Origin of the sequence: Novosphingobium sp. (assembly GCF_027486195.1) — a bacterium.
In the GTDB taxonomy this organism is placed as follows: Bacteria; Pseudomonadota; Alphaproteobacteria; order Sphingomonadales; family Sphingomonadaceae; genus Novosphingobium.
In genome coordinates this window covers 1-114,826 of sequence record NZ_JAIXPP010000059.1, presented here as the reverse complement: position 1 = coordinate 114,826, position 114,826 = coordinate 1, and the positions used below count along the sequence as shown (strand labels likewise).

General features: G+C 63.5%; 102 protein-coding genes, 2 tRNA genes and 2 pseudogenes (1 of these 106 cut by a window edge). 54 read left to right on the top strand and 52 right to left on the bottom strand.

The window, feature by feature from the left end; all coding sequences use genetic code 11:
- Positions 1–289, top strand: the final stretch of a protein-coding gene (cysK, locus tag Q0071_RS11550) for a cysteine synthase A (RefSeq protein WP_298169130.1). Its footprint begins 629 nt before the window's first position; the window shows 289 of its 918 coding nt (coding positions 630–918); the start codon falls outside the window, past its left edge; the stop codon is at positions 287–289.
- A gap of 5 nt (positions 290–294) precedes the next feature.
- Entirely contained in the window at positions 295–996 is a 702-nt protein-coding gene (locus Q0071_RS11545; RefSeq protein WP_298169128.1) for a dienelactone hydrolase family protein, read from the top strand.
- Here the strand turns inward: Q0071_RS11545 and Q0071_RS11540 are convergent.
- The 4 genes from Q0071_RS11540 to Q0071_RS11525 all read right to left on the bottom strand — a co-directional run bounded on the left by Q0071_RS11540 (position 993) and on the right by Q0071_RS11525 (position 4,978).
- Positions 993–2,792: an acyl-CoA dehydrogenase C-terminal domain-containing protein gene (locus Q0071_RS11540; protein WP_298169126.1), complete on the bottom strand. Its 1,800-nt coding sequence runs from the start codon at positions 2,790–2,792 to the stop codon at positions 993–995. The genes Q0071_RS11545 and Q0071_RS11540 overlap by 4 nt on opposite strands.
- Positions 2,793–2,813: 21 nt before the next feature.
- Complete coding sequence (locus Q0071_RS11535) at positions 2,814–3,302, bottom strand: MerR family DNA-binding transcriptional regulator (protein ID WP_298169223.1); 489 nt, start codon at positions 3,300–3,302, stop codon at positions 2,814–2,816.
- A gap of 87 nt (positions 3,303–3,389) precedes the next feature.
- Positions 3,390–3,749, bottom strand: coding sequence for a phosphoribosyl-AMP cyclohydrolase (gene hisI, locus Q0071_RS11530; RefSeq protein ID WP_298169220.1), 360 nt, complete (start codon positions 3,747–3,749; stop codon positions 3,390–3,392).
- 455 nt (positions 3,750–4,204) lie between these two features.
- Positions 4,205–4,978: a ComF family protein gene (locus Q0071_RS11525; RefSeq protein ID WP_298169216.1), complete on the bottom strand. Its 774-nt coding sequence runs from the start codon at positions 4,976–4,978 to the stop codon at positions 4,205–4,207.
- 79 nt (positions 4,979–5,057) lie between these two features.
- Here Q0071_RS11525 and Q0071_RS11520 point away from each other — a divergent pair, with 79 nt between their 5' ends.
- Positions 5,058–5,870: a methyltransferase domain-containing protein gene (locus Q0071_RS11520; protein ID WP_298169123.1), complete on the top strand. Its 813-nt coding sequence runs from the start codon at positions 5,058–5,060 to the stop codon at positions 5,868–5,870.
- 97 nt (positions 5,871–5,967) lie between these two features.
- On the opposite strand, the gene ppdK is transcribed toward Q0071_RS11520, so the two are convergent.
- From ppdK to Q0071_RS11505, 3 genes are all read right to left on the bottom strand, one after another.
- Positions 5,968–8,631: a pyruvate, phosphate dikinase gene (gene ppdK / locus Q0071_RS11515; RefSeq protein WP_298169120.1), complete on the bottom strand. Its 2,664-nt coding sequence runs from the start codon at positions 8,629–8,631 to the stop codon at positions 5,968–5,970.
- A 74-nt stretch (positions 8,632–8,705) separates the two neighbouring features.
- Entirely contained in the window at positions 8,706–11,204 is a 2,499-nt protein-coding gene (gene glyS / locus Q0071_RS11510; RefSeq protein WP_298169117.1) for a glycine--tRNA ligase subunit beta, read from the bottom strand.
- Positions 11,201–12,115: a glycine--tRNA ligase subunit alpha gene (locus Q0071_RS11505; protein WP_298169114.1), complete on the bottom strand. Its 915-nt coding sequence runs from the start codon at positions 12,113–12,115 to the stop codon at positions 11,201–11,203. Before Q0071_RS11505 ends, glyS begins: the two co-directional genes overlap by 4 nt.
- Positions 12,116–12,224: 109 nt before the next feature.
- Between Q0071_RS11505 and Q0071_RS11500 the strand changes: the two genes are divergently transcribed.
- The 4 genes and pseudogenes from Q0071_RS11500 to Q0071_RS11485 all read left to right on the top strand — a co-directional run bounded on the left by Q0071_RS11500 (position 12,225) and on the right by Q0071_RS11485 (position 15,002).
- Positions 12,225–13,133, top strand: coding sequence for a TraB/GumN family protein (locus Q0071_RS11500; RefSeq protein WP_298169112.1), 909 nt, complete (start codon positions 12,225–12,227; stop codon positions 13,131–13,133).
- Between the two features lie 312 nt (positions 13,134–13,445).
- A pseudogene (gene rplY / locus Q0071_RS11495) lies at positions 13,446–13,736 on the top strand (50S ribosomal protein L25); the annotation flags it as partial.
- A 148-nt stretch (positions 13,737–13,884) separates the two neighbouring features.
- A complete protein-coding gene (gene pth, locus Q0071_RS11490) occupies positions 13,885–14,451 on the top strand; it encodes an aminoacyl-tRNA hydrolase (RefSeq protein ID WP_298169109.1) in 567 nt (188 codons plus the stop codon).
- A gap of 140 nt (positions 14,452–14,591) precedes the next feature.
- Entirely contained in the window at positions 14,592–15,002 is a 411-nt protein-coding gene (locus Q0071_RS11485; RefSeq protein WP_298169106.1) for a PEP-CTERM sorting domain-containing protein, read from the top strand.
- Positions 15,003–15,132: 130 nt separating this feature from the next.
- On the opposite strand, the gene Q0071_RS11480 is transcribed toward Q0071_RS11485, so the two are convergent.
- Positions 15,133–16,650, bottom strand: coding sequence for a tetratricopeptide repeat protein (locus Q0071_RS11480; RefSeq protein WP_298169103.1), 1,518 nt, complete (start codon positions 16,648–16,650; stop codon positions 15,133–15,135).
- A gap of 190 nt (positions 16,651–16,840) precedes the next feature.
- Here Q0071_RS11480 and Q0071_RS11475 point away from each other — a divergent pair, with 190 nt between their 5' ends.
- Positions 16,841–17,593, top strand: a complete 753-nt coding sequence (locus tag Q0071_RS11475; RefSeq protein WP_298169100.1) for a cistern family PEP-CTERM protein — start codon at positions 16,841–16,843, stop codon at positions 17,591–17,593.
- A 74-nt stretch (positions 17,594–17,667) separates the two neighbouring features.
- Here Q0071_RS11475 and Q0071_RS11470 read toward each other — a convergent pair whose 3' ends face one another.
- Positions 17,668–19,212 (bottom strand): tetratricopeptide repeat protein, encoded by a 1,545-nt coding sequence (locus tag Q0071_RS11470; protein WP_298169097.1) that lies wholly within the window; start codon positions 19,210–19,212, stop codon positions 17,668–17,670.
- 100 nt (positions 19,213–19,312) lie between these two features.
- The gene (locus Q0071_RS11465) at positions 19,313–20,293 is read right to left on the bottom strand and encodes an MBL fold metallo-hydrolase (protein ID WP_298169094.1); all 981 of its coding nucleotides are present in this window, start codon (positions 20,291–20,293) and stop codon (positions 19,313–19,315) included.
- 100 nt (positions 20,294–20,393) lie between these two features.
- Between Q0071_RS11465 and ychF the strand changes: the two genes are divergently transcribed.
- The 4 genes from ychF to Q0071_RS11445 all read left to right on the top strand — a co-directional run bounded on the left by ychF (position 20,394) and on the right by Q0071_RS11445 (position 23,286).
- Entirely contained in the window at positions 20,394–21,494 is a 1,101-nt protein-coding gene (gene ychF / locus Q0071_RS11460; protein WP_298169091.1) for a redox-regulated ATPase YchF, read from the top strand.
- Positions 21,495–21,506: 12 nt separating this feature from the next.
- Positions 21,507–21,965 carry a MaoC family dehydratase gene (locus Q0071_RS11455; protein WP_298169088.1) on the top strand — a complete coding sequence of 153 codons (459 nt, stop codon included), beginning with the start codon at positions 21,507–21,509 and terminating at the stop codon, positions 21,963–21,965.
- 8 nt (positions 21,966–21,973) lie between these two features.
- Positions 21,974–22,384, top strand: a complete 411-nt coding sequence (locus Q0071_RS11450) for a GNAT family acetyltransferase (protein ID WP_298169085.1) — start codon at positions 21,974–21,976, stop codon at positions 22,382–22,384.
- Positions 22,385–22,524: 140 nt separating this feature from the next.
- A complete protein-coding gene (locus Q0071_RS11445; protein ID WP_298169082.1) occupies positions 22,525–23,286 on the top strand; it encodes an AAA family ATPase in 762 nt (253 codons plus the stop codon).
- A 12-nt stretch (positions 23,287–23,298) separates the two neighbouring features.
- Here the strand turns inward: Q0071_RS11445 and Q0071_RS11440 are convergent, their stop codons facing one another.
- Both Q0071_RS11440 and mutL read right to left on the bottom strand, forming a co-directional pair.
- Positions 23,299–23,745, bottom strand: a complete 447-nt coding sequence (locus Q0071_RS11440) for a hypothetical protein (protein ID WP_298169079.1) — start codon at positions 23,743–23,745, stop codon at positions 23,299–23,301.
- Positions 23,745–25,538 (bottom strand): DNA mismatch repair endonuclease MutL, encoded by a 1,794-nt coding sequence (gene mutL / locus Q0071_RS11435; protein WP_298169076.1) that lies wholly within the window; start codon positions 25,536–25,538, stop codon positions 23,745–23,747. The genes Q0071_RS11440 and mutL overlap by 1 nt, the downstream gene beginning before the upstream one ends.
- A 191-nt stretch (positions 25,539–25,729) precedes the next feature.
- On the opposite strand from mutL, the gene Q0071_RS11430 reads away from it, so the two are divergent.
- The 6 genes from Q0071_RS11430 (at position 25,730) to Q0071_RS11405 (ending at position 31,734) form a co-directional block, all read left to right on the top strand.
- Entirely contained in the window at positions 25,730–26,776 is a 1,047-nt protein-coding gene (locus Q0071_RS11430) for a rod shape-determining protein (RefSeq protein ID WP_147159928.1), read from the top strand.
- 58 nt (positions 26,777–26,834) lie between these two features.
- Positions 26,835–27,755, top strand: coding sequence for a rod shape-determining protein MreC (mreC, locus tag Q0071_RS11425; RefSeq protein WP_298169073.1), 921 nt, complete (start codon positions 26,835–26,837; stop codon positions 27,753–27,755).
- Positions 27,755–28,327 (top strand): rod shape-determining protein MreD, encoded by a 573-nt coding sequence (gene mreD, locus Q0071_RS11420; RefSeq protein ID WP_298169070.1) that lies wholly within the window; start codon positions 27,755–27,757, stop codon positions 28,325–28,327. Before mreC ends, mreD begins: the two co-directional genes overlap by 1 nt.
- A 4-nt stretch (positions 28,328–28,331) precedes the next feature.
- Entirely contained in the window at positions 28,332–30,461 is a 2,130-nt protein-coding gene (gene mrdA / locus Q0071_RS11415) for a penicillin-binding protein 2 (protein WP_298169067.1), read from the top strand.
- Between the two features lie 3 nt (positions 30,462–30,464).
- On the top strand, positions 30,465–31,580 hold the full coding sequence (gene rodA, locus Q0071_RS11410; protein WP_298169065.1) for a rod shape-determining protein RodA: 1,116 nt from the start codon (positions 30,465–30,467) through the stop codon (positions 31,578–31,580).
- 78 nt (positions 31,581–31,658) lie between these two features.
- Positions 31,659–31,734 (top strand) — tRNA-Lys (locus tag Q0071_RS11405).
- 129 nt (positions 31,735–31,863) lie between these two features.
- On the opposite strand, the pseudogene Q0071_RS11400 reads toward Q0071_RS11405, so the two are convergent.
- The 13 genes and pseudogenes from Q0071_RS11400 to Q0071_RS11340 all read right to left on the bottom strand — a co-directional run.
- Positions 31,864–32,894 (bottom strand): annotated as a pseudogene (locus Q0071_RS11400) (IS3 family transposase); the annotation flags it as partial.
- 12 nt (positions 32,895–32,906) lie between these two features.
- Positions 32,907–33,853 (bottom strand): IS630 family transposase gene (locus tag Q0071_RS11395; RefSeq protein ID WP_298169062.1). Its coding sequence is split into 2 segments (ribosomal slippage): positions 32,907–33,517 and positions 33,517–33,853, totalling 948 coding nucleotides; the frame shifts between segments, so codons are not numbered across the junction.
- A gap of 274 nt (positions 33,854–34,127) precedes the next feature.
- A complete protein-coding gene (locus Q0071_RS11390; protein WP_298169059.1) occupies positions 34,128–35,762 on the bottom strand; it encodes a long-chain-fatty-acid--CoA ligase in 1,635 nt (544 codons plus the stop codon).
- Positions 35,763–35,907: 145 nt separating this feature from the next.
- Positions 35,908–37,146, bottom strand: a complete 1,239-nt coding sequence (locus Q0071_RS11385; RefSeq protein WP_298169056.1) for a pyridoxal phosphate-dependent aminotransferase — start codon at positions 37,144–37,146, stop codon at positions 35,908–35,910.
- Entirely contained in the window at positions 37,143–38,687 is a 1,545-nt protein-coding gene (locus Q0071_RS11380; protein ID WP_298169052.1) for an aldehyde dehydrogenase family protein, read from the bottom strand. Before Q0071_RS11380 ends, Q0071_RS11385 begins: the two co-directional genes overlap by 4 nt.
- 26 nt (positions 38,688–38,713) lie before the next feature.
- Complete coding sequence (locus Q0071_RS11375; RefSeq protein WP_298169049.1) at positions 38,714–39,997, bottom strand: FAD-binding oxidoreductase; 1,284 nt, start codon at positions 39,995–39,997, stop codon at positions 38,714–38,716.
- Positions 39,990–41,906 (bottom strand): FAD-linked oxidase C-terminal domain-containing protein, encoded by a 1,917-nt coding sequence (locus Q0071_RS11370; protein WP_298169214.1) that lies wholly within the window; start codon positions 41,904–41,906, stop codon positions 39,990–39,992. The genes Q0071_RS11375 and Q0071_RS11370 overlap by 8 nt, the downstream gene beginning before the upstream one ends.
- The gene (locus tag Q0071_RS11365) at positions 41,896–42,945 is read right to left on the bottom strand and encodes an FAD-binding oxidoreductase (protein WP_298169045.1); all 1,050 of its coding nucleotides are present in this window, start codon (positions 42,943–42,945) and stop codon (positions 41,896–41,898) included. The genes Q0071_RS11370 and Q0071_RS11365 overlap by 11 nt, the downstream gene beginning before the upstream one ends.
- Positions 42,942–44,402 carry a VOC family protein gene (locus Q0071_RS11360; protein WP_298169042.1) on the bottom strand — a complete coding sequence of 487 codons (1,461 nt, stop codon included), beginning with the start codon at positions 44,400–44,402 and terminating at the stop codon, positions 42,942–42,944. The genes Q0071_RS11365 and Q0071_RS11360 overlap by 4 nt, the downstream gene beginning before the upstream one ends.
- Before the next feature lie 151 nt (positions 44,403–44,553).
- The gene (locus tag Q0071_RS11355) at positions 44,554–45,483 is read right to left on the bottom strand and encodes a LysR substrate-binding domain-containing protein (protein WP_298169039.1); all 930 of its coding nucleotides are present in this window, start codon (positions 45,481–45,483) and stop codon (positions 44,554–44,556) included.
- A 147-nt stretch (positions 45,484–45,630) separates the two neighbouring features.
- Positions 45,631–46,245, bottom strand: a complete 615-nt coding sequence (locus tag Q0071_RS11350; RefSeq protein ID WP_298169036.1) for a superoxide dismutase — start codon at positions 46,243–46,245, stop codon at positions 45,631–45,633.
- Between the two features lie 27 nt (positions 46,246–46,272).
- On the bottom strand, positions 46,273–46,602 hold the full coding sequence (locus Q0071_RS11345) for an SMR family transporter (protein ID WP_298169033.1): 330 nt from the start codon (positions 46,600–46,602) through the stop codon (positions 46,273–46,275).
- Between the two features lie 300 nt (positions 46,603–46,902).
- Positions 46,903–48,060, bottom strand: coding sequence for an aromatic ring-hydroxylating dioxygenase subunit alpha (locus Q0071_RS11340; RefSeq protein WP_298169030.1), 1,158 nt, complete (start codon positions 48,058–48,060; stop codon positions 46,903–46,905).
- A gap of 182 nt (positions 48,061–48,242) precedes the next feature.
- Between Q0071_RS11340 and Q0071_RS11335 the strand changes: the two genes are divergently transcribed.
- Positions 48,243–48,842 carry a TetR/AcrR family transcriptional regulator gene (locus tag Q0071_RS11335; RefSeq protein ID WP_298169027.1) on the top strand — a complete coding sequence of 200 codons (600 nt, stop codon included), beginning with the start codon at positions 48,243–48,245 and terminating at the stop codon, positions 48,840–48,842.
- 497 nt (positions 48,843–49,339) lie between these two features.
- On the opposite strand, the gene Q0071_RS11330 is transcribed toward Q0071_RS11335, so the two are convergent.
- Positions 49,340–49,414: transfer RNA gene (locus tag Q0071_RS11330), tRNA-Gly, on the bottom strand.
- Positions 49,415–49,617: 203 nt separating this feature from the next.
- Here Q0071_RS11330 and Q0071_RS11325 point away from each other — a divergent pair.
- Both Q0071_RS11325 and Q0071_RS11320 read left to right on the top strand, forming a co-directional pair.
- A complete protein-coding gene (locus tag Q0071_RS11325; RefSeq protein WP_298169025.1) occupies positions 49,618–50,526 on the top strand; it encodes a tetratricopeptide repeat protein in 909 nt (302 codons plus the stop codon).
- Positions 50,527–50,529: 3 nt separating this feature from the next.
- On the top strand, positions 50,530–51,156 hold the full coding sequence (locus Q0071_RS11320) for an LON peptidase substrate-binding domain-containing protein (protein ID WP_298169023.1): 627 nt from the start codon (positions 50,530–50,532) through the stop codon (positions 51,154–51,156).
- A 1-nt stretch (position 51,157) separates the two neighbouring features.
- On the opposite strand, the gene Q0071_RS11315 is transcribed toward Q0071_RS11320, so the two are convergent.
- The 7 genes from Q0071_RS11315 to Q0071_RS11285 all read right to left on the bottom strand — a co-directional run bounded on the left by Q0071_RS11315 (position 51,158) and on the right by Q0071_RS11285 (position 56,264).
- Positions 51,158–51,778: a MarC family protein gene (locus Q0071_RS11315; protein ID WP_298169021.1), complete on the bottom strand. Its 621-nt coding sequence runs from the start codon at positions 51,776–51,778 to the stop codon at positions 51,158–51,160.
- Between the two features lie 4 nt (positions 51,779–51,782).
- Positions 51,783–52,577 carry a hypothetical protein gene (locus Q0071_RS11310; RefSeq protein WP_298169019.1) on the bottom strand — a complete coding sequence of 265 codons (795 nt, stop codon included), beginning with the start codon at positions 52,575–52,577 and terminating at the stop codon, positions 51,783–51,785.
- A gap of 45 nt (positions 52,578–52,622) precedes the next feature.
- Complete coding sequence (gene folD, locus Q0071_RS11305; RefSeq protein WP_298169017.1) at positions 52,623–53,516, bottom strand: bifunctional methylenetetrahydrofolate dehydrogenase/methenyltetrahydrofolate cyclohydrolase FolD; 894 nt, start codon at positions 53,514–53,516, stop codon at positions 52,623–52,625.
- A 26-nt stretch (positions 53,517–53,542) separates the two neighbouring features.
- On the bottom strand, positions 53,543–53,842 hold the full coding sequence (locus Q0071_RS11300; RefSeq protein WP_298169014.1) for a YggT family protein: 300 nt from the start codon (positions 53,840–53,842) through the stop codon (positions 53,543–53,545).
- A gap of 155 nt (positions 53,843–53,997) precedes the next feature.
- Complete coding sequence (locus Q0071_RS11295) at positions 53,998–54,324, bottom strand: hypothetical protein (protein ID WP_298169012.1); 327 nt, start codon at positions 54,322–54,324, stop codon at positions 53,998–54,000.
- 248 nt (positions 54,325–54,572) lie between these two features.
- Positions 54,573–55,511, bottom strand: coding sequence for an acetylglutamate kinase (argB, locus tag Q0071_RS11290; protein WP_298169009.1), 939 nt, complete (start codon positions 55,509–55,511; stop codon positions 54,573–54,575).
- A gap of 42 nt (positions 55,512–55,553) precedes the next feature.
- Positions 55,554–56,264, bottom strand: a complete 711-nt coding sequence (locus Q0071_RS11285) for a queuosine precursor transporter (RefSeq protein WP_298169006.1) — start codon at positions 56,262–56,264, stop codon at positions 55,554–55,556.
- A gap of 87 nt (positions 56,265–56,351) precedes the next feature.
- On the opposite strand from Q0071_RS11285, the gene Q0071_RS11280 reads away from it, so the two are divergent.
- Positions 56,352–57,602, top strand: a complete 1,251-nt coding sequence (locus Q0071_RS11280; RefSeq protein ID WP_298169003.1) for a nucleoside transporter C-terminal domain-containing protein — start codon at positions 56,352–56,354, stop codon at positions 57,600–57,602.
- A gap of 4 nt (positions 57,603–57,606) precedes the next feature.
- Positions 57,607–58,017, top strand: coding sequence for a hypothetical protein (locus Q0071_RS11275; protein WP_298169000.1), 411 nt, complete (start codon positions 57,607–57,609; stop codon positions 58,015–58,017).
- Here the strand turns inward: Q0071_RS11275 and Q0071_RS11270 are convergent.
- A complete protein-coding gene (locus tag Q0071_RS11270; protein WP_298168997.1) occupies positions 57,979–58,950 on the bottom strand; it encodes a hypothetical protein in 972 nt (323 codons plus the stop codon). The two genes, Q0071_RS11275 and Q0071_RS11270, sit on opposite strands and share 39 nt — an antisense overlap.
- Positions 58,947–61,517 carry a DNA mismatch repair protein MutS gene (mutS, locus tag Q0071_RS11265; RefSeq protein ID WP_298168994.1) on the bottom strand — a complete coding sequence of 857 codons (2,571 nt, stop codon included), beginning with the start codon at positions 61,515–61,517 and terminating at the stop codon, positions 58,947–58,949. The genes Q0071_RS11270 and mutS overlap by 4 nt, the downstream gene beginning before the upstream one ends.
- Before the next feature lie 249 nt (positions 61,518–61,766).
- Between mutS and Q0071_RS11260 the strand changes: the two genes are divergently transcribed.
- Together Q0071_RS11260 and Q0071_RS11255 are read left to right on the top strand one after the other, a co-directional pair.
- Entirely contained in the window at positions 61,767–63,377 is a 1,611-nt protein-coding gene (locus Q0071_RS11260) for a hypothetical protein (RefSeq protein ID WP_298168990.1), read from the top strand.
- A gap of 94 nt (positions 63,378–63,471) precedes the next feature.
- Positions 63,472–65,733 (top strand): NADP-dependent malic enzyme, encoded by a 2,262-nt coding sequence (locus Q0071_RS11255; RefSeq protein WP_298168987.1) that lies wholly within the window; start codon positions 63,472–63,474, stop codon positions 65,731–65,733.
- 4 nt (positions 65,734–65,737) lie between these two features.
- Here the strand turns inward: Q0071_RS11255 and Q0071_RS11250 are convergent, their stop codons facing one another.
- The 3 genes from Q0071_RS11250 to Q0071_RS11240 form a co-directional block, all read right to left on the bottom strand.
- Entirely contained in the window at positions 65,738–67,051 is a 1,314-nt protein-coding gene (locus Q0071_RS11250) for an MFS transporter (protein WP_298168984.1), read from the bottom strand.
- 64 nt (positions 67,052–67,115) lie between these two features.
- Complete coding sequence (thiS, locus tag Q0071_RS11245; RefSeq protein WP_298168981.1) at positions 67,116–68,123, bottom strand: sulfur carrier protein ThiS; 1,008 nt, start codon at positions 68,121–68,123, stop codon at positions 67,116–67,118.
- 39 nt (positions 68,124–68,162) lie between these two features.
- Positions 68,163–68,549 carry a MerC domain-containing protein gene (locus Q0071_RS11240; protein WP_298168978.1) on the bottom strand — a complete coding sequence of 129 codons (387 nt, stop codon included), beginning with the start codon at positions 68,547–68,549 and terminating at the stop codon, positions 68,163–68,165.
- 123 nt (positions 68,550–68,672) lie between these two features.
- On the opposite strand from Q0071_RS11240, the gene Q0071_RS11235 reads away from it, so the two are divergent.
- Positions 68,673–69,740: a COX15/CtaA family protein gene (locus Q0071_RS11235; protein ID WP_298168975.1), complete on the top strand. Its 1,068-nt coding sequence runs from the start codon at positions 68,673–68,675 to the stop codon at positions 69,738–69,740.
- A gap of 7 nt (positions 69,741–69,747) precedes the next feature.
- On the opposite strand, the gene Q0071_RS11230 is transcribed toward Q0071_RS11235, so the two are convergent.
- Positions 69,748–70,836: a hypothetical protein gene (locus Q0071_RS11230; protein WP_298168972.1), complete on the bottom strand. Its 1,089-nt coding sequence runs from the start codon at positions 70,834–70,836 to the stop codon at positions 69,748–69,750.
- A 303-nt stretch (positions 70,837–71,139) separates the two neighbouring features.
- On the opposite strand from Q0071_RS11230, the gene rplM reads away from it, so the two are divergent.
- The 3 genes from rplM (at position 71,140) to Q0071_RS11215 (ending at position 73,729) form a co-directional block, all read left to right on the top strand.
- Positions 71,140–71,619 (top strand): 50S ribosomal protein L13, encoded by a 480-nt coding sequence (rplM, locus tag Q0071_RS11225; protein WP_298168970.1) that lies wholly within the window; start codon positions 71,140–71,142, stop codon positions 71,617–71,619.
- Between the two features lie 3 nt (positions 71,620–71,622).
- Entirely contained in the window at positions 71,623–72,162 is a 540-nt protein-coding gene (gene rpsI / locus Q0071_RS11220) for a 30S ribosomal protein S9 (RefSeq protein ID WP_298168967.1), read from the top strand.
- Between the two features lie 169 nt (positions 72,163–72,331).
- Positions 72,332–73,729 carry a hypothetical protein gene (locus Q0071_RS11215; RefSeq protein WP_298168964.1) on the top strand — a complete coding sequence of 466 codons (1,398 nt, stop codon included), beginning with the start codon at positions 72,332–72,334 and terminating at the stop codon, positions 73,727–73,729.
- A gap of 18 nt (positions 73,730–73,747) precedes the next feature.
- Here the strand turns inward: Q0071_RS11215 and Q0071_RS11210 are convergent, their stop codons facing one another.
- Positions 73,748–74,323 carry a site-specific integrase gene (locus Q0071_RS11210; RefSeq protein ID WP_298168961.1) on the bottom strand — a complete coding sequence of 192 codons (576 nt, stop codon included), beginning with the start codon at positions 74,321–74,323 and terminating at the stop codon, positions 73,748–73,750.
- A gap of 183 nt (positions 74,324–74,506) precedes the next feature.
- On the opposite strand from Q0071_RS11210, the gene Q0071_RS11205 reads away from it, so the two are divergent.
- The 3 genes from Q0071_RS11205 to Q0071_RS11195 are packed head-to-tail and all read left to right on the top strand — an operon-like array spanning position 74,507 to position 80,607.
- On the top strand, positions 74,507–75,094 hold the full coding sequence (locus tag Q0071_RS11205; RefSeq protein ID WP_298168958.1) for a hypothetical protein: 588 nt from the start codon (positions 74,507–74,509) through the stop codon (positions 75,092–75,094).
- Positions 75,095–75,147: 53 nt separating this feature from the next.
- Positions 75,148–79,959, top strand: coding sequence for a type ISP restriction/modification enzyme (locus tag Q0071_RS11200; protein ID WP_298168955.1), 4,812 nt, complete (start codon positions 75,148–75,150; stop codon positions 79,957–79,959).
- Positions 79,960–79,971: 12 nt separating this feature from the next.
- A complete protein-coding gene (locus tag Q0071_RS11195) occupies positions 79,972–80,607 on the top strand; it encodes a hypothetical protein (RefSeq protein WP_298168951.1) in 636 nt (211 codons plus the stop codon).
- A 38-nt stretch (positions 80,608–80,645) separates the two neighbouring features.
- Here the strand turns inward: Q0071_RS11195 and Q0071_RS11190 are convergent, their stop codons facing one another.
- On the bottom strand, positions 80,646–80,879 hold the full coding sequence (locus Q0071_RS11190; protein ID WP_298168949.1) for a helix-turn-helix transcriptional regulator: 234 nt from the start codon (positions 80,877–80,879) through the stop codon (positions 80,646–80,648).
- 100 nt (positions 80,880–80,979) lie between these two features.
- Here Q0071_RS11190 and Q0071_RS11185 point away from each other — a divergent pair, with 100 nt between their 5' ends.
- Both Q0071_RS11185 and Q0071_RS11180 read left to right on the top strand, forming a co-directional pair.
- Positions 80,980–81,363 carry a hypothetical protein gene (locus Q0071_RS11185; protein ID WP_298168946.1) on the top strand — a complete coding sequence of 128 codons (384 nt, stop codon included), beginning with the start codon at positions 80,980–80,982 and terminating at the stop codon, positions 81,361–81,363.
- Between the two features lie 66 nt (positions 81,364–81,429).
- Complete coding sequence (locus tag Q0071_RS11180) at positions 81,430–81,774, top strand: hypothetical protein (RefSeq protein ID WP_298168943.1); 345 nt, start codon at positions 81,430–81,432, stop codon at positions 81,772–81,774.
- Positions 81,775–81,793: 19 nt separating this feature from the next.
- On the opposite strand, the gene Q0071_RS11175 is transcribed toward Q0071_RS11180, so the two are convergent.
- The 3 genes from Q0071_RS11175 to Q0071_RS11165 are packed head-to-tail and all read right to left on the bottom strand — an operon-like array spanning position 81,794 to position 83,319.
- Positions 81,794–82,171 carry a hypothetical protein gene (locus Q0071_RS11175; protein WP_298168941.1) on the bottom strand — a complete coding sequence of 126 codons (378 nt, stop codon included), beginning with the start codon at positions 82,169–82,171 and terminating at the stop codon, positions 81,794–81,796.
- Positions 82,172–82,224: 53 nt separating this feature from the next.
- Complete coding sequence (locus Q0071_RS11170) at positions 82,225–82,821, bottom strand: hypothetical protein (RefSeq protein ID WP_298168938.1); 597 nt, start codon at positions 82,819–82,821, stop codon at positions 82,225–82,227.
- A 51-nt stretch (positions 82,822–82,872) separates the two neighbouring features.
- Entirely contained in the window at positions 82,873–83,319 is a 447-nt protein-coding gene (locus Q0071_RS11165; RefSeq protein WP_298168935.1) for a hypothetical protein, read from the bottom strand.
- A gap of 165 nt (positions 83,320–83,484) precedes the next feature.
- Here Q0071_RS11165 and Q0071_RS11160 point away from each other — a divergent pair, with 165 nt between their 5' ends.
- The 3 genes from Q0071_RS11160 (at position 83,485) to Q0071_RS11150 (ending at position 85,116) form a co-directional block, all read left to right on the top strand.
- Positions 83,485–84,111 carry a GIY-YIG nuclease family protein gene (locus Q0071_RS11160; RefSeq protein WP_298168932.1) on the top strand — a complete coding sequence of 209 codons (627 nt, stop codon included), beginning with the start codon at positions 83,485–83,487 and terminating at the stop codon, positions 84,109–84,111.
- A gap of 352 nt (positions 84,112–84,463) precedes the next feature.
- A complete protein-coding gene (locus tag Q0071_RS11155; protein ID WP_298168928.1) occupies positions 84,464–84,892 on the top strand; it encodes a hypothetical protein in 429 nt (142 codons plus the stop codon).
- An 11-nt stretch (positions 84,893–84,903) separates the two neighbouring features.
- Positions 84,904–85,116: an H-NS family nucleoid-associated regulatory protein gene (locus Q0071_RS11150; protein WP_298168925.1), complete on the top strand. Its 213-nt coding sequence runs from the start codon at positions 84,904–84,906 to the stop codon at positions 85,114–85,116.
- A gap of 171 nt (positions 85,117–85,287) precedes the next feature.
- Here the strand turns inward: Q0071_RS11150 and Q0071_RS11145 are convergent, their stop codons facing one another.
- Positions 85,288–85,617 carry a DUF1244 domain-containing protein gene (locus Q0071_RS11145; protein ID WP_298168922.1) on the bottom strand — a complete coding sequence of 110 codons (330 nt, stop codon included), beginning with the start codon at positions 85,615–85,617 and terminating at the stop codon, positions 85,288–85,290.
- Between the two features lie 63 nt (positions 85,618–85,680).
- Between Q0071_RS11145 and pyk the strand changes: the two genes are divergently transcribed.
- On the top strand, positions 85,681–87,141 hold the full coding sequence (gene pyk, locus Q0071_RS11140) for a pyruvate kinase (protein WP_298168919.1): 1,461 nt from the start codon (positions 85,681–85,683) through the stop codon (positions 87,139–87,141).
- Between the two features lie 6 nt (positions 87,142–87,147).
- Here the strand turns inward: pyk and Q0071_RS11135 are convergent, their stop codons facing one another.
- The gene (locus Q0071_RS11135) at positions 87,148–87,438 is read right to left on the bottom strand and encodes a hypothetical protein (RefSeq protein WP_298168916.1); all 291 of its coding nucleotides are present in this window, start codon (positions 87,436–87,438) and stop codon (positions 87,148–87,150) included.
- Between the two features lie 245 nt (positions 87,439–87,683).
- Here Q0071_RS11135 and Q0071_RS11130 point away from each other — a divergent pair, with 245 nt between their 5' ends.
- Complete coding sequence (locus Q0071_RS11130) at positions 87,684–90,035, top strand: TonB-dependent receptor (protein WP_298168913.1); 2,352 nt, start codon at positions 87,684–87,686, stop codon at positions 90,033–90,035.
- A 48-nt stretch (positions 90,036–90,083) separates the two neighbouring features.
- Here Q0071_RS11130 and Q0071_RS11125 read toward each other — a convergent pair whose 3' ends face one another.
- Positions 90,084–90,764, bottom strand: coding sequence for a YggS family pyridoxal phosphate-dependent enzyme (locus Q0071_RS11125; protein ID WP_298168910.1), 681 nt, complete (start codon positions 90,762–90,764; stop codon positions 90,084–90,086).
- 22 nt (positions 90,765–90,786) lie between these two features.
- Between Q0071_RS11125 and Q0071_RS11120 the strand changes: the two genes are divergently transcribed.
- The 3 genes from Q0071_RS11120 to Q0071_RS11110 all read left to right on the top strand — a co-directional run bounded on the left by Q0071_RS11120 (position 90,787) and on the right by Q0071_RS11110 (position 94,428).
- Positions 90,787–91,332 (top strand): thiamine phosphate synthase, encoded by a 546-nt coding sequence (locus Q0071_RS11120; protein WP_298168907.1) that lies wholly within the window; start codon positions 90,787–90,789, stop codon positions 91,330–91,332.
- Between the two features lie 110 nt (positions 91,333–91,442).
- On the top strand, positions 91,443–93,842 hold the full coding sequence (locus tag Q0071_RS11115) for a DNA translocase FtsK 4TM domain-containing protein (RefSeq protein ID WP_298168904.1): 2,400 nt from the start codon (positions 91,443–91,445) through the stop codon (positions 93,840–93,842).
- 214 nt (positions 93,843–94,056) lie between these two features.
- Positions 94,057–94,428, top strand: coding sequence for a hypothetical protein (locus Q0071_RS11110; protein ID WP_298168901.1), 372 nt, complete (start codon positions 94,057–94,059; stop codon positions 94,426–94,428).
- On the opposite strand, the gene Q0071_RS11105 is transcribed toward Q0071_RS11110, so the two are convergent.
- Positions 94,385–94,852 (bottom strand): Lrp/AsnC family transcriptional regulator, encoded by a 468-nt coding sequence (locus tag Q0071_RS11105; protein WP_298168898.1) that lies wholly within the window; start codon positions 94,850–94,852, stop codon positions 94,385–94,387. The genes Q0071_RS11110 and Q0071_RS11105 overlap by 44 nt on opposite strands.
- Positions 94,853–94,987: 135 nt before the next feature.
- Between Q0071_RS11105 and ald the strand changes: the two genes are divergently transcribed.
- A complete protein-coding gene (ald, locus tag Q0071_RS11100; RefSeq protein ID WP_298168895.1) occupies positions 94,988–96,103 on the top strand; it encodes an alanine dehydrogenase in 1,116 nt (371 codons plus the stop codon).
- A gap of 52 nt (positions 96,104–96,155) precedes the next feature.
- Positions 96,156–97,865 (top strand): diguanylate cyclase, encoded by a 1,710-nt coding sequence (locus Q0071_RS11095; RefSeq protein WP_298168893.1) that lies wholly within the window; start codon positions 96,156–96,158, stop codon positions 97,863–97,865.
- Here Q0071_RS11095 and Q0071_RS11090 read toward each other — a convergent pair.
- Together Q0071_RS11090 and Q0071_RS11085 are read right to left on the bottom strand one after the other, a co-directional pair.
- Positions 97,862–98,248: a thioesterase family protein gene (locus Q0071_RS11090; RefSeq protein ID WP_298168890.1), complete on the bottom strand. Its 387-nt coding sequence runs from the start codon at positions 98,246–98,248 to the stop codon at positions 97,862–97,864. The genes Q0071_RS11095 and Q0071_RS11090 overlap by 4 nt on opposite strands.
- 2 nt (positions 98,249–98,250) lie before the next feature.
- A complete protein-coding gene (locus Q0071_RS11085; RefSeq protein WP_298168886.1) occupies positions 98,251–100,314 on the bottom strand; it encodes a S9 family peptidase in 2,064 nt (687 codons plus the stop codon).
- A 64-nt stretch (positions 100,315–100,378) separates the two neighbouring features.
- Here Q0071_RS11085 and Q0071_RS11080 point away from each other — a divergent pair, with 64 nt between their 5' ends.
- The 6 genes from Q0071_RS11080 to Q0071_RS11055 all read left to right on the top strand — a co-directional run bounded on the left by Q0071_RS11080 (position 100,379) and on the right by Q0071_RS11055 (position 106,015).
- Positions 100,379–102,196, top strand: coding sequence for an aminopeptidase P family protein (locus tag Q0071_RS11080; RefSeq protein WP_298168883.1), 1,818 nt, complete (start codon positions 100,379–100,381; stop codon positions 102,194–102,196).
- Between the two features lie 56 nt (positions 102,197–102,252).
- The gene (locus tag Q0071_RS11075) at positions 102,253–102,627 is read left to right on the top strand and encodes a VOC family protein (RefSeq protein WP_298168880.1); all 375 of its coding nucleotides are present in this window, start codon (positions 102,253–102,255) and stop codon (positions 102,625–102,627) included.
- 5 nt (positions 102,628–102,632) lie between these two features.
- Positions 102,633–103,028, top strand: coding sequence for a cupin domain-containing protein (locus tag Q0071_RS11070; RefSeq protein WP_298168876.1), 396 nt, complete (start codon positions 102,633–102,635; stop codon positions 103,026–103,028).
- 127 nt (positions 103,029–103,155) lie between these two features.
- Positions 103,156–103,836, top strand: a complete 681-nt coding sequence (locus tag Q0071_RS11065; RefSeq protein WP_298168872.1) for an EF-hand domain-containing protein — start codon at positions 103,156–103,158, stop codon at positions 103,834–103,836.
- Positions 103,837–103,839: 3 nt separating this feature from the next.
- The gene (locus Q0071_RS11060) at positions 103,840–104,598 is read left to right on the top strand and encodes a response regulator (protein WP_298168870.1); all 759 of its coding nucleotides are present in this window, start codon (positions 103,840–103,842) and stop codon (positions 104,596–104,598) included.
- A complete protein-coding gene (locus Q0071_RS11055; RefSeq protein WP_298168868.1) occupies positions 104,591–106,015 on the top strand; it encodes an ATP-binding protein in 1,425 nt (474 codons plus the stop codon). Before Q0071_RS11060 ends, Q0071_RS11055 begins: the two co-directional genes overlap by 8 nt.
- A gap of 35 nt (positions 106,016–106,050) precedes the next feature.
- On the opposite strand, the gene Q0071_RS11050 is transcribed toward Q0071_RS11055, so the two are convergent.
- Both Q0071_RS11050 and Q0071_RS11045 read right to left on the bottom strand, forming a co-directional pair.
- Positions 106,051–108,729 (bottom strand): M1 family metallopeptidase, encoded by a 2,679-nt coding sequence (locus Q0071_RS11050; RefSeq protein WP_298168866.1) that lies wholly within the window; start codon positions 108,727–108,729, stop codon positions 106,051–106,053.
- 130 nt (positions 108,730–108,859) lie between these two features.
- Positions 108,860–110,434, bottom strand: a complete 1,575-nt coding sequence (locus tag Q0071_RS11045) for a helicase HerA-like domain-containing protein (protein WP_298168864.1) — start codon at positions 110,432–110,434, stop codon at positions 108,860–108,862.
- A gap of 124 nt (positions 110,435–110,558) precedes the next feature.
- Here Q0071_RS11045 and pabB point away from each other — a divergent pair, with 124 nt between their 5' ends.
- From pabB to arfB, 4 genes are read left to right on the top strand one after another with little or no spacing between them, the layout of a single operon-like run.
- Positions 110,559–112,364, top strand: a complete 1,806-nt coding sequence (pabB, locus tag Q0071_RS11040) for an aminodeoxychorismate synthase component I (RefSeq protein ID WP_298168862.1) — start codon at positions 110,559–110,561, stop codon at positions 112,362–112,364.
- Positions 112,361–113,551 (top strand): pyridoxal phosphate-dependent aminotransferase, encoded by a 1,191-nt coding sequence (locus Q0071_RS11035; RefSeq protein WP_298168860.1) that lies wholly within the window; start codon positions 112,361–112,363, stop codon positions 113,549–113,551. Before pabB ends, Q0071_RS11035 begins: the two co-directional genes overlap by 4 nt.
- Before the next feature lie 10 nt (positions 113,552–113,561).
- Entirely contained in the window at positions 113,562–114,275 is a 714-nt protein-coding gene (locus Q0071_RS11030) for an RluA family pseudouridine synthase (RefSeq protein WP_298168858.1), read from the top strand.
- A complete protein-coding gene (gene arfB, locus Q0071_RS11025; RefSeq protein WP_298168856.1) occupies positions 114,257–114,670 on the top strand; it encodes an alternative ribosome rescue aminoacyl-tRNA hydrolase ArfB in 414 nt (137 codons plus the stop codon). The genes Q0071_RS11030 and arfB overlap by 19 nt, the downstream gene beginning before the upstream one ends.
- The last annotated feature ends 156 nt before the right edge of the window (positions 114,671–114,826 follow it).

Here is a 114,826-nt window from a genome sequence, read left to right as displayed (position 1 = left end):
CGGCCAGCCCGCGCCGCACCCGATTCAGGGTATCGGCGCCGGATTCATCCCCGGCAACCTCCACACCCAGTCAATCGACGGCGCGATTCAGGTCGATCCCGCCGATGCCAAGGAATGGGCCCGCCGCGCCGCGCGCGAGGAAGGCATGCTCGTCGGCATCAGTTCGGGCGCGACGCTCGCCGCCATCGCCCAGAAACTGCCGGAACTGCCCGCCGGCAGCCGCGTGCTCGGCTTCAACTACGATACCGGCGAACGCTACCTCTCGGTGCCGGACTTCCTGCCGGAGTGATCGGGATGGCGCTCGAACCGGTGACCTATTCCGATGGTGATACCGCGCTGACGGGGTGGCTCGCCCGCCCCATCGGCGCGGCGCGCGGCGCAGTGCTTGTCCTGCCGACGATCATGAACCCGAACCCGCCGATGGAGCGGCGTGCGGCGATGCTGGCTGATGCCGGATTCCTCGCGCTGGTCGCCGATTTCTATGGCCAGCCGGTGCGCGATTTCGAGCATTCGATGCAGCTGGCTGGCGCACTTAGGGCCTCGGTCGATGTCTACCGCGCCCGCCTGCGCGCCGCACTCGATGCGTTGACCGGACTGCCGGAAGCGCAGGGCCTCAAGACCGCTGCCATCGGCTATTGCATGGGCGGGCAGGCCGCGCTCGAACTCGCGCGCGAAGGGGCCGACATTGTCCTCGCCGCCAGCTTTCATGGCCTGCTCGATACGGCCAGACCCGCCGCCCCGGGCGCGGTCAAGGCGCGTATCCTCGTCTGCCACGGCGATGCCGATCCGCTCGTCCCGCGTTCGCAAGTCACGGCCTTCTGGGACGAAATGGACGCTGCTGCGGCCAACTGGCACTTCCACGCCTACAGCGGCGTGAAGCACGGCTTCACCGATCCCGGCAGTGACGCGCGCGGCGTTCCCGCCATCGGCTATGATGCCAGCGCCGACCGCCAGAGCTGGGCAGCGCTGACGGGGCTGTTCGCCGAGGTGTTCTAGGCGGCGAACTGCTCGGCCGTCAGCCCCATCACCGTCTCGGCGCCCGCTTCCACTTCATAGCGCAGCGAACCCGCCTGCGGGGCGCAGCGCAGCGCCCAGTGCTTGGCGCAGAGCAGCTTGGCTTCGTAGAAGGACTTGTCCGCGCCTTCCTGGCCCAGCGCCGCAGCCGAAACCTTGGCCATGCGCAGCCACATCAGGCCGAGCGAGACCACGCCGGTCAGCGTCATATAGGCATAGGCGCCCGCGCCGATCGCGTTGCGGTCAGCCATGGCGTGCTGCATGAACCACATTGTGGCCGCCTTGAGGTGGCCGACGGTCTTGGCGAGGCGCTCGGCCACCAGCCTGACCGTCTCGTCCGCGCTTTCCTCTGCGCATTCGGCATCGATCACCGCGAACAGGCGCTGGATCGCCCGGCCGCCGTTGAGCGCGAGCTTGCGGCCGACGAGGTCCATCGCCTGCACGCCGTTGGCACCTTCGTAGATCATCGCGATGCGCGCATCGCGCACGAACTGGTCCATGCCGTTCTCGGCGATGTAGCCGTGCCCGCCCCACACCTGCTGCATGTCGGTCGCGGTCTTGTAGCCCATGTCGGTGCCATAGCCCTTGATCACAGGGGTCAGCAGGCTGATGAGGTCGTCGGCGGCCTGCCGCTCTTCCTCGGTCGCGGCCTTGTGCGAGAGATCGACTTGCAGAGCGCCCCAAAGGCACAGCGCGCGCATCCCGCCGATGAACATCTTGGCGTCCATGAGCATACGCCGCACGTCAGGGTGCACGAGCAGCGGATCGGCCTTCTGCTGCGGCTCGGCCGGCCCGGTCAGCGCGCGGCCCTGCCGACGCTCCTGCGCATAGAGCACCGCGTTCTGGTACGAAGCTTCCGCCTGCGCGAGGCCCTGGATGCCGACGCCGAGGCGCGCCGCGTTCATCATGATGAACATCGCCGCGAGGCCCTTGTTCTCCTCGCCGATCAGCCAGCCTTTCGCGCCATCGTAGTTCATCACGCAGGTCGCGTTGCCGTGGATGCCCATCTTGTGCTCGATCGATCCGACCGAGACGGCATTGCGGTCCCCCAGAGAGCCATCGGCGTTCACGATGAACTTGGGCACGATGAACAACGAGATGCCCTTGCTCGATTCCGGCGCGCCCGGGGTCTTGGCCAGTACGAGGTGGATGATGTTCTCGCACAGGTCATGATCGCCCGCGGAGATGAAGATCTTGGTACCGGTGATGGCGTAGGAACCGTCCGCCTGCGGCTCTGCGCGGGTGCGGATCAGGCCGAGGTCGGTGCCGCAGTGCGGCTCGGTCAGATTCATCGTGCCGAGCCATTCGCCGCTCACCATCCTGGGCAGGTACATCGCCTGCTGCTCGGGCGAGCCCTTGGACGAGATCGCCGAGATCGCACCATTGGCAAGGCCCGGATACATCGCGAAGGCCTGGTTGGCGCTGGCAAGGTATTCTTCCATCACGAAGCCGATGACATGCGGCAGGCCCTGCCCGCCGTAGATCTCCGGCGCGGCGAGCGTGCCCCAGCCCGCCTCGATGTAGCGCGCATAGGCTTCCTTGAAGCCCTTCGGCGTCGTCACGCTGCCATCCGGGTGGCGGGTGCAGCCTTCCTGATCGCCCGAGAGATTGAGCGGGGCGACGACTTCGTTCACAAAGCGCCCGGCCTCCTCGATCACGCTGTCGGTCAGATCGCGGGTCGCGGCCTCGAAGCCCGGCAGATGGCCGTAGCCTTCAAGGCCCAGCACTTCATTGACGACAAAACGGGTGTCGCGGGTCGGCGCCTGGAAAACGGGCATGATTCAGGTCCTCTCGAAAGGTTATTCAGGATCGCCATCAAGGTTGACCGGGCGGCCCTCGAGCTTCTCCCGCTCGATCAGCAGCGCGACGAAACTGTTGAGTTCGGCAATCGTCGCATTGATATCGGCCTGCTGGCGCTTGAGGTTGTCGATGCGCTCGCGGCACTTGTCGATCGTCACGCGGCGCTGCTTCGCGCGCCCGTCGCCCAGATCGTACAAGTCGATCATGTCGCGGATTTCGGAGAGGCTGAACCCCACGTTCTTGGCGCGCATGATCCAGGCCAGCCGCGCCCGGTCGCGCTTCGAATAGATGCGGGCAAGGCCGACGCGGGTCGGCGCGATCAGGCCCTCGTCTTCATAGAAACGCAGCGCGCGCGCGGTAACACCGAATTCGCTCGAAAGATCGGAGATGGTGAACTGTTCGCGCGCGAGCGCATCGGGCTGGTGCAAGTGCCCGGTGTGATCACTGCTGCGGGCCGAGTCTGCCCGGCGGGTCTGGGCGACCGGCATCCGTTCCTGGTTCGCGGTATTGGCCGGACTCGTGGTGATGGGACGCGAGGACATGCCCGCACGACCTAACTACCCTTTACGTAAGCGTCAACTATCGATCCGCTCCAGCCCGCCGTCCGCATCAAGCCTGCGGTAGAAGCACGAGGGCGCCAAGGTGTGGCAGGCCGGGCCCGCCGCCTCGACCCGGAGCTCCAGCGCATCCTGATCGCAATCGACGCGAATCTCGATCACCTTGAGCACGTGGCCCGAGCTCTCGCCTTTCATCCACAGCCGCCCGCGCGATCGCGAATGGAAGTGGGCAAAGCCGGTCTCGCGCGTGCGGGCAATCGCCTCCGCATCCATGTGTGCCAGCATGAGCAGCTGTCCGCTGGCGTGATCGACCGCAACGGCGGTGACGAGTCCGGCTGAGTCGAAGCGCGGCATGAACACCGCACCCTGCTCACGCAGCTCGGTTTCGGGCGATTGGATGGAAATGGGCAGGCCTTTCGCAGCGCGGGTGTCATTTTGTTGCAGGATAACCACATGCTCCGGCCAAAATCCATGGGTCTTGCACAACATGCTTTAACCTCGCCCGGCAATGGCGGATGAAGGGCGTGCGGCTTGAGGGAGCTGCAAACACGAACCGGGTTAACCACCCGGGCGCACGCATACAGGCCAAAGTTCAGGGTTGGAATCACATGGGGCCCGAAAGCGGCGCCGCTCCCCGAAACGGGCAGAGCAGCGAGGCTCTCGGAAAAAACGCTCAGGGATTTCGGCAGGGTCCGTCATCCGTCACTACACCAGCAGAAGCTGGGGCCGCGAGGGGCAGGCCGTGACTGGATGGATCCGAACCGATCAGGTATCGTCACGGGAACGCCCGGAGTGAACGCTCCGGGCGTTTCGTGTTTCAGGCTCCGGAAATCTCACGCCGCCAGCGGTGCGTCCTCGCGGCCTGCCTGATCGAGTGCCTCATCGAGCACACGCGCAAAGCAGGCGATGCGCACTTCGGCCGCGCCCGCCTTGCGCAGCGCGGCAAGGCAGGCATCGGTCGTGGCGCCGCTCGTCATCACATCATCGACCAGTAGTACCCGGGCGCCTTTCAGCCGCTCGGCACGGCGCGGGTGCGCGCTGATCGCGCCGCGCAGCGCATCAGCCCGCGCGCGCTTGCCGAGGCCGCCGAGCGAGGGCGTGCGCTTGCGGCGTTCCAGCGCATCTACCACCAGCGGCTGATTGACCGTCCGCGCAATCCGCTCCGCGAGCAGCGCAGACTGATTGAACCCGCGCTCCCACAGCCGCCAGCGATGGAGCGGCACCGGCACCACCAGCCATTCGCCCTGCAGATCCGGCAGGCGCCGCACCATGAGGCGTGAGAGCAGGTCAGCCAGCGCGATGCGCTTGCCGCGCTTGAACGCTAGCACGAGTTCGCGCGAAGCATCGTTGTAGAGCGTGGCCGCCGCGATGCCCGCGTGGCGCGGCGGGTTTGCCATGCACGGCGCGCACTGGACCTCGCCGGAGTGGACCACGCTGTCAGCCAGCGGGCGCTGGCAGGTGCAGCAGGCCGGTTCGCCCGGCACGGCCAGCTTCGTCCAGCACGCCGCGCATAACCCGCCCTGCTGCGCCAACGCATCGCCGCACAGGGGGCAACGCGGGGGGAACACCAGATCGATCAGCGGAGCAAGAAGCGCGGGTTTCGCCATGGCCAAAGTCTCGCCCGGAAGGCCGCCATTGGCAAGAGGGGCTTGGCAGAGCGCACGCGGCGCGGCAGGGGCGGATGCCATGGCCACGCCCCCTCCCCCCCAAAAGCCGCCGACGATCTTTTCGCCCACCCGTCGCCGCTCGCAGCGTCAGCGGATGCGCGCATTGCAGTGCCGCCCAGATGCCGCGCACTATCTGGCAGAGGACATGGCCGAGGATGTGCTCGACCGGCTCGACTTCCTGCGTCACGAACCGAAGCGTGCGCTGCTGGTGGGCGACATCAGTGGCATGCTGGCAAAAGCGCTGGCCGCACGGGGATGCGCAGTCGTGCGAGCCGATCCTGCACCGCTTGCCGGCGAACTGCCGCTCGACGAAGAACGGCCCTGGCCGGGTGAGGCGAGCTTCGATCTGATCGCGCACCTCGGCACGCTCGGCACGGTCAACGACTTGCCCGGCGCGCTCGTCCATATCCGCCGCGCGCTGGCGCCGAATGGCCTCGCGATCATGAGCTGGTGCGGCGCGGGCAGCGTGCCCGCCTTGCGCGACGTGATGGTCGCTGCCGATGGCGCGCGCCCAGCTGCGCGCATCCATCCGCAAGTTGATGTGCGGGCGGGCGGCGACCTGCTCCAACGCTGCGGCTTTGCCGAACCGATGAGCGACAGTCGCATGCTGGATGTGCGCTATGCGAGCTTTGCCCGGCTGCTGGAGGATTTGCGGGCCCAAGGCCTCTCGAGCTGCCTTGTCCGGCCTGGCCCTGTGCTGGGCAAGGCCGGCCTGGCACGTGCGCAAGATGCGTTTGCGGCAGCGGCAGACGCGGATGGGCGTGTGACCGAGCGCTTCGCAATCCTGACGCTGAGCGGTTGGGCCAAAGCCCTGCGCGCGCCGAAGTTCTAGAAAATAGGGCCAAGAAAATAGGGACAGTCCCTATTTTTCGGCACCTATTTTCCCGCATTCGCGGGAATGACGAATGTTTGGTGGGGCCGCTTGGCCCCTACCCCAAAGCCGCCTGCGCAGCCGCCAGCCGGGCAATCGGTACGCGGTAGGGGCTGGCCGAGACGTAATCGAGACCGACCTTCTCGCAGAACGCGATCGAAGCCGGATCGCCGCCATGTTCGCCGCAGATGCCGAGCTTGATATCGGGCCGGGTCTCGCGCCCGCGCACGGCGGCCATCTCGACGAGCTGGCCGACGCCTTCGATATCGAGGCTGACGAAGGGATCGCGCGGGTAGATGCCCTGCTCGACATAAGGCCCGAGGAAGCGGGCGGCATCGTCGCGGCTGACGCCGAGCGTCGTCTGCGTGAGGTCGTTGGTGCCGAACGAGAAGAACTTGGCCTCTTCGGCGATTTCGCCCGCCATGAGCGCAGCGCGCGGCAGTTCGATCATCGTGCCGACGAGGTACTCGAGCGTGCGGCCCTTCTCGGCGAAGACGGCCTCGGCGGCGCGGTCGACGAGCGCGCGCAGGATGAGGAGCTCGCGGCGGGTCGCGACGAGCGGGATCATGACTTCTGGGACGGGCGCTTCGCCCGACTTCTCCGCGACGTCGCAGGCAGCCTCGAAGATCGCGCGGGCCTGCATCTCGTAAATTTCGGGGAACGTTATGCCCAGGCGGCAGCCCCGATGCCCGAGCATCGGGTTGAACTCGTGGAGCTCGCCCGCGCGGCGCTTCAAGTGATCTACACCGAGGCCGGTCGCTTCGGAAAGCTCCTCGAACTCCGTCTCACCATGGGGCAGGAATTCGTGGAGCGGCGGATCGAGCAGGCGGATGGTGACGGGAAGCCCGGCCATGACCTCGAAGATCGCGGTGAAATCGGCACGCTGTTCGGGCAGCAGGCTATTCAGCGCGCGGCGGCGGGTGGCTTCATCCTCAGCCAGAATCATCTGGCGGACCAGCGAGATACGGCCCGCATCGAAGAACATGTGTTCAGTGCGGCAAAGGCCCACGCCTTCGGCGCCGAACTGGCGCGCGACCTGGCAATCTAGCGGAGTTTCGGCATTGGCGCGCACTTTCATGCGGCGGTGCTTGTCGGCCCACTCCATCAGCACGGCAAAATCGCCGACCAGTTCAGGTTCGACCATCGGCACAGCGCCGAGCATCACATCGCCGTTCGATCCGTCGAGCGTGATGACCTCGCCTTCCTTGACCTCACGCGTGCCCATGCGCGCGGTGCGGGTCGCCATGTCGATCGAGAGGCCTGAAGCACCGGAAACGCAGGGGCGGCCCATTCCGCGCGCGACCACGGCGGCGTGGCTGGTCATGCCGCCGCGTGCGGTGAGCACGCCCTTGGCGGCGTGCATGCCGTGAATGTCCTCAGGGCTGGTTTCGACGCGGACGAGGATGACATCCTCGCCCATCTGCGCGCGGTGTTCGGCGCTATCGGCATCAAACACGATGATGCCGGTGGCGGCGCCCGGCGAGGCTGGCAAGCCGCGCGTGAGCACATCGCGCGGCGCGCTGGGATCGAGCGTCGGGTGCAGCAATTGGTCGAGCGCCATGGGATCGACGCGCTTCACTGCGGTCGCCTCGTCGATCAGACCTTCGCGCGCCATGTCCACCGCCATCTTGAGCGCGGCCTTGGCGGTGCGCTTGCCCGAGCGGGTCTGCAGCATCCACAGCTTGCCCTGCTCGACGGTGAACTCGATGTCCTGCATGTCCTTGTAGTGCAGTTCGAGCAGATCGAACACGCGGGCGAGCTCGGCGTAGGCCTCGGGCATCGCCTCTTCCATCGAGAGGGGCTTGGCCCCTGCCCGCTCGCGCGCGGCCTTGGTCAGGTACTGCGGGGTGCGGATGCCGGCGACGACATCCTCGCCCTGCGCGTTGACCAGCCATTCGCCGTAATAGGCGCGCTCGCCGGTCGCGGGATCGCGCGTGAAGGCGACGCCGGTGGCCGAGGTTTCGCCCATGTTGCCGAAGACCATGGCCTGCACGTTGACGGCGGTGCCCCAATCATGCGGGATGGCATTGAGGCGGCGGTAGACCTTGGCGCGGTCGCTTTCCCACGAATCGAACACGGCGCCGATCGCGCCCCAGAGCTGTTCGTGGACGTCCTGCGGGAACGGGCGGCCGAGTTCTTCGGCGACGATGGCCTTGTACTGGGCCACGAGCGCCTGCCAATGTTCCGCGCTCATCTCGACATCGGCGTAGAAGCCGTTGTCTTCCTTGGCGATTTCCAGAGCATCTTCGAAGCGGTGGTGATCGAGGCCGAGCACCACGTCAGAATACATCTGGATGAAGCGGCGGTAGCTGTCCCACGCGAAGCGCGCGTCGCCTGACCCTGCGGCAAGGCCTTCGACGGTGGTGTCGTTGAGGCCCAAGTTGAGCACGGTATCCATCATGCCCGGCATCGAAACGCGCGCGCCCGAGCGGACCGAGACGAGCAGCGGGTTCGCCGGATCGCCGAAGACGCGCCCCGTCGCCTTCTCGATATGCGCGACGCCATTGGCGACGCCTGCGCGCAGGTCGTCGTCAAACGCCTTGCCCGCCGCGTTGTAGGCGGTGCAGACTTCGGTGCTGATCGTGAAGCCGGGAGGCACCGGCAGGCCGATGCCCGCCATCTCGGCAAGGTTCGCGCCCTTGCCGCCCGTGATGGTCTTGTCGCGCGAGCGCGGGTCGTTGTTGGTAGCACCGCCGCCGAAATGGAATACGTATGCGCTCATAAGACCAAGAGGCTCCCTCGCGAACTTCAATTGTTTCCGGTTTTCCCGGATTCGCCGAAAAGTGATGGGGCGCTTTAGCCCTCTATGCGGCCAAAGTCCGCAACTTTGTGCACTGCAGCACGGAAGCGGTCAAGCAGTCCGAGGCGCCCTGCACGTTTGGCCGGGTCGGCATCGTTGACGGTAACGCTCTCGAAGAAGGCGTCGATCGGCGCGCGCAAAGTGGCGAGCGCAGCCATTGCGGCTGTAAAATCTTCCGCTGCAACAGCAGCTTCTGCGAGCGGCTCGGCAGCATCGAGCGCATCGACAAGAGCCTGTTCGGCGGGCTCTGCCTGATAGCCCTCCCCCGCTTGGGGGAGGATTGGGTGGGGGTGCTCTCCACTTGCCGACGGGGGATACCCCTCCCCCGACCCCTCCCCAGCGGGGAGGGGGGAAGCAGCAAAGCCCTCCTTCTTGAGGATATTCGCAGCGCGCTTGTAGCCAGCGAGGAGGTTTGTGCCGTCCTCGGTGGTGACGAAGGCCTGGAGGGCGTGAACGCGGGCGAGCAGGCGGACGAGATCGTCCTCGCCGCCGAGCGCGAAGACCGCGTCGATCAGATCGTGGCGGACACCGGCTTCGCGCTGCTGGACCTTTAGGCGGTCGGCGAGGAAGGCAAGGAGATTCTCGGGAAACACGATTGGATTAGGCAAGAAACTGCCGAACAGCGGCATAATCTCAGTAACACGAAGTGACTTGGCACGCTCAAATGGCGCTGACAGAGCAACGAATAGCTCTTGGTCGAACTTGCTTTGGTAGTTCAGCAATGACGAGATTTGATAGACCCGGTATGCAACGACATCCTCATCGAGCCGACTAGTATCCAATTCCAGACGGGCAGGGAAATGCCCTCGCTCATACGCGGTGTCGAGACAAATCTGCACAAAAGCTTGAAGAGCGCTTTCTAGCGGCAGGCGAAGTTCGTTTCGCTGAACTATGTTTAGAACACCTAGCGCTGCCCGCCGCAATGCGAACGGATCTCTGGAGCCAGTCGGTTCTTCTGGAATGCCAAAAAAGCCCCCGAGCGTATCCAGCTTGTCTGCCAGCGCCACGGCCACTGTTACCGGCGCGGTGGGCACATCATCGCCCTGCCCGACCGGCTTGTAGTGATCGCGGATCGCGTCGGCGACGGCATCGGGCAGGCCTTCGGCGCGGGCATAGTAGCCCCCCATCAGGCCTTGCAGTTCGGGGAATTCGCCGACCATTTCGGTGACGAGATCGGCCTTGCACAGGCGCGCGGCGAGTTCGACTTGATCCGCAAGCAAAGCCCTCCCCCGGTCGGGGGAGGGTTGGGTGGGGGTGCTCTGCGACTGCGATGGGGGAGCCCCCTCCCCCGACCCCTCCCCAACGGGGAGGGGGGCAGCAGTGACGATGCCCTCTTCGACGAGCCAGCGGGCCAGCTTGGCCACGCGTTCCACCTTGTCGGCGACGGTGCCGAGCTTCTCGTGGAAGGTGATCCGCGCCAGCTTTTCAGCCTGCGCGGAAAGCGGCGTCTTGCGGTCCTGCTCCCAGAAGAAGCGCGCGTCGGAGAGGCGGGCGGCGAGGACCTTGCGGTTGCCCGCGACGATCACCGCACCGCCATCATGCGCTTCGATATTGGCGGTGCAGACGAAGGCGTTGGCGAGCTTGCCCGCACTATCGCGGCAGATGAAATACTTCTGGTTCACGCGCGCGGTGAGCTGGATGACTTCGGGCGGCACTTCGAGGAACGCCTCGTCGAACCGGCCGAGCAGCGGCACCGGCCATTCGGTGAGGCCAGCGTTCTCGATCACGAGGCCTTCATCCTCGACCAGCACGAGGGCCGCATCAGCAGCCGCCTTGCGCGCGCCTTCGCGGACGATGCCTTCGCGCTCCGCATGATCGACGATCACGTGGGCAGCGCGCAGCTTGGCGGCGTAGTCGTCCACGCCGTCGATCTGGATTTCGCCGCTGTGGTGGAAGCGGTGGCCCATCGTGGTGCGGCCCGAGCGGATGCCGCCGATCTCGCACTCGATCACCTCGCCGCCGAGCAGCGCGACGATGCCCGAAAGCGGGCGCACCCAGCGCAAGCTGTCCGGCGCAAGGCTGGCTGCGCCCCAGCGCTGCGATTTGGGCCAGGGGAAAGCGCGGATGATCGCGGGGATCGAGGCAGCCAGCACATCGGCGGCAGCCCGGCCCGGCTTTTCAACGATGGCAAACCACACGCCTTCACGCTCGGTCAGTTGGTCCTTGGAAAGGCGGGTCTTGCGCAGGAAGCCTTCGAGCGCCTGTTCGGGCGCGGAGGTGCGCGGGCCCTTGGTTTCCTCGTGCACCGCCTCAGTTGCCAGCGGCAAGCCCTTGGCCATCAGCGTCAGGCGTCGCGGAGTGGACCAGACCGTGACATCATCCACGGCGAGCCCAGCGGCCTGCATCTCACGCCGGAACAGCTTTTCCAGATCGGCGCGTGCGCCAGCCTGCATCCGCGCGGGGATTTCTTCGGAGCGCAGTTCGAGCAGGAAATCAGCGGTTGCGCTTTGTGTCTCGACTTCGCTCGACACGAACGGGGTTGGGGAATTGCTCATGCCGTCCACCCCGGGAACTTTGCTTCCCATTCGGGGCGGTACTTGTCCATATAACCCTCGCACGAGCCGCGCGCCAAATCGCGCACGCGGCCCATGTAGCTGGCGCGTTCCTGCACCGAGATCACGCCGCGCGCCTGCAAGAGGTTGAACAAGTGGCTCGCCTCGATCGCCTGTTCATAGGCGGCGATGGGGACCTTGGCCTCCAGCGCCTTGCGGCACTCGGCCTCGGCGCGGCGGAAGCCTTCGAACAGCGTTTCCGTGTCCGCCACCTCGAAGTTCCACTTCGACATCTGGCGCTCGTTTTCGAGGAACACCTCACCGTAGCTAACGCCGTGATTGTTGAAGCGGAGATCGTACACGTTATCGACGTTCTGGATATACATCGCGAGGCGTTCCAGCCCGTAAGTCAATTCGCCCGCGACCGGCTTGCAATCGAAGCCGCCCATCTGCTGGAAATAGGTGAACTGCGAGACTTCCATGCCGTCGCACCACACTTCCCAGCCCAGCCCCCAGGCACCGAGCGTGGGCGATTCCCAGTCGTCTTCCACAAAGCGGATATCATGGAGCAGCGGATCGATGCCGATGGCGAACAGGCTACCGAGGTACAGCGCCTGAAAATCCGCCGGGCTCGGCTTCATGATCACCTGATACTGATAATAGTGCTGCAGGCGGTTCGGGTTCTCGCCGTAGCGACCATCGGTGGGCCGGCGGCTGGGCTGGACATAAGCGGCATTCCACGGCTGCGGGCCAAGCGAGCGCAAGGTCGTGGCGGGGTGGAAGGTGCCCGCGCCCATGCGCATGTCGTATGGCTGGAGGATCAGGCATCCCCGCGCGCCCCAATAGGCGTGGAGCGTGAGGATCATGTCCTGCACGCTGAGAGGGGTGGAAGCGGGTTTATCAGTATCAGCCATGGCCCGCGCGCTTTGGCGGATTGGCGCTCCCAAATCAACCGGGGCAAATCAACCGTGGAGGCGCGCGGTTCTTGCTTCGCCTGCGCGCTTGGTCCATCCCGATGGGGCGATGAAGCGCCATCCCTCCCCCCTCACCCGGCTCCTGCAGCTGCTGGCCGGCTGCCTGCTCATCAGCCTTGCGGCCTGCGGGGCGGCCAAACCGCCGCCCGAAGAGCCCGCCAAGGTTGCGCTCTGGGCGATTTCGGACAGCACCGGGGTGCACGGCTGGCTGCTCGGCACCGTCCACTCGCTGCCTCCGGGCACCAACTGGCGCCGCCCGGCCATCGACAGCGCGATCAGCGGGGCGGACCGGCTGGTGCTGGAGATCGGCGAAGCACTCAATCCGCAAGTGGCGGGCGAAGCGCTGGGCCGGCTTGCGTTCACCCCCGGCCTGCCGCCGCCGAGTGAGCGGGTTGAGCCCAAGTTCCGCAGCGATCTTGCCAAAGTCTACAAGGACCTTTCGCTGAACGACGGGCAGTTCAAGGATCAGGAAAGCTGGGCCGTGGCGCTGCAGATCGCGGCCATCGGCGGGCTCAAGCAGGGCATGCAGCCCGAAAGCGGGGTCGAGCCCGAGCTGCGCAAGGTGATCGGCTCAAAGCCGGTCACGGGGCTCGAAACGATCGACAGCCAGTTCGGCATTTTCGATACGCTGCCACCGCGCGCGCAGTCGGTGCTGCTGGAGCAAGTTGCGCACGAGGCGGCGGACAGCCGCGATGACGACAAGGACATGCTGACGCTGTGGCTGCGCGGCGACGAGCTGGGCATCGCGCGCGAGGCGCAGACTGGCTTCCTCGCCGATCCCGAACTGCGCACCGCGCTGCTGACCCGGCGCAATCTGGCGTGGGCGGACCAGATTAACGCCATGCTCAAAGCAGGCGCGAAGCCCTTCATTGCGGTGGGCGCGGCGCATGTGGCGGGCATCGACGGCCTCCCGCGCCTACTCGAAGCGCGCGGCTGGCAGGTTAAGCGGGTCTATTAAGGTTCGCGCAGAGTTCGCAGAGATCGCAAAGAGGCTGCGCGCCGCAGGCATTGATTGCGCCCTTGCGCATGCGCAATGAATTATAGCGGCTTCGCCGCAGCTAGACATCTCTGCGATCCCTGCGAACTCTGCGCGAATCCAACTGCCTTCTTCTCCGCGCCTCTGCGCCTCTGCGCGAACCCAAATAAACCCGCTTCCGCTTGCTTTTTCCGCCACAGACGCTAAGGGCCGCCGCTTCCTGCGTGCATGGTCATCCCTGGAGGCGTGGCGCAAGGAAATCGGTTTGACACATAAACGTGAAGGTACGGACACATGAGCTATACGCTGCATCTGCCGGCCGAGACGCGTGAACGGGCTGGCAAGGGAGCCTCCCGTGCACTTCGTCGCGAAGGCCGCACACCCGCCGTGATCTACGGCGGCAATCAGGATCCGGTTGCGATCCACATCGAAGAAAAGGAACTGCGCCGCCAGCTTGGCACCGGCAAGTTCTTCGATTCGATCATCGAGCTCACTGTCGGCGGCGTGACCGTGCGCACCCAGCCCAAGGATGTTGCGTTCCACCCGGTTTCCGAACGCCCGCTTCACGCGGACTTCCTGCGCATCTAAGGCCAACTTGGCCTGATGCCCGCAGCCATGCGCTGCGAAAAGCCATGTGTCCGGTCCCTCTCGCCCTGCGTGAGGGACCGGTACTGGCCTATCCCGATCAAGCTTACCGTTCCTGGCGCCAGCCCCGTATAGGAAGACCCTCGCCATGCAGCTCTGGGTCGGTCTCGGCAATCCCGGACCCCAATACGCCCTCCACCGGCATAACGTCGGCTTCATGGCGCTCGACACCATTGCCGAGGTGCATTCCTTCGGCCCGGTCCAGAAGAAATTTCAGGGCTGGGTGCAGGACGGCCGCATTGGCTCCGAGCGCCTGATCCTCCTCAAGCCAGCCACCTTCATGAACGAAAGCGGCCGCGCGGTGAGCGAGGCGCTGCGCTTCTACAAGCTCGGTCCGGACGCGCTGACGGTGTTTCATGACGAGCTCGATCTCGCGCCGTTCAAGGTCAAGGTGAAGCAGGGCGGCGGCCATGCCGGGCACAACGGCCTGCGCTCGATCGACCAGCATATTGGCCCGGAATTTCGCCGCGTGCGGCTCGGCATCGGGCATCCGGGACACAAGGACCGGGTGACCGGCTATGTCCTGGGCAACTTCGCCAAGGCGGAGCAGGACGACCTCATCACCATGCTCGGCGCTGTGGCCGGAGAGGCGGAATGGCTCGCTCGCGGGGACAGTGTGCGCTTCATGAACGACGTGGCGCTACGCCAGAATTAACCAGTCCAAGCGTCGGGCTAGCTTACAGTGACGTAACGTACGAACAGGCGTTAACCAGCATAATCGGCAGAAATGCGTATTTGGCATCAAGTTTGCTTTGTCAGGGTTTAACCACGGTTTACTGGCAAGGGGACTAAACCATGAAACGTATCCTGATTACCTCGGCTGCCCTCTTCGGCACAGCCATGATCTCGCAGCCGGCTTCGGCTTGGGTGAAGCACACCCACTATTGCAACTGCGGCCACCCGTCCGGCGGCACCATGTGCGGCAGCTCCAGCACGAGCTCGACGACCACGGGCGGAACCACCACCACCGGCGGCACCACCACCACTTCGACGACAGGCGGCACCACCACTTCGACGACGGGCGGCACCACCACTTCGACGACGGGCGGCACCACCACCACGGGTGGCACCACCACGACCACCGGCGGCACCACCACTTCGGGCGGTTCGACCTCGGGCGGCACCCCGGTTCCCGAACCGGGCATGCTCGGCATGATGGGCCTCGGCTTCGTCGGCCTTGCCCTGGCGCGTCGCCGCCGCCGCTGAACCTGAACGACCCCTTGCCCCACCAAGTCCTTCACGGGGCCGCCAAGCGACCCGTGAAGGACCGGCAGGGCAGTTATTGCGGGGTTAGATCAGCGCAGGGACAACAGGGCGATCCGCATGCCCCGTTTGATCAGCCGCCGCCGGCCACCGCGCGCGCAAGGTCGGCACGAAACAGGTGGTTCGCAGGATCGAGCCGACTGGCTTCCTTCATCAGCCGAAGCATCTGATCACGGTCGCGGCCCGCTTCGAGCCGGACCAGCGCGGCCGTATGCAACATATCGGCATTGCGCGGCGCAAGCTCGAGCGCGCGATCGGCATAACCCAGCGCGGCATCCACCTGCCCGGCGCGCGACGCCGCGAGCGCCATGCGGCGCAGCACCTCTCCATCTTTCTCGTGCCCCGGGATCTGCCCGAAGGCTGCCAGTGCCGCAGGCCAGTCCTGCCGGGCAAGCGCGGCCTGCCCTGTATTGGCGAGCTGCTGGTTGGCCTTCAGGGCCGGCGACTTGAGCCGAGCGAGGAGCGTGCCGGCAGACGGATCGCGCGCTGCCTGCGCCGCGCGCACCGCCAGATCGAGCTCGCGCTCACCGGCCAGAACGCTGTCTGACAGCGGCTGCACCGTGCGCAGGGCAGATCGCGGGTCGCCAACCGCCAGCTGCGCCTCGGCCAGCATGATCCGCGCGTAGGGGTTCTGCGGCGAAAGCAGCAGCGCCTGCGCAAACATCGCACGCGCCTGTTCCGGGTGGCCCAGCCGCAGCAGCGCCTCGGCATAGCTCATTGCGTTTGCCGAGCGCGGATCGAGCGTGGCCTCCTGCGAAGCGAGCGTCTTGCGCACCGTTTCCCAGTCACCCTTTTCCGATGCGAGCTGCACCGAAAGGTCGATCACTTCGGGATGGCTGGGGGCAATCTTTGCGGCCCGCGCCACGATGAGCAGCGCTGCGTCGACCTGCCCTTCCATGTCTGCAAGGCTGGCGAGTGCCGTCAGCGGTTCCACCCGCGCCGGAAAGGCATCGGCGGCTGCGCTGAAGCTCTTCCTGGCCGCTTCGAGCTTCCCTTGCTGCGCAGCCAGTGTTCCGGCCATCATCAGTGTATCGAGCCGACCCGGTGCGAGCTGGCGCAAGGTTTCGACCGCCTTGCCGGCGGCGGGATAGTCCTGCGCGGCGATCAGGAACCTCGCGTAATCATGCACCAGCGCATAGTTGCGCGGATCGGCGGCGAGGCCCCGGCGCAGCGCTTCGAGCGCTGCGGGGGCGTTGTCGAGCGCACTGTGGGCGGCGGCGCGAAGGCGCCACGTCTCCGCGCCGCTGTCCTGCCCGAGCAGGTTCAGCGCCGCTTGCGGCTGACCGCGCAGGATCGCCGCTTCTGCTTTCATCCTTACGAGTTCGGCACTGGTGAAGCCCGCTTCCTCCAGATGCGTGAGCGTGGCCTGCGCGCCGTCACCATCGCCCAGTTTGAGCTGGGTGCGCGCATAGAGCAGCAGCATGTCGCGGTTGGCGCCGTCGGCATCGAGCGCGCCGAGCACTTGCGTCCGCGCGGCGGCGTAATCTTCTGCCGCGAAGGCCTTTTGCGCTGCGGCGAATTGCGCCGCCGGATCGGTGCGCGAACAGGCCGAGGCCAGCAGGAGGACAGCAAGGAGCGCAGCGCGTTTCATCACACTCACCAATACTACCTAAGCCCTGAAGTTTCGGTGAAAAAGCGCGCGCGCCTAGCCGCGCGGCAAACCGTCGGAATGGTTTACAAGCGGAGTATCGTTAATCATCCGAAATGGTGGATTTACGCCACTGGCATGGTGTTTGCGTAAGATGCGTGGGATCAGAATTTAACCACTCAGGGGCAGGGCCATGACCAAGTATTTCAAGTTCGCATCACTCGCGATCGCGGCATCCCTGACCGTCGCGTCCCCGGCGCTGGCAGACTCGATGCTGTTCAATGCGGCCGACATCGGCAAGGCGATCACGCTCGATTATAACGGCTATTCGGGGTCTGGCGGCGCGTCGATCAACGGCCTGACCGGTTCGACCACGTTCACGCTCACCGGCGTTTCGGGCAATGACTACACCTTCGACTATTCGGTCGCGAACACCACCTCCGCGCCGGTGACCGATTCGCGCATCTCGAGCTTCGCGTTCAACACCGATCCGACGATCTCGGGCGCTGCTTCGACCGGTGCCTACAGCTACACCCAGCTCAACTCGAACTATCCCAACGGCATCGGCACCGTCGACGTCTGCTTCAAGGATGCTTCGACGGGCGCCTGCGCGGGCGGCGGCAGCGGCGGCCTCACCGCAGGCCAGAGCGGCACCGGCAGCTTCACGCTGAGCTTCGCCTCGCCGGTTTCCGCTCTGACGCTGAGCGACTTCTACGTGCGCTACCAGTCGATCACCGGCGTGCCGGGCATCACCTCGGCCAGCGGCGCGGGCACGATCACCAGCAGCACCAGCGGCGGCAGCACGACCAGCGGTGGCAGCACCTCGACGGGCGGTACGCCGGTGCCTGAGCCGGGCATGCTGGGCCTGTTCGGCGCGGGCATCATTGGCCTCGCGCTGGCACGCCGTCGTCGTCAGGTCGCGCAGGTGCGATTCGCCGCAGCCTGATCCCGCGATTTCCTGAGCCCCACACAAGCGGAAGGGCCCTGACCACGCGGTCGGGGCCCTTTTGCGCGTGCGGTTCAGCCGCCCTGCGCTTGCGCGAGGTGCTTGGCGATCGTCTGGTTCTGCGGCGCCTTCTGCGCGGCGCGGCGCAGCAGATCGAGCGCACGGTTCTTGTTGCTGCCGCTCTGGAACAGCAGCCAGCCGAGCGTATCCATGACCGAGGGATCTTCTGGCGCGACCTGGATGGCGCGCTGGGCGAACTGCAGCGCCTTATCGGTATTGCCGACCTGCGCCTGCGCCCAGGCCATGTTGTTGAGCACCAGCGCGCTGCGCCCGTCGGTCAGCGCAAGGATTTGATCGTAGGCGAGGATCGCATTGCCCCAGTTGCTCGCCTTCATCGCCGTATCGGCCGCACTCAGCGCCTGCCCCAGCGATTGCGGCGAGGGATAGCGCGCCCGCGCTGCAAAGAAGGCCGCATTGGGATCGCCAGCCGCCTCGGCTGCCTTCGCAAGGAGGCGCAGGTCATCGGGCGCGGCAGACTTGCTCTGCGCGAAAGGCATCAGCGTCTGTACCGCGCCGGCCGCATCGTTGCCTGCAAGCTGCGCCTTGCCCAGTTCGCGCCGCAGAACGACACTCTCGGGGTGGCGGGCGAGCATCGGCGCGAGGCGGGCGCGGGCCTGTTCGGGCTGGCCGATCTGCGTGAGCGCCTGCGCATAAAGCACATTGGCGTCATCGCGGTCCTTGAGCTTGTCCTCGTTGGCCTGGAGAATGTCGCGCGCGGCGTTCCAGTCGCCCTTCGCCGAGGCAAGACGCGCCTTCAGATAGGCCAGCGTGCCGTCAGTGCTCTGGCCCTGGAAGGCCGACAGCAGCGCGGCCAATTCGTCCGTCCGCCCGAGATCGCCCAGAATGCCGGCCTGCCCGGTAAGCGCGGGGAGATTGCCCGGATAGCCTTTGCCGGCTTTGGCATAAGAGGCCAGCGCATTGCCGAGTCGGCCTTCGGCGGTCGCGACCTGGGCATCGACGAGCAGGGCATCAAGCAGATTGCCATCCGCGGCCAGCGCAGAATCGGCAAGGCGGCGAGCCTCTGCCGTATCGCCTTCCAGCAACTTCAGGCGCGAAAGGCTGGCGAGCAGCGGCGCGTTGCGCGGTTCGGCCGCAAGACCGGCCTGAAAGGCTGCGAGGGCGCCGGGCTTGTCGCCCTGCGCGAGCAGCGCGAGGCCGCGCAGCCGCTGCCCGGCGGCGGACTTGTCATCACCCAGCGCGGCGAGCGCATCCTGCGCCTGCCCGCGCAGGAGTGCAGCTTCGGCGAGCAGCCGATGGAAATCGGCGGGCTTGCGAAGGCTCCCCAGCCTTTCGAGGCTCGCCCCCGCCGCGATGCCGTCCCCCATCGCCAGCGCGTTGCGCGCCTGCAGTTCGATCAGCCCCGCATCGCCCGGATTGGCCGCTAGCGCAGCGGCAAGGTCGGTCTGCGCCGCCAGATACTGATTCGCGGCAAATTCGGCGCGCGCCTTGTCCGCGAGCGCTTTGGGATCGGGACTGCATCCTCCCGCTGCGAGGGCAAGCGCAAGCACCGACAGTGCAAGCGTCGACGGGGCAAGCGTCGGCGGGGCAATCCGGTTCATCAGGTGCGTTCCTTCTGCGCCTGCGGGTCAGGCACGCGGCCATACATTCAGAACGGACCTAAGCGCCAATCCTTGAAATTTTGGTGAAGGAGGCGTGAATCTATCCGGTCCAACCGGCGATCTGCCCGGCGGCAATGCCCTTTCCGAGCGTGAAGCTGGAACCGACCGCTGCGATCACCGCAGTCCGCCGATCGAGCGCGAGCAGTTCGCGCAGCCGCACCGTGGCCTCGATACCGGTGCAATGTGCCCCGAGCAGATAGGCAAGGCCCTTGAGACGGCCGGCGGTGGCGATCAGCACCGCATCGGGCTTGGCAAACAGGTGGATGCCGCCGATCACGGCATGAAGCCGCGCATCGCCGGTGATCGTCTGCGCGGCATCAGCGATGTTCATGATCCCGGCATGCCCGCAGCCGGTGACGATCACCACGCCGCTTGCCGTCGCGATGACCAGCGAGGTATCCTCGCGCAGCGTATCGGGCACGAGTTGCCCGCCCGTCTTCACGGTGAGGCCGGGGTTCCAGTTGGTCTCGTCATGGCCGCGCGGCACCGGGCCGGTCAGCCATATGCCGCTCGCGATCTCGGCCGGTCCCGAGAGCTGCTGGATTCGCCCGCCGGTATCGAGATAAGCCTTGGCGAGCGCGGGAAAGTCGTTCTCGGTGCCGCTTTGCCCGTCCTTGCCATAGCGCGGCGCAAAGATGCCCTCACCTACGTAGAGGTGGGAAAGCGCCGCCGGATTCTTCTGCATCAGCGCCTTGCGCAAGGTCAGCAAGCCGCCGGTATGATCATCGTGGAAGTGCGAGATGACCACCTCTTCCACGCTCGAAAGATCGATCTTGAGCGCTTCGGCATTCTTCAGCACGGTATCCGGATTGGCGCCGGTATCGAACAGGATGCGCCGTCCATCGACCTCGACCAGAGCGGCAAAGCCCCACTCGCCCAGCGTGCCGTAATCGGTCAGCATGGTCGAGAGTGTGGTCACCTTGACCGCCTGTGCCTGATGCGGCGCGCCGTCGGCGGCGTGCGCGGCGGTGCTAGTAAAGGCCGCCAGCAAAAGCATCAGCCATGCTATCCACTGCTTCATATCGCCCGCGCCCCCTTGACCTTGTCGCCGCGCGATACCATCGCGCGCTTCACGGCAGCGGGCAAGCCATTCGCCTGCTGCACCAGACAAGGAACACGTCATGGGTTTTCGCTGCGGGATTGTCGGGCTGCCGAACGTGGGCAAGTCGACGTTGTTCAATGCGCTGACCGAGACGCAGGCGGCGCAGGCGGCTAACTATCCGTTCTGCACGATCGAGCCCAATATCGGCAATGTCGGCGTGCCCGATCTGCGGCTCGACGAGCTGGCGCGGATCGCGGGCAGCCAGAAGATCATCCCGACGCAGCTGGGCTTCGTCGATATTGCCGGCCTCGTGCGCGGGGCATCGAAGGGCGAAGGGCTCGGCAACCAGTTCCTCGGCAATATCCGCGAGGTGGATGCGATCGTCCATGTGCTGCGGTGTTTCGAAAACGTCGATATCCAGCACGTCGACAACAAGATCGATCCGATCTCGGATGCCGAGACGGTAGAGACCGAACTCATGCTGTCTGACCTCGAAAGCCTGGAAAAGCGCGTGCCCGCCGCGCAGAAGAAGGCCGCGCAGGGCGACAAGGAAGCGAAGATCACTGCATCGGTGCTGGGCCAGGCGCTCGATCTGCTGCGCGAAGGCAAGCCCGCGCGGCTGACCGTGCCGAAGGACGACGAGGAAGCGCGCGTCTTTGCGCAGGCGCAGCTGATCACCGCCAAGCCGGTGCTCTACGTCTGCAATGTGGAGGAGGAAGCCGCCGGCACCGGCAACGATTTCTCCGCGCGCGTGTTCGCAAAGGCAAAGGCGGAAGGGGCCAACGCCGTGATCGTCTCCGCCGCGATCGAGGCCGATATCGTGACAATGCCGGTGGAGGACCGCGCCGAATTCCTCAGCGCGCTGGGGCTGGAGGAAGCCGGCCTCGCGAAAATCATCCGCTCGGGCTACGAGCTGCTCCATCTCCTCACCTTCTTCACCGTCGGCCCCAAGGAAGCGCGGGCATGGACGGTCCACGCCGGGGCCAAGGCGCCCGAGGCGGCGGGCGAGATCCATTCCGACATGCAGCGCGGCTTCATCCGCGCCGAAACCATCGCCTACGAGGATTTCGTCACGCTGGGCGGTGAAGCGGCGGCGCGCGATGCGGGCAAGCTGCGGCAGGAAGGCAAGGAATACGTGGTGCGCGACGGCGACGTGATGCACTTCAAGTTCAATGTATAAGGTATTGATCTGATGCAATACTACGAAGATCTGGTGGTCGGCAAAGTGACCAGGTTCGGCCACTACGAAGTGACCCGCGAGGAAGTGATGGAGTTCGCGCGGAAATACGATCCGCAGGCCTTCCACCTCGATGACGATGCGGCAGCGGCGACGCACTTCGGCCGCCTTTCGGCCAGCGGCTGGCACACCGCCGCCATGACGATGTCGATGACGGTGGCGAACCTGCTGAACAACAAGCAGGCGGGGCTAGGCTCCCCCGGCGTCGACGAACTGCGCTGGATCAAGCCCGTCTACCCCGGCGACACGCTGCGCTGCGAGAACACGCTGCTCGAAAAGCGCCGCAGCAAGACGCGGCCGGAAATGGGCATCATCAAGGGCGAGACGCGCGTCTTCAACCAGAACGACGAACTGGTGATGAGCTTCAAGGCGCTGGGCCTGGTGGCGACGCGCGATCCCGCGGGGACGGATTGAGCGCGGACGTGGAAATCCGGCCCTACGCGGCGTCGGATTTCAATGGACTCGATGCGCTCTGGCGGGAAGCCTTCCCGAACGATCCGCCGCGCAACCGCGCCGACGTCTCCGTCCCGGCCAAGCTCGCGATGAACGACGACCTGCTGTTCGTCGCGGTGGATCAGGGCCGTGTCGTCGGCTCGATCATGGCGGGATACGATGGCCACCGGGGCTGGCTCTATTCCGTCGCCGTGGGGCAGGATGCCAAGCGGCGCGGGATCGGCACGGCGCTGGTGCAGACCGCCGAAGCGGCCTTGCGCCGGCTGGGCTGCTGCAAGATCAACCTGCAAGTGCGCAGCACCAACGCCGCGGTGATCGCGTTCTACAAGGGGCTGGGCTTCACCGTGGAAGAGCACATCAGCATGGGGCGCCTGCTTTAGCAGAGGCTATCAATGGAACCGGAGTGGTAGCCATGCGGGTTCTGAACGCATCAGGCGAGACAATCCGGATCGGTGCGGAGAGGACGTGACGCCCCGCGCAAGGCGTGCGACATTCGGTGCGTCGCCCGCCTGAGGACCCGATGAGCCGGAAATCGCGCCCCACCCGCCTGCCCCCGCCCTATCTCAAGCGCGTATGGCTGCCAGGCGAGGCCGATGGCGACGGGCTCCACTGGGACAACTATCCGCTCTCGCTGCCGCTCCTGCACCGCGGCGCGTTTGACCTCGCGTTCGACAAGTCCGTCACGATCATCGTGGGTGAGAACGGTTCGGGCAAATCAACATTGCTCGAGGCCATCGCCACCATGGCAGGTTTCAGCGAGGGCGGCGGCGCATCGGGCATGCGCGCGGTCGGGCCATCGGCGGCTTCGGGCGAGGATGGCGCGCGGCTTGGGCAGTTGCTCAAGGCGGCGTGGCTGCCGCAAGTGCGGCGGGGCTGGTTCTTTCGCGCCGAGACGTTCTTTTCGGTGGCGCGCTACCTCGACGAGGCAGGCTCCACACGCGCCGGTTTCCTGCGCGCATCGCATGGCGAAGGATTCCTGAGCTTCTTTGAAGAGCGGCTGACCGAGCAGGGCCTGTACATCCTCGACGAGCCCGAATCTGCGCTGTCACCCGCCAAGCAGTTCGAATTCCTCAAGCTGCTGCGGCAATTGCAGCGCGAGGAAAGCTGCCAGATCATCATGGCGACGCACTCGCCCATCCTGATGGCGCTGCCCGATGCAGACCTGTGGCAGATCGAACGCTTCGGCCTGAGGCCAATCGCGCTCGAAGACACCGCGCATTTCAAGATCTACCGCGAGTTCATCCTCTATCCGCACGATACAGTGGAAGCGATGATCGACTAAACACCGCAGCCCTCACATCGGCTTGCACTGCAGCTGGCCCTTGGAGAAGAACTGGATCCGGCCCTGCAGGTCCATGATCGTGAGGCTGGCGGCGAGGCTTCTGATCACGCCGTTCTCGGACGGCTCGGCCCCGGGCAGCGGGGCGAGGATCACGATATTGCCGGGACCGATATAGCGCGTGCGAGCGGTTTCGGGGAGGATCTGGCTCTTCTTGTCGGCCGGGATGCGCACGATCTTGCCCTTGACCTTGAGGATCGCCTCCTTCTCCTGCGCCAGCACGATCGCGGACATGCCGCCGCCATCAGCGGCAAAGTTGCAGCCGGCGCCGTAGAGTTCGTTGTCCTTGATATCGGGATATGTGATCGGCTCGGGCTGGACCGTGCTGGCAGGCGGCGGAGGCGGCGGCGGCGAGCCGCACGCGGCCAGCAGCAACACCAGGCCCAGAGCAATTCCCCGCATCATTTCCTCCCGAAGAGCTTTTCGATATCGCCGTGGGCCAGCTTGATCCACGTCGGTCGGCCATGGTTGCACTGTCCCGAACGCGGCGTCACTTCCATTTCGCGCAGCAGGGCATTCATTTCCGCCACGCTCAGTACGCGCCCGGCCCTTACCGAACCATGGCAGGCCATGGTTGCCAAAACGAGATCGCGCTTCTCGCCCAGCAGCAGCGCTGCGCCGTTCTTCGCCAGATCATCGGCAACATCGCGCACCAGAGCCTGGACATCACCACCCCTCAGCACGGCGGGAACGCCGCGCACGAGCATCGCGGCGGGGCCGAAGCGTTCGAGCGCAAGGCCATAGGCGGCGAGTTCCGTGGCGGCCTCCTCCAGCCGGTCGCACGAGGGTTCATCGAGTTCGACCACTTCGGGGAGAAGCAGCGCCTGCGCGGGCGCGGTGCCCTCCCCTGCCCCTGCGGCGCGCAGCCGTTCGAGCACGAGGCGTTCGTGGGCGGCATGCTGATCGACAAGGACGAGGCCGTCTTCCGCTTCGGCGACGATATAGGTCGCCGCGATCTGGCCGCGCGCGACGCCGAGGGGATGGCTGGGGACGGCCTCCACCGCCGGCTCAGCGCGGGCGGCGGGGGGGGCCATCATCGCCGCCTCGTAACCGCGCCAGGCCTGTCCCGCCTCGGAAACGCGGGGGGCGGGTTGCGAGGAGAAGAACAGATTGGACTGGGGCGGCATGGCGGGTGCGATGGGCTCTGCCTGCCAGGCGCGCATGGCAGCAGCGTCGGGCGCCTGCGCGGAGCGGCGGTCACCCGTCATCAGCGCCTGCCTCAGGCCCGAGACGATCATGCCGCGCACCAGCGCCGGATCGCGGAAGCGCACTTCGGTCTTGGCGGGGTGGACGTTGACGTCGACTTCCTCGGGCGGGACTTCGAGGAACAGCGCGAGGACGGCATGGCGATCCCGCGCGAGCATATCGGCATAGGCGCCGCGCACCGCACCGATCAGCAGCTTGTCCTTCACCGGGCGGCCATTGACGAAGAGGTACTGGTGATCGGCAACGCCGCGGTTGTAGGTCGGCAGCCCGGCAACACCCATGAGGTGGAACGGCCCGCGCACCAGATCGACCGCGACGGCGTTATCATGCAGTTCGCGCGCGACGAGCTGGGCGGTCCGCGCCGCGAGCGTATCGCCCGGCTGGACCTGCAGCGCGCGGCGGCCGTCATGCTCCAGCGTGAAGCCGATATCGGGCCGCGCGAGGGCAAGGCGGCGCACCACATCGAGGCTGGCGGCCCATTCGGCGCGCGGGCTGCGCAGGAACTTGCGGCGGGCGGGGACTTTGCCGAACAGGTCCTCGACCCGGACGCGGGTGCCGGGCGGGAGTGCGGCGGGGCCATCGGAGACGAGCATGCCGTGATCGACCACGCGTGCCCACGCTTCACCATGCGTTCCAGCGCGGCTTTCGATGGTTACCCGCGCAACGGAGGCGATCGAGGGCAGCGCCTCGCCCCGGAAGCCGAGGGTGGCGACCATTTCGATCGCCTCATCGGGCAACTTGGAGGTGGCGTGGCGCTCCAGCGCCAGCGCGATCTCCTCCGCGCGCATGCCGCAGCCGTCGTCCGTCACCTCGATGAGCGCGAGACCGCCTTCGGCCAGACGCACCGCAATCTGGCTCGCACCAGCATCGATGGCGTTCTCGACGAGCTCCTTGAGCGCACTTGCCGGACGCTCGACCACCTCGCCGGCGGCGATGCGATTGACGAGGTTTTCGGGCAGACGCCGGATGGTGCGGGCAGGCTGGGACATGGATCGGGGCAGCCTAGCGACGAAGCCGCGTTTTTTCGAGGCCAGCGCCCATACTTATCCCGGAAAGTCCTGCACAAAATATTGGGTTTTGCTCTGCGGCCCTGCTAATGCGCGCACTTCGCAAGCCCCGCCAGAGTCCCTCTCGCCCTTTGCGCGGGCGGGCCCAACCGCAGTTTTATACGGATTTCCTGATGGCATCGATGCTTTCCCGATTCTTCAAGTTCGGCTCCCAGAACATCGCAATCGATCTCGGCACCGCCAACACGCTGGTCTATGTTCAGGATCGCGGCATCGTGCTCAACGAACCCTCGGTCGTGGCGATCGAGACGATCAACGGCATCAAGCGGGTCAAGGCCGTGGGTGACGACGCCAAGATGATGATGGGCAAGACCCCGGACAACATCGAAGCCATCCGTCCCCTGCGCGATGGCGTGATTGCCGACATCGAAGTCGCGGAAGAAATGATCAAGCATTTCATCCGCAAGGTGAACGGCTCGAAGAGCCTGCTGCGCTATCCGGAAATCGTGATCTGCGTGCCCTCGGGCTCCACCTCGGTCGAGCGGCGCGCAATCCGCGATGCCGCCAGCAACGCCGGGGCAAGCCAGGTGTTCCTGATCCTCGAACCGATGGCCGCCGCGATCGGTGCAGATATGCCCGTGACCGAACCGGTCGGCTCGATGGTCGTCGATATCGGCGGCGGCACCACCGAAGTCGCGGTGCTTTCGCTGCGCGGTCTTGCCTACACCACCTCGGTGCGCGTGGGCGGGGACAAGATGGACGAAGCCATCGTCTCCTACGTGCGCCGCCACCACAACCTGCTGATCGGCGAATCGACCGCCGAGCGGATCAAGAAGGACTTCGGCATCGCCACCGTGCCGGCGGACGGCGTGGGCGAGACGATCCATATCAAGGGCCGCGACCTTGTGAACGGCGTGCCCAAGGAAATCACCATCACGCAGGCCAATGTCGCCGAAGCGCTGTCCGAACCGATCGGCGCAATCGTCGAAGGCGTGCGCATCGCGCTTGAAAACACCGCGCCGGAGCTGGCTGCGGATATCGTCGACCAGGGCATCGTGCTGACGGGCGGCGGCGCACTGATCCGCGGGCTCGACGATCACCTGCGCGAGGAAACGGGCCTGCCGGTCAGCGTGGCCGAAGACCCGCTTTCATGCGTGGCGCTGGGCACTGGCCGGGCCATGGAAGATCCGATCTACCGCGGCGTGCTGATGACGGCGTAAGGCCGCTCGATGGCATGCGGCCACATCGCTTTGGGTTCGCATAAGGAAAGGTAGCTGGATGGCGCGGCCTGCGGACCGGCGCCCGGGCTTTTCGCGCAGGGCGCAATACGGGATCTTCACCGGCTACGTCATCGCCGTGGCCGGTTTCCTTGCGGGCGCGGCGCTCCTGATCGTGAGCATCGTCAACCCGTCCGCGTTCAGCTCGGTGCGCGGCGCGGCAAGCGAGATCGCGCGTCCCGCCGGTGAGGCCGGCGCGGAGACCCGGGCGGCGGGCCAGAGCGTGATCGCGGCCATCGGCGCCTATTTCCAGGCTGGCCGCCAGAACGCGGCACTTTCCCGTGAAGTCGCCGCCGCGCGCGCCAATGCCCTCACCATGCAGGCGCTGGAAGGCGAGAACCGGCGGCTGAAGGCGCTGCTCGGCATTGTCGATCCGGCGGTCAAGCCGGTGGCCGCCGCGCGCCTGATCGGCTCGACATCGGCCAGCGCGCGCCGCTTTGCGGTGCTTTCCGCAGGCTCCTCGCAAGGGGTGCGCCCGGGCCAGCCGGTGCGCTCGGCCGCCGGCCTCATCGGCCGCGTGATCGAGACCGGCCCTGGCACCGCGCGCGTGCTGCTGGTGACCGACCCCGAAAACGTTGTCCCCGTCCGCCGCGCGCGCGATGGCCTGCCCGCATTTGTCGAAGGCAAGTCCGACGGGCGCATCGCCATCCGCCTGCTCAACATGGGGGTCAATCCGCTCAAGCTCGGCGATGTCTTCGTGACCTCAGGCTCGGGCGGGCTCTATCCGCCGGGCATTCCTGTCGCGGTGGTCACCGAGGTGCTGCACGATGGCGGCGTGGGCCACCTCGCCAGCGATCCAGCCGATGCCGATTTCGTGGTTGTCCTGCCGGTGTTCCAGCCAGCAGCCATCACCGCGCTCGGGGCCAGCCAGCAGGCCGCCGGGCCTGCGCCCGAGCCCAGCGAAGCCGGAGGCGGCACCTGATGCCGTTCCCGCGCCTGCCCGATCTGCCGAGCCTGCCGATGCGACCGGAGGACATCGTCCCCCAGCGGATCAACCGGGCGCCCTCCCCGCTGCTCGCCTCCGGCCTACCGTGGATTTCGGTCATGCTGGCGTCGCTGGCCGCGTTCTCGCCGGTCATCGCGTCCGCGCCGCTGGTGCCGCCGCTGGCGTTCATGGTGTTCCTCGCCTGGCGCATGCTCCGCCCCAGCCTCCTGCCGCTTTGGGCAGGCCTCCCGCTTGGTGCGTTCGATGATCTTTACAGCGGGCAGCCCTTCGGCTGCGCGATCGTGCTATGGTCCGCCGCGATGCTGGTGATGGACACGATCGACAACCGCCTGTTGTGGCGCAGCTTCGTGCAGGATTGGGCTGTGGCCTGCCTGATGATGATCGCCTATCTCGTGCTTTGCGCGGGCATCGCAGGCCTTGCCGCCGCCTATCCGCTGCCGCTCGTGATCGGCCCGCAACTGCTCGTGACGCTCGCGCTCTATCCGCTGGTAACCCGGCTCGTCGCGCTGCTCGATCGCATCCGCCTGCTCCCCTTGCGCTCGGTTTGATGCGATGCGCCAGACATGGACATGGCCCTGGTCCAAGCAAACAAAGCCCCTGCCGGTCACCGGAGCGCAGCTCACCCATTCCTTTGAGCGGCGGACCTTTGTGCTGGGCATGGCGCAGGCAAGCGTCGGCCTCCTGCTCGCCGGGCGGCTCACCTGGCTCGCCGTGGCGGAAAACGCCAAGTACCGCGCGGCGTCGGAAAGCAACCGAGTCAATCTCACGCTGATCCCGCCCCGGCGCGGCTGGGTGATCGATCGCACCGGCGCGGCGCTTGCGGCCAACCGCGCAGACTTTCGCGTCGATCTCGTGCCCGACCGTGTCGTCGATGCCGATGCGACAATGGCCACGCTGTCAAAGCTTCTCGGCCTGACTGCAGACCGGGTCAGCGATATCAAGGACAAGCTGAAGAAGGCGCGCGGCTTCCAGCCAGTCGAAGTGGCCTCCAACCTCGATTGGGACAAATTCGCCGCGGTCAGCGTGCGCCTCCCCGAACTCCCCGGCGTGATCCCGCAGCGCGGCTTCTCGCGCTATTATCCCACCGGCGCGGCGGTGGGCCATCTCGTCGGTTATGTCGGCCCGGCTTCGGCGGAAGACTACGAGAAGGAGCGTAATCCGCTGCTGATCACGCCGGGCTTCAAGATCGGCAAGGATGGCCTGGAAAAGCACTTCGAGGAGCGCCTGCGCGGCGTTCCTGGTGCGCGGCGGGTGGAGGCGACGGCAGGCGGGCGCGTGGTGCGCGATCTCGGCACGCGCGAGGACGTGCCCGGAAAGCCGATCCAGCTCACTATCGATGCGGGCCTTCAAGACTATGCTGCGCGGCGGATCGGGCTTGAATCCGGCTCGGTCGTGGTGATGGACTGCGCGAGCGGCGACGTGCTCGCGATGGTCTCGATGCCCAGCTTCGATCCCAACAGCTTTGCCGATGGCATCGGCCGCATCGAATGGAAGATGCTGGCCGAAGACGATCACGTACCCTTGCGCAACAAGGTGCTCCGCGGGCTCTATCCGCCGGGCTCCACGGTAAAGCCGATGGTCGCACTCTCCTTCCTTGAAGCCGGGCTCGATCCCGAAGCGAGCGTCGGCTGCGCGGGGGGGCTGCGCGTGGGGAACCGCGTGTTCCACTGCTGGAACCACCGGGGGCATGGCACGACCAACATGTCGAAGGGCATCTACCAGTCGTGCGACGTCTACTTCTATCACTTTGCCCAGCAGATCGGGATGGACAAGATCGCCGCGATGGCGCGGCGGCTGGGGCTGGGGCAGGAATTCCCCATGCCCTATCCCGGCCAATCCTATGGCACGGTGCCCGATCCAGCGTGGAAGCAGCGCAAGTATGGCAAGGAATGGGCGATCTATGACACCGTGAACGCCACGATCGGCCAAGGCTACATGCTGGTCAATCCGCTGCAGCAGGCGGTGATGGCCTCGCGCCTTGCGTCCGGCCTGCAGCTCACCCCGCGCCTCCTGATGGACCACCACGCCCCGCAGGCGCCCTCGCTCGGCATCCGGCAGGATCACCTCGATCTGATCCACGCCGCGATGAACGAGGTCGTCAACGGGCGCGGCACGGCGGGCAAGGCGCGGCTGCCGGTGGAAGGTGTGCAGATGGCCGGCAAGACCGGCACCGCACAGGTCGTCGGGCTCAATATCGGCAATGGCAAGGGCGGCCTGTGGAAACACCGCGACCACGGCCACTTCATCTGCTTCGCGCCGTTCGACAAGCCGCGCTATGCCTGCGCTGTCGCCATCGAGCATGGCGGCGGATCGGGCGCGGCCTACCCCATCGCACGCGACGTGATGACCTTCCTGTTCGACCGCGCCAAGGCGATGGAAGTGCTCGAAGGCTACGAGAAGGAATGGGGCGGCAACGTGCAGCAGCGCATGGCCGCCAAGTATAACGCCTATGCCGCCCGGTTCGGTGCGAGCGCACCAGCGGCGCCGGACGAGGCGCAGGCGGCCGAGGCAGTCGCAGCCGACAACACCCCCATCGCCGAACCGACCGCCGCGCAAACCGATGCGGCACCGCCCGCGCCCGAACCCGAAACCTCCCCTGCCCCGGCCGATCTGACCGCGCCCGCAGCCGCGCCTACTCCTGCCGCCACCGCCGCGCCCGCCGCGCCGGCACCGGGAGCCTAGGGCATGCAGCGCGCCTATATCCCCGCATTCATCGCCCGCCAGCCATGGGGCGTGATTCTGCCGCTCTGCGCGCTCGTCACCTTCGGCGGCGCGGTGCTCTATTCTGCGGCAGGCGGGCACCTGATGCCCTGGGCGCTGCTCCACGTGGTGCGCTTCGTGGTGTTCCTAGGCATGGCGATGGTCGTCTCTCGCATTCCGTCCGCGTGGTTCAAGAATGCGGCGCTGCCGTCCTATGCCTTGCTCTGCGTGCTGCTGGTGCTGGTCGAGCTGCTCGGCCGGGTCAGCGGGGGCAGCCAGCGGTGGCTCAATCTGGGTTTCATGCAGCTCCAGCCTTCGGAACTGATGAAGCCGTGCATCGTGCTGGTCCTCGCGTGGTTCTACAGCGTGCTCCCGCCTTCCGAAATCCGCACCTGGCGGGCGATCGCGCCGGCGGTGGTGCTGCTGGGCCTGCCGGCGGGGCTCGTCATGCTCCAGCCCGATCTCGGCACCGGCCTTGCGATCAGCTTTGGCGCGGTGGTGATCATGTTCCTCGCCGGGCTGCCCTTGTGGCTGTTCATCAGCGGAGGGGCAGCCATCGCGGTCGCCGCGCCGCTGGCGTTCTTCACGGTGCTGCACGATTATCAGCGGAAGCGCGTGCTGGTGTTCCTCGATCCCGAAAGCGATCCGCTGGGTTCAGGCTATCACATCACCCAGTCAAAGATCGCGATCGGCTCGGGCGGCCTGTTCGGCAAGGGCTTCGGCCAGGGCTCGCAAAGCCACCTCGATTATCTGCCCGAAGCGCACACCGACTTCGTCTTCGCCACGATGGCGGAGGAGTGGGGCATGATCGGCGGCTTCTTCGTCCTCATCGTCTTCGCGCTGGTGCTGCGCTGGGGCCTCGGCGTAGCCCTGCGCGCGCCGGACCGCTTCTCGCGCCTGCTTGCGGCGGGCATGGTGACGACGATCTTTTTCTACGTGTGCATCAACCTGATGATGGTCATGGGCCTTGCGCCGGTGGTGGGCATCCCCCTGCCCTTCGTCAGCCACGGCGGCTCCTCGATGATGACCAACATGCTCTGCATCGGCACTTTGATGGCCGTAGACCGCTGGTCGCGCACGCCGCGCGGAGCCTTGCGATAATTTTTCGAATTTGGGGCTTGGCAGGGCGGCAGAAATCGCTAATTGGGCAGCTCCCGGTTACCGGAAGCGGTACGGTGTGGACGCATAGCTCAGTTGGTAGAGCAGCTGACTCTTAATCAGCGGGTCCTAGGTTCGAGCCCTAGTGCGTCCACCAAATTTTCCATATAAATGAATTATTTAAATCTGGACGATCAGGCCGCGTCCTGGTCTCTTTGATCCTTTAGGTAGCTTTCTAGGTAGCTCCGACAACGTGACGTGACCCCCAGCTTTCCGCCAGGTCGGATTAGAGTCGGACGGTTGTTTTGCGCATCAGCGCGGTTGAAGCAATGGGCTGCGTAGCGGAGCCCGTAGGGCGTAGCGAAGCGGGCCATTGCTTATCCAATTCAGCAGCGAACGCCGCCGGGGTCACGTAGCCGATGGACGAGTGTGGTCTTTCCCGGTTGTAATCCTCGACCCAGGCAGCGATCTCGACCTTTGCATGGGCAAGGCTCATGAACAGGGTCTCATTGAGAAGCTCATCGCGCATGGGGCCATTGAAGCTCTCGACGTAGCCGTTCTGCATCGGTTTGCCCGGAGCGATGTAATGCCACTCCACGCCGATCTGACCGCACCATGCCAGAACGGCATTGCTGGTGAGCTCGGTGCCATTGTCGCTTACGATCATGCCCGGTTTGCCCCGCTGGGTGATCAGCTGGGTCAGCTCGCGCACGACACGGTGCCCGGAGATCGAGGTGTCCGGCACCGCCGCCAGGCACTCCCTGGTCACGTCATCGACCACATTGAACACCCGGAACCGCCTTCCTGACGCCATCTGGTCATGAACAAAGTCGAGGCTCCAGCGCTGGTTCGGCATAGCAAGCACTGGAGCTCGCGCCCTGGTCCCGACAGCCCGCCTGCGGCTGCGTCGCCGCCTCACTGCCAGACCTTCCTCCTTGTAGAGCCGCTGGGTCTTCTTCCGGTTGATCATCACGCCCTCCCGGCGCAGCAGGATGTGCAAACGGCGATAGCCGAACCGGCGACGCTGGTTGGCCAACCCGCGCAGCTTCTCGCGCAGATCGGCATCATCGTCCCGTGTGGAACGGTAGCGTACGCTCTTGCGATCAGCATCAATGACACGGCACGCCCGCCGTTCGCTCATCCCGTGGCACGCTTGGAGATGAACAACAGCTTCCCGCTTCGCGGCGGGCGTTAGAACTTTTTTGCCAGAAGATCCTTCAACGCAGCCTGGTCCAACATCGCATCGGCCAGAAGCCGCTTGAGCTTGGCGTTCTCGCTCTCGAGATCCCGTAGCCGCCGGGCTTCGGATACCTCTAGAGCGGTTTCCGTTCATTCCGGTTCATAGCCGCATGATTTGAAGTAGTTGGCGCATTCGTCTGGCTGGAAGATGTCGACGAGCCTGCCGATCAGGTCCCACAACCCGCTGACGGTTCGCTCGCCCACTTTGCGGAGCATTGCCTTGAGCCGGGAGAAGGCCTTCTCAATCGGGTTGAAGTCGGGGCTGTATGGCGGAAGGAAGCGCATGGTCGCGCCGGCCGCTTCGATCCTTTCCTTCACAGCGGCCCGTTTGTGGCTCGAGAGGTTGTCCATGATGACCACGTCGCCGGGGCGAAGCTCAGGCACCAGAACTTGCGCCACATAGGCTTCGAACCAGTCGCCGTTGATCGGCCCGTCCAGCACCATCGGCGCGACCATGCCGGTCATGCGCAGGCCTGCCACCAGCGTGGTGGTCTTGCGGTGGCCATGCGGGAAGCCCATCCGCAGCCGCTCGCCCTTCCGGCAGCGCCCGTGACTGCGGGTCATGTTGGTGGCGGTCCAAGTCTCGTCGATGAAGACGAGGCGTTCGGGTTCGAGGTCGATCTGACCGTCGAACCAGTGCTGGCGCTGTCTCAGGACGTCGGGGCGGTCCTGCTCGACCGCGTGCCCGGTCTTTTTTTGCGCGTGATCCCATGACGCACGAAGAACCGATGAACCGTGCCGATCCCGACCAGCGCGCCGCGCTCGATCAGCCGCGCCTGAACCTCAACCAGGGTTATGTCGCCCTGCTCGGCAATCAACTCCCGGATGAAGCCACCTTGTGCTTCGATCTTGCCTGAATGCCGGTCACCACCGCGCGGCTTTGCAACAGCCTGACCATGCGCCAGCGCACGTTGCCGCCAGCGGATCGCGCTCGAAACGCTGACCCCAAAGCGAGCCGCCGCCGCGTGACAACTCAGGCCGCCATCAATCGCTGCGACAACCCTGTCCCGAAGATCCTGTGAAAGCGTTCGTGCCATCCATGCTGGCCTCCTGTCACCAGCAGGAAGTCTGAATCACAACGAGCCCGCAAAGGGAATCCCAATCGATTCAGAACGTGTGGAAACCGCTCTATAATATGCGATGCTCACAACACCACTTCTCCCAATCTGGTCAAAACTGCGTAGCCGCTACTCTTGCGAAGGGCTGATGCGCTTGTCTGGGGCAAATTCGCATCCGGCCTTGATCAGATAGCCTGCATCGCGTGGCAAGGCTCGGCGGGGTGACGTGACGCGCGCGACGATCACGCAAAATCTAGGCATAGCGTGCGCGCAATGCCTTCTTATCGATCTTCCCGACACTGGTGCGCGGAAGCTCATTTACCAGTTCAAATCGATCGAGACGCGCGTAGCGCGTAATAAGGCCTGCCGCGATTGCCGCCGCAACCGGGGCATTTAGGGTCTCGATGTCCGGCTGAGCTTGAGGTTTTGGAACGATGACCGCGAGCGGTCGCTCACCCCACTTCGCGTCCGCCACCGCGATAACGGCCACTTGGGCCACGCCTTCGGCAAGTGCAAGCAAATCTTCGAGATGGATTGAATCGATCCATTCGCCGCCGGTCTTGATGACATCTTTCAGTCGGTCACGGATGCGGATATAACCTTGCTTGTCAATTGTCGCGATGTCCTGGGTATGTAACCAGCCGCCTCGCCAGAGGGCGTCCGAAGCGGAAGTGTCACCAGTATAGCATGGCGTTAGCCAAGGCGCTCGCAGGACCAATTCTCCGCGGGTCGCGCCGTCTTGCGGCAGCGCGTTCATAGATTCATCGACAATACGGGCCTGCACGAGCGGGATGGGAACGCCCGATGCGATCAGCGTATCGACGATTTGGCCCTCATCGCCTCCCTCGTCACCTCGGAGGTGCGTGATGCAGACTGTCGGCGCAGTTTCTGACATGCCGTAACCGGCATGTATTTTAATGCCATGACGCCGGGCATCGGCGCACAACGTCCTGCTCAGCGCAGAACCGCCGATGGTGATCTTCCATCCTTCAAGATCGGTTCCATTCGCTTCCGCCGCCTGCAGGACCATCTGCAAGACTGTCGGAACGCAGTGAGAGTAGGTTACGTGATGTTCGCGACGCAGGGCGCAAAGAAGGTCGGGATCATAGCGACCGGGATAGACTTGCTTCAGTCCAAGCATCGTCGCGATGTAAGGCAAGCCCCAGGCATGAACATGGAACATGGGCGTCAAGGGCATGTAGATGTCGCCGACCCCGATACTGTCCACTTGATCGCCCCCGCCAAAGGGGCCTGTCGTAGCTAAGGTGTGCAGAACGATCTGGCGATGGGAAAAGCACACACCCTTAGGTGCTCCTGTGGTTCCCGTAGTGTAAAATGTCGTTGCGATCGCATTCTCGTCGAAGTCCTCGAACGGGAAATCGGGGGAAGCGGCTGCTGACAACACTTCATACTCGCCGATTGCGAAGGGCGGTAGCGGCCCGACCTCACCGTCCATAATTGCGACCACGGCCTTCACATCGGTGAGCGAGGGTAAGATTTCTTCGACGATCGGGAAAAAATCGAAATGGACGAGCAATATCTCGGCCCGCGCATGTTGCAGTGTGTAGGCGACCTGCGGTGTCGGCATTCGGATATTCACCGTCTGCAAGACGGCCCCCATCATAGGGATTGCAAAATAGGCCTCGAGGTAACGATGACTGTCCCAGTCCAACACTGCGACTGTCATTCCCTGCTCGCAACCGAGTTGCGAGAGCGAGGATGCAAGCCGCCCGATCCGCTCGGCGAATATCCGATAGCTGTAGGTGTGCTTGTCTCTGTAAACGATTTCCCGATCAGCCGATGTGATCAAGGCTGTGTTCATCAAGTGACGGATCGTAAGCGGGGCATGATAGGCCTCTGGCGCCTTTTCAGCGTAACGCAACGGCATTTATTTTGCCTCCAAACTCTCTGGCTTCTATATTTTCAAGTTCAATTGATTCTGCGATTTGTGAGCCTGCGGCACAGCTTTGATGCCATCCCCTTCCTGTCTACAGACAATCGAACGACGCGCCTTCGTCGTCGCTGCGGCTTGGTCACCACACCTTCGAAGCATCGACATAAGCAAGATCCGAACAGGCGATCCGCATCCTCTCGAACGCTTCGTCGAGCTCGGCCGTGGAGGAGGCGAACGAGATACGGACATATGGCGCGAGGCCGAAGCAGGAGCCTGGAACCACCGCTACGCCATAGTCTAGAAGATAGTCCGCAAAATCCCTATCCGAATCAATGATGTCGCCGCTCAGTGTTCTTGCGCCGATCAGGTCACTGCAACTGGCATAGGCATAAAATGTTCCCTTTGGAGGACGGCACCGGATTCCGGGAATTGCATTGAGAGCGTCGACAACGAGATTCCGTCGGTGCTCGAAGGAGCGAGTGAACTCTCTGACCCCGTCCTGCGGTCCATTCAATGCAGCGATCGCCGCAGCCTGACTTATCGAACTCGGGCAAGAGGTAGATTGGCTTTGGACGACTGCCATCGCCTGGATCAGCGAGGCGGGGCCGGCGCCATAGCCTATGCGCCACCCGGTCATAGCGTAAGCCTTTGAAACACCGTTAACCGTGAGCGTCCGGTCCTGTAAATCGGGCGCAACCTCTGCGAAGGTCGAGAACTTAAAGTCGTCATAGACAATATGCTCATACATATCATCTGTCATAATGCAGACGGAGGGATGACCGCGCATCACGTCGGCAAGGGCGGCCAGTTCAGCTGCGCTATATGCAGCGCCGGACGGGTTCGACGGAGAGTTCAACAACACCCAGCGCGTGCGATGGTTGATTGCGGCATCCAACTGGTCCGGCTGCAACAGGAAACCATTAGCCTCGAAACAGGCAACCACCCTTGGGGTGCCGCCCGCAATCGTAACGATATCAGCATAGCTGGTCCAGAAGGGAGCGGGAATTACAACTTCGTCCCCCTCATTGAGCGTTGCCATGAACGCATTGTAAAGGATCTGCTTTGCTCCCGCGCCGCAAGTGATCTGCTCGAGGCTGAAGTCAAGTCCATTCTCGCGCAGGAACTTGGATCGAACGGCATCTTTCAGTTCGCCGGAACCGTCAAGGACGGTATATTTGGTGTATCCTTGCCTAATCGCGGCACACGCGGCCTCCTTGATGTGGTCCGGTGTATCGAAATCCGGCTCGCCCGCGCCCAATATGACCATCGGACGGCCGTTACGCTTTAGTGCAGCGGCCTTGGCACCGCGAGCAAGGATTTCGGAGACTCCGATGCCAGCTATCCGAAACGCGGACTTGAGCACAACAGCCTCAGTCACTTTCTTACCGTCGGTTTGGTATCGCCGACATCGAATGTGACGCCTTGCGCCAGCGGCAATTCGCGGCCGTAGTTGATCGCGTTCGTCTGTCGGCGCATATAAGATTTCCAGCTATCCGACCCGCTTTCACGCCCGCCCCCGGTCTCCTTTTCGCCGCCGAACGCGCCGCCGATTTCGGCGCCCGAAGTTCCCATATTGACGTTTGCAATGCCGCAGTCGGAGCCACCAGCCGACAAATAGGTCTCGACCTCGCGCATATCGGTCGCGAAGATCGACGAGGACAAGCCCTGCGGCACGCCGTTCTGCAAGGCAATGGCTTCTTCCAGTGTTTGGTATTTCATGACGTAGAGGATCGGCGCGAACGTCTCCTCGACGACAGGCCCCTCCTGTCTGCTGACTTCGACCAGTGCCGGGCGAACATAATATGACGCATCGCCGTTGACATCGACGCGCTCTCCACCATGGATAACCGCTCCGATAGCGCGCGCGGCCTCGAGCGCAGCCTGCATCGCGTCGAAGGCACGCCGGTCAATAAGCGGCCCGACAAGTGCATTGCTGCTAAGCGGACATCCGATCGAAATGTTGCTGTAAATTGAAACCAGCTTGGGAATGAGTTGGTCATAAACGCTGCTGTGAACGATGAGCCGCCGCATGGTCGTGCAGCGCTGTCCAGCTGTACCCATTGCGCCAAATGCCACTGCGCGAAGCGTTAGGTCGAGATCCGCGGACGGTGTGACAATCGATGCGTTGTTTCCGCCAAGTTCGAGGATCGAGCGCCCGAAACGCCGTGCGACCTGCTCGCCGACGATCCGCCCCATCGTGGTCGAGCCTGTCGCAGAAATGACCGGCACCGATGCATCGGCGACCAGGCACTCGCCGAGGTCGCGGCCACCGACTAGCAGAGCGAGGAGTCCGGCGGGGGCGTCGGGGCCGAAGCGGGCCAAAGCGCGCTTGCAGATTGCGTCAACGGCCAAGGCTGTGAGCGGCGCCTTCTCCGACGGTTTCCAGATCACACTGTCGCCGCACACGAGGGCTAAGGCGGCGTTCCAGCACCAAACGGCGACCGGGAAATTGAATGCGGAAATAACCCCAACCGGTCCGATCGGATGCCATTGTTCCGTTATACGATGGTCATAGCGCTCAGACGGGAAACATTGACCCTGCAGTTGGCGCGACAAGCCAACTGCAAAATCGCAAATATCAATCATTTCCTGCACTTCTCCGAGGCCTTCCGAAGGGACCTTTCCGACTTCGATCGACACCAGCCGGCCGAGATCGTCTTTTGCTGCGCGTAGCTCATCTCCCAACAAGCGCACCAATTGACCGCGGCGCGGAGCTGGAACGCGCCGCCATGCCAAGAAGGCTGCGTGGGCGGTGGCGATCGCTGTCCTAGCGTCGTCGACCGACGTTTCGCGAACTTCCGCGATGGTTTCACCCGACACCGGAGTGACCACGGAAAGCGATCCGCCCGTAAAAGCCTCTGGCTTGACATTGAGCCTTGCCAGAATCTCCTGCACGTCGCGCACCACCGATGTCATCATGTCACTGAATCCTTTTATTTCGAATGTTAAAATCTTGAACCAGCGAAGTGCGCAGCTTGAGATCCGAACTCGTAGAGGGCTTCTCTCGCCCTTCGCATCGACGGCCTTCCGAGCGCACTTAGGGGGAGGGAAAAGTCCTCAAGGTCCATTTCGCCGATTGCCAGGCGAGCCAGATCCCGGCCCATTGTCGTGCCGGGCGCAATCCCCCGGCCATTATATCCGCTGATCGAGAAGACGTTTGGCGCGTGCTTATGGAAGCGCGGGATTGCGTCATTGGTCATTCCGATCCAGCCGAACCACTCATGCTCGAACTCGACCTCCGTCAGCTGGGGAAATAGCCTGTGCAGTTCACGCTTCGCCCAGTCGTGATGAATTCCCGTCCCTCCCCGCCGCAAGGCCCCGACACTACCGAATATCAGGCGACCTTCCGCGTCGAAGCGAAATGAAGAGAGTATTCCCTTTGTATCCCAAGCACCCTGTCGCCCAGGCAGGATCGAACGACGGAGGTTGTCGGAGAGCGGGCTCGAAGCAAGATTGAAATAGGGCAGCATGACCTGCTCTTCTCTGACGCCCTCAAAGGGACCGCTCGCATAAGCATCGGTCGCGACGATGACGAAGGGTGCAGTCACGCTTCCATTCGACGTGGCGATCGTCCAGGTACCGCTTGCGGATCTGGCCGACACGGCAGGCGAGCGGCAAAAAATCTTTGCTCCCGCCCCGACTGCCGCTTTGGCCAACCCTCTCGCGTAGGCCAGCGGCTGGATCGTACCGGCCCGACGATCCAGCAACGCGCCGGTGTAGGCTGCGCTGCCAATTGCGCGTCGTGCGGCATCGGCATCGAGCAGTTCCACGTCCGCTCCGCGCGCCTGCCATTGTTTCGCGCGCTCGGCAATCTCCTTGGCGCCCGCCGCGCCGACAGCGCAATGGAGCGTGCCCTTTCGTTGCAGTTCGCAAGCGATGCCATGGCGATCGACGATATCGAACACTAGGCTTGGTGCCATACCGAGTTGGTCGAGCAGGCGCTCACCATACTTTTCGCCAAGTTGACGCGGCAGTTCCTCGGGCATGACCCAGAGCCCGGCGTTGACGAGACCGACATTGCGCCCGCCACCGCCAAAGCCGATGTCGACTGCCTCGAGGACCACAGCGCGCCGTCCCCTCTCGGCAAGGTGCAGGGCCGCCGAACAACCAGTGTATCCGGCGCCTATGATCACAACATCTGCTTTGATGTCGCCGGTTAACTCTACTGCTTCCGGCCCTGCTGGCGCGGTGGCTTCCCAGAGACCATGAGTGCGCTTGTCGTTATTCATCGTCTTCCTCGCCTGCGATTAGTGACCAAAGCAACTCAACCGGATGCTGCGGCCGCTGGCCCGCAAATCGCTTTGCTTGGGAGCGGCAGGAATAGCCGGTCACCAATGGAACCGTCTCGGCCGCCGAAAGCGGAACTGCCCAGCTCAGATCGTAGAGCCGTCGTGACATTTGGAGATTGCGTGCTTCGTGGCCAAACAGGCCTGCCATGCCACAGCATCCAGTTCGGACAGGCGTCGCATCTATGCCGAAGCGAGCGAATACTTCGGCCCATTGATTTAAGGCCTGGGGCCTGAGCGCCGTCTCTGTACAATGCCCAAGCAAGGAGTAGCGCACTCCCTGTTTGCCCATGTGCGCTCCAAATTTGATTGACGGATCGCCCTTCGCGAGGAGGGATTCAAGGCCCATAACTTCGACCCTCATCCCGGGGACGAACTCCCGATATTCCTGTTCGAACATCAAAGCCGTGGCGGCGTCGAGTCCAACAAGCTGAATGCCCTCGTCCTGAATTGCGGCGCACTGTTCGATGCGGCGCTTCGCTGTGCGCGCAAATCGTTCACGCATCCCGAGCAAATGTAATAGTTTGCCATTCGGGAGGACCGGCAACCTCCACACATTGTAACCGAGATGTTTGAGCAGTCGCGCTGCCGCAACAGGAACCGCGCCGTCGAAACTGGCCGTGAAGCTGTCTTCGACGATCACCACGGACAACTCGCGCGCCCGTTCGTCCATCTGCCGGGCGATCAGTGGGCTGAAAATTGGAACTTCGCGGTCAAGCTGCGATTTTGAGAATGCAGGAAGGTCGACGATGCCAAGCAGCTTGCGCACGAATGCCCGGACGGCCCGAGTCCTCAGTGTGAGATTGGCAAGCGATTGAAAGGTTCTCCCGATCGTAAACACCGTCTCGATTTGGGCGAGCAAGCGGTGAGCAGGCGGCCGCCCACGCCGCCGATAGTAGCGCTCCATGAAGCGTGACTTCATCGTCGGGACATCGACCTTGACGGGGCAAAGCGAGGTGCAACCCTTGCATGAAAGACAGGTCGCCAGCGATGCCGCTACGGCTTCTTCGACCTCGACGGCCTCTTCGACTGAAACGCCTGGCGTCGACTCTATCCGCGCCCAAGCGCGTAGCAATGCTGATCGCCCCTTGGGTGACTGCGACCGATCGTGCGTCGCTTTATAGGAAGGGCAGAGAACGTCGAGCGCATCCCACGAAAAACACGCCCCGTTTCCGTTGCACGCGATGGCGCGATCGAAGTCCGCAGCCAAGCCGGGCTCGATGACACTGTCCAGCTTGCCCCGAAACGGAATTCCGTCGATCCTGTCGATCACGCCCCGATCGGGAGCGGCAAGTTTTCCCGGATTGAAGCGGTTTTCAGGATCGAAGGCGGCCTTGATCCTGACCAGCTCCGGATAAAGGTCAGGGCCGAAGAAGAAGGGTGAATATTCCCCGCGATACCCCCGACCATGTTCGCCCCAGAGCAGTCCGCCATAGCGCTTGGCGAGTTTCGCTACCTCATCTGAGATAGGTCTAATCAGCGCGGCCTGCTGCGGATCCTTCATGTCGATGAAGGGGCGGACGTGGAGACACCCAACGTCTGCATGGCCGAACATTCCGTATTGGAGCCCATAGCCGTCGAGGATGGACCGGAATTCACGAACGAAATCCGCCAGTACGGCCGGTGGGACCGCAGTATCTTCCACGAATGGCATACCCTGCCGCCCGCCACCCAACCGTGCAAGCAAACCAACGGATTTTTCCCTGAGTTTCCAGAGCTGGTCAGCGACCTCCTGATCTCGCACGATCGTCATGTCGAGGAGGGAGTCGCTCAGTTGTTCACCAAGCACTTCGAGGTCGTGTAGCGCCGTCTCGACGACCTCGGGCGTGTAACCCGCATATTCAACGAATATGAGTGCGTTGACCGGGCGCTCCGCCCGGATCCCGAGGACCGCCTCGATACCTGCCCAGAGGATATCTGTCGTTGCTACCCCCCAGAACCTTGTCGTCTAGAATTTCGACGGCGAGCGGATCCGACCTCCCGACAATCGGAATGTCGCGCAGTGCACTGTCGAAATCGTCGTAGCGTAAGACGACTAGCGACTTCGAGCGTGGTTTTGGCATCACGCGCAGGGTAATCGACTTGGTGATAGCGAGCGTCCCTTCGGAGCCCGCCAGAAGATGCGCTAGCGAGAGCCGATCGGCTGTTGCATCGAACGCTTTCTGCAAATTGTAGCCGGTCAGTCCCCGGTTCATATCTGGGAATATCGCCGCAATCTTGTCGGCTTTCTCACGAACGATCCGCAATGCCTCGCGGTGAATGGTTCCCACCATGCCGGTGCGCGACGCAAGTTCTTCTGCTTCCGCTAACGGCAAGGGAAGAACTTCAAAGTCCGAACCGTCCGAAAGCACAACGTTCAGCGCCTCGATGTAATCCGATGTTTTACCATATTTGCGCGACCCTTTTCCGGATGCGTCGGTCGCAACCATCCCGCCGATCGTAGCGCGCGAGGCAGTCGAAACAATTGGCGGAAAAAACAGACCATGACGGCCGAGTTCGCGGTTAAGCTGGTCGAGCACCACGCCGGGCTCGACGGTTACGCGTAACGCATCGACATCGAGGGCGATGATCTTATTCATGTGCCGGGAAAAATCGACGATCACTCCGGACGAGAGCGATTGACCATTGGTGCCGGTGTTGCCGCCGCGGGCGGTTAAGCTAATTTGGGTAGCAGACTGTCTTCGGGCCGCTCGCACGATACGATTGAGGTCAGCGGCGTCTCGAGGGTAGACGATCGCCCTCGGAAGCACTTCATAGATCGAATTGTCGGTCGATGCGACAAATCGCGCGCCGAGTCCCGCCTCGAAATCCCCACGGAATCCGAGTAGCCCAAGAACCTTCCTGAAGCTCTGTACGACCTCTTGGGATCCGGAGGCAGATTCTTTGATCATGCCTTCCTGATTGCATTCCTGGCGATGAGCCGGAGGGCAGCCTCTTGCGAGGCGACTTCAATTCTACTGTAGAGGTCGAATGGGTCCAGCACAGGCACGCCAAGCGCCATTTCGAATGCGTACTGCGACGAATTGCCTTCATAGGCCCCCCGTCCCTTGCCGCCGAGGTTGGACTGAAATATGCCCGCTGCGCTGACCGGAAGAAAGTCTTCGTAAATGATTGGGCGGGCAGAAACCTGCCCGGCCTCGACGCATCGGTCGATGTCGATTTCGCCCTCATTATCTTCTACGGGCCATTCGGCCCCTGGAACAGCCTCATAGTAGAAATAGGCAAGGCGCTCCTTCCGCAGGGTATCGGCATCATCCGGGAACACCGCGAATGCGGATTCCAGGCGCTCCACATAACCTGGCCCTGCCGCGCCAGCCTCCCCACGGGCACTAGCAAGAAGACTATCGTAGAGCGCGCGCCCCTTACGCGTCAGCGCGGCACCGCGCTGTTCGATTTCGCCGAAGCGCGCCGTGTGCGAACCGATAATTGCTTCTGCTTCGCCATCAGGTAGGAACTTTATTGCTTCGCTCAGAGCCTGGAAGCTCGTCTGGCGAAGCAGGATGTCGACATCGCGGCGAGGGGGGCCTTCGATGACCGACTTCGCCTTCAGCCCTCGCAACTGCATCTCGGCTTGTGCCGCATCGATATCGAGTGTGCGAGGCGTCAGGTGATTTATGTGCGGCCCCTTGAAAGACACGACGTCGGCAACCAGCCGGTGAACTCCGTTGAGGCGCTCGTAAGTTTCCGCCGTGACACGTGCGGAATCGTGCCAACGAAACGTCTCTAGAACCTGCCCAACAAATTCTTCGGCGTCATCTAGGGACAGTCCTCCCTCGGCTTCCGCCAGCGAGACCAATGCGATAGCTCGATCGGAGAGTATTCGCCGCGTCGCGAGAATCTCGGCTGCCTGCAGGCGCAGTTCCTCGTCGTCGATCAGTTCAAGCCGCAACAGGGAAGTGAAAACCCGCAGCGGACTAACCTCAAGCGACGTCCGATCTGTCGGACGGAAGGCGCATGAGTGTACCGGTACACCGGCCACTGAAAGGTCGTAATAGCCGACGGGATACATACCCATGATAGCGAACACGCGGCGAAGCCATGAAAGCTCGGCCGGCGTGCCGACGCGAATGGCACAATGCGGCTCGCAATTGTAGTCCGCTAGCCCATCCGCTCTGGCGATTTTCGACCACAGGGCGGGATTGGCAGCCAGTGCGCGCTCGTTCGTGAGGCGGACAATATCGAGAAGCTCCGCATAGAGCGGTACTTCACGCTTATACATGCATGAAAGGGCGTCGGAGAATTTCGATCTGATCGTGTCGGGCGGGACATGCATTCGTGGTGAACTTTCACAAATCGTTATCTTGCGACGGCTCCTGTTCGCCGTGTAACGTTCAGTGATTGCGGTCATCGGGGCAAGCGAGCGATAGGAAGAAGGTCATTACGTTTTGTAATCAACCTTTCGTTCACCCCTTCGGTGCTCTGCGGCGAACCGCGCCAATGCAGCGTGCCGGAAGAATGAACGCCTTCCGCGATCCCGCCGGGGCTGCAGCTACGCCTGTTTAGTTCGCAGACGCGGGAAATACGGCTTGGTCGTCATCCGGCCGCGAGGCTTCCGAAATGATCCACTCTCGAAATGCCCGGAGCGGAGGATGTGTGTCTCGCCTCGATGGCCAGGCAAGAAAATAGGATCCGGTGCTCATCAGAGGTCGATCGACTGCCGGAACGAGGTCTCCCGCCTTTAGCTCCTGGCGAATGAGAAATTTGGGAAGCAGCGCGACACCCAAACCCGAGCTGGCGGCCTGCGCCGCGAGGGCGAATTGATCGAGCAACATGCCATGTATCTGGTCGATCGCTATCTGATTGGACTCAAACCACCGCTCCCACGCGTCCGGACGCGAACTCAGATGCAAAAGGGGCGCCCGAACGAGGTCGCCCGGCTCTGCTATTCCCGCAGATTTTAGAAAGTTGGGGCTACAGGCCGGAATGACAGTCTCGCGCATAAGAAACGCAGTTTTAGCCTCAGGCCACTGGTCGGTGCCGAAATGAATTGCCGCGTCTATATTTCCTAGATTGAAATCGAAGGGGTCGAGACGCGTTTGGAGATTGATGGTAATTCCAGGGTTTGCAGCGTGAAACGCTGGCAGCCTTGGCGCGAGCCATCTGATACCGAAGGTTGGCAATACCGCGAGATTAAGCGATCCGCCTTGCGGATTGGCGCGAAATCCGAGCGTCGCCGTCGATATTCGCTTCAGTGCCCCGCGAATCTCGACCGCAAAAATCTCGCCAGCATCTGTCAGCCGGACCTTCTGTCGGTCCCGATGAAACAGCTGCGCGCCAAGTGTGTCTTCAAGCGCACGGATTTGGCGGCTTACCGCGCCCTGCGTCAGATCTAGCTCCACCGCCGCAAGGGTGAAGCTTTCGTGCCGCGCGGCGGCTTCGAAAGCGGACAAAAGCGACATCGACGGCAAGAAGCGCCGGGGAATCTTCACGGGACCAGTCCAACAGAATTGAAGATGGCGGGAGCGACCCGGATCTCTGCCCTCGGAGCCCTCCAATCCGGTATTCGAATGCTGCTGTTCGTCCGCTGCGCCGCAGCGGCATAGAGAGCAGACAAAAAGCTGCCGGCTCTCATTTTTTCAGCCGGCCTGATCCGCGCGGCTTGCTCCCTCGCCGTCGAGGTTTAGCGCAGCGAAATCCCAGTTGATCGCCTCATTGAGAAGGCGCTCCGCATAGGCCGGGCGCATGCTGCGATAGTCGATGTAATAGGCGTGTTCCCAAACATCCAGGATCAGCAGGGGCACATGCCCTTTATGCGCCACCGGGGTGTCAGCGTCGTGATAACTTGTTACCTGCAGCTTTTCGTTATTGAGAATGAGAGCCACCCAACCACTGGCGAAGTGACTGATCGCTTCGGCTTTCAGCGCAGCGATCAGTGTCTCGACGGACCCAAATGCCTCATTGATGAGTCGCAATAGCTCCCCGGTCGGCACCGTCTTAGCCGGCGACAGCGACTGCCAGAAGAATGTGTGGTTCCATATTTGGCCTACCTGGTTGAAAAGGCCGCCCTTCGCAGACTTGATCAGTTCCACCAGCGATTTCCCTTGCAGGGCAGGGTCCGCAGCGATCAGTTCGTTGACCTTTACCACATAGGCATTCTGATGCTTTCCGTGATGGAAATCGAGCGTCTCGACGGACAGAATATCGCCAAAGGCATCCTTTGCATAAGGCAAGTCGGGAAGAATAAAGGCCACGCATGAATTCCTTTTTGGTTTGAGATTTCAATGAGCGGAAGCTGACGAAAATGTGTTCATGACGAGAACTCCCGTCACGATCAGAATAATGCCGATGATGGCTGCGGTATCCAGCTTCTGTCCCAGGAAAGCCCAGGCGGTGGCTGCAATGAAAATGATCCCGGCTCCAGACCAGATGGCATACGCGACCCCGGTCGGAATGGTCTTGAGCGTCAGGGACAGGCAATAGAAGGCAATGACGTATGAGAACACCGTAACAATGCTTGGAACCAGCTTCGTGAAGCCGTCAGACTGCTTCATGAAAGTCGTGCCGATCACCTCAGCCATGATCGCAATGCCCAGAAAAAGATAGTTCATGTCAGTTCCGTATTTGCTGTCATAAAGTTACCTCTGGCCATGGAAACCGAACGTTGCCACGAAGCGAGCTGATCACCGATCCCTCCAAGTCCGGACAGGCGGTCGAACGCACGAATGCCAGCCATTGCGGCCGGCCTCCATTTTTATTGTCCAACGTTCATGAACGAGCATCGTCGGCATGGCTCGGCGACATTCGCTATTACGCTGCACAATGTCAGCAGTTCGACTGAAGGGGCCGCGATTGCAGCGAACGGCAGGGTGAATATATCCACCCTGCCTCCCAAGATGCCTCCGAACAGTTCAGCCAATTGCGTCGAGAATGACCTTCGCCGAATGCTGGTGAACGCGAAGAACCATCTCTTCCTGGTTCGAGCACATGCCGGCCTTCTGCTTCTTCGATTTCACGGCCCACTGGAGACCGCCTCCGACCGCCGAGTAATCTTCAGCTAGGAAGGTATTGATGAACGACTTGGAGTGGTCTTCTTCCCATTCCTGGTTGACGTCATCAGGGTGCGACAGGGCGAGTGCAGTGATGCGGGTCTTTTCGGCACTGATCGGCCAGTAGGGGTAAATCGAAACGCTGTCAGGCATGACCGACAGAGTCCCCATCGGGAAGACGGTGCAAAGTTCGAGCACCTCCTCGCCGGCATAGCCGGGCACCGGACGGCCGGCGCGTGGCCGGTCAGCCGGAGCGCCCCAGAACGCCGAGCAATAGCCTTCGCCGTGCTCAGCCAGATCGGCCCGATACATGTGGGTCGGGCTGCCAAGATTCACGGTATTGGGGTGGATCGCGGAAGAGTGATAGTTCTCATTGTTCTCGACAACAAACTTCCAGTTCACGTCCCACACATCATCATGGTGCTGACAGGTCACATAGTTGTCCGGAACCTTAAATACACTCATCCGCTGCTCGATTGGCTTGAGGCGCGGAGCAAGCGGCGCGGCCTCGTCATCTAGGTTGATGAAGATCAAATCGTTCCAGACCTCAAGCCGGTACTCCGGAAGCTTGACGTCCTTACGGTTGAAGCACTTGTGCTCTTCCATGTAGGTCGCGCCGAGCAACTGCCCGTCAAGCCCGAACGACCAGAGGTGGTAGGGACAGGTAAAGCGGCTAACGCTTCCGCGGTCGTTGTGCCGCACGAGCGGCATGAAGCGGTGCTGGCAGACTGATGAAACCGCGCGGATCCGCATGTCCTTGCCGCGGACAATGATCATCGGCTCGGACAGAAAGTCGAAGGCGAAGTAGTCACCAGGCTTTTTCACCTGTGCAACGTGACCAACAAGAATCCATTCCTTACTCCAAAGATGTTCAACCTCTAGCTCAAACATAGTTGGTGAATAGTACAGGTAAGGATCCAGTGTTTTGATCTCTTCGAGCGTCAGCTTACTAAACTCAGTCAGACTATTTACAATCTTCCGAAGTTCGCCTGCGTCATGGATTGGGGTCATCTGGTTCATCTGTCTTCCTCTCCCACTACTAAGCTCGAGCCACCCTTCTGGGTCCCAGCGGTGTGATGCGGTAATCTGAGGAATTCCTCAGATTGTCAATATGGATTCAGCGATTGCGACAGATTAGGTGCGGTTGGATCACGTGGGGCTAGAGGTTCACAAGGCTGCGAACATCGCCTAGGACCAATAGAATGGAAGCTGAGCCGAGCATCAAAGAGCTTCGCAGGACGCCGAAGCAGAGCCGTTCAATCAAGACAGTCGAGCGCCTACTCGGCTGCGCAGCTGTCGTTCTGGAGGGCGGCGGTTACGACGGATTTTCTATGCAGAGTGTGGCTGATGAAGCCGGCATGGCGATTGGAACAGTCTACCAGTATTTCCCAGACAAATACGCGATATTGCAGACTTTAGTCGAACGTTGGTACGAAAAGACGGAGAGCGTTCATCTGGCGGCGCATTCAACGTACGATTATGTACTGAAGTATGCTGAAGTGTACACGAAGGAACCAGGTGCGTCGGCGCTGCTTGACGCTATTCAGGCGGTACCAAAACTTCGTGCTTTCGACAGATCAAAGGTGGACGAAGCTATCCATCGCACTGCGATAGAATTCGCCGACGGCGGCGATCCGACCGCCCGCGATTATGCGAGGGCCCGCGTTCTTACAATAACGGTGGACAGCGTGCTCAGGGCAGCGATTCGGCTCCCTGCGTCGGAAACGGCGCTTCTGATCAACGAGCTTGAGCGACTGTTGACGACCATCTTGACCGACACCACCGACACAAAGCCTGTCTGACAGGCTGCAAATCCGGCGACACCGAACCGTTGTCCAATGTTTAGGAGACTTGTGCTCGGGCGAGCCGAACGCCGGCACAAGCGCGCCGGGCGTTCCTGCATGATGGAAGCGTCACAGCCAACGCGGCTGTGCCGACGAGCGAGCACGAATATCAAACCGGCCAGTCTCTCGTTATGACTGCGGGACCAAAGGGGCAGGTCAGAGAGTCTGATCACTCTCACCAGTTCTCTCGTGTAGCTGGTGCCAACGGGAACCATAAGGTGGCCTCGCGAGGCGAACACCTGCCCTGATGGACCACACTTGTCCGAAGTTGGCGTCGGATCTGCCTGCTGAATAGGAAGATCATGGCGTCACAGCCGCCCATTCATCTGCTGGACGCTGAAATCCAACGGCCCGTCGCGCTTACATTTCGCTTACATCAAGCGGCCGGTTGCCAGCTGTAAGCACAGCACTCTCTGAGCGTGCGCCATCGAGTATTTGAATTTCCAAAAGGAAACTGGAGCGGGCGAAGGGATTCGAACCCTCGACCCCAACCTTGGCAAGGTTGTGCTCTACCCCTGAGCTACGCCCGCTCGTGCGTTTCGGATCGGGCTGCCTGAAGGCCCCCGACCGGGGTGAAGCGCGCCCTTAGCTTCATGGGCTGGCCCGCGCAACAGCAAAAATGCGCGCAGGCCCTATCGCTTGCCCTCTTGCCCGCAAATGCCCTTGCCGAACTGCCCTCGCTTCCCACATGGGGGCAACACATTCTTTCACGTTTCAGCGCGGAGACCGACCAGTGGCAAGCCTTGGCCTCAATCTCGAAGAGCAGAAAGCGGTGGACCGCTTCCGCAAGGCCGTGGTCGAGCCATCGATGACCAAGCTCGTCGTGCTCGATTTCTGGGCCGAATGGTGCGGGCCGTGCAAGGCGCTCACCCCGCTGCTTGAGAAAGTCTGCGGCGAATACGCCGAAAAGGGCGTGGTCCTCGCCAAGATCAACGTGGATGAGGAACAGTTCATCGCCGCGCAGTTCCAGGTGCGCTCGATCCCCACGGTCTACGCCATGTTCCAGGGCCAGCCGGTGGCTGACCTGACGCCGGCGCGCAGCGAATCGCAGCTGCGCCAGATGCTCGATCAAATGCTCGCGCGCCTTCCGATCCAGGCGGGGGACGAACCCGCGCAGGATATCGCCCCGCTGCTCGCCATGGGTGAGGAAGTGCTCGCACTTGGCGACGGCGAACGTGCGGTCGGCATCTTCTCCCAGATTGCGGAAATCGCGCCGGACAATGCCGCCGCCCACTCCGGCCTGATCCGCGCGCTGCTTTTGGCGGGTGACAAGGCGGCGGCGGAGGACGTCCTCGCTTCGCTCGATCCCAAGCTGGCGGAAGACCCGGCGCTGGCGCAGGCCCGTTCCGCGCTCGCGCTCGCTGCCGATGCGCCCGAGCCCAGCGAGCTCGACGGCCTGCGCGCCGCCGTCGCCGCCAATCCGGACGACATGGACGCACAGCTCGCACTCGCCAACGGGCTCTATGCCGCCGGTGACCGCGATGGTGCGGCGGGCCTGCTCCTCGCCATGGTCGCGCGCGACCGGACGTGGAACGAAGGCGCCGCGCGCACCCGCCTGCTGCAGATATTCGAAGCCATCGGCCTTGAAGATCCGTGGGTTGCGGCCACCCGCCGCAAGCTTTCCACCGTGCTTTTCGGCTAAGCCATGGCGCAGGACAGCAGGCCGGTGCGCCTCTCGATCTTCCCGCTCACGGGCGCGCTGCTCTTCCCGGGGCTGCAGTTGCCCCTGCACATTTTCGAGCCACGCTACCGCTCGATGATCTCCGATTCGCTGGTGCGCGACCGGCGCATCGCGATGATCCAGCCGCAGGGCCAATATGATGGCGCCCCGCTGTTCCAGATCGGCTGCGTCGGCAAGATCGGCGAAGTCGAGGCGATGGAGGACGGGCGCTACAACGTCATCCTCGAAGGCCTGTCCCGCTTCCGCCTGCTGCGCGAACTCGATGTGACGACGCCCTTCCGCCAGGTCGAGGGCGAACTGATCGAGGATGACGCGGGCGCCAGCCTCAGCGCGGTCGAACGCGCCTCGTTCGAGCGCGAGGCGCGCCGCTTTGCCGATGCGCAGGGCTATTCGGTCGATTGGGATTCGGTCGGCCGGCTCGATGATGTCTCGCTCATCAACGGCGTCTCGCAAATCGCCCCGTTCGATGCGGCCGCCAAGCAGGCCCTGCTGGAGGCTGACAGCCTTGCCGCGCGGTGCGAGCTCCTCGTCCAGCTCATGCAATTCTTCGGCCGCCGCGATTCGGACGATGGGCGGGTGACGCTGCAGTAATCTAGAACTGGGCCCTGATCCCGTCGATCACGAATTGCGCGGCAAGCGCGGCGAGCAACACACCCAGCAGCCGGGTGATAACCGCCTCGACCTGCGAGCCCAGCGCCCGGATGATCGGGCGCGCGGCGACCAGCGCGATGAAGCTCAGCAGCATGACCGCGCCGAGTGCCGCCAGTATCACCAGCGTCTCAGGCAGACCGTGCGCCCGCGCGGTGAGCAGCATGACCGAGGCGATCGAGCCGGGGCCGGCCAGCATCGGCATGGCCATCGGGAAGACGGAAACGTCCTCCACTTGTGGCTGCGCGGTGCGCACTTTCTCCGCCCGCTCCTCGCGCCGCTCGGTGCGCTTCTCGAACACCATGTCGATCGCGATCATGAACAGCATGATCCCGCCGGCGATGCGGAAGCTGTCGAGCTCGATATGCAGCGCGCCGAGCAGATCCTCGCCGAACAATGCGAAGACCACGAGAATGCCGCTGGCAATCAGGCATGCGCGCAAGGCCATGATGAAGGCCTGACGCGGCGTGGCCGAAGCCGTCAGCCCGGCGTAGATCGGGGCGCAGCCGGGAGGGTCGATCACCACGAACAGCGTTGTGAAGGCGGAAAGGAACAGCGCCAGCATTATCCTATCCCTCGTTCTTCGCCACTTCGGTGCGCTTCAGCACCTCGTTCATCTTGCCGTCCTGCCACATCCATACGGTCCATTCGCGCGTCCCCCCCGGCAGCACGGTGGAGCGCCAGACGAGCGTGCCGTCGATCGAGCGGCCGTCCTTGCTATCTGAGCCGGCAGGTGCGGCCAGCGCCGGGATCGGTCCGGCCAGCGGGCGAGGCGGCGGGGGCGGATCACCGCGCTTGGGCGTGGGTGGCGCATCGGCCAGCGGATCGCGGCGCGGGCGCGGCGGGCAATCGGCGACTTTGCCGGTGATGAAGTCGGCCCCGGCCAGCGGCGCAGTGAGATCACCGCCCTGATCGAGCACCCACTTGTAGTCACCCTTCTTGCGCTGGCGCTGCCACACGGTGGAGAACCAGCCGTTGCTGCCACCTGCCCGATAGCCGCCGAAGGTCACCCCCGCGCTGCCGTCGCAGCTCATCCAGACCGAGCTCGGCTGCCACTGCACCGCTTGCGGCGGATTGGCGCGGCCCTTGAGCCAGAGTTTGGCAGCCACGCGCTGCGGCACGAACATTTCCGCCTCGTCGGTGGCGGTCGCAGCAAAGGCGGTCCACTGGCCCTTCTCGCGCGCCAGCCGTGCAAACGCGCTCTCCGCTGCAATCAGTGCGCTGGGATTGCCGATGGGCGTGATGGCGCTGCCAAACCCCGGCGCCCCGCGAGGGTCCTGCGCCGCAACGGGCAGGGCGAGGGTAAGCAGGGCGGGGGCGAGCAGGGCGGGGGCGAGCAGGGCGAGGGGTACCGAGTGCTTCATGTGGCCAAGCCTAGAGCAGGCTGCCGGCAATAGAAAGGCAGCGCCTCAGATCGCGTCCGCTGCCAGCTCCAGCCCGGCGCCCCGATAGGCGGCTACGAGGGCATTGCGCAGCAGTACGGCGATTGTCATCGGGCCGACCCCGCCGGGCACCGGGGTTACCGCACCGGCCACTTCCATCGCGCCAGCATAGTCGACATCTCCGACCAGCCGCGTCTTGCCTTCCTCGGCGGCGGGCACGCGGTTGATGCCGACGTCGATTACGGTCGCACCGGGCTTGATCCAGTCGGCCTTGACCATTTCCGCTCGGCCGACCGCGGCCACCACGATGTCGGCGCGGCGCACCACTTCGGGCAGGTTCTTGGTGCGGCTGTGCGCGATCGTAACCGTGCAGCTTTCGGCCAGAAGCAGCTGCGCCATTGGCTTGCCGACGATGTTGGAACGCCCGATCACCACCGCATCGAGCCCGGAGAGCGAGCCCAGCCGGTCCTTCAGCAGCATCAGGCAGCCGAGCGGCGTGCAGGGCACGAAGCCCGGCTGGCCCACCGCTAGGCGGCCTGCGCTGATCACGTGGAAACCGTCCACGTCCTTGTTCGGGTTGATCGTGGAGATCACCTTCTGCTCGTCCATGTGCGAAGGCAGCGGCAGCTGCACAAGAATGCCGTCGACCGCAGGATCGGTGTTGAGTTGCTCGACCAGCGCGAGGAGATCGGCCTCCGGCGTTTCAGCGGGCAGGCGGTGCTCGAAGCTTGCCATCCCGGCCCCGATGGTCTGCTTGCCCTTGGAGCGAACATAGACCTGGCTCGCGGGATCTTCGCCAACCAGCACCACGGCAAGCCCCGCCTTGCGACCTGCTTTGGCTTCGAACGCGGCGGCAAGCTCTCCCACCTTCGCGCGCAGCGTTGCGGCAAACGCCTTCCCATCGATCATCGCGGCAGTCATTGCAGTACTCTCGGGTTGCAGTTGGATCAGTACGGCGTGGTCATGTCGGCGAGGAAGATGAGAACGCGGACAACCAGATCCAGGCCGAAGATCACGATCATCGGCGAGAAATCGATGGCTCCGGTGTTTGGCATCGCCCGGCGGATGGGATTCAAGAGCGGGTCAAGGATCGCACCCAGCGCTGTCAGCAAGGCCGAAACAACCTTGTTGCGCTGGCTCACCACGTTGAATGCGATCAGCATGCTCAAAATAAACGAAATGATTACAACGATCTGAAGCAGCTGAATAAGCTTGATCAGGGCCGCAATCAACGAGAACAACAGCATTACGCATTCCCTATGTCAGCAAGGAGTGCACGCTCCTAGCCGACCCTCTCCCGAAGCCACAAGGGGCCCCTCGCCGAACGACCGACGGCGATGGACAAACTTGTATGTGTTGCATACAAATTTGTCCAGAGCTTCCCGCATGCGAGTGCGGATTTTCAGAGCTTGAGCGTGGTGCCTTCGATGTGCCAGCGCAGTTGCTCCGACGTGGCACCGTCGACGTCGTTGACCCGGCGCAGCACGACTTCGCCGGTGATGATGCGCGAACCGTCGGTGATCGTGACCGGCGCGGTGTAGTAGATCGAGCCCGCCGCGCCTTCGCTTTCGCCCTTGCCAAAGGTCACTTTCGGATAGTGCAGCCCGGCCCACTGTGCCGCGAAGTCGGCCTCCGAAAGGCCGCTGCGCGCGCCCAGATCACCCCAGAAGGCGCGGACCACCACCCAATCGCGCGCCTCGATCGCATCGCCCCATGCGCGCAGGACCACATCGGGATCGCGCGAACCGGGAGGCCGGGCTGGCGCAGGCGGTGGCGGCGCATCAGGCGTTGCCGACGCATCCAGGGCAGGCGATTCCGCGGGGGAAACCGCCGGCGAGCCTGTGGGGGAAGGCGAAGGTGCAGGAGCCGGGGCTGTGCAGGCCGCGAGGGCGAGCAGGGCGGCAGCGCAGAGAAAGCGGTGTATCATGCAAGGCCAATGCCCCGCAGCCGCGCCGGTTCCCTGCGCCGCGCTCAGCTTCACGCGCGAATCAGTGTACCGGCACCGCGCGCGGTAAAGATTTCGATCAGCATCGCATGCGGCACGCGCCCGTCGAGCACGACTGCCGCCTCGCATCCGGCTTCCACCGCATGGACACAGGTCTCGAGCTTGGGGATCATGCCGCCGCTGATCGTGCCATCCTCTGCAAGGCGGGTGATGTCTGCCGGGGTGAGGTCGGTGAGCAGGCGGCGTTCCTTGTCGAGCACGCCCGGCACGTCGGTAAGCAGGAACAGCCGCGCCGCGCCCAGCGCCGCGGCGATCGCACCGGCCATGGTGTCGGCGTTGATGTTGTAGGTTTCGCCATCCTCGCCCACGCCGATCGGGGCGATGACCGGGATCATGTTGGCGCCGGTGATGGTGTCGATCACCGTGGTGTCGATCTTCGCCGGTTCGCCGACGAAGCCGAGGTCCACGACGATGGCTTCCCCGCTTTCGGCGTCGTTGATCGCCTTGGGAGCCTTCTTCGCCTCGACCTTGCGGGCGATCACCATGCCGCCGTCCTTGCCGGAAATGCCGATGGCCTTGCCTCCGGCGCGGGCGATCCAGCTTACCAGTTCCTTGTTGATCGCGCCGGCGAGGACCATTTCGGCGACTTCGGCGGTCTGCTTGTCGGTCACCCGAAGGCCATCGACGAAGCGCGATTCGATGCCGAGGGCCTTCAACATCCGCCCGATCTGCGGTCCGCCGCCGTGGACGACCACCGGATTGATGCCGACCGCCTTCAACAGCACGATGTCTTCGGCAAAATCCTGCGCGAGATCGGGATCGCCCATGGCATGCCCGCCATACTTCACCACGAAGGTCTTGCCCGCATATCGCTGCAGGTAAGGCAGCGCCTCGGTGAGCGTTTCGGCCTTGGCGAGCATCGCCTTGTGATGGGCGGCGTCGTCGGCTGCGGGATCGTGCGTGGTTGCCATGATGCGCCGCGCTTTGGACCAAGCAGCCCGAAGGTGCAATATTTAGCGCTGGCCGTCGAGCTTGCGGCCCAACTTGACGAAGGCCCAGATCAGCGGCGGCACCATGATCGTGGAGAGCAGCAGCTTGGCGGCGATCTGGCCCGCCATGATCTCGCCAATCGGCAGCGGCACGCCGGCAGCATCAGTTACCCCTGCGAACGAGATCGTGATGAAGATCAGCGTATCGACCATCTGGCTAAGGAGGCTGGCGATCCAGGCGCGCAAGATCAGCAGCCGCCCGCGCCCACCGGCAAGCCGCGAGAAGACGTAGACATTGAGCGTCTGCGAGGTGCCGTAGGAAATGAGGCCCGCAAACTGCATCCGCGCGCCTTGGCCGAGGAGGCGCGCATAGGCTTCCTGATCGCCCCAGAACGGCGCGGGCGGCACCACCTTGATCACGAAGGTGAGCAGCAGCATCGAGACGATCAGCGGAACGAAGCCGAAGCGCACCAGCGTGTTGGCCACATCCTGCCCATAGAGTTCAGCGACGGCGCTGGCCATGACAACCAGCAGCAGGAACGCGAAGATCCCGCTTTCGACCGCCAGATCGCCGAGCAGCGGCCAATGGCCGAGCGCGGCGATCTTGGTGCCGAGCACGCCGGCCAGCACGACAAGCCCGCCATAGAGCAGCGAAAAGGCGAAGAGCGAGGTGGGAATGCCCGAAGTTTCCGGCGATGAAGTTTCCGGCGATGCGGCGTGTGGCTGGTCTTGCATTGGCAAGGGTTAGCGGGATTTTGACCCTGCGCCAAATCCCGTTTAAGCCACGCCCGACTGGGTTTTCATGGGGAGCGACAGCCCGCGATGCGCGTTTTGATGAGCCTCGCCGGCATGGCGCTGATTCTGGCCGTGGCGGTTCTGCTGTCCTCCAATCGCAGGGCGATCCGGCTGCGCATCGTTGCCCCCGCCTTTGCGCTGCAGGCCGGGTTCGCCGCGCTGGTGCTCTATTTCCCGCCGGGCAATGCCGCACTGCAGGGTGCAGCCGCCGGGGTGGAGGGTCTGCTCGGTTATGCCAAGGCAGGCGTTGCCTTCCTGTTCGGGCCGCTCGCCGATCCCGCGATCGGCGGGCGCAGCTTTGCCATCGCTGCGCTGCCGACGATCGTGTTCTTCGCCGCGCTGATTTCGATCCTCTATTATCTCGGGATCATGCAGCTGGTGATCCGCTGGATTGGCGGCGGTCTTGAGAAGATCACCGGCATCAGCCGGGTCGAGGCGCTGTGCGCGGCCTCCAACATCTTCGTCGGCCAGAGCGAATCGCCGCTGGTGATCCGGCCTTATCTCGCCGCGCTAAGCCCCTCGCAGATGTTCGCGGTGATGACGGTGGGCATGGCCGGCGTCGCGGGCACGATCCTTGCGGCCTATGCCGCGATGGGCATCCGGGTGGACTATCTGGTCGCCGCCGCGTTCATGTCGGCGCCGGGCGGCGTGCTGATGGCCAAGCTGATCATGCCCGATGTCCCGCCGCCTCTGCATGCGCACGATGATACCCCGCTGCACAATCCCCATATTGCCGTCTCCGCGCCGGACGAGGAACGCCCAGCCAACCTCATCATGGCCGCAAGCCAGGGCGCGCAGACCGGTGTGCGGCTCGCCGTCGCCGTGGGCGCGATGGTGCTGGCCTTTGTGGCGCTGGTGGCGATGGCGAATGGCATATTGGGCGGGATCGGCGGGTGGCTGGGCTATCCCGGCCTCTCGTTTCAACAGATCCTCGGCACCGTGTTCGCGCCGGTCTTCCTCCTCCTCGGCGCTCCCAACTGGGCCGAGGCGGCGCAAGCCGGGGGTCTGTTCGGCACCAAGATCGTGCTCAACGAATTCGTCGCCTTCATCGATCTCGGCACGGCGAAGGACCTCAGCGCGCACACTGTCGCCATCGTCACTTTCGCGCTGTGCGGCTTTGCCAATTTCAGCTCGATCGCGATCCAGATGGCGGTCTCGGGCAGCCTTGCGCCCAACCAGCGCCCGGTGATCGCCAGGTTGGGGCTCAAGGCGCTGGCCGCCGGCGCGCTGAGCAATCTGATGAGCGCGGCGCTGGCGGGCATGTTCCTCAGCGTATGAACCCATGACCGGCCCTGCCGCGATAAGGGCGGGCACCACCTATGGTGTGATCGGCTTCGGGTTTGGTTTCGTGTTTGGCGTGGTGCGGACCTTGCTGGTTGCCCCGGCCATCGGTGCGTTTGCTGCGGTCGCCATCGAAACGCCGCTAATGCTGGCAACCTGTGCGCCGCTAGCGCGGTGGTGCCTTCGGCGCTGGGCTGTGTCCGGGCCGGGAGAGGCGCTTGGGATGGGACTTGCGGCCTTTGCGGTGTTGATGGTTTGTGAGGTGCTGCTTGGGCTGGCACTGGGTCAAGCCCCATCCGCGATGTTTGCCGCGCTGGGCAGACCGGCCGGTTTGCTTGGCCTTGCGGGACAGATCTGCTTCGCTCTGCTGCCGCTAGGCTGGACGGCGGCGCAGCGCCTCCCGCGCCAATAGCGGCAAGCCGAGCAGTACGAACGGCGCGGCCATGAAGCCCCAGTAGCCGTTGTCCGGCCGCCCGAACACAGTGAGCGCGGCGAGGAAGCCGGCGCTGCCGATGGCGGCGGTGCGCTCCATCTCGCGGCCCCAGCGCAGCATTGCGGCGAGCGAGGCGGCGACTGTCACGAGAATCAGCGGGCCGGGCAAGCTGGTCAGCACGAGATTGCGGCGCAGCGCGTCGATTACCAGCGGAAGGCCGCCGAAACGCACCCAGCCTGGCGAGGTGAGATCGCCGGGCACGACCTGCGCGGCCACCAACCAGGAGTGGATCAGCCAGAGCCCGCCCGCCAGCGCGATGGCTCCGAGCGCCATGAGCGCGCGCTTCCCGTCGCGCTGCCACAGCGCCATGAGGAGGATCGCCGCAAGCCACGCCAGCGCCGTCTCGCGCACAAGCACGGCCAGCAGCGCAAGGCCCACCGAGAGCCAGGGCCGCCGGTGCGCGGCGAGCGAGAGCATGATGAGCAGCACGCTCCACTGCTCGTGAAGATAGACGTTGTCCGGAAAGAACGCACCGAACAGCCCGGCGACGGCAAGCGCCACCACCGACAGCGCCTCGGCCGGTGGACGATCCGCAAGGCTCTGCCTGAGCGCGATCAATGCGCCGAACAGCAGCGCGATCAGCGCGGCGGTGCGCGTTACCGTGCTCGGCAGCAGCGCTAGCATATAGGTCATCGTCGGCGGGCGCACCGCGAGCGCTGGCTGGACCGGATAGGACCGCTCGCGCTGCGCGGCCATCGTAGCGGGGTAGAAATTCTCGCCCCCGCGCACGCGTTCGACCACGGTGCGGTAGAGTTCCTGATCGAGCTGGACGGGCTTTGCGGGCGGCTTCGCGGCGAGCGGCACCGCAAGGCAGGCCAGCAAGGCCAGCAAAAAGGCGCGCCAGACTCTCACAGCTCGCGTTTCAAATCATAGAGCAGATCGAGCGCCGCGCGCGGGCTGAGCGAATCAATGTCGATAGAAGCCAGCTTCTCGCGCAGCGCATCCACTTTCTCCTCCGCCGCCTCGATCGCTGCGGCGAACAGCGGCAGGTCGTCGAGCCCCGCTGCCAGCCCGCCGGTCGCGGCGCGGCCCTTTTCCAGCCGGTCGAGCACAGACTTCGCGCGCTTCACCACTGGTGCCGGAACCCCCGCGAGACGCGCGACGGCAAGGCCATAGCTCTTGTCCGCCGGGCCTTCCGCAAGCTCGTGCAGCAGCACCAGATCGCCCTTCCACTCGCGTGCGCGGACGTGATGCAGCGAAAGCGCGTCGCAGGTTTCGGCGAGGCGCGCGAGTTCGTGGTAATGCGTTGCGAAGAGGCAGCGCGAACGGTTCGCTTCATGCACGGCCTCGGCCACGGCCCAGGCGAGCGCAAGCCCGTCGTAGGTCGACGTGCCGCGCCCCACCTCGTCGAGGATCACGAAACTGCGCTCGCCTGCCTGCGCTAGGATCGCGGCGGTTTCGACCATCTCGACCATGAAGGTTGAACGCCCGCGCGCCAGATTGTCTGCCGCGCCGACGCGGCTGAACAGGCGGTCGACGATCCCGATCTCCGCCGCCTCCGCCGGTACGAAGCCGCCCGCCTGCGCGAGGATCACGATCAGCGCGTTCTGGCGCAGGAATGTGGACTTGCCGCCCATGTTCGGCCCGCCGATCAGCCACAGCCGGTCGCGCGGGGTGAGCGTGCAATCGTTGGCGACGAAGCGCTCGCCGCGTGCCGCGAGCGCGGCTTCCACCACCGGATGCCGCCCGCCACGGATGGTGAGCGCGGTATCTTCGCTAAGGTGCGGCAGGCACCAGCTGCCTTCCGCCGCGCGCTCGGCCTGCCCGGCGGCCACATCGATGCGCGCGAGTGCCGCCGCCGTCATCGCAATCGCCTCGCGCGCGGCTACGGCGCGGGCAGTCAGATCCTCGAAGTGTGCTTCCTCGGCCGCCAGCGCATGCCCGCCCGCCTCGGCGATGCGGCTCGCTTCCTCATGCAGCGCCAGCGCGTTGAAGCGCACCGCGCCCGCCATGGTCTGGCGGTGGGTAAAGCCGCTATCCGGTGCCATCAGCCGATCGGCATGGCGCGCCGGCACTTCGATGAAGTAGCCCAGAACGCCGTTGTGCCGGATCTTGAGTGAGGGCGTCCCGGTCTCCTCGCGGTAGCGCGCCTCCAGCGCGGCGATGGCGCGGCGCGAGTTGCCCGCCGCATCGCGCAAGGCATCTAGCGCGGCGTCATAGCCTGCCGCGATAAAGCCGCCGTTGGTCCGCTCGGTCGGCGGTGCGGGGACGAGCGCGCGGGCGAAGAGATCGATCAGCGCGCCGTGGCCGCCCAGCGCGGGGATCAGGCTGTCCGCCAGCGCAGGCCGGTCGGCGCGCGCCGCGAGGAGCGCCTGCAGGCGCTGCGCCTCGCTCAGGCCATCGCGCAGCTGACCGAGATCGCGTGGGCTTCCCCGGCCCGCCACGATCCGCCCCAGCGCGCGGCCCACATCCGGCGCGGCGCGCAGCACGGCGCGCAAGTCGCCGCGCAGCAGGGGATCGTCGTGCAGCCAGCTGACCAATTCGAGCCTTGCCCGGATCGCGGCAAGATCGGTGAGCGGCGCGGCGAGGTCTTCTGCAAGCAGCCGCGCACCCGCGCTTGTCACGCAGCGGTCGATCGCCTCGATCAGGCTGCCCTTGCGCCCGCCGCTGCTGGCGGAGAGAATTTCGAGGCTGGCGCGCGTCGCCTCGTCCATCGCCATGAAGGCACCGGCCTCGCGCACCACCGGCGGCAGCAGCAGCGGCAGGTTGCCGCGCCCGACATGCTCGAGATAGTCGATCAGCCCTGCGGCCGCCGCCAGCATCGCGCGGCTGAACGCGCCGAAGCCATCGAGTGTGGCAACGCCGTGCAGCGCCATCAGCCGATCCGAACCGCGCTGCGAATCGAAGGCGCGGGCCGGGCGCTCGCCAGCCTCGGGCAGATCGAGTCCGGAATCCTCGGCCATGACGAGCTCAGTTGCGCCGAGCCGGGCAAGCGCGGCGGGGATGGCCTCGGGCGCGCATTCCTCCAGCTCCATCCGCCCGGTGGAGATGTCGCAAGCGGCAATTCCGGCAACCCCGCGTACGGCGCAGACCGCCGCCAGCACATTGGCCCGGCGCGGTTCGAGCAGTGCGTCTTCGGTGAGCGTCCCCGCCGTCACGAAGCGGACGATATCGCGCGCCACCAGGGCCTTGGAACCGGCGCGTTTGCGCGCTTCCTCGGGCGTTTCGGTCTGTTCGGCGATGGCGACGCGGCATCCGGCGCGGATCAGGCGGGCGAGGTAGCTTTCCGCCGAATGCACCGGCACGCCGCACATCGGGATCGGCGCGCCACCATGTTCGCCCCGGCTGGTGAGGGCAATATCAAGCACGCTGGCAGCGATCTTTGCATCCTCGAAGAACAGTTCGAAGAAATCGCCCATGCGGTAGAACAGCAGGCAGCCTTCGGCCTGCTGCTTCAGCGCAAGATATTGCGCCATCATCGGAGTTGGGGCATGGGAGTTCACAGCCGCCGTGGCTAGACCACGCGCGCAGGTTTCTCAAATGATCGACACCGGATATCGACACTTCAAGTCGTAAATGGTCCGGGCATGGGCTGGGCGGATGCTTCAAGGGTTCTTGGGAGGCGGTTGCTTCCAGGGGGCCAGAGGGATGATCAATTCGATCCTTCCGACCGGCGCCGATGCGAAAGTGAACTGGGGTTGATGCAGGTCCGCGAAAAAACTTTGGCCATGAGCCTGCGGGGGTTGTGGGAGCGCGTGCTGGCGCTGCCCTGGCTCAGTGCGCCCGGAATCATCGTCATCGTCGTGCTGGTATGCCTGCCCTTCGCGCTGGTCGAAGTGCCGCCGCTGATCGACGTTCCCGGCCACATGGGCGCCGCCGCGATCGAGGCGGCGCGTCCCGGCAATCCGCTGCTCAAGTATTTCTCGTGGAAGTGGGTCTTCACGCTCAACATCGGCGGTGATGTGCTGGCGAAGCTGATCGGCGCGCAGTTCGGCATTCTGGCGGCGGGCTGGTGGAGCACGGTGCTGGCGACCGGTCTCTTCGCTGGTGGCTGCCTCGCCACGATCCGCGTGCTCAATCCCAAGGGTGGGCACGGCGCGCCCTGGGCGCTGATGTTCGTGTTCAGCTTCCCGCTGCTCACGGGCTTTCTCAACTACATCCTCGCCACCGGTCTTTCGCTGATGGCCTTTGCTGCGGCGGTCTGGCTCGAGGACAAGCCGAAGCAGCGTGCAGCGCTGCTGATCGCCGCGCAGCCGATTGCCCTGCTGTGCCATGCCATCGGCGGCCTGCTGCTGGGCCTGCTGGTCGGCGCCAATGCGCTGGGCCGCGAACTGGATCGCCTGCCCGCCGGTTGGTGGCACCCGTCCGAGTGGCGGCGCTTGCGGGATGAGCAGGACTGGCGCGCGATTGCCAAGCGGCTGTTCATCCTGTGCTGGCCGCTGATTGCCACAGTGGTGACGATCCTGCTGTGGAAGTATTTCTCGCCCGATCCCGCGCGCAGCATGAACCGCTGGCGGTGGGATCAGAAGGCCTGGTATTTCGTGCTCACCCTGCGGGACCAGTCGCTGCTGCTGGATGGGGCGACGACGATTGCCTGCTTCGCGCTCATCCTGTTCGGCTGGGTGCTCGGTGCGCGCTGGAAGTGGCAGCTGGGCCTTCCGGGCCTCCTCGTCTTCCTGCTGTTCATCGCCATCCCCAGCGACATCAACGGCAGCGCCTTTGTCGATGTGCGCCTGCTGCCGGTTGCCTGCATGCTCGCGCTCGGCCTGCAGGACTGGAGCCGCGTTCCGCTCGAACGCGCGCGGATGATCGCTTTGGCTGGCGCGCTGCTGCTCGGCACGCGCCTTGTCGTCACCGGCGCCAGCTTTGCCGACTATGCCGACGACTATCGCAAGCAGCTTTCGGCGCTCCATCATGTCGAACCCGGCAGCCGCGTCCTCGCCTTCGTCGAGCATTCCTGCATCGAGGAATCGTGGCGCAACACCCGCCGTGACCATCTCGCCAGCCTGGCCGGGCTCTACCGGCAGGCCTGGGTGAACGACAACTGGGCGGTGCCCGGGCTGCACATGGTGATCCCGCGCTTCCGTCCGGGGCGCAATTTCACTGCCGATCCGTCCGAATTCGTGTGGTCGCGCGCCTGTCAGGGCGGCCGCATGCGCAGCGTCGATACTGCGCTGAAATATGCCCCGATCGAGCGGGTCGATTACGTTTGGCTGATCGATACCGGGCTGCCGCGCCACCCGGATTCGCGGCTCCAGCTTGTCTGGCAGGAAGGCCGCAGCCTGCTTTTCGCCGTCCGGCCCTTGGGTTTTCCGAAGTGGCGCTCTAAAGACTTGTAATCACGCAGTGCCCGCGGCGCGCGCCCCCAGGCAAGCAATCTTGCCATGGGGATGCAGCCGGGCCAGTACGCCGCGCGCGCCGATGGGGGATACGATGACTGACGAGAGCAATGTCCGCTTCACCGAACGTGAAGCGCTGTTCTACCACAACACGATTCGCCCCGGTAAGATCGAGATCATCGCCTCGAAGCCGATGGCGACGCAGCGCGACCTCAGCCTCGCCTATTCGCCCGGCGTTGCCGTGCCGGTCCGCGTTATCGCCGAGAATCCGGCCGCCGCCTATGACTATACCGCCAAGGGCAACCTCGTTGCGGTGATCTCCAACGGCACGGCCATCCTCGGCCTCGGCAATCTCGGCGCGCTCGCTTCGAAGCCGGTGATGGAAGGCAAGGCGGTGCTGTTCAAGCGCTTCGCCGACGTCGATTCGATCGACATCGAACTGGCGACCGAGGACCCGCAGGCGTTCATCGATGCGGTAACGCTGATGGAGCCGAGCTTTGGCGGCATCAACCTCGAGGATATCAAGGCGCCCGAGTGCTTCATCATCGAACAGGCGCTGAAAGAGCGCCTCAAGATCCCGGTGATGCACGATGACCAGCACGGCACCGCGATCATTTCCGCCGCCGGCCTGCTCAACGCCTGCTTCCTCACCGGGCGCAATCTTGCCGACGTCAAAGTCGTCGTGAACGGCGCGGGCGCCGCCGCGATCGCCTGCACCGCGCTGATCAAGGCGATGGGTGTGCGCCACACCAACGTCACCATGTGCGACAGCAAGGGCGTGATCTACGTTGGCCGCGCGGGGATCGACCAGTTCAAGTCTGCCCACGCCATCGACACCCCGCACCGCACGCTGGAAGAAGCGATGGAAGGGGCCGACATCTTCCTCGGCCTTTCGGTCGAAGGCGCCGTCACGCAGGCGATGGTCAAGAAGATGGCGCCGCAGCCGATCATCTTCGCGATGGCCAATCCCGATCCGGAAATCACCCCGCCCGAAGCCAAGGCGGCGCGCCCCGATTGCATCGTGGCGACGGGCCGTTCGGACTATCCGAACCAGGTCAACAACGTACTCGGCTTTCCCTTCATCTTCCGCGGCGCGCTCGATGTGCGGGCCACCGCAATCAACGAGGAAATGAAGATCGCCGCCGCGCGCGCCATCGCGGAACTGGCGCGCGAATCGGTGCCTGAGGAAGTGGCCGCCGCCTATGGCCAGAACCACACCTTCGGGCTCGACTACATCATCCCCGCGCCGTTCGATCCGCGCCTCATGGAAGTCGTGTCCTCCGCCGTCGCCAAGGCGGCGATGGAATCGGGCGTGGCGCAAAAGCCGATCGAGGATTTCGACGCCTACCGCACCGAGCTGAAGGCCCGCCTCAATCCGACCACCGGCGCGCTCACCAGCGTCTACCAGCAGGTCAAGGAAAACCCCAAGCGCGTCGTCTTCGCAGAGGCGGAGAACGAAGTCGTGCTGCGCGCGGCGATCCAGTACCGCGATTTCGGATATGGCACGCCGGTGCTGGTCGGCCGTACCAAGGCGGTCTGCGATCTCCTCACCGAACTTGGCGTGGGCGATCCCTCCAGCTTCGAGATTCACAACTCGGCGGTCTCGCCGCTCGTGCCGGAAATGGTGACCTATCTCTACGAGCGGTTGCAGCGGCGCGGCTTCATGGAGCGCGACGTGCGGCGCATGGTCAATCAGGACCGCAACGTGTTCGCCTCGCTGCTCGTCGCGCTGGGCCACGGCGATGCGATGATCTCCGGCATGACCCGCACCTTTGCGCAGACGATCAAGGAAGTGCGCCAGGTGCTCGATCCGAAGCCCGGCCATCTGCCGTTCGGCATCCACATGATGGTGGCCAAGAGCTACACCGTGTTCCTTGCCGATACGACCGTGAACGAGCGCCCGAACGCGGCCGAACTTGCGCATATCGCCACGGAAACCGCCGCCGTTGCCCGCCGCATGGGGCATGAACCGCGCGTGGCGTTCCTGTCCTACTCCACCTTCGGCAACCCCAGCGGCCGCTGGCTTGACGAGATTCGCGGCGCCGTCGCGATCCTCGATGAGCAGAAGCCCAATTTCGAGTACGAAGGCGAGATGGCGCCCGATGCCGCGCTCAATCCCAAGGTCATGGCTAACTATCCGTTCAGCCGTCTTTCGGGTCCAGCCAACGTGCTCATCATGCCCGGCCTGCAATCGGCCAACATCTCTGCCAAGCTGCTGCGCGAACTGGCCGGCAACGCGGTGATCGGGCCGATGCTGATCGGCATGGAAAAGCCCGTCCAGATTGCCGCAATGACGTCGATCGCGCCGGACATCCTGACGCTGGCGGTCCTCGCGGCGGCGGGGGTTGCGGGATAGGCTGCTAGGCTGGCGCGGCGCGCGGCTGCCTGCGCTGCAGGCCGTCGATGCGTGCGCGAACATAGAGCACGTAGCCCACGTAAATCGCGGCGAGCGTGGCCGAGCCGAGCATTCCGGCGTGGTAGCTTCCCGTGGCGTCGCGCATCGCACCGAAGGCGTAGGGTGAGGCGAACGAGCCCAACTGCCATAATGTGTTGATGGCCCCGCTGCCTACGGCAAGCTGGCGGACGGGTAGCGCATCCGGCCATGATGCAATCACCAGCGCGCCTGCAGCGAAGCTGACCGCGGTCTGCAGCAGATAGCCCGCCACGACCGCACCTGGTGAGGGCGCCAAGCCGATCAGGAACAGGCCCAGCGCGGCAATGCTGCCGAGGCCGGCGGTATAGCGCAGCCGGTCGCCATGCCGGTCGGAATACCATCCGGCGAGCAGGATCACGACCGCTCCGTTGAAGCCGCCAAGGCTGACCAGCCATCCGATGGTCTTCGTATCGAGCCCCCCGTTCGCCGCCAGCACCGCCGGAGCCGACAGGACGAAGCCACTCATCGCACAGTTGAGGAGAAGGCCCGTGCACCCCAGCAGCCATACCGTCGGGTTGGCCAACACGGTGCGCAAATCGTGCCGCCCGGTATCGCCGATCAAGGCCGCATCGCGTGCCAATGCCCCGGAAATCCAGGCCTTCTCGTCTGGTTCGAGCCAGCGGACATCGTCCGGGCGGTCGGGCAGGAAACGCAGAATCGCGCAGCCCATCAGCACGGCAGGCAGGCCCTGCGCGAGGAACACCCATTGCCACCCGCGCCATCCCGCAAGGCCATCAAGTCCGAGCAGCGGGGCTGCGGTTGCCCCCATCACCACGCCGGCCAGCGCCGGGGCGATGTAGATCCGGGTGACCGCGCGCCCGCGATAGGCTTTCGGGAACCAGTGCGAGAGGTAGTAGACGAGGCCCGGAAAGAACCCCGCCTCGGCAGCGCCGAGCAGAAACCGCATTAGATAGAACTGCGAGGCGCTGCGGACAAACATCATCCCCACCGCGAGCAGACCCCAAGTGATCATGATCCGTGCGAGCCACTGGCGCGGACCGAAACGCGATGCCATCGCCCCCGAGGGGATTTCGAACAGCGCATAACCGATGAAGAACAGGCCGCCGCCAAAGCCGTAGACCGTGGCGCTGAAGCCGAGATCGGCATTCATCTGCAGCGCGGCGAAGCTCACGTTCACCCGGTCGATATAGGCCATCACATAGGCCAGCAGCAGGAACGGGACGATGCGCAGCATCGCCTTGTTCATGGCGGTGCGCGCTACCCCTGCTTCGTCCCCCACGCGATGCTCCGTCCAGCCCAGAGCGCAGGTTGATCCGAAGGTGCGCCGAAGCGCAAATGAATTGTCAGATCAGCCCCGCCAGCGGACTGCTCGGATCGGCATACTTGCGCGTCCCCATGCGGCCCGCAAGATAGGCATCGCGCCCCGCTTCGACCGCGGCCTTCATCGCGCGGGCCATGCGGATCGGGTCCTTGGCTTCGGCGATGGCGGTGTTCATCAGCACGCCGTCGCAGCCCAGTTCCAGCGCCACGGCGGCATCGCTTGCCGTGCCCACGCCGGCATCGACAAGGACCGGAACCTTGGCGCCTTCCACGATCAGGCGGATCGTCACGCGGTTCTGGATGCCGAGGCCGGAGCCGATCGGCGCGCCCAGCGGCATGACCGCGACGGCGCCCGCATCCTCAAGCTGCTTCGCCGCGATGGGATCATCCACGCAATAGACCATCGGCAGGAAGCCTTCCTTGGCCAGCACTTCGGTGGCGCGGATGGTTTCGATCATGTTGGGATAGAGCGTGCGCGCCTCGCCCAGCACTTCGAGCTTCACCAGATCCCAGCCGCCCGCCTCGCGCGCCAGGCGCAGCGTGCGGATCGCGTCCTCGGCGGTGAAGCAGCCGGCGGTGTTGGGCAGGTAGGTGATCTTCTTCGGGTCGATGAAGTCCGTCAGCATCGGCGCCTTGGGATCGCTGACGTTTACGCGGCGCACCGCCACGGTCACGATCTCCGCGCCTGAAGCTTCTACCGCCGCCGCGTTCTGCGCAAAGTCCTTGTACTTGCCGGTGCCCACGATCAGCCGCGAACGGAAAGTGCGGCCCGCTACGGTCCAGGTGTCTTCTGGCCAGGTATCGTCATCCTGCCCGCCGCCAACGAAGTGCACGATCTCGAACATGTCGCCGTCGGCGATCTGCACTGCCGCCAGCGTCGAGCGCGGGACAATTGCGCCATTGCGCTCGACCGCAACCTTGGCGGGATCAAGCTCGAGGCTACGCACGAGATCGGCGATCGAGCCGGGCGCGGCGCGGCGGGGTTCGCCATTGATGGTGAGGGTGAGAGTCGCTGCTGTATCGGTGGCCATGCGGCGGGCTTTAGCGCCCACACCGCCGTGCGCAAGCTGTCAGCAGGTGTTGCGGCGCAGGTTCACGATATGCGCGGAGGCAACCAGCAGCACGCCGCTAATGGTCAGAAGCGCCTCGGCCGTGCCGTGGTCGCTGGCAATCGCGGCGGCCATCAGGGCCAGGCCGCTGGTGCCGAGCGCCAGCGGCAGGCGGTGCCCATGGCGCAATGCGCCCGCGCCGATCGTGAACATCCCGACGAGGAAAGCTGCCACCAGCCCGAAGCGATGGATCGCGGGATCGAGCAGCACGCCGCCGCCCAGCCCCAGCACGCCGATCAGGAACAGCCCCGCCACGCAGTGCACCATGCAAAGACCGCTGATCAGCACGCCCAGCCGGTCAAACCGGCCGCGCAGCAGTTCAGACGAAGTGTCGGGGCGGTCGGTCATGGCAGTCGGTATATGTAATAGTATCACATAACGCAATGCTCAAGCTGACCTCCGGCGCAACCCCTATCGGCATGCCCCCTTTGGCGCTTGCGTTTCGCCCGCCTCGCGAGCAGAGGCGCGCCCATGGATGCTGTTGCCATGGCCCCGGCCCGTTCCCGTGAGCGCGCTCCCGCGCCGCTTGCGCTGTCCCGCTGGCTGCTCGTCGTCGCGTTGATGATCATCGCCATCGTGGTGGTCGGCGGCATTACGCGGCTGACCGAATCGGGTGTCTCGATCACCGAATGGAAGCCCGTTTCGGGCGCGCTGCCGCCGCTGACCGAGGCGGACTGGCAGGCCGAGTTCGCCAAGTATCGCCAGACCCCGCAATACGTGCTGGTCAACGGCCCTGCCGGCATGACGCTGGCGACCTACAAGTTCATCTTCTTCTGGGAATGGGTCCATCGCTTGCTGGCCCGCGCGATCGGCATGGCCTTCGCGCTGCCGCTCGGGTGGTTCTGGCTGCGCGGGCAGATCCCTGCGGGCTACAAGCCGCGCCTGTTCGCGCTCCTCGCGCTCGGTGCGCTGCAGGGGGCGGTCGGCTGGTGGATGGTCAAGTCCGGCATCGCGCACGACGTGAAGGTCAGCCATTTCCGGCTCGCTGCGCATCTTCTGGTTGCGCTGACCACGCTTGCGGGGGTCATCTGGACCATGCTCGATCTGCGCGCACTGGCGCGGGGCGAACCGCGCGCGCGGCTGACGGGCTTTGCCGCGCTGGCCCTTGGCATGCTGCTGATCCAGCTGTTCTATGGTGCGCTGCTGGCGGGTATGCGCGCGGGCACCGTGGCGGGCGGCGGCTGGTTCAACTGGGATGTCTGGCCGCTGATGCAGGGCGCTTTCTTCCCGGCAGGGATCGAATGGTCACTGGGCGCGGTCCACGCCTTGTTCTCCGATCCCTACCTCGTCCACTTCATCCATCGCTGGTGGGCATGGGCGGTCGTCGCCGTCCTCGTCATCATGGGCCGCAAGCTGCGCCGCGCCGGCGCTCGCCCGGTTTCGGTTGCGATCCACAGCGCCTTCGGCACCCAGATCGCGCTTGGCATCGCGACGGTGATGAGTGGTGTGACCATCTGGATCGCTGTGCTCCACCAACTCACCGGCGCGCTGCTGGTTGTCTGCACGGCATGGGGCGCGCACCGGCTCGGGAAGCGCTGAGCCGACCCTAGCGGGGAAGCAGAGCGGCGATCGCCCTGCCTTCCTGATTGAACCAGGGGCGCAGGCGAGCGAGCGGCACCTTGATGTCGTCGCCGCAGGCCATCGCAACCCGGGGTAATTCGGGTGAGAAGACCAGCGCGCCCCTTGCGATGCCCACGCGCCAGAACTCCTGCTGTGACACCGCGTCGCGGCACTCCGCGCCGTCGGCTTTCCATCCCAGCAGGATCGCCTTGCGGAATGCGGGCGTCAGCGTCTTCGCCTCCCCGGTTTCGCCGTCGTAATGTTCGCGATGCACCGCCTGCGGTCCGAACCAGTCGAGCGGGTCCACCTCCACGCCGCGCGCAAGGTCGAAGGTCCGGGGGGCATTGTCGCTGTTCGGATGCGCGCCGCCACAGCTGCTTTCGGTGGAATCGCGCACGCCGAGCCAGCGATTCGTGATCAGCGTCGGCTCCACGGCCCTCCAGTATTCCCCGTCTGTGCCGATCGAATTGACATTGGCAGCCATGCAATCGAGCCATTCGCCGGTGCCACCGGGCTTGGGCAAAGGCAGGCGCAGCAGCGCGTTGACCTTGGTGATCGCAGGCGAGGAGCCCTCAAGCGAGAAAGTCGATATCTCCGCTTGATCATCGAACCATGGCCAGGCCTTGAAAGTCGTGACCGTGTACTTCGCTCCCTCCAGCAGTGCGGCCTTGGTCGAGAGGTGAACCGCATCGAGGCGGGGACGATGGAACGCCATGTCCGCGCAAGGTCCGCCATAATCCTTGCTCGGCCCACCGATCCTGGCCAGCCGAAGCGGGAGCACCTTCTTGCCGTCGCTCCATGCGCCCGTCAGCGCGCCATCCTGCACCGCGATGGTCCACAGTGCACCGTTCTTGCCATCGATCGCCTGTTCGAACCATTTGCCCGGCGCCGGGCCCGGCTCAAGCCGCAACAGCCGCTTCACGCGGTCATAGTAGTACGCGCCCTTCTCCTGATAGGGCGTGTGGTCGAGACAGGCATGGATCGGGGCGGTCCCAACGGTACCAGCCCAGACGCCTTCCCACGCGGGCGGCGGTGCATCCCACGGCTCGTCCTTTGCCTGTGCAAGCGAAGGCATGCCCGCTGCAGCTACCAGTGCCGCAATGAAAAGCCTGATCCAGCGCATCGACGCCACCCCCTGTTCGGCGGTGAGCCTATGACCCGCGAGAAGCCACTTCAACCCGGCTTTGCGCGCCGCTTTGGCAACCCTATAGGCTTGGGGCGGGAACCGGCATTTGGCGGCGGTATTATTTTACCTCTCCCGAAAGGCCCGGTTTGCTTGACTCCAGCGGCCATTTGCAACAAAGGCGCGCTTCCTCGTCGTTGGGCGGACTTCGGTTCGCGCTCACGGCGTACCACTATCCTAGGATGGGTTTCAGCCATGAAGGCGCTCACGAAAGTCACCCGGTCGATTAAGCCGGCCGAGGTGGAGAAGAAGTGGCATCTTATTGATGCCGATGGCCTCGTTGTCGGCCGTCTCGCGGTGATCATCGCCAATCACCTGCGCGGCAAGCACAAGCCGAGCTACACCCCGCATGTCGATTGCGGCGATCACGTCGTCGTGATCAACGCCGACAAGGTGAAGCTGACGGGCAACAAGCTCAAGGACAAGATCTACTACAAGCACACCGGTTATGCCGGCGGCATCAAGGAAGTCACTGCGGACAAGGTCCTCAATGGTCGCTTCCCCGAGCGCGTGCTGGAAAAGGCTGTCGAGCGCATGATCCCGCGCGGTCCTCTCGGTCGTGCACAGATGCGCGCGCTGCATCTCTATGCCGGCAGCGAACATCCGCATGCCGGTACCCAGCCCGAAGCGCTCGATGTCGCCTCGATGAACCGCAAGAACAAGGTGGGTGCGTAAGACATGTCTGAAACCGATACCGTCTCCAGCCTCGCGGATCTCAAGGATCTGACTTCGGCTGCTCCCGCCGCTACCACCGCTGTGTCGGACGCGCCTGAAGCGCCCCGTGCACCCACCGGCCCCGCCGCGCCGCTGCGTGAGCGTGAGGTCGACGCCCAGGGCCGCTCCTACGCCACCGGCCGCCGCAAGGACGCCGTTGCCCGCGTGTGGATCAAGCCCGGCTCGGGCAAGATCACCGTCAATGGCCGCGATCAGGAAGTGTACTTCGCACGTCCGACCCTGCGTCTCGTCATCAACCAGCCGTTCGAAGTCGCTGACCGTTCGGGTCAGTATGACGTCGTCGCCACCGTCAAGGGCGGCGGGCTTTCGGGTCAGGCCGGCGCGGTCAAGCACGGCATTTCGACGGCGCTTACCAAGTTCGAGCCTGCGCTGCGCAGCGCGGTCAAGGCTGCCGGGTTCCTGACCCGCGACCCGCGCGTTGTCGAACGCAAGAAGTACGGCAAGGCCAAGGCGCGCAAGAGCTTCCAGTTCTCGAAGCGCTAAACTTTTTTACGCTTCAAACTGCTACAAAGCATTGGAAACGCTGGGAATTCATTTTCCCAGCGTTTTCTTTTTGGCCCGTACAAAAGTTGTACAAGTCGGCTTTCGATAGACGAAACACATCTGTGACCGTACATTTCTTGCACAAAGAAACTGTGCTGGACGTACGCAGATGGGGCAGAGGTTTAACAACAGGGTAGAGCTAAAGGGCGGGGAAATAATCCTGTTCAACCGCGAGGGTGCCAAAAAACCCATATGGCATATGCGCATACACATTCGCGGTATGCGCGACATAGACGGCAAAACATTCTCGCACGTTCAAGAAACCACAGGCGAGCTAGACTTGGACGAGGCAAAACGCATTGCACTCGACAGGTACGAAGATTTGAAGCTGCGCACCAAACATAAGCAGCCGGCCAAATCCATTACCTTTGCAGCGTACTACGAACGCTGGTGGACGGAGCGAGAACAACAGCTTCGTGAGACATGGAAAAACAAAGGCAGGACGGGAAAAAACGCTCGCATCACATGGTATATGATGCAGAGCAAGCGCTACTGGCTGCCGTATTTTGGTCAGCATAAATTTGAGGACATGACGCAATCGCTGGTTTTGGGTTACTGGAAATGGCGAATGTTATACTGGTCCACAAGAGACGAAAAAGAGCGCCGGCGTTTTGGTAATCATGCTTTAACACCGTCCAAAAAGACGCTGGACATGGAGCAAGCTGCACTACGCGAGGTGTTCAAAGAGGCTCTTTCGGAGCAGCTAACCAGCTTTCAGCCAGTCATTGAGCATCCTTTTAGCCGCAAAGGTATTCCAGCAAAACGTAGGCCTAGCCTCGACCCTGCCGAACTCAAAACGCTGCACGAGTACATGGATTTGTGGGTGCGCGGGGAAGGCAAGAACGACAAAATTCCTGGTGCTCGTATCAATTCGCGCCACCTTTATCAGCGAAAGCTACTGCAACTTTATTTGCAGTGGATCGAAGGCACAGGAATGCGCACGGGTGAAGTGTTGCTGCTGAAACACGCAGATATTGGCAGGGCATTTACCGAACTTTACGAAGCACGAATCCTCAAAATATCCGTATCTAGCCAAACTAAGACTGGCGCTCGTACGGTTATCAGCAACCCAGCTGTCGTAAGCACCTATGTCGAGCTACAAAAACTGACAGGGCATACAAAGCCTGAAGATTGGCTGTTTTGTAATCCCGACGGCAAAAAATGCACTGGCTTCTTCAAAACGCTGCCGCAGATGCTGGAAGAAGCAGGAGTGGCAAAAGACGCTCATGGCGATAAGCGCACTGCATATAGCTTTCGCCACGTTTATGCCGAGGGCCGTTTTGCAGCCATCGGCTTTAATCCTATCGCTCTTGATCTAATCGCAACCAACATGGGCACCGGCAGACAAAGCTTGGAAAACCACTACATTCGTCGTGGTATCATTACCGACCCAGATGCTCTCATTGCCAATCACGGTCTGCAATATGCATGGGATGGCTTGAAGGGACAGGAAGAGGGTGAGGCGAAGCGAAAAGAAATAGAGAGACGCGAAAAACGGGGATTTTAACCCGCAAGCCTCGCTACCCTACCCAATCAGTTCCACCGCTTTGCGCAGCTTGCTGTCGTTGATGTCGATGTAACGCTGGGTGGTGGATAGGTGCTTGTGACGAGCAAGGGCTTGAACGACACGTGCGTTCACACCCTTGTCAGCCAGTTCCGTGACAAACTGTCTGCGCCCGCTGTGACTGCTAGCTCCATGAACGCCAGCTAGCGAATAGAGCCGTGCAAACATGTTCACCACCGTTTGCGCCGTAAATGCGCCACCTTTGCCGCTGAACATGATGGGACTGGCAGGCTTGGCAAGCTGCTGGAGATACGCTGCTGCATAGCGTTGTAGCTGCATCCTGAGCTTCTTGTTGACCAGCACCGTAGCTGTGTCGCTTCCCTTGGTCTGTGCTGCTGTGAGATAGATCGTGTCGCGTGGTTTTCCCTGTGCGTCAAAAACGTCGCCAATGCGCAGTGCTGCGATTTCACAGGCGCGCAGGCCAGCGTAGAAACTGAGCGCTACGGCGGTGTGGTTGCGTGTGCTGTGGCGCAAGCTGTCGATCACGGCAGCAAGCCGCTTCTGCTCTGCATCGTTGAGTAGCTTGGCCTGTTTCATGTCGTCATCCCTGAATGTGCGTTCCTGTTGCTAGACAGCATATTTCCACACATTATGGCCGTCGACCGATTTAGGTGAGGTGCGCAAACCCGCAGAAATGCAGGGGTTTTGGGCAAAATGTTATGGATTGTAGATTCTATAACATTCCGGCTGGGACGCAGATTGGGATGGCTTGCACGTTTTTTGGCTGATAGCTTGCGGGCAACGTTTGGGGGGATTGGGGCAATGGCAGCGGATGCAGAACACGGCGTAGCGCCGAGCTTATATCCCGAAATGAAAAGTCTGGCCGCTACAGCGCTCAAGCTATGCGGTTTCCAGCATATGCTTGCGGCAATTCAAGAGCGTGTTTTTGATGCCTTAGAAACGAAGAATGATTTTTTCCGTAGAATCAAGCCCGTGCTATTTATTGAAGATTTGCTGCCCATATTTTCTGGGCCGCAAAAAGAGATAGTGCACGAACCTTTCGCCTATCTGCCACCACAAGAATTGGAATTTTTAAAGCGCATATCCGCAAATGGGCGCGTAACGTGCAAACTGCTAAACGCTGGAGAAGGTGAAGAGTTTCTATATAGCATAATGGTGCGCATACCCACTCAACCGCAAATACCAAATCCGCAAACTATTAACTGCGAAATTGAATTTCACTTGGAAATTGATGACGATTTTGAGGATTTGGTGGTGGTGGATTTGGTGACGTGGTTTGATGACGCGATAGACGAAAAATTAATTCGACGCGCTCGCACATCATACGCGCTACTATCTTCCACCTAGCCCATTCATCCTGCCCCGCCTCCATCAAACACCAACTGAAATGAGCAGCTTGCATGTCCGCACTTGATCGTCTCCTTGCTTCCTATCGAGCTGCTGCCGTCACGGAACGGGAAAAGGGGACATACTTTGAACGTCTCGCGGTTGCATATCTGCGCAATGACCCCGTGCAAGCCCAGGAATTCAGCCAAGTCTGGGCGTATGCTGATTGGGCAAAAGAGCACGGCGTTGATGGGCGTGACACCGGCATAGATTTGGTGGCGAAGCTGCGAGAGGAAGATGGTTTTGCAGCGATCCAGTGCAAATTCTACTCTCCACAGCACGCCATCCAGAAGAAGGATATCGACAGCTTCCTAGCTGCATCGTCCAAGCCACCATTCCAGCGCCGCGTGTTTATCGACACGACCGAAGTGGATTGGAGCGGGAACGCAGAAGACACCATTCGGGATCAACACATTCCCGTTATCCGTATCGGTCTTGATGCGTTGCGTGAGAGTGCGATTGATTGGTCGCTTTTCGAGGCAACAGCCGAGATCAAGCTGCAACCCAAGAAGGCACTGCTTGAGCACCAAACGCAGGCGCTGGAAGCTGTCGAGCAGGGCTTTGCAGAACATGATCGCGGCAAGCTGCTCATGGCGTGCGGCACGGGCAAGACTTACACAGCGTTGAAAATTGCGGAGCATTACGCGGGCAGTGGCAAACGCGTGTTGTTTGTCGTGCCGTCGCTCGCGCTTATCGCCCAAACGGTGCGCGAATGGACCAAGGACACGGACACTGCTCTGCGCTCTTTTGCCGTGTGCAGCGATGCCCAGGTGGGAAAGCGGCGGAAGGACAAGGACGACGTTGCTGAAATCGAAGTTCACGAACTAGAATTTCCCGCAACCACTCAACCCGCCAGACTGGCCCAGAAAGCTGGTAGCGTTGACGCTGACCGCATGACGGTCGTGTTTAGCACCTACCAGAGCATTCCCGTGCTCACCGCTGCGCACAAGCATGGTTTGCCGCCATTCGATCTGATCATCTGCGATGAAGCGCATCGGACCACAGGTGCAACGCTAGACGGCGAAGAAGCCAGCAACTTCGTCAAAATCCATGACGACCAGTACGTTCAAGGCCGCAAACGCCTCTACATGACAGCCACTCCGCGCATCTTCGGGGAAGGCGCAAGGACCAAGGCAGCGGATGCGTCTGTGGCGCTGTGCGACATGGACGATGAAAGCATCTACGGTCCTGTGTTCTTCGCTCGTGGCTTTAGCTGGGCGGTCGAAAATGGGCTGCTGACCGATTATAAGGTCATCGTGCTCGCCATGGACGAAACGCTTGTCAGCAGGGGCGTGCAGAGCAGGCTATCTGATGACAACGAGCTACAGCTTGACGACGCGACCAAGATTGTCGGTTGCTACAAGGCGCTCTTGAAACAAGGCGAGAACGAGGAGTTTAGCGTTGATGCGCATCCAATGCGTCGCGCCATCGCCTTCTGCAAAGACATACGTTCCAGCAAGCTCATTGCCCGCGAGTTCGGCGCAGTCGTGGACGAATTCAACGCAGCAATGGATGGCGACGAGCAAGGGCATGTTAGCTGCTCCGTTGAGCACGTGGACGGCACGTTCAACGCCAAGACGCGCGGCGAGCTGCTGCACTGGCTGGGGGATGACGTAGACGCGGGAGAATGCCGCATTTTGAGCAACGCGCGGTGTCTGTCCGAGGGAGTTGACGTACCAAGTTTGGATGCAATCATGTTCCTGCATCCGCGCAAGTCCCAGATCGACGTGGTGCAGAGCGTTGGCCGAGTCATGCGCCGCTCTCCGGGCAAGAAACTTGGGTATGTCATTCTGCCGGTAGTCATTCCTGCTGGCGTCGCGCCGGAAAAGGCGCTGGATGATAACGAACGCTACAAGGTTGTTTGGCAGATTCTGAATGCGCTAAGAGCGCATGATGACCGGTTTGATGCCACCATCAACAAGCTGGAACTGACAAGCGACAGCAGTGGCAAGATTGAGGTGATCGCCGTCGCCGAAAACTTGCCAGCACCGCGCAGCATGGCGATGGATGCAGGTTCCGGAATTGGCAAAGGTGCGGCTGCCGATTGGGAATATGGGCAGGGCGATCTAACGCGACCCGAAGATCAGTTGCACTTCATCCTTGATGAGTTCCCCGCCGCTATACGTGCCAAAATCGTGCAAAAATGCGGTACACGCACGTATTGGGAGAACTGGGCAAAGGACATTGGCGACATTGCCAAGGCTCATATTGAACGCATCAAGGCGGTGCTCGACACAGGACCTGCCGAACGTGAGGTGTTTGACGAGTTTCTGGCTGAAATCCGCGATGATCTAAACGGTAGCGTGACCGAGGAAGAGGCAATCGAGATGCTAGCTCAGCATCTTGTTACCAAGCCTGTGTTTGATGCGCTGTTTGAGGGCTACGACTTTGCCGGTCATAACCCAGTTTCGCAGGCCATGCAGAATGTCCTGGCTGTGCTGGAGCCCCAAAACATCCAAAAGGAAGCTGCTGCGCTTGAGAGCTTCTATGATAGCGTGGCACGGCGCGCGAAGGGCATTGATAGCGCCGAGGGCAAGCAGAAGATCATCGTAGAACTGTACGACAAGTTCTTCGCTGGCGCTTTCCCCAAGCTGCAAGACAAACTGGGTATCGTTTATACCCCGGTGGAGGTCGTAGATTTCATCATACACTCGGTGAACGACATTTTGCAGCAGGAGTTCGGGCAAACTCTGGGCAGCAAAGGCGTTCACATTCTCGACCCATTTACAGGAACAGGCACATTCATCACCCGGCTGCTGCAAAGCGGGCTGATTGATGCAAGCGAGCTTGAGCACAAATACCGGCATGAGATCCATGCCAACGAAATCGTGCTGCTGGCGTATTACATCGCCGCGATCAACATCGAGGCTGCATACCACTCGCTGTCTGGCAACGCTTACGAGCCATTCGAAGGTATCTGCCTAACAGACACCTTCAAAATGTATGAGAGCGAGGACATGGTCGCAGCTCTCATGCAGGACAACAGCGCACGGCGAAACAGGCAAAAATCCCTCGATATTCGCGTCATCATTGGCAATCCGCCGTACAACGTATCCAGCACAGGCGCTGTCTATACCCATCTGAATAAGCGCATCGCTGACACCTACGCCAAGCAAACCAGCGCAACTAACAAGAATGCGCTGTATGATAGTTATGTGCAGGCGATGCGCTGGGCGAGTGACAAGGTTGGCGATAGTGGCGTGATCGGCTTTGTCACCAACGGCGGTTGGCTGGATGGCAACGCAATGAACGGACTGCGGAAGTGCCTGCAGGACGAATTCAGCAACATTTACGTGTTCAATCTACGCGGAAATCAGCGGACGAGTGGCGAGCTTTCCAAGCGGGAAGGCGGGAAAATTTTTGGTTCTGGTAGTCGTGCTCCCGTTGCCGTGTCGTTCCTCGTCAAAAACCCCGCTAGCGACGATCATGGTAAGATCTACTATCATGACATTGGCGACTATCTGACGCGTGAGCAGAAGCTGGCACGAGTTTCCTCGTTTGGGTCTATCGCCGGCCTGAGTGCAGCCGATGCATGGATTGAGCTAACACCAGACGAGCACAACGACTGGATTGCGCAGCGCGACAGCTCATTCAGCTCTTATATCGAAATTGGCGCAGGTGAAAAAACACTGTTCGCCCTAGGCACGCGTGGTGTGGAAAGCGGAAGAGATGCCTGGGTTTTCAATTCGTCCGCAACGAGGCTAAAGGACAATATTTCGCGCACTATCGCTCATTTTAATGCCCAGCTTGATGCATATATCACGTCTGGAAGCGACAATGCTGATAAGTTCACGGCCGAAAGTCCAGATGACATCAGTTGGACAAGCAGCCTTAAGCAGCGGTTGGCTCGAAAGCTTAGTGTTTCATATGATGCACTTGCCATTCAGCCATCAATGTACCGACCATTTTTCAAGCAATACAACTATTACAACCGCGACTTGATACACCGAGTTGGGAAATTTGACGCCATTTTTCCGCGCAAAATCCCTAAAAACGTTGGAATTTGCACCTCAAGTGGCGGCGTAAAAATCGGCTTTAGCGTCTTTCTTACCGCGCAATTGCCGAGCCTACATATGGCGCACATTGAAGGTTGCCAGTGCTTCCCCCTCAAGCTTTACGAGAAGGCAGAAGCTAGCAACAATGACCTGTTTTCGGGTGGCAGCAATGGCGACTACGTGGAGCGTGATGGCATTACGGACTACGGCCTGAAGCTCTTTCAGGCTGCATATCCGGGTGCGAGCATCACTAAAGAAGACATTTTCTATTACGTGTATGGGCTGCTGCACAGCGCAGATTATCGGGCACGTTTCGCGGACAATCTTAGCAAACAGCTTCCCCGCATTCCTTGCGTCAAGAAGGCGGAAGATTTTTGGGCGTTCGCGGAAGCTGGCCGCAAGCTGGGTCAGTTGCACGTGCACTACGAGAGCGTTGAACGCTATCCCGTGACCTACAAGGAAGGCAGCGAGCAGCTTTGGCACGTTGCTGATCCAGTGTCGTTCTATCGAGTCGAGCAGATGAAGTTTGGCGGAAAACGGCCGAAGCAGGACAAAACGACCGTCTGCTACAATGCCAACATCACCATGACTGGCATCCCGCTGGAGGCGTACGAGTATGTCGTTAACGGCAAAAGTGCGCTGGATTGGGTGATGGAACGGCAATGCGTGAAGGTGGACAAGGCTAGCGGCATTGTGAACGACGCAAACGACTACGCGAACGAAACGATGCAAAACCCGGCGTATCCGCTGCATCTGTTCCAGCGCGTCATCACTGTCAGCTTGGAGACAATGAAGATCGTAAACCGCTTGCCCAAGCTGGAAATTGACTAGGCCAGGGCGCGGATGGTGAATCACGAGGACGAAACGCGGGCGCGGAAGCTGCGGGGGCTGCTAGGGCGCCTCAAGCAGGGAAAAAACGTGCAGAACCGTGATCTGCAAACTTGGCTGGGTGCAGTTGGGTACAAGCGGTATGTGGCTGCTTGGGCTGCGCAGCTGGATTTGCGAGACGTGTTGGATAACAAGCCCGACGCCATCGTGGAGTATGAGGCGCGACTGAAACGGGCGAACTTCACGTTCAACCGCGCCGAGCGCTACAGCCAGAAAGGCAATCACACTGCCGCCAAGAAGCTGTTTGGTGCTGCGGATATTGAATACGAGCAATTGCTAGAGCGTCTGCAAGAGATCATCGCTGCTGATCCTAGTTTGAATATGTGGTTTGATCGGGGCACGAGCTGGACGTGGGATGGCGAAAACAACATCGAGCCTGAGCTTGTGCCCCAAGTCGTTACCAGCAAAGGCCAGTTCAACCGCACACCCAATGGCGGCTTGAAGATGGGCAAAATGGACAAGCGAGCAGTCAAAATTGACGTGATCAAGCACGAATTGGCGCGGCTTGAGTGTGGCGATTTAACGAGCGAATTGCTGGCAAAGCGCCGAGCAGGAATTCGGAATGTGCATCCCGAACGGGATAGTGATTGAACGTCAGCAGTGCCCAAAAATGTGCACTTTTTAGCTGCCTAATCCCATTCGGATTGATCTAGAAGTAGTTGATGGGGTTGCACATCGAGGCACTGGGCAATTTGGACGAGTACTTTCAGGCTGGGATTTTCCTGCGCACGTTCAATGCCGCCGAGATAGCGCACATCTACCCCAACCCCGTACGCAAGCTCTTCCTGCGACATCCCAGATTGCTTGCGCAAACGTCGCACATTCTCCCCCAGCAATTTTTCCCAATGTGCGTCCGCAGCCATGCCTCCATCGGCCCGCTTGCAGGACACTTCTCAAGGAACTATAGTTCCTATTGATGCTGGAAGCGTCTGGTTTCCAGATGCAGGCGTTCATGGAGGGGATATGAACAGAAAATACGTAGTTATAGCTATTTCTGCGACGATGGCTGTTTCGGGTTGCGGTAACGTTGCTGCAATTGGCGGCGACGATGCAAAATTTGCATCTTTGCTCACCAAGATGCACTCGATTGAGAAGCAATATGCTGATCTGTCAAAAAAGGCGCGCATTTGCAGCAATGAGTTCTACGCAATTGGGCAGCAAATGAGTGACGATAACGACAGTAACAATAAAGTTATAGAGATGTTCATTGCAGTTAGGGCTGCCGAGAAAGCAACTCTAAATGGAATATCTCCCAGCGAGAAGCAGTGGACGGAGTTTAAAGATCTAGCGTTAAAGCTAGACACCACGCACACGGACCTGATGAGAAAATCAGATACTGGCTGCTAGTTTCTCTGGCGTGCAGATTGGTGCTCAATTTGCGTCTTCTGCACGCCGCTGAACATGAGGTTCTGAGTGAACAAGGTTCATGTACTGTCGCTCATAGCGGCATTCCCATTTGCCATCTTGGCCTTAAACAATCCAAACGCAGATGACTTCCGGGCTGAGGTAAAAAGCTATCTCTATCAAAAGGCGCAGTTTGATGATCCCGCAGGCGATCTCACCGCCGCTGATCTAAAAGGGGTTGCGGGCTTGATGGGCGACTTTGCCATCGAGCATGGCACTGATGTAACCCAAACGAATTATATAATCTTTTCTGTATTCAAAGTGCGATTCAATCCTCTCATTACAACATATGCTCACATCGAGAATGAGCGGTGCTATGTAGGGTTCCTGAAATCCATTTTTGTGGCTTGCTAAGCCGAAAAGCGTTTTCGCGTTAGCTGCAAACGTCGGCAACGCTGTGTTGCTCATTCAGGTGTTGAAGCAATTCCTGTTCGGCTTGGATGAGTGCATTTAGCTGCATCATGGTCAACGCTGGATTACGCTGCTGTTGAGCGCGGATGGAGCGTAGGCATTTGATGGCGGCTTGGATGGAAAAATCGCGTTTCATGTGACGCTGCCATGCAAACCAGTTCCTGCTCATTCCCACATAATCCCTGCTGAACGCTTCGCGTGTGGTTATCAGTCGGGCTTGCTTCAATGTCTGGTATGTATGTTCAATCAGTGTCATATTGTTATTTAATATCAATGTGATAAGTGTTTTGTTGTGTGTTTTAGGTATGACTGGGATATGCGCTGAAAGCTTGCTCAGCACATTCCAAACTGCATGGAAAACAGCGCACTAGCTGCAGCATAAGCTGCCTGTCGCTAGCCGTGTCGCCGTTCGTATCGTGCCTGTGCTGCTGCCATGTGATCGTCGAATGCTAGCCGTGCACGTGCTAGCCAGATGCCATGTGTTGCCTGTGTGAGCCTATTTGCTGCCTGAGCATGAGCCTTGGTGTTTGCTTGGTTGAGATGTGAAAGGTCGTGGTTGAACGTTTCTGAGCCTGTCAGCCAAAATTCGTGCAGTGCATATTCGGTAGCTTCGCGCTTGCTGAAAATTGGCAGAATTTCGTTGTTTTTGGGGTGTGCTGCACAGTCTGTTGTCGTGCGCCAAAGTGCGTTCAGGTTCGTGCAGAATTGTGCGGGTTCAATGGGCGATTTGGCTAGAAAGTGAATGTGCGCATTGTCGCCTAAAGCGCCATATTGCGTGAAAACTGCGCGTTCGATCCGATAGCCGTACGTGCAGCTCGTGCCGTAAACCAACCTGTCAGACTTATTCCAGAATCTGCGCCACAGCCGCTTCGCTTCGTCACCAGTGACTTTGTGTCCGGTCGCAAAATTTAGTGTGCCAAACACATTCCAGTCGTGTTCCGCTACCCAATCCACCCAAGCTGAATAATCTTCTGTTTTCGTTCGGCTCATCGCTGCGTCATCTCCTACGCAGGTATTTATCCTTGGCAGGCAAAGGTGCTTTCAAATCTGTTTGGAGTGCGTGAAACCAAGGCAGATTTCCATTTTAACATAGTATGTTGACCGCATAGATAGTCGATTGGGAAAAGGCAGATGCGCTCGTGAAAAATGGGCTGCGTAGATTTTGCGCATTCCAAAATCTCGGTCTTGTGGGTTTTCGCTCACATGCACCCTGTCTTGGCTAAATAAGAACATGGGAAACGAGGCAGCGAGAGACATACGGCGGATATTGAACGTGGTGCTGGCACTGGAAGCGGCATTCAAGGCCAACACACGTGCGCAAGCTAAGTCACCCAGCAAATCCCCCACACCATCCAAGCCAAGCAAGCCTGTGACCATCAAACGCATCATGCCAATCAAGCCAGTCGGTCCGCAGCCCAACATTCCCAAGCTTTGAGCAAAAAACAGCCGGTTCTTGCTCAAATCCGCCACCTTCATCGGCTTGCGCACTGACCTGGTGTTTTGGCTCGACAGGCTATGCGCAAATGCTCCGCGTCAAATCCGAGCCGATCAGCGTGTCCGCAGTCCACGCGCTCCCGAGTGGGTGCAAATCCCGTCCGGGCGCTGTATGGCTCTGAGAACGCGAATTTGGCGCTGGGGGTTTGGGGACTGCAAATGGGAATCGTGTACGTTTTGTCCAATCCGGCTTTCGACAGCTACGTGAAGGTTGGGCATACAATTGATCTGGTGCAGCGTCTGCGTTCACTCGACAACACAAGCGTTCCGCTCCCATTCCGCTGCGTCTTTGCCATCGAGGTTGAAAACCATGTCGAGGTTGAACGCCTCGTCCATCAAGCTTTTGCCATGCACCGCACCCGTACCACCCGTGAGTTTTTCGAGATTGATGCGCGGCACGTTATCGCAGCGCTAAAGCTGACAGGTGGCAGGGAAGTTACCCCGAAAAGCGACATTGCTGAGGACAGGGAGGGTATCGAGGCGCTGGAGAAAGCGGAGAGCAGACGGCGCACATACAGCTTTGCAGATGCATGCGTTAATGTGGGCGACGTACTGACATACTCGCGTGACAGCCAATACACGGCAACAGTGATCGGCCCTAAAAAGATTGAGTTTGAAGGTGAGGCGACGAGCTTGAGCAAGGCTGCGCTAACGCTGCTGCATCGTGAAGGCTACACATGGCAAACGGTGAACGGCTGGAATTTCTGGACGCTTGAGGAGGAGACAATCGCTGAGCGTTTGCATCGGCTTGAGCAAGAACGGGCTGAGCAAGAAGAAGGATCGTAATTCGCCATTCTCGGCAACATAGCCGCATCCTTAGACGGCGAAAAAGGATGCAAAATGGTTAGGCATGAACTGCGAGATGTACGAGGCGCATTGCTGGGTTGGATTGATAGCGACAGTGGCGTGGATACGCTGCGGGACTATCGCGGTGCGCTAAAGGGCACGTACAACGCACGGCACAATGAGACACGCGATTACAGGGGCGCATTGGTGGCGAAGGGTAATGTGCTGACGCGATTGCTGTAGGTTTTTGACAGCCCAAAAGTGAGAATTTTTTACCATATCGTTCTGTTTTTGGCCGACATGGCAATGTGAAGGCAGCAGGCTGGCTCTATAAATCATACGGAGCCATATCATGTCTTACATTGCCAAGCTGAACCTCAAGACCGTGCAGCGTGTCGTTCAAAAAGACCCCGTCATTGCTCGCCGCGACAAGCTGCTTGCTGGCATTGCTGAACAGAAGCTTGTGCTGGATGCCATGATGCATGGCGAGCAGTTTGAAGTGCGCGTTAAGCGTTGGCGCAACAATGAATCTGGCGACCGTGTGCTGGTCGAGATGAACAAGCGTGTGCGTCCGTGGTTTTTCCAGCAGGACAACGGCTGGTACGTGCAATGTCGCTACGGCAGTCGGGTGCTGCACATTAGCGGCAAGAGCAACGCTGTGTTCGTGGACAAGTTAGAGGACGTTGCGGCAGTGCTGGATGCGTTTAGCGCGGCAGCGAACAGCGGGGAACTGGACAGGGCTGTGTTGCTGGCTATGAAGGCGCGAACAGCTACTGGATAAGAGGCTTGGACATGAGCAAACTCGACGATCTGCTTGCACAGCAGAAAGAGTTGGAAAAGCAGATTGCTGCGGCGCGAGCAGCGGAACAAGCTGATGCGTTCAAGGAGATTGCGGACATTTGCAAAGCTCACAACATCACATACGCCCAGCTCAAGCCAGTGCTCACCAAGCAGCGCAAACGCCGCACGAAAGCTGAGATCGAGGCAGCCAAGGCTGCTAACTAGAAGCTAGCATTTGCGTCTTGAACAAATTTTGTACAAGCCGATTTTACGTGCTGAAAAACGCTCTTTTTCAGTATGTTGCAGAGATACTAGTTAAGCAAGCGCTAAGCCTTTCTGCTCAAACAAAAAAAGGGCGTCGGGATCATCCCGGCGCCCTTTTTTCTTGTGCGTACCTCAGTGCCCCGGGGCGTTGCGCTTCATGCTTTCGGCCATGCGGGCCAGCTGCTCGGGCGTGGCTTCGGTCTGGTGCCGCGCCTTCCATTCGGCGGCGGGCAGCCCGTGGATCACCTCACGCGCGGCCGTCTTGTCGAGTGGTGCACCGGCATCGATGATCCAGTCCGCCAGGCAGTTGCGGCAAAAGCCGGCAAGGCCCATCAGCTCGATGTTCTGCGCGTCGTGCCGATGGCGCAAGTGCCTGACAAGGCGGCGGAACGCAGCGGCGGCCACAGCATCAGAGAGTCCATCCAGTGCATCTGCTGATGCGATTTCTGCATTCGTATCCATTGGGTTCGTCCTTGGGTTTTGCAGGTAGGTAGGCCATAGGGCGGGCGCATTCAATTCGAGGTGATGGACGTGGCAAAACTGGATCCCCGTGGCCGCAAGGTGAAAATCCTCGCCACCGTCGGCCCGGCCAGCCGGTCACCCGAGATGCTGGAAAAGCTCTATCGGGCCGGCGTCGATGCCTTCCGCGTAAACATGAGCCACGGTGAGCACGCCGTCCATGCCGAAACAATTGCCGCGATCCGAGCTCTTGAGCGCAAGATGGGCCGGCCGATCACCGTGCTGTGCGACCTTCAGGGCCCCAAGCTGCGCGTCGGCAAGTTCAAGGATGGCCGCGCGGTGATCCGCCATTCGGGCCACTTCACGCTTGATCGCAATCCCGAACCGGGCGACGAAAACCGCGTCCAGTTGCCGCATCCCGAATTGTTCGGCATCCTCAGGCCCGGCCAGCGCCTGCTGATCGACGATGGCAAGCTGCGGTTGCGAGTCATCCGTGCCGATGACAACGAAATCCTCTGCTCGGCCGAAGTCGGCGGCGTCATCTCCGATCGCAAGGGCGTCAATGTGCCTGATGCGGTGATCCCGGTTCCGGCGATGACCGACAAGGACCGCCGCGATCTCGCGTTCGCCGTCAGCCAGGGTGCGGACTGGATCGCGCTGTCCTTCGTGCAGCGGCCCGAGGACGTCGCCGAAGCGCGCCGCCTGATGGGCGGCTACGGCGCGCTCATGGCCAAGATCGAAAAGCCCGCCGCGATCTCGCGGCTCGACGAGATCCTTGAACTGGCTGACGGCCTGATGGTCGCACGCGGCGACCTTGGCGTCGAACTCAATCCCGAGCAGGTCCCGCCGCTGCAGAAGCGCATCGTTGAAAAGGCGCGGCGCGAGGGCAAGCCGGTCGTCGTCGCGACCCAGATGCTCGAATCGATGATCGAAAGCCCGACGCCGACCCGGGCCGAAGTGTCCGACGTCGCCAACGCGGTCTACGACGGCGCCGATGCGGTGATGCTCTCGGCCGAGACCGCCGCCGGCGCGTGGCCCGAGGAAGCGGTTACGATCATGGACCGCATCGCGAGCGAGGTCGAGAACGACCCGGGCTATGCCGCGCGCGTCCACTTCATCGAAACGCGCCCCGATCCCACTACTGCCGATGCGCTCGCGGAAGCCTGCGCCAGCATTGCCAAGGCGCTGCCGATTGCGGGGATCATCGTGTTTACCGGCTCCGGCTCCACTGCGCGGCGCGTCGCGCGCGAACGGCCCAACGTGCCGATGCTCGTGCTCACGCCATCCACCCTCACCGCGCGCAGACTTGGCCTGCTGTGGGGCGCGCATGCCGTCGCCACCAAGGATATCGGCAGCTTCGAGGAAATGATCGCCAAGGGCAAGCGCATGGCCCTGCGCCACGCGTTCGGCACCGCCGGGTCGCGGCTTATCGCGCTGGCGGGCGTGCCCTTCGGTACTCCGGGTTCGACCAACCTGCTGCACATGGTGACCCTGAGCGGTGACGAACTCACCAGACATCAAGGCTAGCTGCCGTCAGCGCAAGCTGGTGGCCATCCCCAGCACGCCGACCGCGACAACCAGTGTAGCGAGGCCGACCAGAAAGCTCCGGTCCGCCACGGCCTCATAGACCTCGGCGCGCGGCCCCTCGCGCAGGGCGAGGTAGGAAAAGAAGCAGCTGATCGAAAAGCCGGCGGCCGACATCCACGCGATCTCGTCCGCCATGGTCTTGCCGCCGCTGTCGGATATCCTGAGCCCCGCAATGAGCAGTAGCGAGATGCCGAGGAGGTTGCTGGCGGCGTTGAGGATGTGGTGCGTGCGGGCCATGTCCGTCCATAAGGGACCTGCGCCTTAAGCCGCCGTGAACCGGTTGGCAGCGCAAGAGCGGACGGCGCAAACAGGCGGTGTGCCGGTCACCCTCTGCCCACCGCCGACGCAAGGCGCCAGCCTCAGCGGCCCGCAGGTAAACGCCCTGAGGCTGCCATGTAAGGTATTGTTGCTTCAGGTAAAACGTATTGAATTGCTGCGATCAGTTGCCATTGACGGCGCCCTAACAAAAACGGGAGCAGTGAATGCCAACCAGAACAAACAAGGTCGCACGTGCAATTTCCGGCGGGTTCAGCGCCCTCGCGCTTGCCGCTGCGCTGTCAGCTTTCGGTACGGGCATCGCCCAAGCGCAAGAGGCTGCGCAAGAGGCTGCGCAGGAAGCGGAGCAATCGTCGATCGACGTGCTCAATGCCGACATCATCGTGACCGCCACCAAGAAGAAGGACGTCGAGAACGTCCAGAACGTCCCTCTTGCGATAACCGCCTTCAACGCGAAGAGCCTGCAGGCGCTGCAGGTGCGTGATCTCCAGACCCTGACCTATAGCGCGCCCAACGTTTCGCTCGATCAGGTCGGCACCTCGCGCGGCACGGCAAACTTCTCGATCCGCGGCCTTGGCGTGAATAGCTCGATCCCCTCGATCGATCCCACGGTCGGCGTCTTCGTCGATGGCGTCTACATCGGTGTGAACAACGGCCTCGTGTTCGATGTGTTCGATCTCGGCTCGGTCGAGGTTGCGCGTGGGCCCCAGGGCATCCTCTATGGCCGCAACACCACCGGCGGCGCGGTGCTGATCAATACCGGCGATCCGACACCGGATATGCGCGCCAATTTCCGCGCCTTCTACGAAGGTCCGGTCGATTCCGGACGCGGCAGCGGCAACTTCGCCATGCAGGGCGTGGTGTCGGGTCCGCTGATCAAGGACGTGCTCAACTTCAAGGTCGGCGCCTACGTCAACAAGGACGAGGGCTACTTCAAGAACCTTTATGATGGCCGCAACTTCGGCAAGGCGGAAACCCAGATCGTGCGCGGCGCGCTGGAATTCCTGCCGACAGACGGCATCCGCATGGTCGCCAAGGTGGAATACTTCAACAGCGATGGTGATGGCCCGGCAGCGCAGAACCACGGCGTCTACAAGCGTGACACCTTCGATTTCGCGGTCGACAATCGCGGCTTCTACCGCAACCGCACCTGGTTCGCGACGCACAAGACCGAAATCGACGTCGGCACCGGCAAGATCACCAACATCTTCGGTTTCCGCGATTTCGACGGGGCGACTGGCGGCGATATCGATGCCAAGCCCGTGTTCGTCTTCCACTCGAACACCCTGTTCAAGCAGCGGCAGTATTCGGACGAAATCCGCTACAACAACCGCTTCGGCGCGCTGGATTTCACCGCAGGCGGGTTCTGGTTCACGCAGGACCTCAGGTACGATGAACTGCGCTTCTTCCCGAGCTTCATCAGCCCGCTGACCCAGATCGGCGGCGGTCGGCAGGACCATGACGTGCTCGGCCTCTTCGCCTCGGGCGACTTTGCCGTGACCGACAAGCTGACCCTGACGGCAGGCATCCGCTGGTCGCGCGAGACCAAGGACGTGGCGGTGACCTACATTCGCCCCCGCACCAACTGCTCTGTCGTGGCCGGGACCTGCCCCACCTCGGGCACCAACTCGCTGATCCCCAACGAGAACAACGGCTTCAAGGACAAGCGTTCGTGGGAGAACTGGAGCCCCAAGCTCGGCTTCCAATACAAGTTCAACAGCGACGCGCAGGCCTATGGCAACTGGACCCGCGGCTTCCGTTCGGGCGGCTACAACTTCCGCATCACCAACGCCCGCGCCTTCGAAGCGGTTGCCGCCACGCGCGGTCTCTCGTTCGACGAAGAGCAGGTCGATAGCTTCGAGCTCGGCGTGAAGTACCGCTCGCCCGATCGCAAGCTGACGCTCAATCTCGCGGCCTTCCGCACCGAGGTCGGCAACATGCAGCGTGAAGTGAACGAGGGTTCGGCAGCGGGTGTCGCTCAGTCGATCTTCAACACAGCTGACGCGCGCATCGATGGTATCGAAGGCGAGGGCCGCTATGCGCTGGGCAAGCACTTCCTGCTCACCGCGAACTTCGGCTACATCAACGCCCGCTATACCAACGTGCTGTTCGACATCTCGAGCGACGGCAAGGTCGATGCGGCGGACAAGGCACTGGCATTGCCGCGCACCCCGCAGTGGACCTACGGCTTCGGCGTGGTCGGCGATTTCAAGCTGAGCAGCGGCAAGGCGATCGTTGCGCGGGCCAATTTCCAGCACCGCGACCGCTTCGCCTATACCGACAACAACTTCGGCTGGATCACTGCGTCAGACAACCTCGACGCCTCGCTCAGCTACAAGACCGGCGGGCTGACCTTTACGGTCTATGGTCGCAACCTGCTCGATCAGGTCCAGCATGGCGGTGATACGCAGCTGGGCACTGCGGCGCAGATTCCGGTCTTCGGTGGCCCGCTCTCGCACGGAGTGGATCAGCCGTTCGGTCAGAACCCCAAGGCGGGCACCTTCTCGCCGCTGGTGCGCGGCCGGGTGCTTGGCATCGAAGTGAACGCCGACTTCTGATGAGCGGCGCTGCGCGGGGGGGCCTCCTGCGCAGCGCTTCGCTTGCCTTCAGCCGCGCGCGCCGAACAGCGCCGAGCCGACGCGGATATGCGTCGCGCCCAGCATCACGGCGGTCTCGAAATCGTCGCTCATGCCCATCGAGCGGCTGGCCAGGCCGTGGTCGTCCGCCAGCTTGGCGAGGAGCGCGAAGAACGGTGCTGCCTCGATCCCGGCGGGCGGCACGCACATCAAACCCATCACCGGCAGATCGGCAGCGCGCGCTTCGGTGAGCAGCGCGGGCAGGTCGGCAACCGCGCAGCCGCCCTTCTGGGCCTCGTCGCCGATATTGATCTGCACGAACAGCGGCACGCGGCGGCCGGTCTTGTCCATCGCGCGGGCGAGGGCGGTGAGCAGCGAAAGCCGGTCGAGCGAATGGATGCAGTCGAAGCGCCGCACCGCCTCTTCCGCCTTGTTCGACTGAAGCTGCCCGACAAGGTGCAATTGCAGATCCGGGTTGGCTTCCTGCAGCGCGGGCCACTTGGCATCGGCCTCCTGCACGCGGTTCTCGCCGAACACGCGCTGCCCTTCGGCAATCAGCGGCAGGATCGACTCCACCGGGTGCATCTTGGCTACGGCGACCAGCGTGACGCTCTCCGCTTTGCGGCGGGCGATGGCGGCGGTGTGGGCGATGCGCTCGCGGATGGCGGCAAGCGGGGTCATGGCGGCCAATGCGGCCTCTGGATCGGTCATGACGCGGTGCTATAGGCGCGGCATGCGCCGGTGTCATCCTGTCCCGCGGGTCGTCCTGCTCACCGATGCGCGCAACGATCATCGGCTGGAATGGGCGGTTTCCCGCATGCCGCGCGGCAGTGCGCTGGTGTTCCGGCACTATCATCTGCCGATCGCTGCCCGCCGCGCGCGTTTCGAGGCGCTGCGGCGGCTTTGCGCCCGGCGCGGCGTGCTGGTCATCACCGCCGGGGAAGCGCGTGGTTGGCGCGCGGATGGGCACTACGGCGCACCGCGCGATCTGGGCCGAGGGTCCGGCCTGCGCCCTCGCCAGCGACCCGGTTTGCATCTGGCCACTGCCCATTCGCTTGCCGAAATCGGCGCGGCGGTCCGCGCGCGGGCCTGCGCCATCCTGCTCTCGCCAGTCTTCCCCACTCGCTCGCACCCCGGCGCACCTGTCCTCGGGCCGGTCCGCTTCCTGCTGCTCGCCCGCCGCTCGCCGCTCCCGATCATCGCGCTGGGCGGCATGACGAAGCCCCGCGCGGCGCGCCTCCCCGTCTGGGGCTGGGCGGCCATCGACGGACTTGCGTAGAACCCGCAGAAACCCGCGACTCGCCGGGATTCCTAGGGTTTCGCCCGGCATGAATTCTTGACGCCATCCCCACTCTCGGCGCATGAAGAGCGCAGGAAGGGACAGGTTTCATGGCATCTCGCGCACTCGTTTCGCCCGCCGGAGGGCGCGCCGCCAAGGCCGCAGACTGGCGCGCGATCCTGCGCCGCAGCTTCCGCCGCAGTGCGGAGCTGATCGGGGCGGCCCTGCTGTTTGCTGCGATGATCGCGCTCACCCTCGCGCTGGCGACCTATACCCAGACCGATCCTTCGGGCAGCACCGCCTCCGGCAGCCCGGTCGAAAACTGGATGGGCCTGCCCGGCGCCTGGGCGGCAGAGCGTGTGCTGCTGTTCTTCGGCTTGCCCAGCGTGCTGCTCCTGCCGCTGCTTTATGTCTTCGCGCGGCGGCTGTGGGATGCAGCCGGCGATCTGATCGATATCGACGAGGAGGACGAGGAACTCCAGCCGCTGCCCGCCTGGTGGCGCCTCTCGGCGATGCTCGTGTTCGCCATGGCGCTGATCGGAACGGCCTTCGCGCTGATGCTCACCGGGCCGGGGGGCACGCTTCCCGCCGGTGCGGGCGGACTCGGCGGGCTGCTTGGCGCGGCGCTCGTGCGCGGCGCGGCGCATTGGCTGCCGGCAGCCGGACTGTGGATCGAGCGCGGCGCGGCTGTCGTCACCGTGGTCGCCGGTCTCGTCATCACCGCGCAGGTCTTCGCGTTCGACTGGCACCGCTTGCCCCGGATGCCGGCCTTTCTGCGGCGCGGTAAACGTCCGGCGCTTCCTGCTGCTGCGGGTGTCGCCGCGCTTCTGCCGAAGCGCCAGCCCAAACCGCGCCCCGAAGCGGGCGAGGACGCTGCGGTCGTCGCCTCCGATTCGCCGCCCTCGCGCCGCCGCCCGACCGAGATCACCGATCCCTCGCGCCCGCCAGCGCCTGCGCAGCTTGCCGGGAAGGCACGGCAGGGAGATCTGTTCGACCAGTACGAGCTCCCCGGGCTCGATATCCTGGAGCCGCTCCCTGTCGCGACGGGGCCGAAGATCGACAAGCTGGCGCTCGAACGCAATGCGCGCCTGCTCGAGAACGTGCTCGACGATTTCAATGTGAAGGGCGAAATCACTGCGGTGCGCACCGGCCCGGTCGTCACGATGTACGAACTGGAACCGGCCCCCGGCATCAAGGCCAGCCGCGTCATCGGCCTCGCCGACGATATCGCCCGCAACATGAGCGCGATTTCCGCGCGCGTCTCCTCGATCCCCGGCCGCACCGTCATGGGCATCGAACTGCCCAACGCCGTGCGCGACATGGTCTCGTTCCGCGAGCTCGTTTCCTGCGACAAATTCGTGAATTCCAAGGGCATGCTGCCGATCATCCTCGGCAAGGATATCGCGGGCGAACCGATCGTGGCGGATCTTGCCACCATGCCGCACCTGCTCGTCGCGGGCACCACCGGCTCGGGCAAGTCGGTCGGGCTCAACTGCATCCTGCTCTCGCTGCTCTACCGCCTCACCCCGCAGCAATGCCGCCTGATCCTCGTCGATCCCAAGGTGCTCGAACTCAAGTCCTACGACGATATCCCGCACTTGCTCTCGCCGGTGGTGACCGAGCCGTCGAAGGCGGTCCGCGCGCTCAAGTGGGCGGTCGAGGAAATGGAGCGGCGCTACCGCATGATGTCCTCGGTCAGCGTGCGCAATATCTCGGGCTTCAACGAGAAGGTCCGCGCCGCCGCCAGCAAGGGCAAGCCGCTCGGCCGCCGCATCCAGGTCGGGTTCGATCCCGATAGCGGCGAAGAACTGTTCGAGGAGCAGCAGCTCGATTATCAGGTGCTGCCGCAGATCGTGGTGATCGTCGACGAGCTTGCCGATCTCATGGTCACCGTCGGCAAGGAAATCGAAGTCCTGATCCAGCGCCTCAGCCAGAAGAGCCGCGCTGCGGGCATCCACCTCATCATGGCGACTCAGCGCCCCTCGGTCGATGTCATCACCGGCGTGATCAAGGCCAACCTGCCGACCCGCATCAGCTTCGCCGTCACCAGCCGCATCGACAGCCGCACGATTCTGGGCGAGCAGGGCGCCGAACAGCTGCTCGGCAAGGGCGACATGCTCTACAAGCCCAGCACTGGCGCGATCAGTCGCGTTCACGGTCCCTTCGTGAGCGACGAGGAAGTTGAGCGCGTCGCCGATCACTGGCGCGGGCAGGGCAGCCCGGACTACGTCGATTCGGTCACCGAAGAGCCCGAAGACGGCAGCTTCGGCTTCGACGACCTCGACGCGACCGCATCAGACGCGCCCGAGGAGCGCAAGTACCGGCAGGTCTGCCAGCTCGTGTTCGAAAGCCAGAAGGCTTCGGCCAGCTGGGTCCAGCGCCAGATGGGCGTGGGCTACAACACCGCCTCCAAATGGATCGAGCGCATGGAAGCGGACGGCTTCGTCGGCCCAGCCAACCATGTCGGACGGCGCGACATTTACCGCGACAAGGACGGCAATCCGCTGTGAAAGCGCCGGACGCGTTCGCGTCCCCTTAATCCTTGCCAGCCGCCGCCGTTCTCACTTCATGACCGGTGCCCCGTGCTCTGCCCATCGTCTCTGCCGCCGGTCTCCCATCGCTCACCTAGGGTGGCGTTCAACGAGCGAGAAAGGTCAAGGCGTGCCCTATGTAGCGCTGTCCCAGTGCTGGTTCACGCGGCAACATCAGCCGACGGCGTGGCGCGTGCACGAGGACGATGGCGGGATCTACAGCCTCTGCCGGCACTGCGGCCGCCGCATCGTCACCTGGGGCCGTCATCGCTGGACGATTGCCGACGGCCTCGACATGACGCATCTGGCCGAGACCGTGAGCGGGCGCTTCCTCACTGTGCTCGACAGCGCCGGCGAATTCGTCGTGCGCCGCTTCACGGTCGATCACCTGCCCGATGAGGAGGCGATCGAGGCGTTCAAGCTCGAACTGCGCGAGCGCTATCGCATGGATGAGCCGGGCAACGATCTCACCTTGCTCGACAGCGCCGACAAGAAGGCGCAGCGCCCCCGCAAGCCCCCCCCTATGGCCGCCCGCGCGGCACCGGGTAGCCCGCGAACCGCTTGATCCGGCGCAGCGAAAAGCTCGATCGCATCGAGGAGACACCCGGCAACCGCGCCAGACAATCGCGGTGGATATGGTCATACTGATCAAGGTCCGCCGCCGCCACGCGCAGCAGGTAGTCCGCCCCGCCCGACATCAGGTGGCATTCGAGGATGTCATCGAAATCCCCCACCGCGCGCTCGAACCGGTCCATCGCTTCGCGGCTCTGGCTGGTCAGCGTGATCTCGACGAACACCTCGACCGCAAGGCCCACGCGTCTCGGATCGATCCTCGCCGCATAGCCGCTGATCACCCCCGCTTCCTCCAGCGCGCGGATGCGGCGGTGGCATGCCGATGGCGAGAGCGCCACAGCTTCGGCAAGCGCGGCAATGGGCCGCGACGAGTCATGTTGCAGTGCATCAATCAGCGCGGCATCAATACGATCCATGCAATATTTTCCTGCGTAATGGTACTAAAGCAGGAAATATCACCAAAACTGGCACCGCGATACCGCCAATGAGGTGAAACAGCGCGCGCGCCAGCGTGTATCCTTTCGCCATCCGAGAACGAAAAGGATCCTGCCATGCGTGTCGGTACCGTCCGTGAAATCAAGAACCACGAATACCGCGTCGGCCTGACGCCCGAGAGCGCGCGCGAGCTTGCCGCGCATGGCCACGAAGTTTGGGTCGAAACCGGCGCCGGGCTCGGTATCGGCGCGGCGGACCGCGACTACGAAGTCGCCGGTGCGGTGATCAAGCCCGATGCGGCAACGATCTTCGCCGGCTGCGAGATGGTCGTGAAGGTCAAGGAACCGCAGGCGATCGAGCGCGCACAGCTGCGCGAAGGTCAGATCCTCTTCACCTATCTCCACCTCGCGCCGGACCCTCAGCAGACTGCCGATCTCGTGAAATCCGGTGTCACCGCGATTGCCTATGAAACCGTGACCGGCCCCGGAGGCCAGCTCCCCTTGCTCAAGCCGATGAGCCAGGTTGCGGGCCGCATGGCGATCCAGGCCGGCGCGACCGCGCTGGAAAAGGCGCATGGCGGACGCGGCGTGCTGCTCGGCGGCGTGCCGGGCGTGCTTCCCGCCAAGGTCGCGGTGATCGGCGGCGGCGTCGTCGGGTTCAACGCGGCGCAGATGGCCGCCGGCCTTGGTGCCGACGTCACCATTCTCGACCGTGATCCCGATGTGCTCGAACGGCTCGGCACGCACTTCGAAAGCCGCGCCAAGACGCGCTTCTCCAATCAGGCCAATCTTGCGGACTGCATCGCCGAAGCGGATCTGGTGATCGGCGCGGTGCTGATCCCCGGTGCTGCCGCGCCCAAGCTGGTCACGCGCGCGATGCTCGCCACGATGAAGCCGGGTGCGGTGCTGGTCGATGTCGCTATCGATCAGGGCGGCTGCTTCGAAACCAGCCACGCCACCACCCACGCCGAACCGACCTATGTGGTCGATGGCATCGTCCACTACTGCGTCGCCAACATGCCCGGCGGTGTCGCCCGCACCAGCACGTACGCGCTCAACAACGTGACCCTGCCGCATGCGCTGAAGATCGCCGATCTCGGCTGGAAGGCGGCGCTCGCGGCCAATCCGCACCTCGCCGCAGGGCTCAATGTACACGCCGGCGAAGTGACCTACGAAGCTGTCGCGCGCGAGCTTGGCTATGCCTATCGCCCGGTCGAGGAACTCCTCGCCTGATCGGGCGGCCAAGTTAACTCCCCAATAAGCCCCTTTCGCTAGAATCGGGCTTATGGACTGGATGTGGCGCAAGTTTGTGCTGTTCGGGCTGGTGGCATTGCTATCCGGCCTGTTCGGCATGCCTGCCGCTGCGGCGCCTATTGTCGCAAGCCAGACCTGCCATGCCTCGGCTGACGCCGCAGAAACCTACGCAGACCTGCGCCGCGCGCCGGACCGGTGGATGTGCTCCGATTCCGAATACGACATCGGGCCTGAAAGCCTGTTCCTTCGCTACCGCCTGACCGATCCGGCCAAGCCGCGCGCGCAGAGCCTTGTCACCCATGCCTCGCCGTTTCGTGCCATCACGATCTGGGTGGTCGACGAGTCTGGCAAGGTCCGCACGCAGCGCTATTCGTCGGCTTCGGCCCACCATCTGATCGACGGGCCGATGATGGTCCTGCCCCTGCCGCAGACCCCGGCGCGCCCGCGCCTTGTTACCGTGCGGATCGATCAGCCGTGGAACAAGACCATCGCCAGCGAGGCGCGCCTCGATAGCGAGCCTGAAGGATCCGGCTGGGATATGGGCGTGGTGGTCGCGATGGCGGCGATCTGCGGCATGCTGGTCGTGCCGCTTCTGCTCAACTTCGGCTTCTACCTCGTGCTGCGCCGTCCGTTCGTGCTGTGGCACATCGTGATGGTCGGGCTGATGCTGGTGGAGACTGTGATCGGCACCGGATTCATCCACATCGGGGCAAACCCCGATGCGGCGACCGAGATCGCGATCAACAGCCTGTGCTTTGGCGCGGTGGCCGCGGCGGGGCTGATGTTCCTTGTCACCTTCCTCGAACCCGATGCGCTATCGCCATGGCTGCGCCGGTTGATGGTCGGCTGCGCGCCGCTGGTCATGGCCGGAGGCATCTTCACCGCGCTCCCGATCGAGGCACTGCGCCCGTGGAGCGCGCTGGGCATCTACTCCGGCATTTCGCTCGCGATCGTGATCATCTTTATCGGCATCACCGATGCCTGGCGGCGCGGCAGCAAGCTCGTCTCGTTCCTCATGGTCGGCTGGAGCCCTGTGCTGCTGGTCGGGGTCTACCGCATCGGCAGCTACCTCCTGCCCAACGCGCGGCCGACGGAATCAGTCGTCATTTTCCAGCTTGCGCTTGCGGCCGAAGTGCTCGCCAATTCGCTGGGCATCGTGATCCGGTTCCTTGAACTGCGGCGCGAGCGCGACCTTGCCAATGCGCGCGCGACCGAGCTTGAAGGCGTTGCCGGCCGCGATGCGCTGACGGGCCTGTGGAATCGCCACTCGATCGAGCGGCGCTTCAACGATCTGTTCTGCCTCGGTTATCGCACTATGGCGGTGATCGATCTCGATCATTTCAAGCGGATCAACGACCTGCATGGCCACGCGGTCGGCGATGCGGTGCTCAAGGTGGTCGCGACAACGCTGGCCGAAGATCCCGAAGCCTGCGCGATCCGCATGGGCGGTGAGGAATTCCTGCTGCTGCTGCGCGGCCCCGGCAGTGCCGAGCGGGCAGAACGCTGCCGCCGCGCGCTAAGCACACGGATCGCTGCTGCCGTGCCGGGCCTCGGCCATGTCGTCACCGCCAGCATGGGGCTGGTCGAACACGACCTTTCCGGCACGCTCGATGTGGAATTTGCAGTGCTCTACAGCCACTGCGACCGCTTGCTCTATGAAGCCAAGCGCCTGGGGCGCAACCGCACGATGCGCGAGCGGCTGACCGGCTTTGCGCCAGAATTGCAGTTGCGAACCGGCTAAGCGGTAAACAGCGCCGCCATCTCCGCCGGCACGCGCTGGATGCGCCCGCTGGCCTTGTCGATCAGCACCCATTGCGTGCGCGCGCTGACGATCACCTTGCCTGCGGTGTTGCGGAAATCGACCCGCCGGTCGAACCGCGCCCCGCGTGGGGCATCGGGCACGAAGGTCTCGCCCGTCACGCTTTCGCCCAGCGCGATATTTCCGCGATAGTCGATCTCGTGCCGCGTCACGACCCACACGTAAGCCGCCTGCCACGCCGCCGGGGCCAGCGCCTCCCAGTGCGAGGTGGCAAGCGCTTCCATCCACTGCACCCACACCGCGTTGTTCACATGGCCCAGCACGTCGATGTGCTCCGGCCCGGCGGTGAAGGTCATGCTATGCATGATCAGGCCGCAACCCCCAGCTGCGCGAGGATGAAAGCAAACTCCTCTGCCGTCTCGCGCAGCCCCTCGAACCGACCGGACTTGCCGCCATGCCCTGCGCCCATATTGGTCTTGAGCAGCAGGTCGTTGGCGTCGGTCTTCAACTCGCGCAGCTTCGCCACCCACTTGGCGGGTTCCCAATAGGTCACGCGCGGATCGTTGAGGCCCGCCGTCACCAGCATCGGCGGATAGGCCTGCGCGCGCACCTGATCGTAGGGCGAATAGGACCGGATCAGCGCGAACGCATCCTTGTCCTCGATCGGATTGCCCCATTCGGGCCACTCGCCCGGCGTCAGCGGCAGTTCAGCATCGAGCATGGTCGCCAGCACATCGACGAACGGCACATGCGCCGCCACCGCGCCCCACAGCGCTGGATCGGAATTGATCACCGCGCCCATCAGTTCGCCGCCTGCCGAGCCGCCCGCAATCGCGATCCGGCCCGCCTGCGTGAACCCTTCCGCGATCAGCCCCTTTGCCACATCGACGAAATCGTTGAACGTGTTGGTGCGCTGCTCAAGCTTGCCCGCCTTGTACCAGCGCCGCCCCAGATCATCGCCGCCGCGAATATGCGCGATGGCATAAGCAAAGCCGCGGTCGACAAGGCTTAGCCGCGTGGTTGAAAAGCCCGGCCCGATGGCAATGCCATAAGCGCCATAGCCATAGAGATAGAGCGGCCCGCCCGCTTTGCGGCCCTTGCGCCATACGATGGAGACCGGCACTGCCGTGCCATCCCGCGCGGTGATCTCCAGCCGCGCGGTTTCATACAGCGAGGCGTCATAGCCGCTCGGGATTTCCTGCGTCTTCAGCAGTTCGAGCCGCTGTTCGCCCACATGATAGTCATAGACCGAAGCCGGGCTGGTCATGGACTCATAGCTGACCCGCAGCTTGTCCATCGCCCATTCCGGGTTGTCGCCCAGCGAAGCCTCGTAGCTCGCTTCCGGGAATGCGATGGGTTCGATCCGGCTGGGATCGTCGTAATACCGCACCTCGATCCGATCGAGCCCCCGCACCCGGCCTTCGACCACATAGAAATCGCGGAAGAGGTCGAAGCCCGTAAGATAGAAATCCTCGGTCCCCTCGATCAGCGTCGTCCATTCGCCGGGGCTGGCGAGCGATGCCGTGGCGAGGCGGAAATTCTCGTGGGTGTCGTTGGTATGGATGAACAGCGTCTCGCCGCGCACATCCACATCGTACTCGACGCCGGTCTGCCGCGCCCGCACCAGCAGCGGCGCAGTGAGCGGATCGGCAGCGGGCACCAGCCGCACTTCGCTCGTCTCGTGGTCGCCGGTCGAAATCACCAGCCATTCGTCGTTGGCGGAAAGCCCGGCGGAAACGCGGAAGCCCTCGTCATCCTCATGATAAAGCTCGACATCGCTTTCCACCGGCGTCCCCAGCCAGTGCAGCCGCGCGTTGTCCGTGCGCCACTGCGCATTGGCGAGGCTGTAGACCAGCGCCTTGTCGCCCGCCGCCCAGATGAGCGCGGAAAGCGTGCCGGGGATCACATCGGGCAGCACCTCGCCGGTCGCGATCACCTTGATCCGCGCGGTAAACCGCTCCGATCCGTTGTCGTCCACCGCCCAGGCCAGCATGCGCCCATCGTTCGAGACCGAAAGCGCGCCCAGCCGGAAGTATTCCTTGCCCTCCGCCAGTGCCACTTCGTCGAGGATCAGTTCGTCTGGCCCGCCCGCGACCGGTCTGCGCCACCACTTCTTGTACTCGGCACCTTCCTCGTATTCGATCCAGTAGAGCCAGTCGCCGTCCTTCTGTGGCACCGACTTGTCGGCTTCCTTGATGCGCCCGCGCATTTCGGCAAGCAGCGTTTCGACCGTGCCCTGATGCGGCTTCATCCGCGCTTCGAACCACGCGTTCTCGGCCTCCAGATGCGTGAGCACTTCGGTATCCGTCACCTCGGGATAGCCGGGATCGCGCAGCCAGTTGTAGGGATCCTCGATTGTCACGCCGTGATGGGTGAAGGAATGGGGCTTCTTGGCCGCAACCGGAGGCGCGGTGGGGGTGGTTTCCGTCATTCCCCGCATCTATGGTGTGCAGCATAAGCCCGCAAGGCGGGTGATACGCTTCAGGACACGACCCATGCTGATGAAAGTTGAACAACAGGGGCACGAAGCCCGGCTCGAAGCCCTGCGCAAGGAACTCGCGCGGCAGCAACTCGATGGCTTTGTCATCCCCATTTCCGATGAGCACATGAGCGAATATGTCGGCGCCTATGCCCAGCGCCTCGGCTGGCTGACCGGCTTCGGCGGCTCGGCGGGCACCGCTGTCGTGCTCAAGGACAAGGCCGCGATCTTCGTTGACGGGCGCTACACGCTGCAAGTGCGCGAACAGGTCGATGGCCGGCTCTATGAATACCAGTCGGTGCCGCAGACCTCGGTCGCGGCATGGCTGGGTGAAAACGCCCCCGAAGGCGGCCGCATCGGCTATGATGCCTGGCTCCACGGCAAGGGCTGGGCCGATAGCGCCGCCTCTGCGCTGAAGGCCCGCAAGGCCGCGCTTGTCGCCGTCCAGCAAAACCCGATCGACGCGATCTGGCAGGATCGCCCCGCGCCCTCCGCTGCCCCCGCGCTCGTTCATGCAGACGAATACGCCGGTTCCTCCGCCCACGAAAAACGCGCCGAAGTCGCCGCCTGGCTCACCGCGCGCGGGCTCGATGCCGCCGTGATCTCCGCGCTCGATTCGGTCGCCTGGCTGCTCAACATGCGCGGCTCGGATGTAGACTGCACGCCGGTCGCGCTCTCCTTCGTGCTCGCCCATGCCGACGGCACGGCAGACCTCTTCATCGCGCCCGAAAAGGTCACGCCCGAGCTTGCCCAGCACCTTGGCAACGCGGTGCGTGTGCAGGACCGCGCCGCATTCACCCCCGCGCTCGCCGCGCTCGCCGGCAAGAAAGTCGCGGTCGATCCCGAACGTGCGGTCGCGGCCATCTATCAGCAGCTTGCCGCCGCCGGTGCCGAAACAGTCTCTGTCACCGATCCCACGGTGCTGCCCAAGGCCCGCAAGAACCCGGTCGAGCAGGCCGGCCACCGCGCCGCGCAGGCGCGCGATGGCGCTGCGATCACCCGCTTCCTCCACTGGCTCTCGAATACCGCGCCAAAGGGCGCCGAAACCGAGCTCTCCGCCGCCGCAGCGCTCCGCGCCGAGCGCGAGAAGACCGGCCTCCTTCGCGATCTTTCGTTCGACACCATCTCTGCCGCCGGCCCCAACGGCGCCAGCCCGCACTACAAGGTGGACGAACATACCAACCGCCAGATCGAGCCGAACAGCGTCTATCTCGTCGATTCGGGCGGCCAGTATCTCGATGGTACGACCGACATCACCCGCACCGTCTGGATCGGCCCCGATGCGCCGCCCGCCGAAGTGAAGGACCGCTTCACCCGCGTGCTCAAGGGCCATATCGCGCTTGATCAGGCAGTGTTCCCCGAGGGCACCAACGGCAGCCAGCTCGATAGCTTCGCGCGGCAGTTCCTGTGGTCGGCGGGGCTCGACTATGCCCACGGCACCGGCCACGGCGTCGGCAGCTTCCTTGCCGTCCACGAAGGCCCGCAGCGCATCGCCAAGGCGGCAGGCGGACAGGCTGGTACCGGCCAGGCGCTGCTCCCCGGCATGATCCTCTCCAACGAGCCCGGCTACTACAAGGCGGGCGAATACGGCATCCGCATCGAGAACCTCGTCCTCGTCGAGGAGCGCGATATCCCCGGCGCCGAGGGCACGTTCATGGGCTTCGAAACGCTGACTTTCGCGCCGATCGACCGCACGCTGGTCGAGCCTGCGCTGCTGCTGGAACACGAGCGCGCGTGGTGGAACACCTATCACGCAAAGGTCGAGGCGCTCCTCGCCCCGCAGCTCTCCGGCGCGGACCTCGCCTGGCTGGAGGCTGCCTGCGCCCCGTTGTAAGCTTCTTTGTTCGTGTTATGTTCTGATTATCGCGACTCGGCGAAGAGGAGGTTTGGATGATCGGCTACGTAACTTTGGGGACCAACGATCTGGCGCGCGGCGCCGCGTTCTACGATGCGCTGGCCGCCGAACTGGGCACCAAGCGCATGTACGAATGGGACGGCGCGATCGCGTGGGGCGAAGCGGGCGGTGCCGCTGGCATCGGCCTGATGAAGCCCTACAACGGCGAGCCCGCCACCGTCGGCAACGGCGTGATGGTCGCGCTCGAGGCGAAGGACAATGCGCAGGTGGACCGGCTATACGCCGCTGCGCTCGCCAACGGCGGAACCTGCGAAGGCCCTCCGGGTCCGCGCGGGGAAGGCGGGTTCTATGCGGCCTATTTCCGCGATCCCGATGGCAACAAGCTCAACGCTTTCGTGATGGGGAGCTGAAAGCCATGGCGCACCGGCTCGATAGGCACCCCATCCATATCGGGCCCGGTGCGCGGGCCGTGCCGCAGCCGCCGTTCACCGGCATGGACTGGTATGGCGATTACATGGCCCGCCACGGGGCTGACGGCGCGGAAGGCCGCCTCGTCAGCCAGCATGTTTTCACCGAGAGCTGGGACAGCTGGGAAATGCACCCTGCGGGCGACGAAGTCGTGCTCATGCTCAGCGGTGAGGGTGTGCTGCATCAGGAGCTTGCCGATGGATCAACCGCCGAAGTGCGCCTCGTTGCCGGGGAATACGCGGTCAATCCGCCCGGCGCGTGGCACACGATGGACCTGATTTCGGCGGAGGCGACTGCGCTCTTCATCACAGCCGGTCTTGGTACAGAGCACCGCCCGCGCTGAAACCCGCGCGACAAAGTGCGACAAAACAGTCCGTCGGCGGCATAACCCTGCGACAACCCCGGTCTAGACGGCAGACTGCGGAAAGCCCCCGTTCCGCTTGCACATTCTGCCTGAAGGACCGAAATCCATGAAGAAATCCACGCTCGCCGCCTCTGCGGCCGTTCTGCTCACCGCCGCCACGGCGCTCTACGCCGTCTACCCCGCCTTCGCCGAGCCCGGCCGCGACCCGATGGGGGGCGCCACGGTGACCTGGGCCGATGCCAAGGCCAAGGCCGATACCATGTGGACGAAGCTGGACGTCAACAAGGATGGTGTGCTCAATGCCGCTGACCGCGAGGCCAAGATGGCCGAGATGTTCGACATGATCGATGCCAATCACGATGGCTCGATCAGCAAGGCCGAATTCATGGATCACCACAAGAAAATGATGGAAGGCGGCTGGAAGGGCGGAAAGGGCCGCGATGGCGCGCCCGGTGACATGCCCCCGCCGCCCCCCGGTGCCGGTATGGGTATGGGCATGATGATGGGCCCCGGCGCGCACATGCTCCACGAAATGGCCGAGAAGGCCGATGCCAACCACGATGGCACGATCACCCGCGCCGAATTCGATGCCGCCGCCAAGGCGCGCTTCGATGCCGCCGATACCAACCACGATGGCAAGCTGACTGCCGCCGAACGCCGCGCTGCGTGGATGTCCATGCGCAAGGAACATGGCGGTTGGGGCCAGGGCCGCGGGATGCGCGGCCATCACGGCATGGGCAGCGACATGGGCGATATGCCGCCCCCGCCGCCACCCCCGGGTGCCTGAAGCATGGCGGCAGCCCCCGCACCTCTGCCCGTGAGCACCCGCGTGCTGGTGGTTGATGACGAGGCTGCTCTGCGCGAGCCCCTGGCGGACTATCTTGTCCGCCAGGGGTTTGCTGCGGAGCAGGCCGCCAGCGCCGCCGAAGCCCGCGCCCGCCTTGCCGCAGAGGCCTTCGATATCGTCCTCCTCGATATCATGATGCCCGGCGAGGATGGCCTCTCGCTCTGCCGTCACCTGATCGAGGCGCGCGGCCTCCCGGTGATCTTCCTCACCGCGCGCGGCGAGGCGACCGACCGTATTGTCGGGCTCGAGATCGGCGCGGACGACTACGTGGTGAAGCCGTTCGATCCGCGCGAGCTGGTCGCCCGCATCCGCTCCGTGCTCCGCCGCGCCGCGCGTGCGGTGGGCATGGCAGACAGTGCGGCTGCGGACGAGTTCCACTACACCTTCGAAGGCTGGCGGCTCGATCCGCTGCGCCGCCGGCTGATCGACAGCGAAGGCGCGGTCGTCGCCATCTCTTCCGCCGAGTTCCGTCTCCTCGTCGCCTTCCTCGATCACCCCCGCCAGGTGCTGGACCGGGACCGCCTGCTCGATATGGTGCAGGGCCGCGAGGCGCATCTGTTCGATCGTGCGGTGGACAACCAGATCAGCCGTCTGCGCCGCAAGATCGAGCGCGACAGCCGCAATCCCGAACTGATCCAGACCGTGTGGGGCGGCGGCTACATGCTCGCAGCCGAAGTGCGCCGGGTCCCTGCTGATGGCTGAACCCGCACAAGGCCTCCGCCTGTGGCCGCGCAGCCTGCAAGGCCAGATGCTGCTTGCCATCGCGCTCGCGCTGATGGTCGCGCAGGGGCTTTCCGCCGCGCTGATGTGGCGCATGCAGCACGAGCGGCACTTCGCCGGACTCGTCAATTATGCTGCGTTCAGCCTGCTCGGCCGCAATCCGCGCGCGCAGTTTGGTCCGCCGCCACCGGCAGACGGGGAGGGGCCCGAAATCGGCTTCCGCATGCCGCGCCCGCTGCGCGTGCAGGAAGAAGCGCGCGCGCCTCAGCTTGCCGGTGATCGCCGCCGGCCCGAGATCGAACAGGCGCTGCGCCAGGTGCTCGAAGCGCAAGGCGTCGATGCCGCGCAACTCTTCGTGGCCGAGCGCGATCCGGCGCGCGATCCGGTCATCACCGAATGGCTGGCGCGGCGGGGACCGCGCATGGCCCGCCCGCCGGGCATGCCGCGCCCCCGCCTGATTGTTGCCGCGATAGGCCGCGCTGACGGCACCTGGCTCACGGCGCGCCTGCTCGCCCCGCGCACCGAACGCGCGATGCTGACGACGCTGATCCTGCAGACGCTCTTCATCTACGTGGTGCTGGTCGGCGCCGTCGCGCTGATCCTGCGCCGCATCGCGCGCCCGCTCAAGGCACTTACCGCGCAAGTCGAAGCCTTTGCCCGCTCGCGCGCGCTCGCCGGACAGCTGGAGCCGGAGGGACCGGATGACATCCGCCGCCTGATCGTCGCGCACAACGCGATGGAGCGCCGCGTGGGCGCGCTGCTCGATGAGAAAGACGTGATGCTCGGCGCGATCGGCCACGATCTCAAGACGCCGCTCGCCGCGCTGCGCGTGCGGATCGAGGCGGTGGAGGACGATATCGAGCGCGGCCGCATGGCCGCCACCATCGAGGACATCAACCGCTCGCTCGACGATATCCTGAGCCTCGCGCGCGTCGGCCGCCCGTCCGATCCGCTCGAACAGACCGAGCTCAGCGCCCTCGTTGCCGATGTCGTCGGCGAATACGAGGACATGGGCGAAGACGTCACGCTGGGCGATTCGCCTCGCATCGTCATGCCGCTGCGCGCCACCTGGCTCAGGCGCGCGCTGCGCAATCTCGTCTCGAACGCGCTGCGCTATGGCAGCCGCGCCCGCGTCACCCTCCGGCGCGACGGGGGCGAGGCCGTGCTCATGGTCGAGGATGACGGCCCTGGTATTCCCGAGCACGAGATCGCCCGGATGCTCGAGCCGTTCACCCGGCTCGAAGCCTCGCGCAATTCATCGACCGGCGGCGCGGGCCTGGGCCTGACCCTTGCGCGCGCGATTGCGGACCAGCACGGCGGCTCGCTCACCCTCGCCAATCGGCAGCAGGGCGGCGAGACCATCGGCCTCACCGCCACATTGCGCCTGCCGCTCCAATAGCCCTCTCCCCTTCAGGGGAGAGAGGGGATCGCCGCTTAGTTGAGCTTCGCAATCGCCGCGGTCAGTTCGGCCCCGCGCACGTCCTTGAGCTTGCCGCATGACCGCACGCGTTCGATCGTCCGCTCCAGTTCGAGCGCGCCCGACTTGCCCGCGAACTTTGCGCGCAGCCCGTCGAATTCGTCGGCGGAAGCAACCGAGCAGAAGTTGCCGAGAATCTGCGGAAGCCGCGCGCCGAAGAAGATCCCCGCGCCGCCATTGAGCAACTCGTCGAGGTGCGCCTTCATCCAGCTATAGCCCCAGTCGCGCGTTTCGGGCGTGTAGACCACATAGCGCACGAAATTGAGCTTCTCGGACTGGCGCAGGCGCTTGTCCTGCAACTCGTCGAGCAGCCACTTCGCGGTCTCGGCGTTGCCGCTGGATCCGATCGCGCCCAGCGCGGCGGGGCGGAACAGCGGGTCTTCCGAAGCGAGCGCCTTGTCCATCAGGGTCTTCGCGCCGTCGAGCTTGCGCTCGCCGAGCCAGGCATCGAAAGCCGCGCCGAACAGCGCCGGATCGAGCGCGGACTGGTCACCGCCGAGATAGGCATCGACCGCCTTGCTCAGCTGTGCGCGCAGCGCGCCATCGCGGGCGGTGCCGGCGAGAAGCTCGACAAGCTGGACGCGGCGCTGCTGCTTCTCCGGATCATCCCCGGCATGCGCGCCCGCACGCGGATCGAGCCCGAGCGCCTTCAGCTGCGGGGCATAGAGCCCGTCGACAAAGGCGCGGAACTTCGGCTTGGCGCTTTCCGCAATCACGCCGCGATCCGCCATCGCCTGCAGCAAGCCGGTGGCATCGCCGCTGGCATAGCTGTCCGGGTTGGCGGCCAGTGCGCGCGATCCGGCGATCAGCTGATCGGCGGTGACGCGGCCTGCGTAGAAACTGGCGTTGAGGCTGTCTTCCACGGCCAGCGCCTCGCTGCCGCTCAGGCTCGGGGTTGCCGCGATCAGCGCGTCCCAGTCCTTCGCGGGCAGTTCGAAACGGTAGTATCCGGTGCCGCCCGCGTTGGGCATGATCGGCCGTGCGCTCTTGATCGTCACCGTCGTGGTGGTGTCGGTCATCAGCGTGCACTGGCGGATATCGCCCTGGCGCATGCACAGCGGAATGCCCCACTTCGTCACCGGACCCTTCATGCCGTAGCGCACGTAGCGGCTCTGGGTAACCTTCCAGCTCTGCGGCCCCGCTCTCTCCAGCGTCAACAGCGGCACGCCTTGCTGATCGGTAAAGCTCTGCATCGCGGGCAGGATGCGCGGATCGCCCGCCGCCTCGGCCATCGCCTTGAAGAATTCGGCACTCGTCGCGTTGCCATACTTGTGCGCCGCCATATAGCCGCGCACGCCGTCGCGGAACTTGGTGTCGCCCATGAACGCGGCGATCATCGCGACGACATGGCCGCCCTTGCCATAGGTGATCGTATCGAAGGCGGCGTCGATCTGGGCGTTCTTCTCGATCTTCTGGTGAATCGGCCGGCCCGCGACCAGCGCATCGATGCCCATCGCGTTGAAGCCTTCGGCCAGCGCGCCCGCGCCGATATTGAGATCGGGGCGCCATTCGTTGCCGATGCGGAAGCCCATCCAGTTGGCGAAGCTCTCGTTCAGCCAGATGTCGTCCCACCATGCCGGGGTGACGAGATCGCCGAACCACTGGTGCGCCAGTTCGTGGCTCACCACCATGCCGAAGGTGCGCTTCTGGGCGGTCGAGGCCTTCTCATCCATGACGAGGATGCTGTCGGCATAGAGGTCAGCGCCCGCGTTCTCCATCGCGCCCGGGAGGATCGGTGTCGTGATCTGGTCGAGCTTGGGATAGGGGAAGCTCTGGCCGAAATAGGCCTCGAGGTGCTGGACCACGCCCTTGGTCCCTTCGAGCGCAAAGTCGAGCTTGCCGGCGTTTTCCTTGGTCGAAACGATGCGGATCGGCAGCGGCGCCGGGCGCTGCGGCGTTGGCGGCACCACGCCTTCCACGGTCACGAACGGCCCAACCATCAGCGCCACCAGATAGCTCGGCAAGGGCAGCGTCTGACCGAACGTGTGGACGGTCATGCCGTTTGCGGTCTCGGTCTTCACCTCGGGCGCGTTGCTCACGGCCTTGAGGCCCGCAGGCGTGCGCAAGGTCACGTTCCACGGCACCTTGAAGCCGGGCTCGTCGAACGAGGGGAAGCTGGCGCGCGCATCGATCGATTCGTGCTGGGTCCAGCTGTACCAGTCATCGCCCACCTTGAGGTGAAACATGCCCGCCGGGCCTTCACCGAACGGCGCGTCGTAGTCGAAGGCAAAGGTCGTCTTGCCCGCCGGCAGCGGCGCATCGAACGTGACAAGCGCCACGCCGGTCGGATCGACCTGGCGGAACGTGCCCGAAACCGGCTGGCCGCCGACCATCGCGGTCACCTTGCCGACCTTGAGGTCGCGCCCGTGCATCCACACATAGCGCCCGGCTTTCTTCACCTCGGCGTCGATCTCGACATGGCCGGAGAAGCGGTCCTTGGTGGGATCGACGGTGAGATCGAGCCGGTAGCCCTGCGGCACCACCGCGCCATCGAGCTTGCCTACGGGCATCACGCCCGCTTCGGCAGGGATGGGAGCTTCGGTAGCCGGCTGCTGCGCCAGCGCAGGAGAAGCGAGGAAGGTGCCGGCGAGCAATGTCGCGGCCAGAATAGCCGCCTTGGGCATGATCGAACGCATGAAAACCTTTCAGGTCAAGCCGGGGTTGGCCCGGGTTGGAATGCTGCCTGCCTGCCCCGATCCTGTTGCATCCGCAACCGGATTCGACGAACCGCATGGCCCCGTCGTTGAACGACAGGCAGGCACAATATCAGCGCAGCAGCCCGCCCAGCAGCCCGCGCGCAAACCGCCCGAAGGCCGCACCGCCGATCTGTGTCGCAATCGTGCCGACAATCGCGCTGGCGCCGGATTCGATCGGCGATGCGCGGGATTTCTTGCCGGTCATCTGCGCCGCGATCACCGATCCGGCCGATGCGGCAATCGCGCCGACCGCAGCCTTGCCTGCCTTGCTCCACATCGAAGGCGTCTGGCGCGCGGTAGCCCGCTGCGCATCCACACCTTCGGCCTCGACCTGCTGCGCGGCAGCCGCCGCATCGGCTGCCTTCTGCGCCAGCACTTCGGCGGCGGATTCGCGGTTTACGGCAGCGTCATACTTGCCGTCGAACGGGCTGACCGACTGGATCACAGCTCGCTCCTTGGGATCCAGCGGCCCCAGCCGCGAGCGCGGCGGCGCCACCAGCGTGCGCTGCACGATCCCCGGCGCGCCATCGGCATCGAGCGTGGAAACCAGCGCTTCGCCCACCTTCAGCTCGGTGATCACCTTTTCGACATCGAGATCGGGGTTGATGCGGAAGGTCTCCGCCGCGGCGCGAATCGCCTTCTGGTCGCGCGGGGTGAACGCGCGCAGCGCATGCTGCACCCGGTTGCCGAGCTGGCCGGCGATCTTCTCGGGAATGTCGATCGGGTTCTGCGAAACGAAATAGACGCCCACGCCCTTCGAACGGATCAGGCGCACGACCTGCTCCACCTTGTCGAACAGCGCTTGCGGGGCATCGTCGAAAAGCAGGTGGGCCTCGTCGAAGAAGAACACCAGCTTGGGCTTTTCCGGATCGCCCACTTCGGGCAGCGCCTCGAACAGCTCGCTCAGCAGCCAGAGCAGGAACGTGGCATAGAGCTTGGGGCTCTGCATCAGCTTCTCGGCGCTGAGCACGTTGATGAAACCGCGCCCCTGATCGTCGGTCTTGATGAAGTCGTTGATCTCGAACGCGGGCTCGCCAAAAAACCGGTCCGCGCCCTGGCTTTCGAAGGCCAGCAACTGGCGCTGGATCGTGCCGACGCTCGCCTTGGAAACATTGCCGTACTTGCCGGCCAGCTCGCCCGCATTCTCGGCGCAAGCCATCAGGGTTGCCTGCAGGTCGGGCAGATCGAGCAGCAGCAGGCCGTTGTCGTCGGCATAGCGGAACGCGATATTGAGCACGCCTTCCTGCGTCTCGTTAAGGCCCAGCAGCCGCGCCAGCAGCAGCGGGCCCATCTCGGAAATCGTCGTGCGGATCGGGTGCCCTGCCTCGCCGTAAAGGTCCCAGAATACCGCCGGATTATCGGCATAAGTGAAGGGATCGATGCCAAGCTCCTTGGCGCGGCTCTCGATCTTGTCGGCGTGCTTGAAGGTCGGGCTGCCCGGCATCGCGATGCCGGCAAGATCGCCCTTCACGTCCGCCAGAAACACCGGCACCCCGCGTGCGGAAAACTGCTCGGCCATGCCCTGAAGGGTGACTGTCTTGCCGGTGCCAGTGGCCCCCGCCACAAGTCCGTGCCGGTTTGCCCGGTCCAGTCGCAGCACCTGACGTTCGCCGCCCGCACCGAGGCCAATGTAGATATCGTCCATATGCAGTATTTCCGCGCCTCTATCGGTTTCTTCCTCGTCCCGGATTTCTTGTCCTCCGGAATGCCAGAGTAGGAAAGCGCTTTTTGCATCCGGATCAGTCCGCCGCTAAAGGCCGCTGGCAAGCATGACACAGGCCCCCTTCATACTGCTCGACGATGCCCGCGTGGAAGGGGCAAGCCTTGCGCGGCTCTATACCGTGCCCGAGCAGATCATCATCGCGCGCCAGCCGGGAGAAGTGGAAGCCGCGCTCGCCAGCATCGGCGCCGCGCCCGGCCATTGGGCAGGGATTATCGCTTACGAAGCGGGACTTGCGCTGGAGCCGCGTCTGGCGCCCCGGCTTCCCGCCCGCACCGGTGCGGCAGGCCCGCTCGTGTGGTTCGCGCGGTTCGCCGAAATGCGCGAGATTACCGAGGCGGAGGCGGAAAGCTGGCTCGATGCTGCGGTGGCAGGCACGGGTCGGCTCGGCCCGCTCGATCCGCAGGTTTCACTGGGCGGCTACGGTCTCGGCTTCGACCGGCTCAAGTCCGCGATCACGGCGGGCGATATCTATCAGGCGAACTACACCTTCGAACTCGGCGGTTCGTGGGCGGGTGATCCGCTCGCCATCTACCGCGCGCTGCGCGGTGATGCCCGCTCGGGCTATGGCGCGGTACTCTGGGATGGCGCGCACTGGCACCTCTCCGTCTCGCCCGAGTTGTTCTTCACGCTGGCTGAGGGCCGCGCCGAAGTCCGCCCGATGAAGGGCACTGCCCCGCGCGGACGCACGCCGGAGGAAGACGCCGCCTTCAAGGCCGCGCTCGCCGCCAGCGTCAAGGATCTCGCCGAGAACCTGATGATCGTCGATCTCATGCGCAACGATCTTGCCCGCGTGGCAGAGCCCGGCAGCGTGCGGGTGGAGGCCCCCTTCGCGGTCGAGACCTACCCCACCGTCCACCAGATGGTGACCACGGTTCACGCCCGGCTCCAGCCCGGCGCGGACGCGCGCGATCTCGTTCGTGCGATTTTCCCCTGCGGCTCGATCACCGGCGCGCCCAAGATCCGCGCAATGGAACTGATCGACGATATCGAGCGCGACGCGCGCGGGCTCTATTGCGGCGCGATCGGGCGGATCGATGTTCCTGCGGATCAACAGGCTGGTGACGCTGCCTTCAATGTGGCAATCCGGACGGTGCGGCTGCTTCCGGACTACCCGGGGGCGGGCCGGGGGCGCGCCACGATGGGGGTCGGTTCTGCAATCGTTGCGGATTCCGCAGCCCTCGCAGAATGGCGCGAATGCCTGGTGAAAGGGGATGTCTTGCGTCTGGAGGCCAGCAGCGCCGATCTGATCGAGACCATGGCGTTCGATCCCGCGCAGGGCATTGCGCTGTTGGAGCTGCACCTCGAACGGATGAAAGCCAGCGCGGTCGAACTCGGCTTCGAATTTGATCGCCACGCCTTGCGCAACGCGATCCACGTTCTGTGCTTCGATCTCGATGCGCCGTCGCGGGTGCGGCTGCTTGTCTCTAAAAGCGGTGCCCACGCGCTCGATGCCTCCCCCATGCCGCCCGCCATGCCCGATCCCGCGATCTGCGCGGTGCTCCCGCTCCCCGTGGCAGAGGGCGATTGGCGCCTCCGCCACAAGACGAGCGACCGCCACTTCTACGAAGACGCCTTGCGCGCGGCCAAGGCTGCCGGTGCGCACGAAGCACTGCTGCTGCGCGATGATGGCCGGCTGACCGAGGGCAGCTTCACCAACCTGTTCGTGCCGCGCGGTGATGGTCTGATCACCCCGCCCGCCGCCTTGGGCCTGCTCCCCGGCGTGCTGCGCCGCAGCCTCCTCGAAAGCGGCCGGGCGGTCGAAGGTGATGTCACGATGCAGGATCTCGAGGCGGGCTTTTTCATCGGCAATGCCCTGCGCGGCCTGATGCCCGCAAAGCTGCTCGGCGCATGAGCGAACCGCACTACAGCGCCGCCCACCTTAGTCCGGCATTGCGGCGCATCGCCGCCTCGCGCACCACAGTGATGACCGATCGCGCCATCGCGCTGCGTGCCGAAGGCCGCGATATCATCTCGCTTTCGGTGGGTGAGCCCGATTTTCGCACCCCGCCACACGTGATCGCAGCCGCCAAGGCCGCGCTCGATGCAGGCGATACGCGCTACACCGCCGTCCCCGGCACCGCCGCCCTGCGCGAGGCTGCGGCGCTCCACTTCGCGCGCGATCTCGGCATCGAAGTGCCGCCCGCGCAGGTCATCGTCAGCGCGGGTGGCAAACAGGCGATCTTCCTCGCGATGGCTGCCACCGTCGGTTCGGGCGACGAAGTCCTGATCCCCGCGCCGTGGTGGGTGAGCTACCCCGAAATCGTCCGCTTCGCCGGGGCCGAACCAGTCGCGATCCCGACCACGCCCGCGACTGGCTACCGCATCAGCGCCGAACAACTCGAAGCCGCGATCACCCCGCGCACCCGCTGGCTCCTGCTCAACAGCCCCGGCAACCCCACGGGCGCGGTCTATTCCGCGGACGACCTCGCCGCGCTCGGCGAAGTCCTGCGCCGCCACCCGGATGTGCTGGTCCTCAGCGATGATATCTATGCCCCGCTCCGCTATGGCGCAGGCGCGCACGCCACGCTTGCGGTCGTCTGCCCCGATCTGGCCGAACGGGTACTCACAGTCTCGGGCGTCTCCAAAAGCCATGCGATGACCGGATTTCGCATCGGTGTCTCCGCCGGGCCAGGGTGGCTGATCGGCGCTATGGCCAAGCTGCAGTCGCACGCCTCGGGCAACCCCTGCTCGATCAGCCAAGCCGCCGCCGTAGCGGCCTTTACCGGCCCGCAGGATTTCCTGCTCGATTGGCGGGAGCGCTTCCGCGTGCGGCGCGATATGTCGGTCGCCGCGCTCAATGCCGTGCCAGGGCTTTCCACCCCCGTGCCCGATGGCGCGTTCTACTGCCTTGTCGATGCCGGCCCGCTGATGGCGCGCTTCGGGGATGACGAGGCGCTGGCAATGCACCTGCTGGACCACGGCGTCGCGGTCGTCGCGGCCTCGGCCTTCGGCGGGCACGACGGTTTCCGCATCAGCTTTGCGGCAGACGATGCCCGCCTTGCCGAAGCCCTTTCCCGCATCGCCAAGGCCCTGAAATGACAATGGCGCAATGATCACGCTTCCCATCCTGTTCGAGGACGCCGAGGCGCTCGTCATCGACAAGCCCGCCGGCCTGCCCATCGATCGCCCGCGCGCCGGGGGCACCAGCCTCGAAAACTATCTGGATGCCCTGCGCCTCGGCTTCCAGCGCCTGCCGCTCGCGGTTCACCGGCTTGATCAGGATACTTCGGGCTGCCTGCTCCTCGCGCGCAATGCCAAGGCGCACAAGCGCTTCGCCGCCGCGTTCGAGGCGCGGCAGGTGGAGAAGGTTTATCTCGGGATTGTCGCTGGACCCGTCGCGGAGGACGAAGGCACGATTGCGCTCAACTTGTCCAAGATCAGCAGCGCGGAAAAGGGCTGGCGGATGATTCCCGCGCGCGCCGGAAAGCCTGCCGTCACGCATTGGCGCGTGCTTGATCGCAAGGAGGGTATGACCCTCGTCGAATTCCGCCCCGAAACCGGGCGCACCCACCAGATCCGCATTCATGCGCTGGCAGGGCTCGGTGCGGCACTGCTCGGCGATCCGATCTACGGCAGCGGGGCCGATGCGGCGAGGGGCGCGCGGCGCACCATGCTCCATGCCGCCGCGCTCACCGTCCCGCGCGAAGGCAAGGCGCCGATTGCCGCCACCGCGCCGCTCCCGGCCGATTTCGCCGCACTGGGGTTTGTCGCGGCCCAGCCCGAGGCCGAACCCGAGGCCGAGTCATGTCCACCGACGCCCTGATCGAACGCGCCCTTGGCCTGATCGAGGAAAGCTTCATCGCCTCGGCCGGGCCCGGCGGGCAGAACGTCAACAAGGTGGCGACGGCGGTGCAGATCCGCCTCGACGTTTTCGCGCTGCGCCTTGAGCCGCAAGTGTTCCATCGCCTCAAGGAACTCGCCGGCAGCAAGATGACCGCGCGCGGCGAGATCGTGATGACGGCGCGCAGCTACCGCACGCAGGAACAGAACCGCGAGGACGCGCGCAGCCGCCTCGGCGATCTGCTGCGCGAGGCCGCGACATTGCCCGCCCGCCGCGCGAAATCCCGGCTCAACCGCGTGGGCAAGACCGAACGTCTGGCAGGCAAGAAGAACCGCAGCGCCATCAAGGCCGGGCGCGGCAAAGTGCGTTTCGATTAGGCCGTAAACTCATAAACCGCGCCATCGAGGTTTAGGTCAGAATGGCTCAGTGCAAGGAGGGAAGGCGCAGGGATATGTCGATATCTCAAGCCTTTCCGACGCAGCAATGGGCCATTCTGGCTAAACCCCTTCGGGGCGACCAAATGGCTTCCATCT

Coding starts and splice junctions, on each gene's coding strand:
- Q0071_RS11545 (WP_298169128.1), top strand. CDS start 295: ATGGCGCTCGAACCGGTGACCTATTCCGATGGTGATACCGCGCTGACG.
- Q0071_RS11540 (WP_298169126.1), bottom strand. CDS start 2,792: ATGCCCGTTTTCCAGGCGCCGACCCGCGACACCCGTTTTGTCGTCAAT.
- Q0071_RS11535 (WP_298169223.1), bottom strand. CDS start 3,302: ATGCCGGTCGCCCAGACCCGCCGGGCAGACTCGGCCCGCAGCAGTGAT.
- Q0071_RS11525 (WP_298169216.1), bottom strand. CDS start 4,978: ATGGCGAAACCCGCGCTTCTTGCTCCGCTGATCGATCTGGTGTTCCCC.
- Q0071_RS11520 (WP_298169123.1), top strand. CDS start 5,058: ATGGCCACGCCCCCTCCCCCCCAAAAGCCGCCGACGATCTTTTCGCCC.
- ppdK (WP_298169120.1), bottom strand. CDS start 8,631: ATGAGCGCATACGTATTCCATTTCGGCGGCGGTGCTACCAACAACGAC.
- glyS (WP_298169117.1), bottom strand. CDS start 11,204: ATGAGCAATTCCCCAACCCCGTTCGTGTCGAGCGAAGTCGAGACACAA.
- Q0071_RS11505 (WP_298169114.1), bottom strand. CDS start 12,115: ATGGCTGATACTGATAAACCCGCTTCCACCCCTCTCAGCGTGCAGGAC.
- Q0071_RS11500 (WP_298169112.1), top strand. CDS start 12,225: ATGAAGCGCCATCCCTCCCCCCTCACCCGGCTCCTGCAGCTGCTGGCC.
- pth (WP_298169109.1), top strand. CDS start 13,885: ATGCAGCTCTGGGTCGGTCTCGGCAATCCCGGACCCCAATACGCCCTC.
- Q0071_RS11485 (WP_298169106.1), top strand. CDS start 14,592: ATGAAACGTATCCTGATTACCTCGGCTGCCCTCTTCGGCACAGCCATG.
- Q0071_RS11480 (WP_298169103.1), bottom strand. CDS start 16,650: ATGAAACGCGCTGCGCTCCTTGCTGTCCTCCTGCTGGCCTCGGCCTGT.
- Q0071_RS11475 (WP_298169100.1), top strand. CDS start 16,841: ATGACCAAGTATTTCAAGTTCGCATCACTCGCGATCGCGGCATCCCTG.
- Q0071_RS11470 (WP_298169097.1), bottom strand. CDS start 19,212: ATGAACCGGATTGCCCCGCCGACGCTTGCCCCGTCGACGCTTGCACTG.
- Q0071_RS11465 (WP_298169094.1), bottom strand. CDS start 20,293: ATGAAGCAGTGGATAGCATGGCTGATGCTTTTGCTGGCGGCCTTTACT.
- ychF (WP_298169091.1), top strand. CDS start 20,394: ATGGGTTTTCGCTGCGGGATTGTCGGGCTGCCGAACGTGGGCAAGTCG.
- Q0071_RS11455 (WP_298169088.1), top strand. CDS start 21,507: ATGCAATACTACGAAGATCTGGTGGTCGGCAAAGTGACCAGGTTCGGC.
- Q0071_RS11445 (WP_298169082.1), top strand. CDS start 22,525: ATGAGCCGGAAATCGCGCCCCACCCGCCTGCCCCCGCCCTATCTCAAG.
- Q0071_RS11440 (WP_298169079.1), bottom strand. CDS start 23,745: ATGCGGGGAATTGCTCTGGGCCTGGTGTTGCTGCTGGCCGCGTGCGGC.
- mutL (WP_298169076.1), bottom strand. CDS start 25,538: ATGTCCCAGCCTGCCCGCACCATCCGGCGTCTGCCCGAAAACCTCGTC.
- Q0071_RS11430 (WP_147159928.1), top strand. CDS start 25,730: ATGGCATCGATGCTTTCCCGATTCTTCAAGTTCGGCTCCCAGAACATC.
- mreC (WP_298169073.1), top strand. CDS start 26,835: ATGGCGCGGCCTGCGGACCGGCGCCCGGGCTTTTCGCGCAGGGCGCAA.
- mreD (WP_298169070.1), top strand. CDS start 27,755: ATGCCGTTCCCGCGCCTGCCCGATCTGCCGAGCCTGCCGATGCGACCG.
- mrdA (WP_298169067.1), top strand. CDS start 28,332: ATGCGCCAGACATGGACATGGCCCTGGTCCAAGCAAACAAAGCCCCTG.
- rodA (WP_298169065.1), top strand. CDS start 30,465: ATGCAGCGCGCCTATATCCCCGCATTCATCGCCCGCCAGCCATGGGGC.
- Q0071_RS11390 (WP_298169059.1), bottom strand. CDS start 35,762: ATGCCGTTGCGTTACGCTGAAAAGGCGCCAGAGGCCTATCATGCCCCG.
- Q0071_RS11380 (WP_298169052.1), bottom strand. CDS start 38,687: ATGATGACATCGGTGGTGCGCGACGTGCAGGAGATTCTGGCAAGGCTC.
- Q0071_RS11375 (WP_298169049.1), bottom strand. CDS start 39,997: ATGAATAACGACAAGCGCACTCATGGTCTCTGGGAAGCCACCGCGCCA.
- Q0071_RS11365 (WP_298169045.1), bottom strand. CDS start 42,945: ATGATCAAAGAATCTGCCTCCGGATCCCAAGAGGTCGTACAGAGCTTC.
- Q0071_RS11360 (WP_298169042.1), bottom strand. CDS start 44,402: ATGACCGCAATCACTGAACGTTACACGGCGAACAGGAGCCGTCGCAAG.
- Q0071_RS11345 (WP_298169033.1), bottom strand. CDS start 46,602: ATGAACTATCTTTTTCTGGGCATTGCGATCATGGCTGAGGTGATCGGC.
- Q0071_RS11340 (WP_298169030.1), bottom strand. CDS start 48,060: ATGAACCAGATGACCCCAATCCATGACGCAGGCGAACTTCGGAAGATT.
- Q0071_RS11335 (WP_298169027.1), top strand. CDS start 48,243: ATGGAAGCTGAGCCGAGCATCAAAGAGCTTCGCAGGACGCCGAAGCAG.
- Q0071_RS11320 (WP_298169023.1), top strand. CDS start 50,530: ATGGCGCAGGACAGCAGGCCGGTGCGCCTCTCGATCTTCCCGCTCACG.
- Q0071_RS11315 (WP_298169021.1), bottom strand. CDS start 51,778: ATGCTGGCGCTGTTCCTTTCCGCCTTCACAACGCTGTTCGTGGTGATC.
- Q0071_RS11310 (WP_298169019.1), bottom strand. CDS start 52,577: ATGAAGCACTCGGTACCCCTCGCCCTGCTCGCCCCCGCCCTGCTCGCC.
- folD (WP_298169017.1), bottom strand. CDS start 53,516: ATGACTGCCGCGATGATCGATGGGAAGGCGTTTGCCGCAACGCTGCGC.
- Q0071_RS11300 (WP_298169014.1), bottom strand. CDS start 53,842: ATGCTGTTGTTCTCGTTGATTGCGGCCCTGATCAAGCTTATTCAGCTG.
- argB (WP_298169009.1), bottom strand. CDS start 55,511: ATGGCAACCACGCACGATCCCGCAGCCGACGACGCCGCCCATCACAAG.
- Q0071_RS11285 (WP_298169006.1), bottom strand. CDS start 56,264: ATGCAAGACCAGCCACACGCCGCATCGCCGGAAACTTCATCGCCGGAA.
- Q0071_RS11280 (WP_298169003.1), top strand. CDS start 56,352: ATGCGCGTTTTGATGAGCCTCGCCGGCATGGCGCTGATTCTGGCCGTG.
- Q0071_RS11275 (WP_298169000.1), top strand. CDS start 57,607: ATGACCGGCCCTGCCGCGATAAGGGCGGGCACCACCTATGGTGTGATC.
- mutS (WP_298168994.1), bottom strand. CDS start 61,517: ATGATGGCGCAATATCTTGCGCTGAAGCAGCAGGCCGAAGGCTGCCTG.
- Q0071_RS11260 (WP_298168990.1), top strand. CDS start 61,767: ATGAGCCTGCGGGGGTTGTGGGAGCGCGTGCTGGCGCTGCCCTGGCTC.
- Q0071_RS11255 (WP_298168987.1), top strand. CDS start 63,472: ATGACTGACGAGAGCAATGTCCGCTTCACCGAACGTGAAGCGCTGTTC.
- thiS (WP_298168981.1), bottom strand. CDS start 68,123: ATGGCCACCGATACAGCAGCGACTCTCACCCTCACCATCAATGGCGAA.
- Q0071_RS11240 (WP_298168978.1), bottom strand. CDS start 68,549: ATGACCGACCGCCCCGACACTTCGTCTGAACTGCTGCGCGGCCGGTTT.
- Q0071_RS11235 (WP_298168975.1), top strand. CDS start 68,673: ATGGATGCTGTTGCCATGGCCCCGGCCCGTTCCCGTGAGCGCGCTCCC.
- Q0071_RS11230 (WP_298168972.1), bottom strand. CDS start 70,836: ATGCCTTCGCTTGCACAGGCAAAGGACGAGCCGTGGGATGCACCGCCG.
- rplM (WP_298168970.1), top strand. CDS start 71,140: ATGAAGGCGCTCACGAAAGTCACCCGGTCGATTAAGCCGGCCGAGGTG.
- rpsI (WP_298168967.1), top strand. CDS start 71,623: ATGTCTGAAACCGATACCGTCTCCAGCCTCGCGGATCTCAAGGATCTG.
- Q0071_RS11215 (WP_298168964.1), top strand. CDS start 72,332: ATGGGGCAGAGGTTTAACAACAGGGTAGAGCTAAAGGGCGGGGAAATA.
- Q0071_RS11210 (WP_298168961.1), bottom strand. CDS start 74,323: ATGAAACAGGCCAAGCTACTCAACGATGCAGAGCAGAAGCGGCTTGCT.
- Q0071_RS11200 (WP_298168955.1), top strand. CDS start 75,148: ATGTCCGCACTTGATCGTCTCCTTGCTTCCTATCGAGCTGCTGCCGTC.
- Q0071_RS11195 (WP_298168951.1), top strand. CDS start 79,972: ATGGTGAATCACGAGGACGAAACGCGGGCGCGGAAGCTGCGGGGGCTG.
- Q0071_RS11190 (WP_298168949.1), bottom strand. CDS start 80,879: ATGGCTGCGGACGCACATTGGGAAAAATTGCTGGGGGAGAATGTGCGA.
- Q0071_RS11185 (WP_298168946.1), top strand. CDS start 80,980: ATGAACAGAAAATACGTAGTTATAGCTATTTCTGCGACGATGGCTGTT.
- Q0071_RS11170 (WP_298168938.1), bottom strand. CDS start 82,821: ATGAGCCGAACGAAAACAGAAGATTATTCAGCTTGGGTGGATTGGGTA.
- Q0071_RS11160 (WP_298168932.1), top strand. CDS start 83,485: ATGGGAATCGTGTACGTTTTGTCCAATCCGGCTTTCGACAGCTACGTG.
- Q0071_RS11155 (WP_298168928.1), top strand. CDS start 84,464: ATGTCTTACATTGCCAAGCTGAACCTCAAGACCGTGCAGCGTGTCGTT.
- Q0071_RS11150 (WP_298168925.1), top strand. CDS start 84,904: ATGAGCAAACTCGACGATCTGCTTGCACAGCAGAAAGAGTTGGAAAAG.
- Q0071_RS11145 (WP_298168922.1), bottom strand. CDS start 85,617: ATGGATACGAATGCAGAAATCGCATCAGCAGATGCACTGGATGGACTC.
- pyk (WP_298168919.1), top strand. CDS start 85,681: ATGGACGTGGCAAAACTGGATCCCCGTGGCCGCAAGGTGAAAATCCTC.
- Q0071_RS11135 (WP_298168916.1), bottom strand. CDS start 87,438: ATGGCCCGCACGCACCACATCCTCAACGCCGCCAGCAACCTCCTCGGC.
- Q0071_RS11130 (WP_298168913.1), top strand. CDS start 87,684: ATGCCAACCAGAACAAACAAGGTCGCACGTGCAATTTCCGGCGGGTTC.
- Q0071_RS11125 (WP_298168910.1), bottom strand. CDS start 90,764: ATGACCGATCCAGAGGCCGCATTGGCCGCCATGACCCCGCTTGCCGCC.
- Q0071_RS11120 (WP_298168907.1), top strand. CDS start 90,787: ATGCGCCGGTGTCATCCTGTCCCGCGGGTCGTCCTGCTCACCGATGCG.
- Q0071_RS11115 (WP_298168904.1), top strand. CDS start 91,443: ATGGCATCTCGCGCACTCGTTTCGCCCGCCGGAGGGCGCGCCGCCAAG.
- Q0071_RS11105 (WP_298168898.1), bottom strand. CDS start 94,852: ATGGATCGTATTGATGCCGCGCTGATTGATGCACTGCAACATGACTCG.
- ald (WP_298168895.1), top strand. CDS start 94,988: ATGCGTGTCGGTACCGTCCGTGAAATCAAGAACCACGAATACCGCGTC.
- Q0071_RS11095 (WP_298168893.1), top strand. CDS start 96,156: ATGGACTGGATGTGGCGCAAGTTTGTGCTGTTCGGGCTGGTGGCATTG.
- Q0071_RS11090 (WP_298168890.1), bottom strand. CDS start 98,248: ATGCATAGCATGACCTTCACCGCCGGGCCGGAGCACATCGACGTGCTG.
- Q0071_RS11085 (WP_298168886.1), bottom strand. CDS start 100,314: ATGACGGAAACCACCCCCACCGCGCCTCCGGTTGCGGCCAAGAAGCCC.
- Q0071_RS11080 (WP_298168883.1), top strand. CDS start 100,379: ATGCTGATGAAAGTTGAACAACAGGGGCACGAAGCCCGGCTCGAAGCC.
- Q0071_RS11075 (WP_298168880.1), top strand. CDS start 102,253: ATGATCGGCTACGTAACTTTGGGGACCAACGATCTGGCGCGCGGCGCC.
- Q0071_RS11070 (WP_298168876.1), top strand. CDS start 102,633: ATGGCGCACCGGCTCGATAGGCACCCCATCCATATCGGGCCCGGTGCG.
- Q0071_RS11065 (WP_298168872.1), top strand. CDS start 103,156: ATGAAGAAATCCACGCTCGCCGCCTCTGCGGCCGTTCTGCTCACCGCC.
- Q0071_RS11060 (WP_298168870.1), top strand. CDS start 103,840: ATGGCGGCAGCCCCCGCACCTCTGCCCGTGAGCACCCGCGTGCTGGTG.
- Q0071_RS11055 (WP_298168868.1), top strand. CDS start 104,591: ATGGCTGAACCCGCACAAGGCCTCCGCCTGTGGCCGCGCAGCCTGCAA.
- Q0071_RS11050 (WP_298168866.1), bottom strand. CDS start 108,729: ATGCGTTCGATCATGCCCAAGGCGGCTATTCTGGCCGCGACATTGCTC.
- Q0071_RS11045 (WP_298168864.1), bottom strand. CDS start 110,434: ATGGACGATATCTACATTGGCCTCGGTGCGGGCGGCGAACGTCAGGTG.
- pabB (WP_298168862.1), top strand. CDS start 110,559: ATGACACAGGCCCCCTTCATACTGCTCGACGATGCCCGCGTGGAAGGG.
- Q0071_RS11035 (WP_298168860.1), top strand. CDS start 112,361: ATGAGCGAACCGCACTACAGCGCCGCCCACCTTAGTCCGGCATTGCGG.
- Q0071_RS11030 (WP_298168858.1), top strand. CDS start 113,562: ATGATCACGCTTCCCATCCTGTTCGAGGACGCCGAGGCGCTCGTCATC.
- arfB (WP_298168856.1), top strand. CDS start 114,257: ATGTCCACCGACGCCCTGATCGAACGCGCCCTTGGCCTGATCGAGGAA.